This is a genomic window from Nocardia donostiensis (assembly GCF_002081715.1).
Lineage (GTDB): Bacteria > Actinomycetota > Actinomycetes > Mycobacteriales > Mycobacteriaceae > Nocardia > Nocardia donostiensis.
The window spans coordinates 1-115,343 of record NZ_MUKP01000009.1 but is presented as its reverse complement, the minus strand read 5'-3'; the positions used below and the strand labels follow the sequence as shown (position 1 = coordinate 115,343).

General features: G+C 65.8%; 102 protein-coding genes, 1 tRNA gene and 2 rRNA genes (1 of these 105 running past the window's edge). 44 read left to right on the top strand and 61 right to left on the bottom strand.

Annotated features, from left to right (window positions below):
- On the bottom strand, positions 1-8,156 hold the 5' portion of the coding sequence (locus B0T44_RS08655) for a type I polyketide synthase (protein ID WP_077119105.1). It extends 1,219 nt beyond the left edge of the window; the window shows 8,156 of its 9,375 coding nt (coding positions 1-8,156); it begins with the start codon at positions 8,154-8,156; its stop codon lies beyond the left edge, outside the window.
- 388 nt (positions 8,157-8,544) lie between these two features.
- Between B0T44_RS08655 and B0T44_RS08650 the strand changes: the two genes are divergently transcribed.
- Both B0T44_RS08650 and B0T44_RS08645 read left to right on the top strand, forming a co-directional pair.
- A tRNA-Leu gene (locus B0T44_RS08650) sits at positions 8,545-8,626 on the top strand.
- 390 nt (positions 8,627-9,016) lie between these two features.
- Positions 9,017-9,457, top strand: coding sequence for a YybH family protein (locus B0T44_RS08645; protein WP_175648082.1), 441 nt, complete (start codon positions 9,017-9,019; stop codon positions 9,455-9,457).
- Positions 9,458-9,600: 143 nt separating this feature from the next.
- Here B0T44_RS08645 and B0T44_RS28680 read toward each other — a convergent pair whose 3' ends face one another.
- Complete coding sequence (locus B0T44_RS28680) at positions 9,601-9,876, bottom strand: hypothetical protein (protein WP_077119102.1); 276 nt, start codon at positions 9,874-9,876, stop codon at positions 9,601-9,603.
- 267 nt (positions 9,877-10,143) lie between these two features.
- Between B0T44_RS28680 and B0T44_RS08635 the strand changes: the two genes are divergently transcribed.
- Both B0T44_RS08635 and B0T44_RS08630 read left to right on the top strand, forming a co-directional pair.
- The gene (locus B0T44_RS08635) at positions 10,144-11,157 is read left to right on the top strand and encodes a class I SAM-dependent methyltransferase (RefSeq protein ID WP_139347915.1); all 1,014 of its coding nucleotides are present in this window, start codon (positions 10,144-10,146) and stop codon (positions 11,155-11,157) included.
- Positions 11,158-11,234: 77 nt separating this feature from the next.
- Complete coding sequence (locus B0T44_RS08630; protein ID WP_077119095.1) at positions 11,235-12,440, top strand: DUF418 domain-containing protein; 1,206 nt, start codon at positions 11,235-11,237, stop codon at positions 12,438-12,440.
- Positions 12,441-12,526: 86 nt separating this feature from the next.
- Here B0T44_RS08630 and B0T44_RS08625 read toward each other — a convergent pair whose 3' ends face one another.
- Entirely contained in the window at positions 12,527-13,225 is a 699-nt protein-coding gene (locus tag B0T44_RS08625; protein WP_077119092.1) for a TetR/AcrR family transcriptional regulator, read from the bottom strand.
- 64 nt (positions 13,226-13,289) lie between these two features.
- Between B0T44_RS08625 and B0T44_RS08620 the strand changes: the two genes are divergently transcribed.
- Positions 13,290-14,393 (top strand): glycoside hydrolase family protein, encoded by a 1,104-nt coding sequence (locus B0T44_RS08620; protein WP_139347914.1) that lies wholly within the window; start codon positions 13,290-13,292, stop codon positions 14,391-14,393.
- 311 nt (positions 14,394-14,704) lie between these two features.
- On the opposite strand, the gene B0T44_RS08615 is transcribed toward B0T44_RS08620, so the two are convergent.
- Both B0T44_RS08615 and B0T44_RS08610 read right to left on the bottom strand, forming a co-directional pair.
- On the bottom strand, positions 14,705-15,559 hold the full coding sequence (locus B0T44_RS08615; RefSeq protein WP_175648081.1) for a DUF3039 domain-containing protein: 855 nt from the start codon (positions 15,557-15,559) through the stop codon (positions 14,705-14,707).
- Positions 15,560-15,770: 211 nt separating this feature from the next.
- Entirely contained in the window at positions 15,771-16,181 is a 411-nt protein-coding gene (locus B0T44_RS08610; protein ID WP_077119087.1) for a helix-turn-helix domain-containing protein, read from the bottom strand.
- A 354-nt stretch (positions 16,182-16,535) separates the two neighbouring features.
- Between B0T44_RS08610 and B0T44_RS08605 the strand changes: the two genes are divergently transcribed.
- Positions 16,536-17,966: a Fis family transcriptional regulator gene (locus B0T44_RS08605; protein ID WP_217697530.1), complete on the top strand. Its 1,431-nt coding sequence runs from the start codon at positions 16,536-16,538 to the stop codon at positions 17,964-17,966.
- A 266-nt stretch (positions 17,967-18,232) separates the two neighbouring features.
- Positions 18,233-18,889: a DUF8020 domain-containing protein gene (locus tag B0T44_RS08600; protein ID WP_077119084.1), complete on the top strand. Its 657-nt coding sequence runs from the start codon at positions 18,233-18,235 to the stop codon at positions 18,887-18,889.
- A gap of 214 nt (positions 18,890-19,103) precedes the next feature.
- Here B0T44_RS08600 and B0T44_RS08595 read toward each other — a convergent pair whose 3' ends face one another.
- The 4 genes from B0T44_RS08595 to B0T44_RS08580 are packed head-to-tail and all read right to left on the bottom strand — an operon-like array spanning position 19,104 to position 26,965.
- Positions 19,104-22,307 (bottom strand): type I restriction endonuclease subunit R, encoded by a 3,204-nt coding sequence (locus B0T44_RS08595; RefSeq protein WP_077119081.1) that lies wholly within the window; start codon positions 22,305-22,307, stop codon positions 19,104-19,106.
- The gene (locus B0T44_RS08590; RefSeq protein WP_175648080.1) at positions 22,307-23,428 is read right to left on the bottom strand and encodes a restriction endonuclease subunit S; all 1,122 of its coding nucleotides are present in this window, start codon (positions 23,426-23,428) and stop codon (positions 22,307-22,309) included. The genes B0T44_RS08595 and B0T44_RS08590 overlap by 1 nt, the downstream gene beginning before the upstream one ends.
- Positions 23,421-25,046 (bottom strand): class I SAM-dependent DNA methyltransferase, encoded by a 1,626-nt coding sequence (locus B0T44_RS08585; RefSeq protein ID WP_077119075.1) that lies wholly within the window; start codon positions 25,044-25,046, stop codon positions 23,421-23,423. The genes B0T44_RS08590 and B0T44_RS08585 overlap by 8 nt, the downstream gene beginning before the upstream one ends.
- 23 nt (positions 25,047-25,069) lie before the next feature.
- Positions 25,070-26,965 carry a hypothetical protein gene (locus B0T44_RS08580; protein ID WP_081511805.1) on the bottom strand — a complete coding sequence of 632 codons (1,896 nt, stop codon included), beginning with the start codon at positions 26,963-26,965 and terminating at the stop codon, positions 25,070-25,072.
- 715 nt (positions 26,966-27,680) lie between these two features.
- On the opposite strand from B0T44_RS08580, the gene B0T44_RS08570 reads away from it, so the two are divergent.
- From B0T44_RS08570 to B0T44_RS08555, 4 genes are all read left to right on the top strand, one after another.
- Positions 27,681-28,076 carry a DUF732 domain-containing protein gene (locus B0T44_RS08570; RefSeq protein ID WP_077119071.1) on the top strand — a complete coding sequence of 132 codons (396 nt, stop codon included), beginning with the start codon at positions 27,681-27,683 and terminating at the stop codon, positions 28,074-28,076.
- Positions 28,077-28,106: 30 nt separating this feature from the next.
- Positions 28,107-28,436: an Rv1352/Rv1906c domain-containing protein gene (locus tag B0T44_RS08565; RefSeq protein WP_139347911.1), complete on the top strand. Its 330-nt coding sequence runs from the start codon at positions 28,107-28,109 to the stop codon at positions 28,434-28,436.
- A 64-nt stretch (positions 28,437-28,500) separates the two neighbouring features.
- Positions 28,501-29,124 (top strand): DUF4352 domain-containing protein, encoded by a 624-nt coding sequence (locus B0T44_RS08560; RefSeq protein WP_077119067.1) that lies wholly within the window; start codon positions 28,501-28,503, stop codon positions 29,122-29,124.
- 213 nt (positions 29,125-29,337) lie between these two features.
- A complete protein-coding gene (locus B0T44_RS08555) occupies positions 29,338-29,553 on the top strand; it encodes a hypothetical protein (protein WP_139347910.1) in 216 nt (71 codons plus the stop codon).
- Between the two features lie 85 nt (positions 29,554-29,638).
- On the opposite strand, the gene B0T44_RS08550 is transcribed toward B0T44_RS08555, so the two are convergent.
- Entirely contained in the window at positions 29,639-30,229 is a 591-nt protein-coding gene (locus B0T44_RS08550; protein ID WP_077119063.1) for a hypothetical protein, read from the bottom strand.
- A 1,328-nt stretch (positions 30,230-31,557) separates the two neighbouring features.
- On the opposite strand from B0T44_RS08550, the gene B0T44_RS27065 reads away from it, so the two are divergent.
- Positions 31,558-31,731, top strand: coding sequence for a hypothetical protein (locus tag B0T44_RS27065; protein ID WP_175648079.1), 174 nt, complete (start codon positions 31,558-31,560; stop codon positions 31,729-31,731).
- Positions 31,732-32,274: 543 nt separating this feature from the next.
- On the opposite strand, the gene B0T44_RS27060 is transcribed toward B0T44_RS27065, so the two are convergent.
- Positions 32,275-32,439 (bottom strand): hypothetical protein, encoded by a 165-nt coding sequence (locus B0T44_RS27060; protein ID WP_175648078.1) that lies wholly within the window; start codon positions 32,437-32,439, stop codon positions 32,275-32,277.
- A 124-nt stretch (positions 32,440-32,563) separates the two neighbouring features.
- Between B0T44_RS27060 and B0T44_RS08535 the strand changes: the two genes are divergently transcribed.
- From B0T44_RS08535 to B0T44_RS08525, 3 genes are all read left to right on the top strand, one after another.
- Positions 32,564-33,940 (top strand): aldehyde dehydrogenase family protein, encoded by a 1,377-nt coding sequence (locus B0T44_RS08535; protein ID WP_077119055.1) that lies wholly within the window; start codon positions 32,564-32,566, stop codon positions 33,938-33,940.
- Between the two features lie 78 nt (positions 33,941-34,018).
- Positions 34,019-34,609: a type 1 glutamine amidotransferase domain-containing protein gene (locus B0T44_RS08530; protein ID WP_077119052.1), complete on the top strand. Its 591-nt coding sequence runs from the start codon at positions 34,019-34,021 to the stop codon at positions 34,607-34,609.
- Between the two features lie 8 nt (positions 34,610-34,617).
- Entirely contained in the window at positions 34,618-34,971 is a 354-nt protein-coding gene (locus tag B0T44_RS08525; protein ID WP_077119050.1) for a hypothetical protein, read from the top strand.
- Positions 34,972-35,166: 195 nt separating this feature from the next.
- Here the strand turns inward: B0T44_RS08525 and B0T44_RS26460 are convergent, their stop codons facing one another.
- Positions 35,167-35,490: a hypothetical protein gene (locus B0T44_RS26460; RefSeq protein ID WP_175648077.1), complete on the bottom strand. Its 324-nt coding sequence runs from the start codon at positions 35,488-35,490 to the stop codon at positions 35,167-35,169.
- 299 nt (positions 35,491-35,789) lie between these two features.
- Here B0T44_RS26460 and B0T44_RS08515 point away from each other — a divergent pair, with 299 nt between their 5' ends.
- Positions 35,790-37,283 carry a hypothetical protein gene (locus tag B0T44_RS08515; protein WP_077119233.1) on the top strand — a complete coding sequence of 498 codons (1,494 nt, stop codon included), beginning with the start codon at positions 35,790-35,792 and terminating at the stop codon, positions 37,281-37,283.
- Between the two features lie 133 nt (positions 37,284-37,416).
- On the top strand, positions 37,417-37,617 hold the full coding sequence (locus B0T44_RS08510; protein ID WP_077119048.1) for a hypothetical protein: 201 nt from the start codon (positions 37,417-37,419) through the stop codon (positions 37,615-37,617).
- Between the two features lie 20 nt (positions 37,618-37,637).
- On the opposite strand, the gene B0T44_RS08505 is transcribed toward B0T44_RS08510, so the two are convergent.
- The 3 genes from B0T44_RS08505 to B0T44_RS27950 form a co-directional block, all read right to left on the bottom strand.
- The gene (locus B0T44_RS08505; RefSeq protein WP_077119045.1) at positions 37,638-38,468 is read right to left on the bottom strand and encodes a DUF72 domain-containing protein; all 831 of its coding nucleotides are present in this window, start codon (positions 38,466-38,468) and stop codon (positions 37,638-37,640) included.
- A gap of 311 nt (positions 38,469-38,779) precedes the next feature.
- Positions 38,780-39,583: an SDR family oxidoreductase gene (locus B0T44_RS08500; RefSeq protein ID WP_077119043.1), complete on the bottom strand. Its 804-nt coding sequence runs from the start codon at positions 39,581-39,583 to the stop codon at positions 38,780-38,782.
- Between the two features lie 101 nt (positions 39,584-39,684).
- Positions 39,685-40,302 (bottom strand): Rv3235 family protein, encoded by a 618-nt coding sequence (locus tag B0T44_RS27950; RefSeq protein ID WP_254854223.1) that lies wholly within the window; start codon positions 40,300-40,302, stop codon positions 39,685-39,687.
- A gap of 584 nt (positions 40,303-40,886) precedes the next feature.
- Between B0T44_RS27950 and B0T44_RS08485 the strand changes: the two genes are divergently transcribed.
- Positions 40,887-41,588, top strand: coding sequence for a metal-dependent hydrolase (locus B0T44_RS08485; protein ID WP_077119037.1), 702 nt, complete (start codon positions 40,887-40,889; stop codon positions 41,586-41,588).
- Between the two features lie 17 nt (positions 41,589-41,605).
- Here the strand turns inward: B0T44_RS08485 and B0T44_RS08480 are convergent, their stop codons facing one another.
- The 3 genes from B0T44_RS08480 to B0T44_RS08470 all read right to left on the bottom strand — a co-directional run bounded on the left by B0T44_RS08480 (position 41,606) and on the right by B0T44_RS08470 (position 45,383).
- Positions 41,606-42,874: a sensor domain-containing diguanylate cyclase gene (locus B0T44_RS08480; protein ID WP_077119035.1), complete on the bottom strand. Its 1,269-nt coding sequence runs from the start codon at positions 42,872-42,874 to the stop codon at positions 41,606-41,608.
- 31 nt (positions 42,875-42,905) lie between these two features.
- Positions 42,906-43,715, bottom strand: a complete 810-nt coding sequence (locus tag B0T44_RS08475) for an SAM-dependent methyltransferase (RefSeq protein WP_077119032.1) — start codon at positions 43,713-43,715, stop codon at positions 42,906-42,908.
- Between the two features lie 156 nt (positions 43,716-43,871).
- The gene (locus B0T44_RS08470) at positions 43,872-45,383 is read right to left on the bottom strand and encodes a flavin-containing monooxygenase (protein ID WP_077119030.1); all 1,512 of its coding nucleotides are present in this window, start codon (positions 45,381-45,383) and stop codon (positions 43,872-43,874) included.
- Positions 45,384-45,687: 304 nt separating this feature from the next.
- Here B0T44_RS08470 and B0T44_RS08465 point away from each other — a divergent pair, with 304 nt between their 5' ends.
- Complete coding sequence (locus tag B0T44_RS08465; RefSeq protein ID WP_139347908.1) at positions 45,688-46,479, top strand: hypothetical protein; 792 nt, start codon at positions 45,688-45,690, stop codon at positions 46,477-46,479.
- 302 nt (positions 46,480-46,781) lie between these two features.
- On the opposite strand, the gene B0T44_RS08460 is transcribed toward B0T44_RS08465, so the two are convergent.
- The 9 genes from B0T44_RS08460 to B0T44_RS08420 all read right to left on the bottom strand — a co-directional run bounded on the left by B0T44_RS08460 (position 46,782) and on the right by B0T44_RS08420 (position 55,648).
- Complete coding sequence (locus B0T44_RS08460; RefSeq protein ID WP_077119026.1) at positions 46,782-47,744, bottom strand: MlaD family protein; 963 nt, start codon at positions 47,742-47,744, stop codon at positions 46,782-46,784.
- On the bottom strand, positions 47,741-48,823 hold the full coding sequence (locus B0T44_RS08455) for an MlaD family protein (protein ID WP_081511821.1): 1,083 nt from the start codon (positions 48,821-48,823) through the stop codon (positions 47,741-47,743). The genes B0T44_RS08460 and B0T44_RS08455 overlap by 4 nt, the downstream gene beginning before the upstream one ends.
- Before the next feature lie 248 nt (positions 48,824-49,071).
- Positions 49,072-50,202, bottom strand: a complete 1,131-nt coding sequence (locus tag B0T44_RS08450) for an MlaD family protein (RefSeq protein ID WP_254854219.1) — start codon at positions 50,200-50,202, stop codon at positions 49,072-49,074.
- Positions 50,172-51,236: an MlaD family protein gene (locus B0T44_RS08445; RefSeq protein WP_077119023.1), complete on the bottom strand. Its 1,065-nt coding sequence runs from the start codon at positions 51,234-51,236 to the stop codon at positions 50,172-50,174. The genes B0T44_RS08450 and B0T44_RS08445 overlap by 31 nt, the downstream gene beginning before the upstream one ends.
- Positions 51,224-52,231 carry an MlaD family protein gene (locus B0T44_RS08440; protein WP_077119021.1) on the bottom strand — a complete coding sequence of 336 codons (1,008 nt, stop codon included), beginning with the start codon at positions 52,229-52,231 and terminating at the stop codon, positions 51,224-51,226. Before B0T44_RS08440 ends, B0T44_RS08445 begins: the two co-directional genes overlap by 13 nt.
- Positions 52,228-53,259, bottom strand: a complete 1,032-nt coding sequence (locus B0T44_RS08435; protein ID WP_077119019.1) for an MlaD family protein — start codon at positions 53,257-53,259, stop codon at positions 52,228-52,230. The genes B0T44_RS08440 and B0T44_RS08435 overlap by 4 nt, the downstream gene beginning before the upstream one ends.
- Before the next feature lie 6 nt (positions 53,260-53,265).
- Positions 53,266-54,132, bottom strand: a complete 867-nt coding sequence (locus tag B0T44_RS08430; protein ID WP_077119016.1) for an MlaE family ABC transporter permease — start codon at positions 54,130-54,132, stop codon at positions 53,266-53,268.
- Complete coding sequence (locus B0T44_RS08425) at positions 54,132-54,977, bottom strand: MlaE family ABC transporter permease (protein ID WP_077119014.1); 846 nt, start codon at positions 54,975-54,977, stop codon at positions 54,132-54,134. The genes B0T44_RS08430 and B0T44_RS08425 overlap by 1 nt, the downstream gene beginning before the upstream one ends.
- Positions 54,978-55,252: 275 nt before the next feature.
- The gene (locus tag B0T44_RS08420) at positions 55,253-55,648 is read right to left on the bottom strand and encodes a nitroreductase/quinone reductase family protein (RefSeq protein WP_077119011.1); all 396 of its coding nucleotides are present in this window, start codon (positions 55,646-55,648) and stop codon (positions 55,253-55,255) included.
- 107 nt (positions 55,649-55,755) lie between these two features.
- Between B0T44_RS08420 and B0T44_RS08415 the strand changes: the two genes are divergently transcribed.
- The 3 genes from B0T44_RS08415 to B0T44_RS08405 all read left to right on the top strand — a co-directional run bounded on the left by B0T44_RS08415 (position 55,756) and on the right by B0T44_RS08405 (position 58,015).
- Positions 55,756-56,424, top strand: a complete 669-nt coding sequence (locus B0T44_RS08415) for a phosphate signaling complex PhoU family protein (protein ID WP_077119009.1) — start codon at positions 55,756-55,758, stop codon at positions 56,422-56,424.
- Between the two features lie 542 nt (positions 56,425-56,966).
- Positions 56,967-57,755 (top strand): HNH endonuclease family protein, encoded by a 789-nt coding sequence (locus B0T44_RS08410; RefSeq protein ID WP_077119007.1) that lies wholly within the window; start codon positions 56,967-56,969, stop codon positions 57,753-57,755.
- Positions 57,756-57,790: 35 nt separating this feature from the next.
- The gene (locus B0T44_RS08405; protein WP_077119004.1) at positions 57,791-58,015 is read left to right on the top strand and encodes a hypothetical protein; all 225 of its coding nucleotides are present in this window, start codon (positions 57,791-57,793) and stop codon (positions 58,013-58,015) included.
- Positions 58,016-58,519: 504 nt separating this feature from the next.
- Here B0T44_RS08405 and B0T44_RS08400 read toward each other — a convergent pair.
- From B0T44_RS08400 to B0T44_RS08390, 3 genes are all read right to left on the bottom strand, one after another.
- Positions 58,520-59,731: an FAD-dependent oxidoreductase gene (locus tag B0T44_RS08400; protein ID WP_077119002.1), complete on the bottom strand. Its 1,212-nt coding sequence runs from the start codon at positions 59,729-59,731 to the stop codon at positions 58,520-58,522.
- A gap of 183 nt (positions 59,732-59,914) precedes the next feature.
- On the bottom strand, positions 59,915-60,574 hold the full coding sequence (locus tag B0T44_RS08395) for a PadR family transcriptional regulator (protein WP_077119226.1): 660 nt from the start codon (positions 60,572-60,574) through the stop codon (positions 59,915-59,917).
- Between the two features lie 56 nt (positions 60,575-60,630).
- Complete coding sequence (locus tag B0T44_RS08390; protein WP_077119223.1) at positions 60,631-62,652, bottom strand: MDR family MFS transporter; 2,022 nt, start codon at positions 62,650-62,652, stop codon at positions 60,631-60,633.
- Positions 62,653-63,080: 428 nt separating this feature from the next.
- Between B0T44_RS08390 and B0T44_RS08385 the strand changes: the two genes are divergently transcribed.
- From B0T44_RS08385 to B0T44_RS08375, 3 genes are read left to right on the top strand one after another with little or no spacing between them, the layout of a single operon-like run.
- Positions 63,081-64,358 carry a hypothetical protein gene (locus tag B0T44_RS08385; RefSeq protein ID WP_077119000.1) on the top strand — a complete coding sequence of 426 codons (1,278 nt, stop codon included), beginning with the start codon at positions 63,081-63,083 and terminating at the stop codon, positions 64,356-64,358.
- Positions 64,355-65,137, top strand: coding sequence for an ESX secretion-associated protein EspG (locus B0T44_RS08380; RefSeq protein ID WP_077118998.1), 783 nt, complete (start codon positions 64,355-64,357; stop codon positions 65,135-65,137). Before B0T44_RS08385 ends, B0T44_RS08380 begins: the two co-directional genes overlap by 4 nt.
- 27 nt (positions 65,138-65,164) lie before the next feature.
- Complete coding sequence (locus B0T44_RS08375) at positions 65,165-65,914, top strand: class I SAM-dependent methyltransferase (RefSeq protein ID WP_077118996.1); 750 nt, start codon at positions 65,165-65,167, stop codon at positions 65,912-65,914.
- 28 nt (positions 65,915-65,942) lie between these two features.
- Here B0T44_RS08375 and B0T44_RS08370 read toward each other — a convergent pair whose 3' ends face one another.
- The 3 genes from B0T44_RS08370 to B0T44_RS08360 all read right to left on the bottom strand — a co-directional run bounded on the left by B0T44_RS08370 (position 65,943) and on the right by B0T44_RS08360 (position 68,669).
- Entirely contained in the window at positions 65,943-66,815 is an 873-nt protein-coding gene (locus B0T44_RS08370; protein WP_077118994.1) for an alpha/beta fold hydrolase, read from the bottom strand.
- 229 nt (positions 66,816-67,044) lie between these two features.
- Entirely contained in the window at positions 67,045-68,274 is a 1,230-nt protein-coding gene (locus tag B0T44_RS08365; RefSeq protein WP_077118992.1) for an RNA polymerase sigma factor, read from the bottom strand.
- Positions 68,271-68,669 carry a YciI family protein gene (locus B0T44_RS08360; RefSeq protein ID WP_217697528.1) on the bottom strand — a complete coding sequence of 133 codons (399 nt, stop codon included), beginning with the start codon at positions 68,667-68,669 and terminating at the stop codon, positions 68,271-68,273. Before B0T44_RS08360 ends, B0T44_RS08365 begins: the two co-directional genes overlap by 4 nt.
- 163 nt (positions 68,670-68,832) lie before the next feature.
- Between B0T44_RS08360 and B0T44_RS08355 the strand changes: the two genes are divergently transcribed.
- The 4 genes from B0T44_RS08355 to B0T44_RS08340 all read left to right on the top strand — a co-directional run bounded on the left by B0T44_RS08355 (position 68,833) and on the right by B0T44_RS08340 (position 71,545).
- Complete coding sequence (locus B0T44_RS08355; RefSeq protein ID WP_077119219.1) at positions 68,833-69,555, top strand: dihydrofolate reductase family protein; 723 nt, start codon at positions 68,833-68,835, stop codon at positions 69,553-69,555.
- 225 nt (positions 69,556-69,780) lie between these two features.
- Positions 69,781-70,227, top strand: coding sequence for a hypothetical protein (locus B0T44_RS08350; RefSeq protein WP_077118990.1), 447 nt, complete (start codon positions 69,781-69,783; stop codon positions 70,225-70,227).
- Positions 70,228-70,476: 249 nt separating this feature from the next.
- A complete protein-coding gene (locus B0T44_RS08345) occupies positions 70,477-70,941 on the top strand; it encodes a DUF5946 family protein (RefSeq protein ID WP_077118988.1) in 465 nt (154 codons plus the stop codon).
- A gap of 85 nt (positions 70,942-71,026) precedes the next feature.
- Positions 71,027-71,545, top strand: coding sequence for a hypothetical protein (locus B0T44_RS08340; protein WP_139347906.1), 519 nt, complete (start codon positions 71,027-71,029; stop codon positions 71,543-71,545).
- Between the two features lie 182 nt (positions 71,546-71,727).
- On the opposite strand, the gene B0T44_RS26455 is transcribed toward B0T44_RS08340, so the two are convergent.
- Together B0T44_RS26455 and B0T44_RS08325 are read right to left on the bottom strand one after the other, a co-directional pair.
- Positions 71,728-72,696 carry a hypothetical protein gene (locus B0T44_RS26455; RefSeq protein ID WP_139347905.1) on the bottom strand — a complete coding sequence of 323 codons (969 nt, stop codon included), beginning with the start codon at positions 72,694-72,696 and terminating at the stop codon, positions 71,728-71,730.
- A 354-nt stretch (positions 72,697-73,050) separates the two neighbouring features.
- Positions 73,051-73,374: a type VII secretion target gene (locus tag B0T44_RS08325; protein WP_077118980.1), complete on the bottom strand. Its 324-nt coding sequence runs from the start codon at positions 73,372-73,374 to the stop codon at positions 73,051-73,053.
- Between the two features lie 444 nt (positions 73,375-73,818).
- Between B0T44_RS08325 and B0T44_RS08320 the strand changes: the two genes are divergently transcribed.
- Both B0T44_RS08320 and B0T44_RS08315 read left to right on the top strand, forming a co-directional pair.
- Positions 73,819-74,367: a DUF3558 domain-containing protein gene (locus B0T44_RS08320; RefSeq protein WP_254854218.1), complete on the top strand. Its 549-nt coding sequence runs from the start codon at positions 73,819-73,821 to the stop codon at positions 74,365-74,367.
- Positions 74,368-74,447: 80 nt separating this feature from the next.
- Positions 74,448-74,852 carry a hypothetical protein gene (locus B0T44_RS08315; RefSeq protein ID WP_081511800.1) on the top strand — a complete coding sequence of 135 codons (405 nt, stop codon included), beginning with the start codon at positions 74,448-74,450 and terminating at the stop codon, positions 74,850-74,852.
- A 106-nt stretch (positions 74,853-74,958) separates the two neighbouring features.
- Here B0T44_RS08315 and B0T44_RS08310 read toward each other — a convergent pair whose 3' ends face one another.
- Both B0T44_RS08310 and B0T44_RS08305 read right to left on the bottom strand, forming a co-directional pair.
- Positions 74,959-75,165, bottom strand: coding sequence for a DUF397 domain-containing protein (locus B0T44_RS08310; protein WP_077118976.1), 207 nt, complete (start codon positions 75,163-75,165; stop codon positions 74,959-74,961).
- Positions 75,155-76,033 carry a helix-turn-helix domain-containing protein gene (locus tag B0T44_RS08305; RefSeq protein ID WP_077118974.1) on the bottom strand — a complete coding sequence of 293 codons (879 nt, stop codon included), beginning with the start codon at positions 76,031-76,033 and terminating at the stop codon, positions 75,155-75,157. Before B0T44_RS08305 ends, B0T44_RS08310 begins: the two co-directional genes overlap by 11 nt.
- A 318-nt stretch (positions 76,034-76,351) precedes the next feature.
- Between B0T44_RS08305 and B0T44_RS08300 the strand changes: the two genes are divergently transcribed.
- From B0T44_RS08300 to B0T44_RS08290, 3 genes are all read left to right on the top strand, one after another.
- Positions 76,352-77,227: an oxidoreductase gene (locus B0T44_RS08300; protein WP_077118972.1), complete on the top strand. Its 876-nt coding sequence runs from the start codon at positions 76,352-76,354 to the stop codon at positions 77,225-77,227.
- 121 nt (positions 77,228-77,348) lie between these two features.
- Positions 77,349-77,882, top strand: a complete 534-nt coding sequence (locus tag B0T44_RS08295) for a transcriptional regulator (protein WP_077119214.1) — start codon at positions 77,349-77,351, stop codon at positions 77,880-77,882.
- The gene (locus tag B0T44_RS08290; protein WP_077118970.1) at positions 77,879-78,253 is read left to right on the top strand and encodes a DUF3817 domain-containing protein; all 375 of its coding nucleotides are present in this window, start codon (positions 77,879-77,881) and stop codon (positions 78,251-78,253) included. Before B0T44_RS08295 ends, B0T44_RS08290 begins: the two co-directional genes overlap by 4 nt.
- Here B0T44_RS08290 and B0T44_RS08285 read toward each other — a convergent pair.
- From B0T44_RS08285 to clpS, 11 genes are all read right to left on the bottom strand, one after another.
- Positions 78,250-78,600 carry a hypothetical protein gene (locus B0T44_RS08285; protein WP_077118967.1) on the bottom strand — a complete coding sequence of 117 codons (351 nt, stop codon included), beginning with the start codon at positions 78,598-78,600 and terminating at the stop codon, positions 78,250-78,252. The two genes, B0T44_RS08290 and B0T44_RS08285, sit on opposite strands and share 4 nt — an antisense overlap.
- 361 nt (positions 78,601-78,961) lie before the next feature.
- Positions 78,962-79,570, bottom strand: coding sequence for an RdgB/HAM1 family non-canonical purine NTP pyrophosphatase (gene rdgB / locus B0T44_RS08280; protein WP_077118965.1), 609 nt, complete (start codon positions 79,568-79,570; stop codon positions 78,962-78,964).
- Positions 79,570-80,343: a ribonuclease PH gene (gene rph, locus B0T44_RS08275; RefSeq protein WP_077118963.1), complete on the bottom strand. Its 774-nt coding sequence runs from the start codon at positions 80,341-80,343 to the stop codon at positions 79,570-79,572. Before rph ends, rdgB begins: the two co-directional genes overlap by 1 nt.
- Before the next feature lie 52 nt (positions 80,344-80,395).
- The gene (locus tag B0T44_RS08270; protein WP_077118961.1) at positions 80,396-81,160 is read right to left on the bottom strand and encodes a cyclic nucleotide-degrading phosphodiesterase; all 765 of its coding nucleotides are present in this window, start codon (positions 81,158-81,160) and stop codon (positions 80,396-80,398) included.
- Between the two features lie 71 nt (positions 81,161-81,231).
- On the bottom strand, positions 81,232-81,957 hold the full coding sequence (locus B0T44_RS08265; protein ID WP_081511798.1) for a rhomboid family intramembrane serine protease: 726 nt from the start codon (positions 81,955-81,957) through the stop codon (positions 81,232-81,234).
- A 62-nt stretch (positions 81,958-82,019) separates the two neighbouring features.
- Positions 82,020-82,982, bottom strand: a complete 963-nt coding sequence (locus B0T44_RS08260) for a cysteine synthase (RefSeq protein ID WP_077118959.1) — start codon at positions 82,980-82,982, stop codon at positions 82,020-82,022.
- Positions 82,983-82,989: 7 nt separating this feature from the next.
- Complete coding sequence (locus B0T44_RS08255; protein ID WP_077118957.1) at positions 82,990-83,277, bottom strand: MoaD/ThiS family protein; 288 nt, start codon at positions 83,275-83,277, stop codon at positions 82,990-82,992.
- 35 nt (positions 83,278-83,312) lie between these two features.
- Entirely contained in the window at positions 83,313-83,735 is a 423-nt protein-coding gene (locus B0T44_RS08250; protein WP_077118955.1) for a M67 family metallopeptidase, read from the bottom strand.
- Between the two features lie 532 nt (positions 83,736-84,267).
- Positions 84,268-85,332 (bottom strand): P1 family peptidase, encoded by a 1,065-nt coding sequence (locus tag B0T44_RS08245; protein ID WP_077118953.1) that lies wholly within the window; start codon positions 85,330-85,332, stop codon positions 84,268-84,270.
- Positions 85,329-85,898: an oxidative stress transcriptional regulator AosR gene (gene aosR / locus B0T44_RS08240; protein ID WP_077118950.1), complete on the bottom strand. Its 570-nt coding sequence runs from the start codon at positions 85,896-85,898 to the stop codon at positions 85,329-85,331. Before aosR ends, B0T44_RS08245 begins: the two co-directional genes overlap by 4 nt.
- A gap of 22 nt (positions 85,899-85,920) precedes the next feature.
- A complete protein-coding gene (gene clpS, locus B0T44_RS08235) occupies positions 85,921-86,286 on the bottom strand; it encodes an ATP-dependent Clp protease adapter ClpS (RefSeq protein WP_077118948.1) in 366 nt (121 codons plus the stop codon).
- A gap of 181 nt (positions 86,287-86,467) precedes the next feature.
- Between clpS and B0T44_RS08230 the strand changes: the two genes are divergently transcribed.
- The 3 genes from B0T44_RS08230 to B0T44_RS08220 all read left to right on the top strand — a co-directional run bounded on the left by B0T44_RS08230 (position 86,468) and on the right by B0T44_RS08220 (position 90,495).
- Positions 86,468-87,718 (top strand): nicotinate phosphoribosyltransferase, encoded by a 1,251-nt coding sequence (locus B0T44_RS08230; RefSeq protein ID WP_245839094.1) that lies wholly within the window; start codon positions 86,468-86,470, stop codon positions 87,716-87,718.
- Between the two features lie 61 nt (positions 87,719-87,779).
- Entirely contained in the window at positions 87,780-88,355 is a 576-nt protein-coding gene (locus B0T44_RS08225) for an isochorismatase family protein (RefSeq protein WP_077118944.1), read from the top strand.
- A gap of 97 nt (positions 88,356-88,452) precedes the next feature.
- Positions 88,453-90,495, top strand: coding sequence for an ATP-dependent DNA helicase (locus B0T44_RS08220; protein WP_077118942.1), 2,043 nt, complete (start codon positions 88,453-88,455; stop codon positions 90,493-90,495).
- A gap of 131 nt (positions 90,496-90,626) precedes the next feature.
- On the opposite strand, the gene B0T44_RS08215 is transcribed toward B0T44_RS08220, so the two are convergent.
- The 4 genes from B0T44_RS08215 to B0T44_RS08200 form a co-directional block, all read right to left on the bottom strand.
- A complete protein-coding gene (locus tag B0T44_RS08215) occupies positions 90,627-91,166 on the bottom strand; it encodes a DoxX family protein (RefSeq protein ID WP_077118940.1) in 540 nt (179 codons plus the stop codon).
- 97 nt (positions 91,167-91,263) lie between these two features.
- Entirely contained in the window at positions 91,264-92,625 is a 1,362-nt protein-coding gene (locus B0T44_RS08210; RefSeq protein ID WP_077119210.1) for an NCS2 family permease, read from the bottom strand.
- A gap of 465 nt (positions 92,626-93,090) precedes the next feature.
- Positions 93,091-95,727, bottom strand: coding sequence for an alpha-glucan family phosphorylase (gene glgP / locus B0T44_RS08205; RefSeq protein ID WP_175648075.1), 2,637 nt, complete (start codon positions 95,725-95,727; stop codon positions 93,091-93,093).
- A gap of 46 nt (positions 95,728-95,773) precedes the next feature.
- Positions 95,774-96,199 (bottom strand): VOC family protein, encoded by a 426-nt coding sequence (locus B0T44_RS08200; protein ID WP_077118938.1) that lies wholly within the window; start codon positions 96,197-96,199, stop codon positions 95,774-95,776.
- A 77-nt stretch (positions 96,200-96,276) separates the two neighbouring features.
- Here B0T44_RS08200 and B0T44_RS08195 point away from each other — a divergent pair, with 77 nt between their 5' ends.
- On the top strand, positions 96,277-96,870 hold the full coding sequence (locus tag B0T44_RS08195) for a TetR/AcrR family transcriptional regulator (protein ID WP_077118936.1): 594 nt from the start codon (positions 96,277-96,279) through the stop codon (positions 96,868-96,870).
- Between the two features lie 73 nt (positions 96,871-96,943).
- Here B0T44_RS08195 and B0T44_RS08190 read toward each other — a convergent pair whose 3' ends face one another.
- Complete coding sequence (locus tag B0T44_RS08190) at positions 96,944-99,217, bottom strand: ATP-binding cassette domain-containing protein (RefSeq protein WP_245839043.1); 2,274 nt, start codon at positions 99,215-99,217, stop codon at positions 96,944-96,946.
- A gap of 175 nt (positions 99,218-99,392) precedes the next feature.
- Between B0T44_RS08190 and B0T44_RS08185 the strand changes: the two genes are divergently transcribed.
- Both B0T44_RS08185 and glgB read left to right on the top strand, forming a co-directional pair.
- A complete protein-coding gene (locus tag B0T44_RS08185; protein WP_077119203.1) occupies positions 99,393-101,396 on the top strand; it encodes an alpha-1,4-glucan--maltose-1-phosphate maltosyltransferase in 2,004 nt (667 codons plus the stop codon).
- A 241-nt stretch (positions 101,397-101,637) separates the two neighbouring features.
- Positions 101,638-103,794 carry a 1,4-alpha-glucan branching protein GlgB gene (gene glgB, locus B0T44_RS08180; RefSeq protein ID WP_077119201.1) on the top strand — a complete coding sequence of 719 codons (2,157 nt, stop codon included), beginning with the start codon at positions 101,638-101,640 and terminating at the stop codon, positions 103,792-103,794.
- Positions 103,795-103,914: 120 nt separating this feature from the next.
- Here glgB and B0T44_RS08175 read toward each other — a convergent pair whose 3' ends face one another.
- The 4 genes from B0T44_RS08175 to B0T44_RS08160 all read right to left on the bottom strand — a co-directional run bounded on the left by B0T44_RS08175 (position 103,915) and on the right by B0T44_RS08160 (position 108,001).
- A complete protein-coding gene (locus B0T44_RS08175; RefSeq protein WP_077119198.1) occupies positions 103,915-104,913 on the bottom strand; it encodes an NAD(P)/FAD-dependent oxidoreductase in 999 nt (332 codons plus the stop codon).
- A 509-nt stretch (positions 104,914-105,422) separates the two neighbouring features.
- A complete protein-coding gene (locus B0T44_RS08170; RefSeq protein WP_077118934.1) occupies positions 105,423-106,265 on the bottom strand; it encodes a tetratricopeptide repeat protein in 843 nt (280 codons plus the stop codon).
- Between the two features lie 61 nt (positions 106,266-106,326).
- Positions 106,327-106,704, bottom strand: coding sequence for a DUF3817 domain-containing protein (locus tag B0T44_RS08165; protein ID WP_077118932.1), 378 nt, complete (start codon positions 106,702-106,704; stop codon positions 106,327-106,329).
- Positions 106,705-106,813: 109 nt separating this feature from the next.
- Positions 106,814-108,001: an acetyl-CoA C-acetyltransferase gene (locus B0T44_RS08160; RefSeq protein ID WP_077118930.1), complete on the bottom strand. Its 1,188-nt coding sequence runs from the start codon at positions 107,999-108,001 to the stop codon at positions 106,814-106,816.
- 133 nt (positions 108,002-108,134) lie between these two features.
- On the opposite strand from B0T44_RS08160, the gene mce reads away from it, so the two are divergent.
- The 4 genes from mce to B0T44_RS08140 all read left to right on the top strand — a co-directional run bounded on the left by mce (position 108,135) and on the right by B0T44_RS08140 (position 111,472).
- A complete protein-coding gene (mce, locus tag B0T44_RS08155) occupies positions 108,135-108,608 on the top strand; it encodes a methylmalonyl-CoA epimerase (protein ID WP_077118928.1) in 474 nt (157 codons plus the stop codon).
- 86 nt (positions 108,609-108,694) lie between these two features.
- Entirely contained in the window at positions 108,695-109,705 is a 1,011-nt protein-coding gene (locus tag B0T44_RS08150; RefSeq protein WP_077118926.1) for a coiled-coil domain-containing protein, read from the top strand.
- A gap of 199 nt (positions 109,706-109,904) precedes the next feature.
- Entirely contained in the window at positions 109,905-110,588 is a 684-nt protein-coding gene (locus tag B0T44_RS08145; protein ID WP_077118924.1) for a TetR/AcrR family transcriptional regulator, read from the top strand.
- Positions 110,585-111,472, top strand: coding sequence for an alpha/beta fold hydrolase (locus tag B0T44_RS08140; RefSeq protein ID WP_077118921.1), 888 nt, complete (start codon positions 110,585-110,587; stop codon positions 111,470-111,472). The genes B0T44_RS08145 and B0T44_RS08140 overlap by 4 nt, the downstream gene beginning before the upstream one ends.
- A gap of 21 nt (positions 111,473-111,493) precedes the next feature.
- On the opposite strand, the gene B0T44_RS08135 is transcribed toward B0T44_RS08140, so the two are convergent.
- The 4 genes from B0T44_RS08135 to B0T44_RS08120 all read right to left on the bottom strand — a co-directional run.
- Positions 111,494-111,802: an Rv1322 family protein gene (locus tag B0T44_RS08135; protein ID WP_077118919.1), complete on the bottom strand. Its 309-nt coding sequence runs from the start codon at positions 111,800-111,802 to the stop codon at positions 111,494-111,496.
- A 10-nt stretch (positions 111,803-111,812) separates the two neighbouring features.
- Positions 111,813-112,487 carry an endonuclease NucS gene (gene nucS / locus B0T44_RS08130; RefSeq protein ID WP_077118917.1) on the bottom strand — a complete coding sequence of 225 codons (675 nt, stop codon included), beginning with the start codon at positions 112,485-112,487 and terminating at the stop codon, positions 111,813-111,815.
- Between the two features lie 161 nt (positions 112,488-112,648).
- Positions 112,649-112,765 (bottom strand): 5S ribosomal RNA (gene rrf / locus B0T44_RS08125).
- 119 nt (positions 112,766-112,884) lie between these two features.
- Positions 112,885-115,343 (bottom strand): 23S ribosomal RNA (locus B0T44_RS08120); the annotation flags it as partial.

Sequence of the window (115,343 nt, the reverse complement as noted above, 5' to 3'; positions counted from 1 at the left end):
TCCTGCAGGATGTCGTTGGCGCGCGGCTCGCCGAGCAGCGAGTCGATGTAGAGCGAACGCATCGCCGTCATACCGCCCATACCGGTGCCCTGGGTGTTGGCCACCAGGCTCGGATGCACCCACCGCATCAGCTCCGCCGGGCTGAAGCCCGAGCTGATGAATGCGTCCACGGTGCAGACGATGTTCCACAGCGCCACCCGGTCGACCGAGTTGGCCATATCGGGCGAGATACCCCATACGGTGGGATCCCAGCCGGTGGGGATCTGGCCGCCGACAGTACGCGACAGTTTCGCCCGGCGCGGCACCCGGATCTCGGTGCCCGCCTTGCGGGTAACGGTCCAATCGCCGGAATCCCCGACCGGGGTGATCACCGTGTGCTCGGGGTCAGCGGCGTGGAATGCGCGCGCCTCGGCCTCGCCACCGACAGTGAACGACAGGTCCTGATCGAGGAACACCGAGGTCATCAGCGGGGCAGTGTTGTCGACCATGGCGCCGTCGTCGCCGTAGCGGCGCACGCCGCAACGCTCGACGACCGTGTCGTGGTACTTGTCGGCCAGTTCGGATTCCGGCACGTATTCACCGGTTTCGGTGTCGTACCAGCCGGGCTTGGGGTCGTTCTCCCACTGCACCAGCCCGGTGGTCCAGGCCAGTTCCAGCACTCCCGCCGCCGACAGTTCGTCATCGACTTCCATGTCGAAGCGGGTCCGAGCCGAACCGTACGGGCCGAGCTCACCCGCGCCGACGATCACGACCATATCGGCCGGATCGGCACTGACATCGCCCCATTCGGGAATCGGAAGGGCTGAGGTCAGTGTGGGCGGTGCGGGCAGCGCCGGGATCATGGCACCCGCGGCGGCCTGCTCGTCGGCCTGCTCGGTGTTCGCTGCGTCCTCCTGCGCCTGCCTGCTCAGCGCGACCAGGTCGAGTTTCGCGCCCGCGAGACCGCCGGTGAGGTCGATCTGCTGCGGTCCGGATTCGGTCACCGACCGGGCCCGCGAGGTGCACCATTTGAGCAGTTCCTCGGCCATCTCATCGGTCGACCAGGTCTGCACGCCCGCCTCTTCGACGGCCGCCACGATCGGATCGTTGCGCCCCATCAGGCCGGTGCCGCGCACCCACCCGATCAACGCGTGCACCAGGGTGACCCGGGTCGACCACGATTTCTCGGCCCGCCACTTGGCGACCACCGCATCCAGCGCGGCCTTGGCCTCACCGTAGGCGCCGTCCCCACCGAACAGGCCGCGGTTGGGCGAGCCCGGCAGCACCACATGCAGTTTCGCGTCCACATCGTGGTCGCCGCCCAGCTTCGACAGACCGGCGATGAGCCGTTCCACCGACCACAGCAGCACCCGCATCTCCATTTCGGCGCGCGCACCGGCGTCGGCGAGATCACCGGAGACGCGCGGTGCCGCGAACGGCAGCAGCAGTGTCGGGGTCAGCGCGTCCTTGGTCTTGATCTTCGCGCCGCCTGCGTTGTCGACCTGTTCGGTGCCGACCCATTCGACCAGGGCGTCGATATCGGCGTAAGACGCCATATTGGCCGGGACAACCCACAGCGCCGCGCCGTGACGGGCATTGTCACGGTAGAGCTCGCGGTAGAAACGCAGCCGCTGATCGTTCAGCGACGAGGTGGTGACCACCACGGTGGCGCCCCCGCCGAGCAGCCGCGCTGTGACGGAAGCAGCGATCGAACCCTTACTGGCGCCGGTGATCACGGCGACATCAGCCGACCACAGTCCCGGTTCCTCGGTGCAGCGGGCCGCTTCGACGATGCGTCCATAGTGTCCGGCCAGCACCGAACGGGCCTCGTGCATGGCCCGCGTGCGCCACCACTCGGCTTGGGCGGCAACGGCTTCGCCTGCGCCGAGGAAACCGGTAACCGGCAGTTCGGCGGTGGCCGCGTCGTCGGCCAGCCACAGCCGCGCCAAATCCTCGCGGGCGGTGGCCCAGCGGTCGTCGATCAGCACCGCCTTGCGGGCGTCGAACGCGGGCGCGACCAGACGCGGCCAATCCGAACCCAGTTCCGCCGACACGAGATCCACCAGTGAATCGTCGGTGGCTTCCGGCGCAGAGACGCGGTCGTTCAAACCGAGCTGCTCGAGCACCAGCCGGGCCGCCGAGGCCAGCACGCCGTCTCGGCCGGTGATCTGTTCGGTGAATTCGCCGAGCGCGGCAGCGTCGACGGTCGCGCCGCCGCCACCGCCGGCCGAGGGCAGCGATACCGAGACACCGCGGCGCGCGGCCACCGCCTGCACGGCAGCGTCGATAGCGGCGTCGACCGATGCGGCGTCGTTCAGCAGGCCGGACACCAGCCCGCCCAGATCGCCGCCACGCACGCTGGCGCCCTCACGGGTGCCGAGCGACACCTCGGCGGTCACATGGCTGGCCCAGCCGTCGCCGAGCTCCCAGACCTTCTTCACCCGTTCGGCGATGGCAGCGGGCCGCTTACCGGACGGGCCGAACACCTTACGCAGATGATCGTTGATCGCGTCGCTGAGCACCGAGCCGAACGGTTTGTAGGTGCGGGCGAGCCGTTCCACCGTCGCCGACAACGCGCCCATATCGGCATCGGCGGCACCGTCGATCGCGCCGAGCGACAGCTCCGAACCGAGATCGACCAGCAGCTGATTGCGCCGCGAGCTGACACCGTCGCACAGGCCCTCGATGGTGTCGACCGGGCCGATCTGGTCGATCCGCAGTTTGGTCCACAGCGCGATCAGCACCCGGGTGGCGTCGGCGGCGCTGAACACGATGTCGTCCGGGCGGGGTCCGCCGGTCGCGGCCGGGGCCGGGGCCGCAACCGGTGCGGCAACAGGAGCCGCCGCGGCGGCAGCGGTTTCGGTGGGCTCGTCGACCGGTTCGTCGGCCGGGGCGGGATCGGTGTCGGTGGCGTACACCACGGCCGCTTCGCGCTCGATATTGAGCACTTCCACGGTGGCCGTGCCGAAATCGGGCAGTTTCAGGGTCTGACTTGCCAGGTTCGCCACGGTCGGGGTCGCGCCGAGACCGACTTCCACGAACCGCTCCACCCCGAGGCCGCCGTTGGCGGCATCGGTGAACAGCAGGTCCTGAGTTTCGATCCAGCGGACCGGGCTGGCGAACTGCCAGGCCAGCAGCTCGATCAGCACCACACGGCACAGTTCGGCAGGGCGCTGCGCCCAGGAATCGAAATCGGCGAGCACCGCGGCCAGCGGCTCCGAAGGCACCAGATCGGCGATCTCGGCGATGAACTCGCGTTCCAGCGAGAACGGCTTGGGCACCAGGTTCGGGATATAGCGGCCGACCAGGATCTCCGGGTGCAGGTCCTGCGGCAGCAGCTGTTCGAGCTTGTGCCGGAACTCGGGAACACCCTCGCGCAGCACGGTCGAATGGAACGGTACGTCGATACCGGGCACCAGGATGAACGCGCGCTTACCACCGAATTCGGCGCGCCTGCGCTCGATTTCGGCTTCCAGCGCCTCCAGCCCGGCGACGGTGCCCGCGATCGCGTACTGCGAGCCACGCAGGTTCAGGTTGACGACCTCGAGGAACTCACCGGTCTGTTCGGCGACGGAACCGACGAAGCCGATCACCTGGTCGTCGGGCAACCCGATCTGCGAGGGGCGGATCGCCGCCATCCGGTAATTGCTGCGGCCCTTCTCATCACGCGGCACCAGTTCGTGCATCGCCGACCCACGCTGGAACACCACCTCGAGCACCGCCTCCAGCGGCAGCACCCCGGCGACGGCAGCGAGCGCGTTGTACTCGCCCACCGAATGACCGGCCAGCAGCGCGCCTTCGACAAACGCGCCCGCCTCACGCAGTTCGGCGATCTGCGCGACACCGAGGGTCGCCATGGCCACCTGGGTGAACTGAGTCAGGTGCAGCACACCGTCCGGGTGCCGGTGTTCGACACCGCGCGCCTTGAGGTAGGTCGGGTTGTCGCGCACCACCGCCAGGATCGAGAAGCCGAGCGCTGCCCTGGTGTGCTTGTCGGCACGATCCCAGATCTGTTTGGCCGCCTTGGAGCGAGTGCGCGCGTCCAGGCCCATGCCCTTGCGCTGGATGCCCTGACCAGGGAAGGCGTACACGGTTTTCGGCGCGGCGGTACGGCCGGTCGCCGTCATCACCAGATCGCCGCCCGCACGGCAGGAAACCTCCACGATCTCGCTACCCGCGTCGACCGCGATCCGCTCCACCCGCACGTCGATTTCCGCGCCGGGACGGACCATACCGAGGAACCGGGTGGTCCAGGCGGTCAGCGTCCGGGCAGGCACCGAGCTGCTCGTATCGACCGCCGACACCGTGTGCTGCGCCGCAGCCGACAGCCACATGCCGTGCACGATCGGGCTACCGAGACCGGCGAGCTTGGCCGCGGATTCGCTGGTGTGGATGGGGTTGTGGTCGCCGGAGACCGCAGCGAAGGCGGCCATGGTGCGCGGTGCTACGACGGTCGCGTCGCGGCGGCGACGGCGCGGGGTCTCGGTGGCGTTCGCCGAGACTGTGCCCGCGGCACGCGGCGGATCGGTGAGTTCGCCAGGACCGGTGCGGCCGCGGATCGCGAAACGCTCGGTCAGGGCGGCCAGCGGCACGACGTCCAAGCCCTGGTCCCGCATCTCGCCGACGCTCACCCGCACCTCGACCACCCGGCCCAGGTCGGTGTCGAGCACCTCGCCTGCTTCGGCGCGCACCACCAGGATGCTGGTGGCGTCGGGCAGCTCGCGCAGCAGTTCGATCTGGTGGTCCAGGTGGACCAGGTCGAGCATGCCCTCGATCACGCTGACGCCGCTGCCGGTGCGGGTGGCGCCGAGGACAGCGAAAACGGCAGGCCAGCAGGCGCCGACCAGCACATCGGGAACGGTGCGGCCGAGAGTGCTCAGGTTCGCGGGCAGACCAGAACCGGTGACACCGGCGTGATCGGCGATCAGGTCCGGCGTCCAGGCCAGGTTCACATGCGCGACCTTGCCCTTCACCTCCGGCAGCGATTGGCCTGCGGCGACCGCGAGCAGCGCCGACATCGCGGTATCGGCGTCGGATTCGGTGACGACGGGGGAACCACCGTTGTACACCGACACCGGGACGGTGATCCGGATCTGCACAACCTTGCCCGCGTACAGCGGGACGGTGAGTTCGACGTAGCTGTGTTCGGACTCGGGACCACTGGTTTCGGTCAGCGTCGCGCCGGTAGGCGGATGCACCGCGCCGTTGCTGTCGACGGTCCACTCGGCCAGATCGCCCAGCCGGTGCACCGGGTTGACGGTCGTCCGGCCCGACCAGGTGATATCGGGGGCGGCCAGCACGACATCGACCGGCCCGCTGGTCACCGCGGCCACCCGGCGGGCGTCCACGGCTGCAGGCACGGCACCGGCGCGCACCAGCGAGTACGCGGTGTCCTGCTCGAACCGGTCGAGCAGTTCCCCGACCGGCTCGTCGACGCGGGTGATACCGGCAACCGACACGGTGCCGGGGATCACGCACACCTGGTCGGCAGAGTACCGCGGATCATGCGCCTGCCACAGCGAATCCGAACGCCACCAGCGGCGCACGTCGGCGTCCACCACGGGTACGAAGTTCACCGGCTTGCCCGGGGTCTTGCACAGCGAAACGAAGAACGGCACATCCGCCGGATGCAGCAGCGTGGTCTCGGCCGCCGGGTACTGCTCACGCAGCGTGCACAGCGCGGCGACCGGGTTCTCCAGGTCGCTGTCGTCGAACAGGGTGGGGATATCGCCGCGGTCGGCCGGATTGAGCCGGGATTCGGCCCGGCGCAGCATCTCGGCGAACCGGTCGCGCCAGGTGATGTCGAGCCACACCGAGCGGGTGGCGTCGGCGATCGCGTCGCCGATGTCGGAACCGCAGTCGAAGTCTTTGCGCCGGTCCAGGCCGACGGCGAGTTCGACGTAGCGCTCCAGCCATTCACGGTAGGTCATCGAGCCGAGGTCACCGAAGTACGGTTTCGCGGTCGCGTTCAGCGCGGCGATGATCTCCTCACGCCGCTGCGCCACCGCGTCGGCGTCACCAGCGACCTCGTCGAGCAGGCGGCCGGTGCGCGAGGCGGCATTGTCGATCTCGTGGATATCCGCGCCGAGCTGGCTGCGGCCCGACGCCATACCGCCGCTCGCGGTGCCCGCACCCACCCAGTCCGGGGTGCCGGGGGTATCGACAAGCAGCTGCTTCACCTCGGGCGCAGTGGTGGCTTCCAAGGTTGCCATGGCCGCGGTGCCGACCAGCACGCCGTCCAGCGGCATCGCCGGGTAGCCGTGCGGCTGGGACCAGGCGCCGGTCAGGTATTCGGTGGCCCGTTCCGGGGTGCCGATGCCGCCGCCGACACAGACCACGATATTGCGGCGGTTGCGCAGTTCGGCGTAGGTGGCCAGCAGCAGATCGTCGAGGTCCTCCCACGAGTGGTGCCCGCCTGCCCTGCCGCCCTCGATGTGCATGATCACCGGGTAGTGCGGGATCTCGTCGGCGATGCGGAGCACGGCGCGGATCTGCGCGACCGTACCCGGTTTGAAGACGACGTAACTGATCCCGACCTCGACAAGCTCCTCGACCAGCGCGACGGCTTCCTCGAGCTCCGGGATACCGGCGGTGACGTTCACACCGTCGAACGGAGCGCCCGCCGCGCGAGCCCGCTGCACCAGCCGCTTACCACCCAGCTGCAGCTTCCACAGGTAGGGGTCGAGGAACAGCGAGTTGAACTGGACCTGGCGGCCCGGGTGCAGCAGTTTCTTCAGTTCTTCGACCCGGTCGGCGAAGATCTGCTCGGTTACCTGACCGCCGCCGGCCAGCTCGGCCCAGTGGCCTGCGTTCGCCGCCGCCGCGACGATCTTGGCGTCGACGGTTGTCGGGGTCATACCGGCGAGCAGGATCGGTGAGCGGCCGGTGAGCCGGGTGAACGCGGTCTCCACCACGATCCGCCCGTTCGGCAGCCGGACCGGGCGTGGCGCGAACGCCGACCACGGCAGCGCCACCTCCGGTGCGGCGCCCGGGGTGAGCAGGCTGCGCTGCCCGGCCCTGGTCGCGGCGGCGACAATACCTACCCCGCTACCCTTCAGCGAACCCGCGGTGACCCGGGACAGCAGATCGCCGGGTCCGAGGTCCAGAATCCATTCCGCCCCCGCACCGACCACACCGTCCACCGTGGTCACCCAGTCGATCGGATCGACCAGAATCTCCTTGGCCAGCCGTTCGGCCAGTTCGGTGTCCAGCCCGCACTGGGCGGCCCAGCCCGCAACCAGTTCCACGGTGGAGGCCAGCGCCGGATGGTGGAACGCCACCTCGACGTCGATGTCTTCGAAGACCGGCGCGAACACCGCGCCGCCGCGCACCTTGGCATCCCGGTCGCGGGCCTGTTCGTCGTGGATCTGCTCGCAACGCTGCCGCACCCGCTGCAACTGGGCCGGGGGGCCGGACAGGACCGCGCGCCTGCGCCCGTTGCGGATCGACAGCACGGCTGCGGCCGCCGGATCAACACCCTCGGACACCTCGGCGAGTATCGCGCGCAGCTGTTCCGGATCGACATTGGACACCGCGACCATCGGGGACCGGTCCCCCACCGGCATCAGCCCGCGCCTGCGCGCAACCAAACTGCCTGCCGCACCGACCAACTGGGCGATTGCCAGCAGCTCCGCATCACGTTGACCGCCCGCTTCCACGGCCGCCGCAGCAAGCTTCCCCTGTGAATGACCGATCACCGCCACCGGTGCGAACTCGGCCGGGTCGAGGCCCTGCAGCCGCAGCGCACGCAGGGCGGCGAGCTGGGTCAGCATCACCCCCGGCATGGACACTGCCGCAGAGCGCAGCACCTGCTCTGCCGGTGCCGCCGATGATTCGGGGGCGTCCTCGTCGGCCAGCTCATCTTCGAGCATCCACGCGACCGGGTCGAAACCGACCGGCCGCACCATGAGCAACTGTTCAGCAACTGGTTGCAGCAGCGACGCGGCCTCGTTGACCAGCGCGGTGAGCTCGGGCTCCAGCGCGGCGTCACGCCCGATCTCCTCCAGCTCGCCGAGCCAGCGCGCCCCTTGGCCGCCGAACGCCAGCGCGTACGGCGTGCCGGCGCGTAACCGATCCAGCAGCGGCGATCGCGACTCTCCCGCGGTACTCCTACCGGTCGCCGAGCCCACGTTCACGCGATAGCCGGCTCCGGCCGCAGTGCTTTCGTTGATCGTCAAGGCGGTTCGTCTTCCTTCTCGTGGCGAATGTGCCCTCCGGAGACCCCCACTCCCTCGGGCGCGCGGGCACTCCTCACCCAACTGGCCTGATATCAGCGAGGATGACACAGAATCATGAGGAAACCCTCACGTTTGCCGCCCGTGTCTTCACTTACTCATCGGTATTTCCGTACACCCGTACCAGAATCAACAGGAACATGACCCGCCCTCATGTTTGAACCCGCAGGTCCGGCCGCGTACTTGTCGAGCCGAAACATGAGCACTCCTCATGTTGCCATTTATCTAATCGTTATAAATGCAGGTAGGGTTACTGGTGAGTACGCCACACCGACCCAGAGCTTCGCTAACCGCCGGAAGCCCGGTAGAGTTTGGACGGTCGTACCAGCACGCGCGAGTGGCGAAATTGGCAGACGCGCCAGATTTAGGTTCTGGTGTCCACGGACGTGGGGGTTCAAGTCCCCCCTCGCGCACAAAAACCCAGCAGTTTTGCTGGGTTTGCGTGCCGTGTGTTCGAGCGCACTTGAACACACGAAGAGACCTGGCATTATGTCCACCGACCTGCGGAAACTTCTGGCAGTTCCGCCAACGAGATCCGCTCTGGGCTACTGGGCCGCGATTCGGCAGCCACCGCCGGGAGGATCGATGTTCTCGGCACTCGCCTCCCCGTAGTCACCACTGGACGAACTGGCCCACGGCCCCACACCCGCCCTCCCCGCCCGCCAGCGGACAGCACATCCAGCCCGTCGCCGATGGCCTGCGCGCGGTTGGTACAGACCGATCCACCTGCTCGCCAGAAAGCTTCCGTTTCCGAGTACCGGCAGTCCGGTGAGCCAGCGGTGCCGAAGCGTAGCGTTCAGCACATGAACTCTGGTGATCACGCCTCGGCCGCACGGCCCACAGCCGGGACAGCCGAGGTGGACGCAACTGCGGCAGCCGAGATCGCGGCACTGTTCCGAACACTGGAAGCCGCGCTGGCCGCCAAGGACGCCACAGCCTTCGATCAGGTGTTCACCGAAGACGTCGTATTCATCACGCCCGCGGGCGCCATCTTTCGCGGCTGGGAGGAACTACACAGCTACCATCGAGATCTCCTCGGTAACAGCCACGACGCACGAGCCCACTTCGATCTTCTCGTCGTACGCTTCCTGACACCCGACCACGCACTCGTCAACGTCGAGCAAACCCTGCACACCCCAGAGTTCTCCGTGACCAATCGCGGCACCTGGGTGCTCATCCAACGCAACGAAACCTGGTGGGTCTGCTCGGTGCAGAACACCAACCTCGCAGGGCCGACCAGTTAAACCTACGGCCCACTGCCGTGCAGCGCGGGGCACAGGACGGTCCATCCGCACCAGGCGGGCGAGAGTTGTCCACCACTCACCACCGCAGAGAAAGTGAACGCTCCCCGACCCTGCGCGAGAACCTGCGGCGCCTGAATGCGGCCTCAGGCGGGCGGGTTGGTCGAGAAGTCGATCTGGCGGCGAGCGTTCGACAGTGTGGTCACCACGCAGGTGCCGACAAGACCGGTGCGATCGTAGAGGGTGGCGGAGCCGACGGAGATCCCGGCCGAGGCGGCCGTACCGTCCCGTGCAAGGTCCGCAGCTTCTCGAACTGAGACCAACTGGCTCGACCCGCAGCCCGGCGAGGTCCTGGTGCAGGTTACGGCAGCCGGTAAGGCAGGATTGGGCTGGTAGGGCGGGAACCGCTTGGGCTGCACCATGTTCGATATGATCAGCGTTCGGAGTGAGGACCGCCTGTCGAGCTGGTTCGTGACTTTGTACGCCTGATCTACAACTCGAGGAGACCGAAGTGGGGTCCGCTGCGTCCTCGAGGAATGCCTGCCCGCATCCTCGGAAAGCGGCTCACCAGAAGCCTTCTCGTGTTCGAGGCCACCGCACCTGGACACCCGGAGCGGCCGAACTCAACGCAGCCACGCAGCCACACAGCCCGCGTCCGCTGCAGGGACAAGGCGCGCATGAGCAATGGTATGACCAGGGTCTTGGCCCAGATTGTGCAAGACCTGCGAAACGTGACCAGCAAGATAACGGGGGCTTGGCGAAACACCAGCAAAAACGTGACGAGCACTCTTGCGCACGGTACCGACGAGAAGGTGAAGGACGACGGGCAAACTGGGCACGAGATGGCGGCTCGTTCCGGCTCCCCTACGACCCGCGCCGAGTCCGACCCGAGTCCGTCTACCGCCGATCAGCAGCCGCGCCATGACCCATACCAGGCCAGGCGGGAATCTCTTTTCTTCGACGAGGATCCGGAAAGGCGGGCAGCCGCACGCGCAGAGTGGCTGGACGAGCTCCGGGATCTGGTGGATCGAGACCAGTATCAGCAGGCAGATCTCGAGTTCAGGCGCGTCTTGAGACTGCCTGAATACAAGTTTCATGGCTTTCCGCGGGCCGGCCGACCACCAGAGCAGTTTGTCGCTGACGGCTTGGTTTCCAGGGTCTCAGGGGAATTCGGTGGACGGGACGATGTCTTCCCCCCGGATCCGTCGAGCCTCAGGTACCTGATCTGGGCTGAAAAAGCTCTCGACTTGGGTCCCGACGACGTACTGCTGGATGTCGGTTCGGGTATCGGTAAGGCTGTCGATTTCTTCGGAATGTTCACGGACGCCAAGAAAGTGTATGGGATGGAGATAGAGCCCGACTTTGCGTCCTTTTCCAACCAGCACGCAGCAGATTTAGGTTTGAATCATGTGCGCACCCTGAATGCTGATGTACTCGAGGAGCCGTTGCCCGACGACGTCACAGCCGTCTACCTTTTCAACCCGTTCGGTTCGACCGACGAGAAAGACGCGGTGGGCATATTCGCGGACAAACTGGTGGAAATGGGTGAGTCCAGGCCTCTGAAGGTCGCCGTCGTGGGCCCCAACATGGTGCGGCATCTGGAGGGGAGTGATGTCTTTTCGCTGCAAGATGAGAAGGACTTCATATTTCCCTTTCAGAACCGGACCGGAACGTCTTCGTGGAAATTCTTCACGAGCGGCTAGCCCGCGGCTCAGGGCGGGCACAACCCGACTTCTCGCCAGCGGGAATTTCCCCAGTCCGGTGGATTAGGCTCGGGTAGATGTCCACTCGCACAGCGGGACCCACGACCAAGCACGCTCAGCAGCGGATCGGGCTCCTCGACACATTGCGGGGGTTCGCGCTCTTCGGCATCGTGATCACGAATGCCGTGCACGTCATGGCCTTGTGGACGATCCCGGACGGATCGTCGACCGACGGTGTCGGTCACACGCTGGACCGGCTCACCGAGGCGACGGTGGAGGCGCTGTTCGCCGGACGGTTCTACCTGCTGTTCGCGCTGCTGTTCGGCTACTCCTTCACTCTGCAGATCTCGGCGGCCGAACGGGTAGGCGCTTCGGTGAACACGCGATTGTGGCGGCGGTGCCTGGCGCTGCTGCTGGTCGGTGTGCTGCACCTGGCCCTGCTGTGGGTGGGTGATGTGCTCGCACCGTATGCGCTGGCATGCATGGTGCTGATCGTGCTGCGTGGGCTACGTCCATGGTCGGCGGCGGCTCTCGGCGTCATCCTGTACTTCGGCTGGAGCTGCTGGACGCTGCTGCCGAGCGCTGCCGGGCCACTGGCGCTGTTGTCCGGCGTCATCGAGCAACCGCGGATCCACGACGGTTACGCGGGCGGCTTCATCGACACTTTCACCACGCAGGTCTCGCTGGCACCGGGATTCTTTCTTCTCGTTCTGTTCACCAACGGCGTGCCGAGTCTCGGCATGTTCCTGCTCGGGATGGCGGCTGGTAAACGGGGAATCCTCGCCGATGCCGAATCGGTGTCGCGGTGGGCCGGATACGCCTTGTGGACGGGATTGAGTGTTGGACTTCCGATCTCGGCCGTCACCTTCGCCGATACGATGGGCTGGTGGCAGGCGCCGATGTACTGGGCAGGAATCCAGGATCTGGTGAATCCGCTGATGACCGTTGCCTACCTCGCGGCGATCGTGCTGCTCGCCCGGTGTCCGGCAGGCCGTTCGGCGTCTGAGTGGCTGGGGGGTGCGGGCCGGATCGCGGCGACCAACTACATCACGCAATCGCTGGTTTTCATGGTCATCTACACCGGCTACGGTTTCGCGTTGGCCGACGAGATACCGATCCGGTGGGTGGTGGTGCTTGCGCTGTGCACATTCGCCGGACAGGTGTTCGTCAGTAGGTGGTGGCTACGTGGGCACCCGTACGGGCCGGTGGAGTGGATACTGCGAATGGTGACCTATTGGGCCGTACCGCCTTGGCGGAGTTCCCGGCTCGACAGTCGCACGTAGCGCGGTCACCACCGTCTCCCGAGTGTCGACCGCCGGGCTCTGGTTGCCGGTGCCACCCGAACGCACTGTGGCCTCGTACCGGTGCGTCAATCGGGTTCGTTTCGATTCGTGAGTTCGTGCAGGCGGGTCTGCAGCCCGTCGAGGATGCGGTCGAGTGCGTATCGGTTGTACTCGCGTCGGGCGCTCTCGCGCGTTGCGGAGTCACCGGTGAAGCGAGCTATCAGTTGTTGCATCTGTCCGGCCGCCGATCCGGTCGCCGGAGACGATTCGATCATTCTCTCCAGGCCGACCAGGCCCGAAACATTATCGCGGGGCTGTTGGTCTCCGAGAGCGATCAAGCCGAGGCAGCTGTTGAAGGCGAACGAATAGGCGTATGCGGCTTCGTCGCCGAAACCGGCGTCCAGCATGCGGCTCATCCCGGTTTCGAGGGTGGGTAATAGCTGCTCGATCTGCGGGCCGTTGCGCAGCAGCCACGCCGCGACACCCGGATAGTGCGCAAGATGATCGATCATCGGCAACAGAAAACCGTGTAGCCAGCGCCGCCACTGCGCTTCCTCGAGCGGCAACGACATATCGGAAAAGATCTTGTCGATAGCGGCTGCGCATACGTGCTCGCGGTCGCCGATGTGGTGGTAGATCACCGAGAGGGAGGTGTCGAGCCGGCTGGTGAGATCGCGCATGCTCCAGCCGTCGAGTCCGCGTTCGGCGGTGAGCGCGACGGCTGCCTCGGTGATTGCCTCCCTGGTCAGGCCGGTGTGGTACGTGCGCCGTGAAGATCTGGACATCAGGTAACCGTATTCGTATTCTCCGAATTAGAACAGCGATCTAATCAAGGGAAAAGGGCACTCGATGACGACAGACGTTCCCGATCTGTGGCACAGCGCGCGGCAGCGGTCCTCAGCAGTGCTGTTCGACATGCTGGGTGACCCCCGCGCCGGACACGGGGTGCTGGGGGTGAGCGATCCCGACGTCCACTGCATCGACGGTCGCTGGGTGATGTTTCTGGGCGCTATGACAACCCGTTTCGTGATCCGCATCATCGAGGCTCGACTACCGGTCGGTCGCACTCCCACCACCAGCGACGAATGGCAACTGGTCACCAACACACGGTCGAAAGCGGTGCAACACGGCGCGCCGCTGCGCCGCCGGGCCTGGGACCACGCCGGGATGCACACGCCCAGCTATGTCGAAGGGATCGTGAACGGTCGCACTGTGCGCCGGATCTACTATGCAGGCCAGGCGACGCGGACCGGCACCGGGCCACGCAGCCGTTACGCGATCGGCGCCCTGGAGTTGCGCGACGGCGCGTGGTGCCGTCGCGAGCATCCGGTGCTCACCGGCGACACCGAACGACCGAGCGCAATGGAACCCCGCGTCATCTACGCCGACGGGTGCTGGCACATGTGGTATTGCGCAACGATCGGCGAGGTCGGCCGCGGTGCTCGACCCGACTACGAAATGCGGTACTGCACCAGCGCCGACGGGCTCACCTGGTCCCCGCCGGTCGTGTTCTTCGATTCCGGCGACGGATATTTCGACAATGCGGTCGCGGCGGTCGACGACCACTGGGAGATGATCGTCGCCCGCGGAACCAACCTGCACGGCACGCAGCCGTTCCCACCACAAGGCTTATGGTGGGCCCACGCAGCAGAGCTCTCCGGCGATCGCCGGACATGGTCGCCGCTCACCCGAGTTCTCGATACCGACACCGAGCCCCAGGACTGGTACGCCGCAGGCATCTGCGGGCCGTCGTTCGTCTGGGACGCCGACACCGACGGTAACGACGTTCTGCACATCTTCGGCACCGGTACCAGAGCCAAGACACGATGGTGGCCGACAGCGATGGAACATATCCGGCGCCGGAAGATGCCGCCCGTACCGTCCCCGTTCTACCTGGCCACCGGACGCCTCAGCCTGTACGGCGTTCGTGAGGAGCTGGGTCCGGTGAAGTAGTAGGCCTACTTCCGCCTCCCGCCTGCCCTAACGGGGCTCGAGGTGGCGTGTGCTACCGAGCCCGCCCAGTGTTCATCCGCGCCGGCCAGACCCTGGTCGATCGCGGCCTTCAGCAGCGACATCGGGGCGGAATCCCGAAACGCAGTAGACAGCAGGCAGCAATGTCGCCTGCTGCGCCGCGAACGCAGAGACCGCAGACCCGGCGCAGCCTTGGGCCGCAATAGCGGTAACGAACTCTATTGGCAGCCCAGGCCGGCGTGAAACCATCCGCCCAACTCTCACCATGCCGTCTCGTTCTCGAGCTAATCTTGCTACCGCATCGAGGGCAGGTTGGCGAGCCTCGCGGCACATTCTGCGCATTCCTCGAGACCGGAGTGATCCTGCATCGGCACGAAGAACACACCGCACAGCGCGCGTGAAGCCTTCCCGTCTATCGTCGCCGCCGCGAGATGCTCGGTATGCACTCGATGACTGACCGTGCCGAACTCTTGCGGCAGGAGCTCTTCACGCGCTGATGCAAGCCGCAGTCGTTCCACCTGTGACACGATGTAACCCAGCTCAGCGATGGTCGAATACGACGTGCGGTAACGATCCCAGCTCTGAACCGGCGGTGAGAGCGATACGAGGACCCGGATTGTCAACAGCCATCCAAGCTGACTTGTCGCAAATTCGTTGTCGAGGTCGAACTCGATCACCAGCTCCTCGCAATCGTCGACGACCGCAACGGTGAGCTGGGCAGTTCCCATCGAATCGACACGCACCGGATGCGGGAAACTCAGCTGGCAAGCACCCTCCTGGCCGGCCCTGCTGAGCGCCTCGGCGACATCCCGCTGAATCCCTAGTTCCCACTGGGTGATCAGCCAGGCGCTCTTCTCGGTCTCGAGCAGCTTCTGATCGAGTTCGGTTGGTAGCAGGTCCGCACCACCGGTGCGCTCGATAGCGGCGCCGAGCCATTGATAGAAGTCCGCGCCGTCCTTGTGCCCTCCTTTCGCGAGCCCCGCTGCGCAGATCCATCGCACACCGGTATCAGGATCTGTCCACAGCCCCGCCCGCCACTGAGAGTTCCGCAACTCCTGCAGCCTCAGATCACCGGAGCACGAAATCCAGCGAGGCGCCGGGTCGTTTACGGGATCGGACCCATATAGCTCGGTCGCCTTGCGCAGCAAAGGGTGTGGGATCTCGCTGAACGGGTGTAGGTCTCCCCAACGCCGTTCCGCCACGGCCCGCATCGCGTGCGGCTCGGCCCAATCCGTGAAGAGGTCTTCAGCGAGTACGCGGACAGTGGGGCGAGCACGCCGATATGGGGGCACACGACAATGCTGCCAAGCAAAGCCCCGCGCCCCCACTTGCCGAAGACCTACTCACCAGTTGGGGGGATCAGATCTCGTCCATCAGTTCATCGATAGCCCCGGCACGAACACGATCGACGTTCGCGAAACGCTCGGCGAGCTCTCGACGGTCGCGCTGACGATTTCGTTCGAACTCGATGACATCCTCCGCGTTGATCCGCCGGTCGCGCCCGACTCTAAACGACGGCAGCTCTCCGGAGTCGAGCAACTTGTACAGGTGCGTACGACTCATCCCCAGGCGCTGCGCGACTTGCGCAGGTGTCCAGACCGCGCCGGTGCAGAACATTGCGACATCAGTTCCGGCGGCGACGTTGCTGACGAGCGCCTGCAGCAGATCACGCAGCTCGGACGGCGCGAGCTCCTGCACCAAACCCCTCAGCCGTGCCAGCTCTGCCGCAGACACCTGGCCAGCATCAACACTATGAATCGAGGTGGCCATCTCACGCCCTCCTGAATCGGCACCCATTTGAACCAACAGATGTCACAGATGAAATTACTGTCACAGATGACACTACGGGGTCAGCCATGCAGGGTCAATAATCTTCAGGTCACAATGGGTCTTCAGCCAGGTCAGCAATGAGGCACCGGCACCCGCGAGCAGTTCGTCGTAGCGGCAGTTAGCGGCTCAGCGGCTCCGCCACCAGGCCACTCCAGAAACTAAACAGACGAGTTGCTCGATAAGCCCGCTTATCAATAAAGCAACTGGTCCAACTCGGCTTCTGGACTCAGAGTTCCTCGGGTAGCTCAAACGACGCTACGCATCCGAAATCCCCGAATGAGGAGAAGACTCGCCATGGTCGAATACACGGCCCCGAAGACCGAGCACACCGGCGTTCTTCTGCACCGCGATACGAACACGGTCGTCATCCACCATGTTGTCGTCTGCGACGCCGACGTCGCCCACGAAGCGCGGCACTGGACCGGCGGCACCCGTGGACCCGTGGTCGACGATACCGATCAGCTGGAAGCGGCCGACCTGACTGCCTTCGTCACCGAAGCGGTGAAGATAGGAGCACACGCGCTCTCGGCGACCGGTCAGGCGCAGGAGGCCCGTGCCCTCGAACAGATGATGCGTGACCTGGGCGACAAGGCAGCGCAATCCTCCACCGCTGCAGCAAAAGCGGCGGAGCAGTCCGCACAGAATGCGGCGAAGACTGTCAGCGATGCCGCAGCTGAGGCGAAGAAAGTGATTCTCGAAGCCGAAGCCAACGGCCGGCGCACGTTCATCGACACTGTCACCGCGGCGAAGGAGGACATGGCCAACGAGCTTCGCCGGCTCTTCGGGGGCGACAGCCCCGAGCTGCTCGATCGCATCGGCCCACTGCTCGACCGATTCAGCGCCGATCTCGATGCCAAGGTCAAGACCGGGACTGCTGAACTGATCTCGACCGCGGCAAAGCAGTTCGACATGAGCGATGAGTCGTCGCCGATGGCCAAGCACGCTACCGAGCTGCACCGGCGCCAGCAGCAGCTGGCTGAGCATATCGACCGGCAACACGTCGAGCTCACAAGCAAGTTCGACGAACTCACGCGAGAGCTGCAGATTCGCGCGGCCAAGCAGAGCGTGGCGACGGTGACTCCGCTCAAGGGCAACACCTACGCCGATCCGCTGCATGCGCTGTTGACCGAACTCGCGACGGGTCTGGGCGACGAGTACATCGACACCAGTGGTGTGACCGGGCAGGTCGCCAACTCCCGCAAGGGCGATGGTGTGCTCCGTATTGCGGGCGGCTCGGCGAACGTCGTGGTGGAGATGTCGGACTCGTCCCGGAAGGATTGGAACGCCTATCTCGATGAAGCCGAACGCAATCGTGACGCCCAGGCCGCGCTCGGACTTGTCCGCACCCGGCAGCAGAACGCCGGCCATGCGATCCGCGTATTCGGGTCGCGCCGGATCGTGCTCGTGTTCGATCCCGCGGCCGATGACCTCGACCTGTTGCGCACCGTTGTCCTGCTGCTGCGAACCGGTGCGCTTGCCGCGATATCGCGCTCCGACGACGAACAAATCATGACGGCCGAAGAGAAGATCCACGAAGCCCTTCAACAACTCAACGGCATCGACAAGATCAAAAAGTCGGCCACCCAGATCCACAAGCAGGCTCAGAGCATCGAAAACGAATGCAATGCAGTCAGCACAGGTATCGAGCGGCTGCTGACAGCCGCGCTCACCGCGCTCGGCGTCGTCGCGTCCGAAAAGAGTATGGCCGCAACCGGAGCTGCTTGAGCCGACCGGAGGGCGAGCGGCCGATGCGGGCATTGCTGGCCCTCTGGCTACATCCACATCACCGGTGTATCGGCCGCATAGCGTCCGGGATCCGTTACAGCCCGCGCAGATAAACGGTCTTATCACTGCGGATTTCGACGCCGCCGAACTTCCTCTGGTCTAGTCACCTGCACACGCTACCGGATCAGCGTTTCCCACTGAGCGCATTCGGCCGCACTTCGGCCACTACCGCCACTGAACAAACACTCGAGGAGACAAAGCCCCCTATGCGAATCAAAAAGTTCGCCACCGCCACCGCTCTCGCGATCGCCGCCATCGGCCTGATCGAGAACACCGCCTTCGCGGCCCCGCCACCGATTTCCACCGACGTCGTGTCCGATATCCCAGAACGGGCGGAAGGCGTCGACCGAGGTGTCAGCTATATCGTACAGCGTGACGAACACACACTTGCCGCCGATATCACCGGTGGCACCTTCCGAGTCAGCGAGGATGCCATCGAGGTCGTCGGCGAGGACGGCACCTCAATCGCCAGCATCCCCCGAGCGTTGCCGATCGGTGAGCACGTGGTGACCTTGGCGCCCCGCGTCGAAGCCAACGGCACGAAACTCGTGGCCGATGTCTCCGCGCAGGAAATCGGCTACTGGCGCAAGACTTCTCCGAAACAGCGCAGTATCGAGGCGGGTATCGGGATCGGCGGGTTGATCGGTGGTCTCGCCGGTGCCGTCGTCGGGATCGTGATCGGCATCGCCGGGATGGGGCTGCTGCTCCCGATCTCGTTGCCCATCGGCTTGATTGTCGGAGTGCTCGGCGGCATGGCGATCGGAGGCGCTGCCGGCGCCGCTGTGCCCAATTCCGATGTCCCGGATCAGTGGGAATACCAGGAAGAATGCGAGTATCACGGCGACTACCGGTTCTGTTGGTAGTTCTTCCCGGTCGGAAGACTGCGTCAGCTGTCCCGCGGCACCAGGTGCCAAGACGGCTGCACAGCTCGCGGTAGAGCGAGCCGGCCAGCGGCTGATCGAACGCGACATCGCCCCAGAGATCGCGCGGATTGCGGCCGAGGGGCGGTGACCCGAACGCCCACCGGAAGCCGTAGGCGACAATGATGAACGCGACCGGGGGCGATAGATCACCCGATCACGCCGCGCCGGACCGCTGTTCCTCCGCATACCGCGGCGCCATCGCCTCCATCTGCTCGATCACCAGGCGGATCGCTTCGGGCTGCTTGTCCGGCGGGTACTTGTACTTGATCAACAGCCGTTTGATCGATGATCGGAGCTTGGCGCGGACATCGTCGCGGACGGTCCAGTCGGTCTTGACGTCTCGGCGCATGACCTTGACCAGGTCGCGCGCGATGTGTCCGAGCACGTCGTCGCCCATGGATTCGACAGCGGATTCGTTTTCGCAGACCGCGTCGAAGAAGGCGAGTTCGTCCTCGGAGAGCGCGGGGGTGAACTGGTTGCCGCGGTCGCGTTCGGCGGCTGCTTCGCGTGCGAGTGCGATCAGCTCCGCGATCACCTCGGCAGAGGTGAGTTGCTGGTTGGTGTATTTGTTCATCAACGTGCGGATGCGTTCGGAGAAGGCGCGCTGGCGGACCAGGTTGTTGCGGGTGCTGCGGTTCACTTCCTCGGTGAGCAACGCGCGCAGTGCCTCGATCGCGAGGTGCGGGTTTTCCGCTTCCCGTGCCTGCATCTCGAATTCGGGGGTCAGGTCGGTCAACGAGGGCTTCGGGAGGCCGGCCGCTGCGTAGATGTCGACGATCTCGCCCGAGCCGGTCGTCTCGGCGACGAGCGCCGCCAGCATGCGCTGGATCTCCGCCGGGACCGGGCGTCCTTCGGCCTTACGCTGTTCGGCATCATACTTGGCCATCCAGACCCGGACTTCTTCGTAGAACTTGGCCCGGGGGCGGTCGCTCGCGAGGGTTTCCGAACCGGAGCACACCGCCCATGCGCGTGCGAGCTGGTTTGCGAGTGTTCGGAATCGATCCGAGAGCTTCTCTGTACCATCCGGGACCTGGTTACCCGGTGTACTCGCCGAGCGGAGGTATTCGGTCATCCCGACAACTGCGCGAACCCAGCTGCGTGCGCCGGTGTCCAGCTTCGCGCGCCAGGGGTATCCGGCGCACATCTGGTCCAGCGCATCGAGCAGTTGGACGGTCAGCGCCACCATTTCCTTGGTGTTCTTGCCGACGGGCCGCTGCTCCTGGTCGGAGACGGTGTACTCCTGGAGAGCCTTCTCGAGATTCTCTGCAAGAGGTGCGTATGCGACGACCAGACCGTCTTGCTTGCCCTCGAACGTGCGGTTCACTCGGGCCAAGGTCTGCATCAGCAGCGCGCCCTTCAGGGGGCGATCCAGATACAGGGTGTGCAATGGGGGTGCATCGAACCCGGTCAGCAGCATGTCTTTGACGATGACGAACTGGAGCGGGTCGTCCGGGTTCTTGAGCCGGGCCTGGATCTTCTTGTTGTCCCCATCGCGCCGGACGTGTTTGCTCACCGGCTCCTTGTCCTTGGCGCTGCCGGAGTACACGACCTTGATGACACCTTTGTCGAGCGCGTCATCGTGCCAGGTCGGTTCGAGGGCGACGATCTCGTCGTACAGGGCCGCACAGATCTCACGTGTGCCGCCCACGATCATCGCCTTGCCGGGCCCGCCGATGAACTTCGTCATCTCCTCGGATCGGATCTTCCAGTGCTCGACAATGTCTTTGGCGACCTTTTTCAGCCGCGCCGGCGCACCGTACAGAGCGTTGATGACGGCCACCGATTGCTCGACCCGTGCGCGCTCCACATCATCGAGCCCGAGAACAGCTTCGTCGGCAGCGTTGTCGATGTCCTGGTCGGTGACTCCATCGACGACCTTCACCTCGGGTAGGCGCGGCTCGAAGATCACCCGAACGGTGGCGCCGTCGTCGACAGCGCGAGTGAGGTCGTAGATGTCGATGTAGTCGCCGAAGACCTTGCGAGTATTGCGATCCTCGAACGAGATGGGCGTGCCGGTGAAGGCGATCAGGGTGGCGTTGGGCAGCGCGTCCTTCAGGTGCCGCGCATAACCGTCGAGGTCGTCGTAGTGGCTTCGATGTGCCTCGTCGACCACGACGATCACATTGCGCCGGTCGGTCAGCAGCGGATGCTCGAGACCCGCGTCCTTCTCGGCCTTGGACAAGCCGAACTTCTGCAGCGTCGTGAAGTAAATACCGCCCGTGGTCCGGTCGCTCAGGGCCGAACGCAGCTCGGCCCGCGACATCACCTGAACCGGCTTCTCCGCCAGCAGCATCGACTTGTCGAAGGTTTGGAAGAGCTGACCGTCGAGTTCGGTGCGGTCGGTGACCAGCAAGATCGTCGGGTTCTTGAGCCGCGGTTGCTTGCTGACCAGGTGGGCGTACAGCTCCATCTCCATGGACTTGCCCGACCCCTGGGTATGCCAGACGACGCCGGCCTTACCGTCGCTCTCCACCGCTGACACTGTGCAGCCGACCGCCTTTGTCACCGCGAAGTACTGGTGCGGCTTGGCGATTCGTTTCACCAGGCCGTCGCCCGTGCTGTCGAACGCGACGAAGTTCTGCCGTATCTGCAAGAAGCGCTCGGACTGCAGCAGACCGTCGATCAGGAACTCCAGCTCGACGCCGATGTGCTCGTCGTCGCGGGCCTCACCCCGCTTCACCGGCCTGCCATCATCGTCGACATTCCACGGCGCATAGTGGTTCAACGGGGTAAACGGTGTGCCGTACAGCGCGGCTCGGCCGTCGCTGATCACCGTGAGCACGGCGAACCGGAACGCCATCGGGAACTCACGCAGATAGGTGCCCAGCTGGGCGTGCGCCGAAGCGAGATCCGCGGCAGCAGCGCCCGCCTTCTTCAACTCCATGATGCCGACCGGCATACCGTTCAGATAGAGCACGATGTCGAAGCGGCGCTCCACCTCCCGCGAACGGATCGTCACCTGACTGACCGCCAGTAGCTCGTTCTCCTCGACCCGGGCGCTCACCAGCCGGATCGTCGGATTCTGCTCCACCCCTTGATGGTCGATGTAGCTGATGCCGCGATAGCCGTGCACACAGATCTCGTGCAGCCGCAGATTCTCCGCCAGCGCATCCTGCGACTTGGGCGCAATGATCTCCGCGCGAGCCTGCTCCAGATACTCCGGCGGAACCTGCGGATTCAACTCCCGCATCTTCGCCAGCATCCGCCCCGGCAGCACGATCTCATCCCACCCCGGACGCCCCAGCTCACTACCCGGAGCGATATCGACACCCGTCAGCGGCCGCCACTCGTTCTCGGCCAACTCCTCGAGCGCGATACTCTCCCAATCGGCTTCGCTGACACCAGCTCTAACGACCATCAGGCAATCTCTTCTACTATCTGCTCGGCGTCTTTGACACGGAGCTTTCCGGACATGAGTAGGGGGAGGAGTTCGTCGCGGGTTTGGGCCAACCTCGCGGTCTCCCGACGTACGCTGTCCATCCAATCGAGCCGTTGTCGGACAACAGCGCTTAGCTCCAGTAGCACTTGCCGCTCCGGAATACGGACCGACTGGGCATACGCCTCATCCCGGTTAAGCCCAGGGACGGCCGAGTCCGAGTTTAGATTCGCCAGACCCGAGCCACGCAATACATAGTAGAGGACAGGATCCACGCCTACGATTAATGGAGTGACATAGAACGTCGTATCAATGGGATAGTGGGGCCCGTTCGACCAGTACACAGCACCAACCGTCCCCTTTCGCCCAACAATGATTCCCGAATGTTCAACGAGCGCCCTTATATGCGTGCCACTCTCCCCCCCACTACCGTAAACAACGACCTCGCCTGGAATGCGCTTCGCCCGAGGCAGCGCTTTTCCGTAGTTGAGAACGAGAATGTCCCCAAGTCTGACTACTGGACCATCGGCGACAGCACGTTGGACTTCAGCGCTGGATAGTTGGTCACCGATATAGATCAAGCGACTATTAGCAGCTATCTTGTCGTCTAGCGCCCCCAACACCTCCGCAATCGCCCGCTGCTGGGTCAAATTCGGTATGATGACAGGCCAATGCGGCATTGTCGATAGCCCGATGCGCGGAACGGTTGCTCCATGGATAGTGTTTTGCGCGACGATCCGCTGAAACTGGGGCCCCAGGTAGTAATAGAGCAGGAACCTGGGATCGACGATCGCCCTGTCCGGACGCAACAATGCCATGCGTCGACCGAGACAGGCCCTGACTCCCTCGGGCATCAACGCCGCCTCACCGATCCGCGTCTCATAGGAAAACAGAAGATCGCCAGGCTCCGGGGTGACACGCCTAGTCCAGTGCTTGAAGTCTTCCTCGGAAACGTGATCGGAGGCGTCCAGGTCGAGCCTCCCGGATTTCAGGCTGGCGATGTTCAGGAAGTATGGACCAGAGGCCAGCCTGGTCGGAGTCGCATGCGGACCATCATAAATTTCCCCGAGATTCCCGAAGGTGGTGTGCAACATCTCATCCATCGATACGTTCCAACTGCCGCCGCACCAAGGACTCAAGCTTCGAGGACTCATCAAATGCGTGCAGAAGCGAATTCCTAAGCCTTGAGATCTTCATATCGATTGGCTCATCGTCGGTTGGCGCCTCCGGCGCACCAACATACCGCCCCGGTGTTAATACGTAGTCGGCAGCTTTGATTTCAGAAATCGGTACTGATCGGCAGAACCCTGGCACGTCGGCATATGTCACCTGTTTCTGTGCCGCGGAGCCAGTGCCTCTCCACGCGTGATACGTGTCAGCAATCCTCGATATGTCCTCATCGGACAACGCACGTTCGGCACGGTCCACCATATATCCGAGATCGCGGGCATCGATGAAGAGAACTTCTTCCGTCCGGTCGATTGCGCCCCCCTGCCCGGGCCCCTTCTCCTTTGAAAAGAACCATACACATACTGGGATACCGGTCGATCGAAAGAGCTGGGTAGGCATCGCTACCATACAGGAAACAAGGTCCGCTTCAACAATTCGCGCACGAATGTCGCCCTCTCCGTTGGAGTTCGACGACATCGATCCGTTGGCCATCACAACGCCCGCGCTACCCCCCGGTGCCAACTTGAATAGTACGTGCTGAATCCACGCATAGTTGGCGTTGTTGGCAGGTGGTACACCGTATACCCACCGGGGATCGTCGGTGTTCCGACTCCAATCCTTGATGTTGAACGGCGGATTCGTCATCACGTAATCCATCCGGACATCGGCGTGCTGGTCACGCGCAAACGTGTCGCCCCAGCGCGCTCCCAGGCCTTTGTTGTCGATCCCGTGGATCGCGAGGTTCATCTTTGCCAGACGCCACGTCTCCTCGATGGCTTCCTGCCCATAGACCGCAATATCCTGCGGGTCCCCGTTGTGGTCCCAGATGAACTTTTCAGACTGGACGAACATGCCCCCGGACCCACAGCATGGGTCATAGATCCGCCCTTTGGTCGGTTCGAGAACCTCGACAATCGTCTTCACCACGCTGGGCGGCGTGAAGAACTCGCCGCCGCGCTTCCCTTCCGCGCGGGCAAAGTTGCCCAGGAAGTACTCGTACACCTCGCCCATCAGGTCGCGCGCCTTGTGCTCCCCCTGACGACTGAAGCGCGCACTGTTGAACAGGTCGATCAGTTCGCCGAGCCGCCGTTGGTCGATGTTGTCTTTGTTGTAGTGCCGCGGCAGGGTCCCGGCGAGAGACTCGTTAGCCTTCATGACCGCATCCATCGCCTCATCGATCAGCTGCCCGATCGGCTTGGCCGGGGACGTCTCGCTCGCGGGCAGCCCCTTGGCGTTCTCAGCGAGGAACTGCCAGCGCGCAGCGGGCGGAACGAGGAAGACTCCGTAGCCTTGGTACTCCTCAGGATCGTCGATGAGCTGCTCGATCTGCTCGTCGTCCATCCCCTCGGCGGCGAGTTCCTCGCGGATGGCCGCACGTCGCTCGTCGAACGCGTCCGACACGTACTTCAGGAACACCAGCCCGAGGATCACCTCTTTGTACTGGCTCGCCGACAGCGAACCGCGGAGCTTGTCGGCCGCCTTCCACAGCGTGTCCTTGAGCTCCTTCATCGTCGACGGCGTCGACGGCTCCTGCTTCTTCCTCGAGGGCACCCGGGGGCTCCTTCCACCTATCATCACAAAACCTTCGCTGTGGCACGGAGGCTTACCGTGCCTGCACCGATCCCGTCGATGAGGGCGCGCTGCAGTGCAGCGGCGGCCTCCAATCGGCGGGACAACTCATACTCATACCCGGCGGCACCGACGAGGACTTCCTCGAGTCGCTCGACCTCGTCCCTGTGCAGCATCGGCACCGTCCACGACTTCCATTCGTGCTGGTGGCTGGGCAGTTGATTGATCAGCGCGGCCAGCGCGCGGGGGCCGATACCGACCTCGGGGGCCAATCGCAGGACGCGCGAAGGCGTCGCGATCAGACCACCACCCACCTCGTCGACCCGAGCTCTCGGACGCGGGTGCTCCTGGAACACGACATCACCCGGCATCGTTCGCACCGCTCGACCGTAGTCGCTCTCGACATCGAACGGATCGAGCAATATGCCGTCGGTGGACCGGTCCGCGGACAGTACCGGCACGGTGCCGCCGGCTACGGCCTTCCCGACATCTATTCGCCGCCCCCGATGCAGACGCAGCAGCTTGCGTTGCTCCAACTCCCCCAGCGAGCGGCGACGCAGCTCTAGCACCCCGCGCGCAGGGGTGACCAGCACGTCGAAGGGTTCCAGGGGCTCTGCGGTTACCAGGGTTGCGGCGTGGATCCGATCGATGTCGGTCGCCGGATCGGCGGTGCGGAGCCGGTCAGCGCATACTCCCTGGGGAACAACGGTGCCGCCCGCCAGGATGTCCGCGAGGGGATGGACGCGGGCATACCGGTACGCCCGGCGATCGGACTGACTGAGCGCGCCGACGATATCGGCAGCGAAGCCGTCGGTGTCGAGCGCGTGCAGCGGTGCGACGCCCAGATCCGCGAGCAACGGATGCTTCAACTCGGCTCCGCCTCGGCATACCCACACACCGAGCGCCTGTCGATGCGCTTCGCGCCACAGCCCGCGCGGTAAACGCAATGCCAGCGCGAGGTTCCCGAGGCGCAGCGTCTGTGCGCGTTTCTGTTCCCGGTTCCCGCGCAGGTTGTCGCACAGTGTGGCGGCAGATCCGATCACTACGGCGATCTCGTCTGGTTCGAGATCCAGCAGGGCGCCGTCAACGATTTCCAATGCCTGATCCGGTTCCATACCGATCACCGACACAATGCGCACCCGCTGCCGGGGCGGTTCGGGGACCATGTCGACTTCGCGGATGGTGGCGCGGCGACGCAGTGCGCGTGCGCTGTCGGAATCACCGGTGACGGCCAAACTCATGTGGTTGCCGGTCACGGCGAGGATGAGCGCCGGCGCCTCGCCCGCTGAGACCAGGGTGACGCCGTCGGGGTTCAGGAAATCGCCGCAGGTGCGCACGATCAGGCCGAAGATTTCCAGGGCAGCCGCAGACAGGTCACGCGACGCCATCGCCCGGCCGGCTCGCCCGCTCTCCAGCCGGTCGAGCGCGTCGGCCGGACCGAAGGCGGATTCGACAAGCTCGTCGATGTATGTGCGGGCCGAGATCCCATCGGTGAGCGCGGCCAGCTCACGCGAGAGCACACGATCGTCGACATCGACCTCTCGCGCCAGCTCGACGCACTCGGCATCCGACAGAGCGGCCAGTTCGCGACCGGTGCACACCTGCAGGCACAGCAACGCGACCAAGGATTCGAGCTCGAATGCGTCGGGAACGCTCACGGCCGGCGCGTCCAGCCGATGCTCCGAGTTGTTCCCGCGCCCGGTGAGCTCCAGCCATTCGATGATCTCGTCGCGGCGAAAGCGCTCGATACCGTCCACGCGTTCGACCGCGGCAGGAAACGGGATGATCATTCCGCGAACCTTCGTGCGTCGACGCCACATCGACACGACCGGGCGCTGCACCTTGGCCAGGTCAGCGATGTCCTGCATGGTCAATGTCGGTTCGCTCGTCGGTTCGTCCATCTCGCCCCACATCCTCGTTCGATTGGCAGGTCTGACAGTACGACCGGGGTTGGCAATCTTGTCAGAATTTACCGATAAGGCCCCTTATCGGCAGTCGACATATCCAATCACTGCTCCCTTCGTCAGGGTTTAGCTCGAAGCACACCCCAGCGGAGGGAGGTCACCATGAGCAGAAACCGAGAACACCGCCAGTGCCGAGGCCACAGCCGCCGGCCCCGCCGAGTCGAGCGGCATCGCGAGCTGACACTGCGGCACGGCGACGAGCTAGCGAAGTTGCCGCCGCTCGTCCGAGTGGCGCGCTGCCAGTCCGGGAAGCTGACCTACTTCAGCTTCGAGGAGGCCGATCTCGCGTTAGCCGGAATGGATCGTGACGATCCGCGCCGGCGAGAACAGCGGGTGTATCTGTGCCCCATCTGCCGAGGGTGGCACCTGACCAGCCAGCAACTGCGAAGTCAGGTAGACAACCGCACAACCGAGGCCGGTCAACGATTCTGAAGCACCCACCGTACTAACGGTTTTGCGCCCGTTAGCACGGGCAGTGATAAACGCCCTTATCGGTCTGGCATCTCGACTGGTCTCACGCAATGTGATCAAGATGTTCAGCAGCCAGGTGGGGCGGCCAAACCCAACGCAAACAACAACGGCTACCGCAACTTTCAGCCTAGCCGCCAACCCAGCATGCCACCGATCACGGTGGCCTTCACTCAGGAGAACTATGTTCACTCGCACTCGGCTCATCGCATCCGCACTCGCCGTCGGCACTGCCGTCTCGGTTATGACCGGGGCAACGCAGATCGCTACCGCCGCACCGTTCGACTCCGGATCTGCCAGTGGCAGCGCGGGATCCGGCTCGTCCTCCGGCAGTGCAGGCCCTCAGCGCAGCGCCGCTGATCGGCAGTTCCTGCGCGACAGCTACTACGACGAGGAGAGCTACAGCGTCCAGGATGCCGCCATCGGGCTCGCACACCGCCAGTGCGGATACCTCGACACCTATGGCAATTCGGCTCGCAACCGGATCTACCTGGCGGAGAGCTCGAGCGATGCCGTCGACTACCCGTACACCTTCCTGCACGCCGCGATCGACGCGTACTGCCCGTGGCACCAATCGTGACAACCCGTCTGACACAAGGACCCGATCACCATGATTCGTAGAACTCTCACCGTGCTCATCAGCACCACCGTCGCGGCCGTCGTCGCGGCCGGCACCGCACACGCCGGGCCCCGCACCTGGCTCGACGAGGGCACCCAGGTCGTCGGAGAAGACGTGCTGGCCGGCCTGTACCACACGACCGGCCCCAACTCGGAAGACTACGGCTACTGCTTTATCGAGTGGCTGCCGTACAAGGGCGCCGCCTCCTCCGAGCTCATCGACATCCAGGTGTACGAAGGCCCTTCGTACGTGCGGCTCGACGAGGGTGACGTCATCACCGTCGACGGCTGCACCTGGCTGCACGAGTCGTACACCCCCTGATCTCAGCCGCTTCGCCGTGCCCGGCGGTCTTGCCGGGCACGGGCAGAAACACCCAGGAAGCACCATGACCTATCAGTCCGGTCCTCAGCCCTACCCCCAACCGTTCCACCCCTCGATCCCGCCGAAGCGCAAGATGCCCGTCTGGCCGTGGATCCTCATCGGCGCCATCATCCTGCTGTGCGGCGGATGTTTCGGGATCGTCGGTATTGCTGCCGACAATGCTTCCGACAGCGACGCGACCTTCACCTCCGCGGCACATCCCGAACCGGGCCAGCCTGCCGAGGAGAAGTCAGACACCGCGCCCGCCGGTACTTCCGTCCGCGACGGGAAGTTCGAATTCACCGTCACCGCAGTGGAACCGCCCGTGCAGACTGTCGGCGACAACCCGTATCTGCAGTCGACCGCACAAGGCCGTTACATCCTCGTCCACGTCACCGTGACCAACATCGGCGACAAGCCGCAGACCTACTTCAGCAGCAATCAGAAGCTCTTCGACGATCAGGGTCGCCGGTACGAGAACGACACCATGGCCGAGCTGAACGTCAACGACCACCTGTCCACCCCGATCAACCCGGGAAACTCCATCGCAGTCACCATCGTCTTCGATGTACCGGCCGGCACCGTGCCCGCCGCACTACAGCTGCACGACTCGGTGTTCTCGGGTGGCGCGAAGGTCGCACTGCGGTGAGTCCGTCTGACGGGACCCCGTGAATTGACACCGACGGAAGTCAACGGACCGCTATCGACCAACCGGCCCCGGTGCCCTGTCAGCCAGCGCCCGGCCGACACCGTCTCGCCTGCTATACGCCCACGGTCGTGGCAGAGAAATTGGGGGCAACCGTTCGGCTGCGCCTACCCATACATTTGCCGGGCAGGTTGTTGAAAAGTGAAGGGAACATTGATGTCGAACTTGAGGCGTGGCACGTTCGTGGCGATAGCGGCCGCAGGGCTGACAATGGGAGCGGCTACGATCGCAGCCGCCGATACCGGTTCGGCTTCCTCCGGCTCGGCCGGTTACTTCGGCAACCCGGTCTGCATCCTCAACACGCTCCTCACCTACGGAACCCTCAGCGCGGGCGATGCGGCAACCTACCTGCCGGGGTGCGGGCCCTTCTGAGCCGGGTTTCCGGTCTCCTCACCGCTTCGAATCCGGCTGATGAGCTGGCGGGACACGCCTGCCAGTTCGCCGAGCCGATCCTGGGTCAGGCCGTCGACTCTTCGGGTTCGGCTCGCGCTATCTTCACCAGCACTTCGTGCAGCGCTTTCGCTGACCCTCCCGCGCGCTTACCGCGCAACTCCACTTCAACGAAGCCTTCGATCAATGCGTGACGAGGGTCCAGCAGGCCGCTATCGATGTTCGCGCCACCGCGCAGAGAATCAGCCATCAGGGTTCGCCACGCTTCCTGGCGTGCTCGGTATCCACCCGCCTCGTCGAGGGCGGCGGCGAATGCGCGCGCTACCGCCGCATACACCGGTCGTTCGGCGGAACCGCGTCTCCGGAACCGTCTTCTGGTTTCCCCCTGGCCGGGCCCGCCCGTCGCGCTCGGGTTCGCCAACTCCGCCCGTTCCAGGGTCAACCAGACCGGAGGACGGCCTGTCCGTTCCGGGTCCACCGGTTTCTTACGCTCCCGGCGAATCGTGTCCTCCCGTTGTTCGGCGACCTCGATACCGTGCAGCGGGATCGTGTACTTCATGAGCAGATCGTCCAGGGCAGTGACGATCTCGCGGGCAGTACCCGCATCGACAGCCGCCGCCTCGAATCCGCGGGTTTCCAGGCCATGTCTGGCGGCCATATCCCTCAGGATCCGAGTCGCTTCGGAATCGGTTGTGTGTCCGGCCCGCTGCGGAAGGGGTGCAGCTTCCGAAGGCGAAGGACCAGGAGGCGAAACCGGCGGTTCCGCGGCCGATGGTTGGGCGGCTGACATCACCGGCTCGGACACGGTCGGCGACGCGGGCGTCTCAACCGATGTCGGCACAGGCACCAACCCGGCCGGCTTCGGCGGCGCAGGCACGTCCGACGAGGAAACAGACGGTGCCGCGATCCACTGCGACACCAGCAACGGTTCGGACGATACCGACGACTCGGACGACGGCACAAACGGCACCTCAGTCGGCCGCGGACCGGGCACCGGCTCGGGCGGAGACCCTGCCGATGGTCTCGCCAGCGGCGCCCCAGGCGGCAACGCGCCCGACTCCATCCCACCCAACACCCCACCTCGTTCCCCGCGCAACCGCCCCACACCCGGCAGCTCGGGCCGCAACTCGTTCGACCGCGACCCGGCTGGTGGCTCACCCGGCGCCCCTGGCACTTCGCGTTGCGCTCCGGTCGGCAGTGGTTCGGACGACGGGCCAACCGGACCCGATCCCGCCGAGGTGGGTGAGAGATCAGCCGAAGTCGCAGAATCGGCCTCGGCATCCGTCGATACTGGCTGCGACTCACTCGACACCGTGTCGGCCGCACCGCCCTTTGCTTCGATCAACAGCGACCCAGGCGGCGGGTCCGCCGGACTCGGCGCCGCCGGGGCAGAGGCCACATCAGCCGGAAGCACAGGCGCCGTCTCGACCTCCTGTGCCTCACACGACAGTGGCTCCGTCGCTCCCCCTTGCGCTCCAGCTGATAGCGATTCAGGCGTCGGGCCGTCCTGAGCCGGCACCCCGAGCTCAGGTGGCAGATCGACCGCCCCCGAGACAGCCGCAGGCAGGCCTGACGATTCGACCGGCCTCGACTCCGACCCCCTCTCACGCGACGGTGTCCCGGCCGCGCTGCCCTGCGCTCCAGCCGTCAAAGGCTCATGCGTCGTGCCATTCCGGCCCGATACTGGAGAGTCAGGTGCCAGGTCGACCGCCTTCGAGACAGCCTCAGGCAGGTCGGGCGACTCAACCGGCCCCGACACGAAGCGTCCCTCACGTAACGCCCCGACCGCTCCGCGAGACTCCTCAGCCAACTGGGAAACGGGCGGCGAGTCGACCGGATGCAACACAGTCGACTCTTGCGCCAAGTCCCCTGTTTCCGAGACAGCCGCAGAAGGACCGGGTGACTCAACCGGCATCGAGACGGAGCGCGCCTCACGCGACGACGCCCCGACCACTCCGCGAGCCGCCTCAGCAAGCAGGGAATCGGGTGGCGGGTCGGCTGAACGCGGCACGGCTGATGCTTGCGAAGGCTCTGCTGTTCGCACGGCAGCCGGAGGCGGTGGTGGCGCCACCGACGGTGGCGGGGATACCGGATGGGGTGCTGGTTCAACGGTCGGCACCGTGCGCGGTGCAGGGGATGCGACCGCTGATGCGGGTGTAGCGGGGGCTGCTATGTCGAGCGCGGCGGTCGACGCCGATGCGGGTGCGCTCGCTCGTTTGCGCGCCCATGGGGTGGGCGTCGGCTTACGCTCGGCGGCCGAGCCCTGTGCTGGGCGGTCGCGCGCGCTTCGGTTTCCGGTCGAGACCGCGTGGTGGTTCGTGGGTTTCGCTTGCGCCGGAAGCGACGACGCGTCGGCGGGGACGGCCTGCCCGGAGTACGCCTCGGCGGCCGCAATGGCGGTCTTCAGCTCGGCGGCGACTCGGGAGGCGTCGGTGATCAGCTGTTCCAGCGTCGACACCAACGTGCGCAGTTCGCCCACGTCTATCTTCGGGGTCTGGCTCACCGATGTCTCCTGCTTGTCGTCGCAGCAGTCAGGCCGGACCGGATGGCAGCTCGGCCGACACCAACAGTCTGACTCGCGCTGACATCGAAAGACATTTTGTTACGTCATGGTTGCTCGCGCGAGCCGCTATAACTCTCCCGGATGGGAAGGTGGTGTCGGTTCCCATGGCTCATTCGGCTAGCTCGTTCGGCTCGTTCAGCTCACTCGGCTGAGAAGTCCTCGGAGTCTTCGGAGTCCTCGTCCTCCCCTTCGGCCTGGTCCGGCTGCGGTCGTAAGCGTTCGGGCTGGATCATGCCGGGGTCGGCGTCCGGGTCTTCGTCCGGATTGTAGGGGCCGCTGCCGGTGTCCTCGGTCGACGACGTCATGGGGTCTCCTTCCGCAGCTACGTTCTCCGCTCGCCCTACCCGGCGCTGTCCTGGGGAAACAGTGCCGGGGCCGACGGATGCGGTGGGTCATGTTTTGCTGCACGAAGCCGGGTAACCGGCAGCCATGACCGATACGACCGATATCAGCGGTGCTCCCACCGATATGTCGAGCCTCGTCGACGGATCCCGCCCACCCATCCCGGCAACCGCGGACCAGCTGGAGGAAACGCTGCGGGCGGCGCGGGCCGCGCAACCGGGCTGGGCGGCGGTTCCGGCCGCCGAGCGGGGCGCTGCCCTGCATCGGGCGGCCACGGTGGTGCGGGAATACGCCGACGAGCTGGCCGCCGTCCTGGAACACGAAACCGGGCGGCCGCGGGAGTCGGGGCGCGAGGCCGTGTTGACGGGAGCTGGGACACTGGCCCAGTACGCCGAGCTCGGCCCGGTGCATCGGGGCCGGTCACTGCACGGCGAATACGAGGCAACCGACTTCATGGTGCACGAGCCGCGGGGGCTGGTTGTCGCGTTGACGCCGTGGAACGATCCGGTCGCTATCGCGTGCGGGCTGCTCGGCGCCGCCCTGGCCACGGGCAACACGGTGGTGCACAAGCCGAGTGAGCGCTGCCCCCGCACCGGGATGCTGCTGGGAGAACTGCTCGCCGGCTGTTTCCCGCAGGATGTTGTGTGCACTGTTTCCGGGGCGGGTGATGTCGGCGCCCTGTTGGCCACCTCCCCGGGTATCGATGTGATCGCCCATGTCGGCGGTTGCGCCACCGGTCGCCGGATCGCGGCAGCAGCGGCCCGCACCGGGACCAAGGTGCTGTTGGAGAACGGCGGCAACGATCCGCTGGTGATCGACGCCGATGTGGATCCGGTGTGGGCCGCCGAACAGGCCGCGCTCGGCGCATTCGCCAATGCCGGTCAGATCTGCGTGTCGGTGGAGCGGATCTATGTGCCCGAACAGATCGCCGACCCGTTCCTTGCCGCCCTATGCGAGCAGGCACGGCGCTGGAATCTCGATCCGCAACCGCTGGTCGACGCCCGGCAGCGCGCACAGGTGCACGACCACGTCTGCGACGCCATCGACAATGGTGCGAAAGTGCTGGTGGGCGGGCATATCCCGGACGGTGAAGATCCCGTGTATCCGGCGACTGTGCTCGCCGAATGCCAGCCGGGGATGCGGGTGATGCGGGAAGAAACCTTCGGTCCGGTCGCGCCGGTGCGTACGGTGGACGATTTCTCCGAGGGTCTGGCCGAAGCGTGCACCGATGATCACGGCCTGGCCGCGACGGTCCTCACCGCGTCGATGGCCAACGCGCAGCGTGCTTGGCGGGAGCTGCCGGTCGCGACGGTGAAAGTGAACTCGGTATTCGGCGGAGCTCCGGGCGGCGCCGCTCAACCGCGTAGACGTTCCGGGACCGGTTTCGGCTACGGGCCGGAACTGCTCGACGAGATGACTACCGTCAAGGTGGTCCATCTGGGGAGCCCGCCGAGCCGCCACTGACGTTTCGCCCCGGCCGCACCGGGCATCCGCCCCGTTGAGTCCATCCTCACGCGCGTAACCGCGGAAAGGAGACACACGATGGGCCAACAGCAAACCTTGACCGGAAAGACGGTCGCGATCCTCGCCACCAATGGCGTGGAGGAGGTGGAGCTCGTTCAGCCACGCTCGGCGGTCGAGGACGCGGGCGCGACGACGAAAATCGTCTCGTTGCAGCCCGGCGAGATCCAGGCCATGAACCATGACGTGGAGAAAGGCGATACGTTCCGGGTGGACAGTGTCGTCGCCGATTGCACTCCCGCCGATTTCGATGCGCTGATCCTGCCCGGCGGCACCACCAATCCCGACAAGTTGCGCCAGGACAAGAACGCTGTGCGGTTCGTGAAGGATTTCTTCGCCACCGGCAAACCGGTCGGCGTGATCTGTCACGGGCCGTGGACGATGGTGGAAGCCGATGTGGTGCGCGGACGGACGCTGACTTCCTATCCCAGCCTGCGCACCGATATCCGCAATGCAGGTGGGGACGTGGTCGATCAGGAAGTTGTCACCGACAACGGCCTTGTCTCCAGCCGCAGCCCCGACGACCTGCCTGCGTTCTGCTCCAAGATCGTCGAGGAGTTCGCCGAGGGCAAGCATCGGGTGCAGGCGCAGGGCGCGACCGCGGGCAGCTGAGGGCGTATATGGCCGACGACGTCAGCAAAAGCTGGTCCGATGAAGGCACCTATCGGCGAGCCGCACGCTATGTGCTGACCGTGCTCGGCGTGGCGGCGGTCGTTTTCGCGATCGCCGCCTTCTGGGCGGCAGCGCATTGTGCCGACGCGAACTCGCTGCTGTGTGACAACCCGTCGGAGGCGGCGATTCTGATCGGTCCTTCGGCGGTGACGATCCTCGGCGGTATCGGTGCATTCGTGCAGACCTACCGGCAGTGGCGACGCGGCAAGAACTGGCCGATCTGGCAGGGGGCGGGATGGTTCCTGTTCCTGCTCACCCTGCTGTATCTGGGTATCGGCGGTAGCGCGGCCGGCGCGGGCTGAGCCGCGACATCATCGGGCGGCACGGGGTTACCGTGAGCCCAACCCTCGCAGCGGTGCTGATGGGCCGCCGGAAGGTGATGTCTGCGCAGCGGAGCGTGCTCCGCTCGTCCTTCGCTGCCCGATCCGGGCATATGCGCCAGGTATGAGAGGTGCGGTGGCCGGCCGACTGCCCCGGCCGGCCTACCGGCGGGGTGGTCAGTACGCGCTTCCGGTCGGCGGCATGATGACCCGCACGCCGCCGGGCCACGGCGCGTAGCCGCCCCAGCCCAGGAAACCCCAGCCCGGGTAGCCCCAGCTGTTGTAGCCCCAGCCATGGCCCCAACCGTGATGTCCCCACCCGTGGTGCCCGTAACCGTGATGGCCCCAGCCGCGGTGCACGAACTCGGCCTGGGCGGTTTCGGCAGGCGCGGGCGCGGCCGGTTGCGCGGACGCCGGGGTGGAAGCGATCACCGGCGCCAGCACGACGGCGGCGGCGAGGGCGGTGCGTGCGAGCGCCCGCCGGGTGCGCATACGAATCATCGGAAAACTCCTCTGCGGCCGGTGCGGCCCGTTCGGAGCGCGTCGCCGGATCGACGGCGACGGCTCGGCGTATAGCTCCTTCGGCAAGAAGCAGCTCGTCTCGACATCGTTCAATGTACCGCTAAACAACGGCACGATCAATAGGTATTCCAGGAAACCGGCCCGTCGATGAGCTGCAGCCGCCCGGCTGACCGATCCCTGTGCTGCAGGCCCGCGACATATGGCAGACTTTGCCCGACTACTCGATTACGGCCGCCGGACGACCGTACGCGGAAGGTGATGCGGGAGTTGAGATCGCGATGGATCTGATCGCCATCGAGGGCCGGGTGGCCGCCGAGCGGCGGGCGGCGATGGACCGCTCGCCCGAGAACGAACTCCAACTGGCGTCGTCGCTGTACGAGCTGGCCGGCGCACTACTGGCCACCAGAGAGAACCGCTCGGGCCGCGACCGTTCGGCGGGCGCGCTGGAACCGGCCCAAGAGGCCGTGATGATCCGGCTGCGCTGGCTCACCGCAGGCCATGTCTCCGCGCGTTTCGCCGGCGAAGTGCAGGATGCGTTGAAACTGCTGGAGCAGGCCGCGCGCACGATCGGACATCGGGAACTGGCTACCTCGACCATCCGCGACGCCTGCAACGCCTATACCCGGGTGGCGCATTCGCATCCCCATGCCGCGGGTGTCTGCGCCGACGGGCTGTCCAAATGCGGTGTGTGGCTGTGCCGCCTCGACCCAGGAGCCGCAGTCGCCGCAACCGACGAGGCCGTGCGTATCCGCGCCGCACTGTTCGCGGCCGATCCCGATCAATCCAAGAAATATCTCGCCACCCTGAACACCCTGCTGCGCACCCTCATGGTCGGCAGACAGCGTAAACAGGCCCTGGCCATGTACCGGGAGCGCTACGCCGCACTGACCACCCCTGCGATGACCGCCCGGCTGCGCGAACTCGGTATCGAGGAAATCGGTTTCACCAACAAGACCTACACGGCGCTGGCGAAACTGAAGGTGCGCAGCCTGGAACGGGCCGGCTACCTGACCCAGCAGCAGATCCTCTATCAAAGCGGCGGCGACCTGTCGACCATCGAGGAAATCAACTGGAGCCTCGCCCTGGTCGGCCTCAAACCGCTCGCCGCAGGCGCAATGCCCGACCCACCCGCTCGGCCCGTCGAAATCGCCACCTCCTTCGGGGCATTGAGCGTGCACTGTTCGTCCCCGAATGCTGTCGAGCAGGTGCGCGAAGCAGTTATCGCCGCATACGTCGCCGACGGCGCGCGTCCGGTATCCCTTTCCACCTTCCAGGGCGTGGACAAAGCGCATTGGGGCACCCCGGAACCGCAGATGAACACCGCGCCCCGGCTCGGCGACGACATCGTGCTGATCGAACGACTGTCCGGCAGCTGGATCGCGGTGCGCAGCCTGAAATGGGAACTCACCCCGGTCGCCAAAAACCCTCTCGCCCTGTATCTTTCGCGGCATTGGCCCGTGGTGAGCGTAACCACCATCGAGAACATGGCCTACGAACTGTGCTGGTACGAGCAGGGCGCGGCCACCCAATACGCCGCCCTCGGCCGCCCCGCCGAACCGACACCACTGGACACTCCCCTTGCGCCTTTGAATTTCGGCAAACTCGCCGACTACGGCGCGGACTATGCATCCGAAACCCAGGTGCGGGCTGCGTTCGGCAATACGACCATGTTCGCCAAGCTGACTCAATTGCCCGCCAGCGGTATCCGCCAGGCCGCCGAGGCGCAGCCGCTGAGTTCCTACGGTGATCAAATCCTGTCGTTCCGCCGCTGAACTGTCATCGCCTTCCGGCGATACCGGACAGCAGCGCATCGATTCCAGCGCGGAACACAATATCGTTATCCATCGGTTCCACTGCCCCACCGCCGGACCGGTCGAAAGCGCTGCCAAGTGCGGGTAATCACCAGTGTCGAGCATCGCGGAATGGAACCCGGTCAGCGACGTGGTGGGCGCGCTGCGCAAGTTACTCGGAGCACCGGGGGCATTGCCGGGTGATGCGGCGTGGCCGCTGCAGCATCCGATCGCGGCGACGTTGCTGTGGATCGCGGTGATTCTGGCCGTCACGATGCCCGCCACCGTGCGCCGGTACGCGTCCTCACAGCGTTGACCAGGAAGAGCCGTGTTTTGTCAGAACAGGGTGAGCGGTTCGTTGGCTTCGGGTTCCGGCAGCGGTTGCAAGGCGGGGACTCGGGCACGTACCTCGTCGTGGAATCGGCGGGCGAATGTCCGGGCTTCGGCATTGTCGGGAGTATGGATGAAGACGGTCGGCGAGCGTCCCTCGCGCAGCCAGTCCACGACCGCGCCGACCCACGGCTGCCACCCCGCGACGGTGCGTGCGGTGTCGTCCACCCCGTGGTAGCGGACGATCGGGTGAGCGGTGAGGGCACGCATCCGGCGGGGGACGCGCGGCTTCTTACCCCAGGCTTCACGTTCGGCGACCGTAGTTGGTGGGACGGCGAAAAGCGTTGTGGTGTCGAACGGTATCCATTCGGCGTCGACGCGGCCCAATACCCGTTCCAGCTGCTCGGCGGCACGCTCGTCGGCGAAGAAAGCACTGTGCCGGACCTCCACCGCCACCCGCTGACCGTGGGGCAGCTTGCGTAGGAATCCGGCCAGCGCACCCAGGTCTGTGGGACCGAACAACGCAGGAAGCTGCACCCAGAGCGCGTGATTGCGTGGGCCGAGGGGTTCGAGGGCCTCGGCGAATACGCGCAGCTCGTCGTCGATACCGGTCAGCCCGCGATCGTGGGTGATGGATTTCGGCAGTTTGATCACGAACCGGAAATCCGGTTCGGTCTGCCTCGCCCACGACTCGACGGTGCTGCGCGCCGGTACCGCATAGAAGGTGGTGTTGCCTTCCACTGCATCGCACCAGGTCGCATACGAACGCAGCCGCTCTCCCGGCGGTTGCCGCCAGGCGGAATGCGTCCACATCGCACATCCCACATGAAGCCGCATTCCTGCGACGCTAGCGCACAGCCGCCGACTACCGACGGCCGGTACGAGCCCCTGTCCTACCGACAGCCCTTGACCTGCCGGGGCCGGTACAGCGTCGGTGCGCGCCCAACTCGACGCCCGCGCGGCATCGGATTTCCGCAACGTCGGGCTGGCCCGGAACGCACAGGTTGCCCTGCTCGCTCTTGCGGGCGGCGGAGCGGGTCTAGCGGCCGAGATGCAGTAGCTCCGATCCACCGACAACTGGCTCGAGCCCGATCCCTCCGACACCACGTTCGAACCCAGGCTCGCCGACGAGCCGAGCAGTGTCGGGTTCAGCGGCGCAGGCCGTGCGCTCTGGCGACGACTTTCTCGATGATCGTGGCCGGTAGCAGGCGGCGCAGCAGGAACACCACGGGCGCGCGACTACCGGTGGCGTACAGGGGTTTCGGGTGGTCGGCGGTGATGGCGCGCAGGATCAGTGCAGCGACTTTGCCGGGTTCGATGCCGGCGCGTTCGTTGCTGTCCAGGCGCTGGATCATGGTGTGGAAGTCCTCGCGGTATGGGGAGTCCTCGGCGATGTATTTGGTTCGCCGCTCCCCGATGCCCGTGCTGATCGAGCCGGGTTCCACGGTGGTGATCCACACCCCGAACGGCGAGGTCTCCAAGCGGGCGGCATCCGCGAAACCTTTGATCGCCGCCTTCGTCGCCACATACGACGACCGGTAGGCCAGCGGGAAGCTCGCCAGCATCGAACCGACCATCACGATCCGCCCGTAACCGCGCTCCCGCATCCCCGGCAGCACCAGTTGCGCCAGCCGGACCGGACCGAACACGTTCAGCTGGAACAGCCGGTTCAACGCGTCCATCGGCAGTTCCTCCAGCGGACCCGACTGGCTTTCGCCCGCATTGTTCACCAGCACGTCGACCGGTCCCAGCTGCGCGCCGAATGCCTCGATGCCCTCCGGGTCGGTCAGATCCAGCGCCCGATACTCCACGCCCGACAACCGTTCGGCCTCCGGAATCGCGTCCGGGTTCCGGCTGGTCCCGATCACCCGATACCCCTTGTCGACCAGCAGCTGCGCGGTCGCACGTCCGATACCCGACGATGCGCCGGTAACCACTGCGGTATAGGTCATACGTCCCTCGATCCTCGCCGATCCGACCCTGGCGCAGCCGATGGCCTCGCCGCCCGATGCACAAATGTATCGGATCCCGAAGCCACGGAATACGGCGTGGATCATCGCACCCGCAGGGCCGTCAGCTGCCAGCCCGTCTTTCTGGTTCTGGTGATCCGGGCGGCCAGTGCGAAGTGCCGGGGCCCGCGCTGATAAGAGGCGCAGACTTCCGCGGTCCGCTCGTCCACCGTGATCACGCGCACCCGGGACAGCACGGCAGGCCCCAGCGACCTGCCGGGAGCATGATCGCCGGTGACGAGTGTGCGCAGCGCGGCCAGCACATGCGGTGCGGCGAACGCGGTGAGCTGGGTGACCGGGCGGCGTCGGTCCAGCACCTCGAGCACGATGCGCAATACCGTATGAGCGAAAACATCCGGGTCCTGGCCCGATCCGGAAGAAACTCCCCGCCGCGCCGAATGCCCCGCGCGAAGTGCGCGACGTACCCCCTCCGGAGCGCGGTGCCCGGCCACGCCGCCACACAGCCTCTTGCCGCCGTATACCGCCGTCGTACTCGCCCCACCGCCGCCCTGATCCGTACGTCCTCGCGCACCTCGATCCGAATCGCTTGCCGGATCCAGCACCGTGCAGGCAGGTGCCGAAGAATTCTTCGAGGTTCCCGCTTCGGGCAGCGAGGGCGTCCTCGGCCGGCCCTCGGCTTCCGGCGCCCGGCGCTCCGGCATCGCCGCCATATCGCCCGGCAGTACCCGCTGCTCCCCGACCTCACGCGATGCGGACGGCGCGCGACCACTGGTCGATTGCGGAGCGCCGCACCGGTCGCCAGCCGGGTCCGGTGCAGCCGTTGCTGCCGAAACGCTACTTGGCCTGCGCTTTTTCGACGGTTGAGAGGTATCTGCTCGTGCGCGGGTCGGCTCGCCCTGCGCCTGCCGCGCCACACACGTGCACTCACCGCGTCCTTCACCGCATCGGGCAGGTGGCTCGAAATACGGCACCGGACGCAGGACTGGGCGATATTGCTGCATGTCGTTCCCCCTATGAATCGCGACGTCCCCCGAGCGGTCGCGACAGCATGGCACGGATCGACGGAAGGATATATGTGACAAGGGGTTTCCCTCGTCCGCCGAACGTCGCCACGGCGATTCCTGCCGACACGCCATGCGGTGTGTCGAGGCGACACGGCGTGTACCTCGTAGACGAGCACAGCGAACGGGGCGGGGACGGCGACTCGCGGAAAGCGGGCCTGTCAGGGCTGGTTGCTAAGTTGTTCACCGCATATGTCGGTCCACCGGTTCGGGGGGAAATAAGAATGCTCGGCCACTCGCATGCCACCAGTGGTGCGCTGGCGTTCGCGACCGCCGCGACAGTTGTCCCCGCCGGGGTCATCGAACTGGTGCAAGGGCCGGCGCGGATCAGTGCGATGGAGTTGGTGCTGGGCACCCTCATCACCGCGGGCGCGGCACTGCTGCCCGATATCGATCACCCGAAGGCGACGATCGCACAGGCGCTAGGACCGGTCACGTATTCGCTGTCGAAGGTGGTGTCGACGATCTCGGGCGGGCACCGGCAGGCGACGCACAGCCTGCTGTTCGTGCTCGCCGCAGGGTGGGCGACCTGGGCGGGCCAGCATTTCCTCGGCCGCTATTTCACTCTCGGTGTGATCTTCTTCATGCTCGCACTGGGGGTCCGTGCGCTACATCTGAGCCCGTCGGGTGATTCGCTACGCGCTTACGGGCCGTGCATTCTGGTGGCCGCGGGCGGCACGGTGCTGATGGATCGATGGCTACCGGACACTCCGCGGTGGCTGCCGTTCGCGATCGGTGTGGGCTGCCTTGTTCACCTGATCGGTGACTGTTTGACCGATCGCGGCTGCCCGCTGCTGTGGCCGTGGAAACCGCGGCTGGCGCTGCCGGTCATTTCCCGGACGGGCAATACCGTCGAAACCTGGCTGCTGACCCCGGCCATGGGTGTGGTGACCGTCGGGCTGCTGTACCTGTACGTGGTTCCGTGAGACCAACCGGGAAACGGCTACCGACTGCGGGAGCGTGACGGTTTGTTCCGGTACATGGCGGTATCGGCGGCGTGCATCGCCTCGTCCAGGTCGGTGGGCGGCGATTTCAGATACAAGGTTCCGACGCTGGCGCCCACCATGACTGTGTGACCGTTGATCGACATGGGCAGGTTCAACGACTCCGTTATGCGCTCGCACAGGGCGATCAGCTGCGCTTCCCCGTCGCAACATTCGATGAGGATCATGAATTCGTCACCGCCGAGGCGCGCCGCCAGCCCGCCCAACGGGGCCACGCATTCGCACAATCGTTCGGCAACGGTGCGCAGCACCTGGTCGCCGACACTGTGCCCCCATTTGTCGTTGACGTCCTTGAAACCGTCGAGATCCAAGTAGCAGACGCCGACGGGCGGCTCCGCGTCGGCTAAAGCGCTGAAGAACAGCCCACGGTTGGGCAGGCCGGTGAGCGGATCGTGGTGGGCATCGTGCCACAGCCGGTCGTAGAGGTGTTTGCGTTCGGTGATGTCGACAGCGACGCCGACCAGGAATCTGACCCGACCGGTGACGTCGCGCACCGCCGACATAGACAGGTCGATGGACGAGGTGTCACCGTCGGGGCGGACGCGGTCGATTTCGACTCGGAACTGCTCCATCGTTCCGGCGAGCAGTTTGCGCATATAGCTGTAGGCGCGGCCGAGGTTTTTGCTCCCTAGGATGTCGGCGACCGGCCTGCCGAGCATGGTCTCGGCCGGTAGTCCGAGCATGTCCGCCATCGCCGCGTTCACGTCGAGCACCCGGCCGTTGGCGTCGACGGTGCCGATACCGACCGAGGCGCCCGCGAACACCGCACCGAATCTGGCTTCCGACAGCTGCCGTCTGGTCTCGGCTTCTTGGGCGGCCGCGAGCACCGCCGACATGGTGGCTTCCTGCTCGGCCAGCGCCGCCGAGCGCAATGCGGCGGTGTAACCGGCCGCGAATTCGGCCGCAACAGAGACGGCCTGCAGACGGATTTCGTCGCGGTCGGCAGGGTCCGGGTTCAGGTCGTCGACGATATCGCTACAGATCACCGGGATGGTGCGGCTGACGACCAGCGGGTCACGATAGTTCGCCTCGACCAGGGCACCCGCGATATCGTGCGTGACGCGGATATCGTTTTTCCCATTGACGGCCTCGATCAATTGTTCGGCGAGATCGGTGAGCAGGTCCTCGATACGCGCGCGGGTAAGGGTGGGCGCGACCGCTCCATCGAGCGCTTCGGCCCACCGCACCGCCACCTCACGCGAACTCACACACACCCCCAATCCGTGCTCGCCAACCAGGTCAGATTTTGTGCGCTACTCCGGCCAGGCCCAACGAGCGGCCCGGCGCACCGTACTGGTCACGCTCGGACTCGGGCCGCCACATCGGCAGCTCGACCAGTCCGGGGGCGACCAGGTCCCATCCGTCGAACATAGCGCCGATCATTTCCCGGGTGCGGAAGTGGATGCCCACCCGACTTCTTTTGGCCGCCGACAGGCCGAGCTGGGCAGCGTCGTCGGGGCGCAATGCCGAGGTCAAATGCGATATCGCGACGTAGCTGCCCGCGGGCACCGCATCACGCAGTTCGGCCACTTTGTCCGCGGGCCGTTCCTCGTCGGTGAGCAGGTGCAGCACCGCGATCAGCAGTACGCCCACCGGTGCGTCGAGATCGATGAGCCCGGTGTCGCGCACCGCGGCCAGCAACTCGGATGGTTTACGCAGGTCGGCACTGATCGCCGAGGCGCGTTCGTTTCCGGCGAGGATGGCCCGCGAATGCGCCACCGCGACCGGATCGATGTCGACGTAGAGCACCCGGCATGCCGGATCCAGCTCTTGGGCGACTTCGTGCACATTGCCCGCTGTGGGTATCCCCGACCCGATGTCGAGGAACTGTTTCACCCCGGACTCGACCAGGAACCGGGCCGCCCGGCGCAGAAACGCCCGGTTGCTCAACGCCAGCTGCGGCAGATCCGGGACGAGCTGCTTCCCTGCCTCGACGGCTTGGCGGTCGATCTCGAAATTATGCGAGCCGCCCAGCAGAGCGTCGTACATTCGCGCGGGGCTCGCCCGCCCCATATCCACACCGTCGGGCGCCCATCCGGGCCTCTGCATCACACCAACACCTCAATCGCAACATCCCCCTGGCGGTTGATCGGCCGCCCAGCCCCGAAGATATGACCGGTGCCGACGCTGAGCGCATGATAGCCCCGAACCGGGCAGTTCAGGGCCGATCCGCGAACACCGGGCTCGGCCCGCAGACGTGGCAGGTCAGGACAGCGTCTGTTCGGTAGGAACCCGCACCGCCGAACGGGGCGTTGCGGACAGGGTTTTGTGCAGGCTGGTGCGCAGGGTGGTCGCCGAGTCCAGGATGTAGTTCTGACGGACCTTCCACGGGTGCCGGTCGCCTTGGCGAGGGAATTCGGTGATGGAGCGCTGAATGTATCCGGCGGCCAGGTCCAGCAGCGGGTGTTCGTCCAGGTTGCCGGTGGGTCGGGGGACGACGGCGGCGTAACCGTTGCGGTCCATATGGTTGACGACCTTGCAGACCAGCCGGGAGGTGAGGTCGGCGCGCAAGGTCCAGGAGGCGTTGGTGTAGCCGATGCAGACGGCGAAGTTCGGGACTTCGGTCAGCATCGCGCCCTGCCAGACGAACTGTTTCGCCAGGTCGACCTGTGTGCCGTCGACGCTGGGGGCGATTCCGCCGAACGCGCGCAGCTGCAGGCCGGTGGCGGTGATGACGATATCGGCGGGCAGGGTGCGCCCGGATTTCAGGCGGATGCCTTCGGGAACGAAAGCGTCGATGTGGTCGGTGACGACGTCGGCTTTGCCTTTGCGCATCGCTTTGAAGAAGTCGGCGTCGGGGGCGGCGCACAGACGCTGATCCCACGGATCGTAGCTGGGGGTGAAGTGTTCGGCGACGAGCTTTTCGTCTTTGAGGATGCGGGTGGTGAGGTCGGTCAGCAGTTTGCGCGCGGCCTGCGGGCGGCGGCGGCAGTACTGGTAGAAACCGACACCGAACAGGATGTTCTTGGTGCGGATCAGGCGGTGCGCGAGGTCGGCGGGCAGCCAGGCGCGTAACCGGTCGGCGATCTTGTCCCGGCCTGGGACAGCGCTGATCCAGGTGGGGGAACGCTGCAGCATGGTGACCAGTTCGGCGTCCTCGGCCAGCGACGGCACCAACGTCACCGCGGTCGCGCCGCTACCGATGATCACCACTCGCTTACCCGCGTAGTCGAGGTCTTCCGGCCAGAACTGCGGGTGCACCACCTGGCCACCGAAGGAGCCGATACGGGGGAATTCCGGTTCGTACCCGTGGTCGTAGTCGTAGTAACCGGCGCACGTGTAGAGAAACCCGCAGGTCAGCGTGCTGTGTTCGACCGTTCCCGCGGCGTCGCGCCGTTCGATGGTGAGCGTCCATCGCGCGGTTTCGCTGGACCAGTCGGCGGCGATCACCTTGTTCGAGTACCGGATCTTGCGGTCGATGCCGTATTCGACGGCGGTTTCGTTGATGTAGCGCAGGATCGACGGCCCGTCAGCAATGGATTTGGCGTCGCGCCAGGGTTTGAACGGGTAGCCGAGCGTGAACATATCCGAGTCAGACCGGATACCGGGGTAACGGAACAGGTCCCAGGTCCCGCCCATGGCCGGGCGCGCTTCCAGAATGGCGTAGCTCTTACCCGGGCATTCGGTCTGTAACCGGTAGGCGGCCCCCACGCCGGACAGGCCTGCGCCGACGATCACCACGTCGAGGTGCTCCGGTACAACAACGGTCTCGCTCATAGTTCCAGTGTGCGGCCTCGCTGACGTTCGCCGCACCGCAACCCTCCCCTTACACAGGCGTCTTGATGAACCGAGTCGCTTCCCTGATCGGCTTCTCCGAACAAGCCACCCTCACCCGCTCTTGTCGCCGCTGGTGGGACACCACCCCACCACCGTCCGCCGGGCGCACCGGTCGGCCGGTAGCGGGTAAGCTCCGTGCACCATTGGTGACTCTGGCTGATCACGCACGCTGATATCGGTGGGATTCAGCCGTTTTGTCCGGAGTGCCGAGTCATCTCACCTGGCGTAATGCTGTACTGGGCAGGTGAGTTCCCTTTTCGCCGTTATGCCGGCGGCCGGGATCGACTCGGCCGAGCAGGCTTACGAGCGATACCTGGCGATCGAGCACGGCCCGCAACCAACCGCCCCGCTGCCGGTGGTCGGGATTGTCTGCGCGTTACTCGGTCGCACCGACACCGGCTTGTCCCCGCATCGGCCGCCGGATGGTCGCGGAGTCGTGCTGCGCGCCAGCGAATCCCAGCGAATGCCCTGCTTGAGCGCTGTTTTGACGTTGACAGCCGAACGCGATCTCGCTGTTCTGGACGTGGGCTCACGCCGCCTCTACAACCCGCGCCGCCGCGTCCGCCTCCCGGTCACCGCGGGCGCGAACACCCTCCCGTATCTCACCGAAGCAATCCTCGACGAACTGCTCTCCGCTCCTCCCGACCCCGCCGACCCCGCCCTCACCGTCACCCGCACCCCCACTCGCTATATCCGCACCAGACGGCTACCGGAATCCGTGCACGAACTCGAGCACCGCCGCGGTGGCGCGCTCTTCCGCCTCCTCACCGACAACCCCGACCTGGTCCGCAGAACCATCTGGTCCTGGGCCGTCGAAGACCCCTGGTGGCAGGAAGCCATCGCCTGGCAGCCCGCCACCGAACCAACGACCCACTCCACCGACAGCGTCGCGTCGGTACTCGCCGAACTCCGTCGGCTCGAAGCCGAAACCCGCGAGCTCCCGGCCTTCCAACTACTGGACACCATGCAGAACCTGGACAACCTCACCCAGTCCATCCTCGATCGCGTCGACGACGATAGCGACGGTTGCCCCTGAGAAGCGGAGAAGTGCTGACCCTCTTATCGTCTCTCGAGCATGCTCTGCCGCAACGGGTTACAGCTGCGTAGGGCTTATAGTTCGGCGGGCCTACACTTCAAGTCCATGTTGACAGCGTTGGGCGACGAGAGCGGATCGCAGCGACCTGGACATCCTGCAGAAATTCCGCGTGGCGCGAGCCACGGCCTCGTCTCCGGCGAGTAATCCCTTGGCTCACTTCCAACCCCACCGCGATGAGGTGGCTCTGAAGCCAGAAAAGCACAGACTTCGCGACAGAGCCACCGATGACGCAGAGTATCGGCTCAGTTCACGGTGACCCGCAGCTTCACCGAGTCTTCGTCGGTGCTGCGCAATGCCTGGCTGATCAGGGCGCTCAGATCGATGCGTGGGGCGGTGGTGGTGAGGGCATCGGTCAACGGCTGGAGCGCCGGGACCATTGCTGCCAGTTCCGGTCCGGCTTCGTGCAGCCATTCGGTGAGCCGCTGCAGGAACGGGACGAGGCCGTTGCCTTCCAGGTACATCTCGGGGGCTTCACCGGTTTCGATGAGGCGGCCCACGGATTCGACGAGTTCGTCGAGCACTTCGGTGAAGCGGACGAATTCGCCTGCAGCGGCGGAGGTGGCGGGGCCTGCCCAGTCGATGTCCTGGGAGACGGATTCGAAATCGTTGAGCAGGTCACCGATTTGCGGGTCGCGGGAGATGAGGGTGGCGGCGAGGATATCGGCGGCGCGGGTCAATTCGGGCATGACGGCGTCGGTGCCGGTCAACGCGACGCTCATGGTGTCGACCAGGGAACCGACGGTGGTGGGGTCGAGCTGGTTCATGGTCTTGGTGACCAGCCGGGACACTTCGGGGATCGACAGCGGGGTGCGCACGTCTTCGGAGCGCAGTCGCTGACCGTCGCGCAGGTAGGGGCCGTCGCCGGTTTTCGGCTGGAACTGGACGTACGGTTCGCCGAGCGCCGACAGGTGTTCGATGGTGACGATGCTGTCGGTCGGCACCTGACGGGTGTCGTCGACACGGAAACCGACTTCCACACCGTCGCCGACGCGGTCCACCGAGGTCACCTGGCCGACTTCGATGCCGGTGAGCAGCACAGGCGAGCCGACGCCGAGACCGCCGGAGTCGCCAAGCATCATAGTCGCTTCGGTGTAGTCGGCGAACGGGTCGGCACGGACCACGCCGAACGTCAGATAGCTCGCGCCGAGGACGGTGATGGCGGCGATACCGCCGAGCGAGGCCAGTGCACCCGAACCGATCTTCACCGCACAGCTCCGATCATCCGCAAGGTATCGATAATCCGGTCGACCTGATCGTCGGTGGACATACCGTTCACCTCGACATCGCTGATATCGACCTTCGGGCCGCGCTCCACGAACGGGATGATCTTGTCCCGCAGCAGCGCCACCAGCATCGCCAGGTTCGACGGGGAACGCAGATCGAGCGGGCCTCCGGTTGCCAATGGCACGAACGCTTCCGCTGCCGCACCACCCGACTGGGCGAGTGGAGCAAGCCATGTCATGGAGTGACCGATGGGGCCGAGCGCGCCGAAGATATCGGTGGCCCCGGCGATGGAGGCGGCGGCATAGTTCATCTGCTCCACCGATTCCGGGCGCAGAATATTGTCCAGCTCGGGCTGGATCTTGTGCATGACCTCAGCGTTTCCGGCGACGCCGTACAGCAGGCTGTCCACCTGGTCCAGGTTCGCGGCTAAATCCACCGCGTCGCCTGCGATCACCTGGGTGATGCGCTGGGTTTGCTTCGGATCCTGCGGCAGTACCGTATTGAACCGGTTGATGATGTCCTGCAACTGGCCGACCGCGCCGCTCTGCACAAAGAACGCCATCGCCGCCATGGTGTCCTCTAGCTGCGCCGGAGGTTCGGTGCGGTCGAGGGCGATGGTGCCGCCGGGCGGGAGCAGGTCGGCGAAACCGTCCGGCGGGGTGGTCAAGGCGATGTGGATATCGCCGAGGATGGTGTTCTGCCGCAGTTCGGCGATGGTGGTGGACGGCAGCCGCACCGCATCGGAGACCTCGATATCGACCTCGACGTAACCGCCGCGACCCTCGGGAGCCTCGTGTGCAGGCACGACTTTTACGTCCTCCACCGTGCCGACCTGTGCGCCGTTGGCAATCACTTTGGCGCGGGCGGGCAGGTTGAGGACATTGGAGAACTCGATCCGCAGCGGGTAGGTCGACCCCGCCACCGACGAGCCAGGAACCGGCACCTGCGACGGGTCGAACGCGCATCCGCCGACCGCGAGACCGGCAGCCAACACCATCGCGGGCACTACGCGACGCACGCGTACCGGCACGAGACGACGCCCGTGCTTCGCTGTCGCCATGAATCCACCTTTCGCCGCCGACCTCGCCCTGCCCGCCGAGTCCGTGATACCCCGCCTGGTCACAGCGGCATCGCCCGCGACAGAAGGAAGTTCAGCAGCCGAACCGTGTACCCAGTCGCTCACCTCGACGTATTCCGGCACCGAATTCACCAGAAGGCGCGACGCCACCGGCCGCCGAGAGACTCGCTCGCGCACCGACCGTGGCTCTGCCGATCGCCGGATGCGGTTCCGTACCTGCCGCGCTGCTCTCATCGAGCCCCTGCCAATCCCAGCACGAGCTGAACGAGCCACAGGTCGACCATGCCGTTGTCCGCTCCCGCGCACTGTCCCGGCGCGACCGCGTTGACCGCCGCACACACCTGTTCGGCGTTGCGCTGCGGGATCGCGACGCGCGGCGGCGCATAGATCAGGCCCGGCGCACCCGTCTCCGGGTCGGTCACGGACCGGAACGCCGAGGTGAGTACCGGGGTTGTCAGCACGATATCCCGCAGCGAACCCACATTGGCCCGCAACAGCTTCACCAACGGCACCAGCGCGTCCAGTGTCCCGATCAGCGGGTCGGCGAGGATGGTGGTCAGGTCGTTGAGCATCGGCAGCAGCTGGCGTAGACCGTCGAACATTTCGACACCGGGAGTCAACAGCTCGGTGTGGGCCTGGTTCAGCACCGGACCCAGCCGGGTGAGCATGGATTTCAGGTCGCCCCAGTGTGTTTCCACCTTCTGCGAGACCGAGGAGAAGGCGTCGAAGATCCCGGCGAGGTGCCCGATATCGGCGTCGGGGGATTCGAGGACCGCGCCGAGCCGCAGGATCAGCTGGTTGATCTGCTGCCCGGTGCCCGCGGTGGCCGCATCGAGGGAGGCCAGGCCGCCGGCGAGGGCGTTGGGCTGGTCGGTTGTGCCGCCGATCTGGTCGGAGAGTTCGGCGAGCGCGGTGAGGGTTTGGGTGAGGCTCTTCGGGGTGAGGGTGTTGGTGATGCACCCGGTGTTGTCCCAGTGGTCGAGGTTCTTCCCGCTGGCCAGTACCGCCAGTTCGCGGTCGGCGACGACAGTATCGGACAGTGTGGTGGCGGAGGCGTCGGCGTAGACGGGGTAGTCGGCGTCGACTGCGAAATCGACCCGGACCTGGGTGCCTTCCGGCTCGATCCCGGTGACCTCGCCGACGGTGATACCGCGCATCGACACCTGGTTGCCGACGTAGAGCCCGATGCTGTCAGGCATGAGCGCACAGTAGGAGCGGGTGTGTTTCAGCGGATCGAACGCGACCACGTATCCCACGACGACGACCGCGGCCAGCACCACGGCCCCGGCAATCGACATGAACGCCTGCGATCCGAGCACTCGTTTGAGCATCAGCACACCTTCCCGGGGACCGGAACGCATACCTTGTCCAGATCGAGTCCGGGCGCGGTGATGGTCTGCCCCGACTGGTCCACCCGCACCTCGCCTCCCGGCCCGGCCAGCTCACGCAGCTTTGCGCCGAGACTCTGCACGGAGCCGATCAGCGGTTCGAGCTGTGCACCGTATTCCTGCAACCGCGGCAGTGCGTCGGCGAGCTGCTTGATCTTCGGTTCCAGCGTCTGATCCCAAGTAGGACTCACCGCGGCCACCCGCTGGACGACCGAGGCGAGCAGGCCGACCGCTTCGCGCAGTTCGGCGCGTTTGTCCAGCAGCACGGTTTCCATCAGGTTGACGTTGTCCATCAACCGGCCCAGGTCGGTTTTCGCGCCGTCGTACATGGTGACGTATTCGTCGGCGACGGCGATCGCGTTGGACACCTGGGTGCGCTGGCGTTCGATGTGGTCGAGGTAGCTGCCGAGGGTGTCGAGGACGGTGCGCAGGGTGTCGGGAGCGCCCTGGATGGAGGTGTCGAGGGAGGCGAGGTTGCGGCGCAGGGTGTCGCCGTCGACTTCCTGTAAGGGGGTGGTGGCGTCCTGGAAGGTTTCCATCAGGCTGTAAGGCAGGCGCACCCGGTCGGCGGGGATGGGGTTGTCGCCCAGCGGCTGGTCGCCTGCGGGGAACAGGGCGACGTAGTGTCCGCCGACCACGGTGAGCATGCGCACATCGAGCGAGGACTGGTCGCCGACGAACACATCGGAATCGACGGTGAACCGCATCAGCACTCGATCCGGTTTCAGCTCCAGCGATTCCACCGACCCCACCGGGATCCCGGCCAGCCGCACATCGTCACCGACCCGCACCGACTGTGCTTCGGACAGTTCCGCGGTGTAGGTGTCTTTCCCGAACGGCACCACATACAGCATGCCGACGGCGATCACCGCGACCACCAGCGCGAGCACGCCGATGAGGCCGAGCCGTAGTTCCTTACGCAGCCGGGTGGGTTCGTCGGTGATCGGACGGTCGTTGTCGAAAACCCGCCCGAGCAGCTGCTGTGCCCGCGAGATCAGGCGTTGCATATCGCCACCTGCTGTCCGCCGATCAACACCTGCACTGCCGTGGGCAGTTCGGCGTTTCCTTTACTGCATTCCGGTTTCCAGCCCGCGACGGTACGTCCGAATGCGGCATCGACCGAGGCGAGCAGGCCGGGCAACCGGCCGAATACCTCGACCGCCTGCTGCGGATCGGGGAACAACCCGCGGATCATCGCGTCGATATCCGGCCCGCTTTCCGGGGTCAGCCCGAGCGCGCCCAGCAGCCGGTCCACCGGGGCGAGCACCGACGGCGCCGTCATCGCGAACTCGGCCAGCCCGCCGACGTTGGTCTGCAACGCCTCGAAAATATCGGTGAGCCGAGCCAGCAGCGGCACCAGATGCGGCAGCCGCCCACCCACCCGGTCGGCGATATCGGACATATTGCGGACCAGGGTGCCGATGACCTGTTGTCGGTCGCCGACGTAGGCGCTGAGCTGTTCGATGGCGTCGAGTGCGGGACCGATCCCGGCGCCGTCGCCTTCGATGACAGCGAGCATGCTTTCGGTGAACTGGTTGATCGCTTCCGGCGACATGGTGGCCAGCACCGGTTTCAGACCGTTGAACAGGCTGGTCACATCGAACGACGGGATCGTCATATCGGTGCCGATGATGGCGCCCGCGGCCAGCCGCGCGCCGGGGTTCGGCTGCTGCTGCAGGTCGATGTACCGCTGACCGGTGAGGTTCTGGTAGCGGATGGCGAGGGTGCTGTTGTCGTAGACGGGGGTGTCGTCGGTGAGGGTGAACCGCACCCGCGCCTTGTCGCCGTCGAGGGTCAGGCTCTCCACCTTGCCGACCTGCACGCCGTACATGCGCACATCGTCGCCGACTGTGAGCCCATTGGCGTCGGTGAACAGGGCGTCGTGGGTTTCGGTGTTCCCGGCCACCGGCCGCTGTAATGCCGTGAGCACCAGCAGCAGCACCACCACCATCACCGCGGCGAACACCGCAAGCCGCCACGCCGCGCCGCGTACCGTCGTCATCGCACACCTCCCAGCCCGAGCAACGGCACCGCGATACCTGGCACGCCGCGCAACTCCACCTCGAGGTCGAGAACGGGCCCGTCGGGACCGTCGCGGAACGCGGCCTCTAGCCGGGTGAGCAGGTCACGCAGTTCGGCCGCGGACTGCTGTGGACGTGACACCGTCTGCGCCAGCACATCCAGTACGGGGGCCAGCATGTCGGTGTACCCGGACAGCTGCTTCGCCGCGGTGAGTGTGGTGCCCAGAGCAGGCAGGATCTGCTCGGTCAACGCCGTAACGCCGCGGTCGTAGTGTTCCCTGTTGTTGCGCAGCACGTCGATATCGACGATCTGATCCAGTACCTCGATGGTGGCTCCCGCGAACTGCCCGCCGCCGTCGAACGCAGGACCGAGCCGGCCCACCAGCTCCGACGAGGGCATCGACTGGTTGTCGGCGATGGTCTGGGCCACCGTGATCAACGCCTGCACCAGCGGCGCGAACGCTTCCACATCGGCGGCGGCCTGAGCGATGACGGTGGCCATCTGTGGGGTGAACACGGTGCCGCTGACCTGCGACGTACTGCGCAGCAGACTGCCCATGGTCGCGTCGTACACATCGGCCGCGCGGTCTCCGGTCAGGTCGACGACGCTGCCGGACTGCAACGGTGTGCCGCCGGCACCGGGTAGCAGCTCGATCTCGCTGATACCGAACAGGTTGGCAGGCGCGTAGTCCACGCGCAGGCTGTCGTCGAGTCCGTGCAACCGGGTTTCGTCGAGCCGCAGGGTGATCTGCTGGGTGCCCTGTTCGGCGGGTTCGATCCGGGTGACTTCGCCGATGCGCACCCCGTCCACCCGCACCTGGGTGCCCGTGACGACACCGTCACCGATCTGCGTGGTGTGCAGCGCGACCTGCACACCCTCTTGTGTGCGCATCGCCCGGTAGGTGGTCACGGCCAGCGCGAGCACCGCGATCGTCGCGACGACCGCGACCCCGACCGTCCGCGCGCGGCTGCGATCCGCGGCAACCCCTGGTAGTCCGTATTTCGGCATCCGTCCCTACCCCGTGAAGCTGATTGCGGAGTTGAAACCCCACAGTGCGATGGACAGCACCATGTCGATGGCGATGATGGCGACGAAACTGGCGCGCACCGCCCGCCCGGAGGCGATACCGACGCCTTCTGGTCCGCCGGTGGCGAAGAACCCGTAGTAGCTGTGCACCAGGATCACCACGGTGCCGAACACGGCGACTTTGATGGTGGCGGCGATGATGTCGAACCCGGCGACGAACTGGAAGAAGTAGTGGTCGTAGACACCTGCGGATTGGCCGTGCACGAGGGTGATCAGGCCGCGGCAGGCGAAATACGACAGGATCAGCGCGATCAAGAAGGTCGGCACGATCGCGATGGCGCCTGCGATAACGCGGGTGGTGACCACGAACGGCACCGACCGCAGGCCGAGCGCTTCGATGGCGTCGATTTCCTCGGAGATCCGCATGGACCCGATCTCGGCGGTGATCCGGCAGCCTGCTTGGGCGGCGAACCCGACCGCCGCGGCGATGGGCGCGAGTTCGCGGGTGGTGGCGAACGCGGACACGATGCCGGTCACCGGCCCCATCCCCAGCATGTCCAGTGTCGCGAAAGATTCGACGCCGATCGACGCGCCGATCACCAGACCGAGCACGATCATCATCGGCACGGTGCCACCGCCGACGATCACCGAACCGCGGCCCCAGGTCATATTCGTGACGACCTTCATGGTCTCCGCGCGGTAGCGGCGCAGCGTCAACGGTATCGATGACAGCACCTGCCAGACGAAGACCGTCACGAACCCGAGCGAGTCGACCGCGCCCATGATCCTGCTGCCGCGCCGGAAGTAGCGGGTGAGCCAGCCGAGCCCCTTCGGGGCGTAAGACGAAACAGCCATCACGCGAACCTTGTCGGCATGAACATGGCGGTGATCTGGGTCATCCCCAGGTTCACGATCACGATCGACACCACCGACAGCACCACCGCGGCGTTCACCGCGTCGGCGACACCGCGTGGGCCGCCCTTGGCTTCCAGCCCGCGCTGGCAGGCGATGACCACCACCAGGAACCCGAAGATCAACGCCTTGAGCAGCGATACCCACACATCGGCTGCGGTGGTGAACGACCCGAATGTCGCCCAGTAGGAGCCTGGTGTCACGCCCTGCCCGCCGATCGCGACCATGTATCCGGCGAGCACACCGACGAAGATCACCAGCACGTTCAGCAGTGGCGCCACGAGCAGCATCGCCGCCATCCGCGGGATCACCAGCCGGTGGATCGGGCTGATGCCCATGGTGTTGAGTGCGTCGATCTCCTCGCGGATGGTGCGTGCGCCCAGATCTGCGGCGATGGCTGCCGCGCCCGCGCCGCCGAGCAGGAACCCGGTCGCCATCGGTGCGCCCTGTTTGATCACGCCCAGCCCGCCGGTCGCCCCGAGCAGCGAGTCCGCGCCGAGGTTGTGGATCAGGTTGCCCACCTGCACCGACACGATCACCCCGAACGGCACCGCCATCAGGATGGCGGGGAAGGCGGTCACGGTGACCAGCCGCCAGGCCTGGATCAGCGTTTCCTGCCACTGGAACCGGCCGCGCGCGATATCGCCGACCGCGCCGGTCACCGATTCCTGCGCCATCCCGACTGCCCGCCCGAATGTCCGCAAGGACGAGACGACTGTGCCGGAGAAGTTTTTGCGGACGATTTGCACGGCGGAGTCGGTGGCCGGAGTGCGAGTGTCGGAAGTCATCGGCGCAGCCCCCGTGCCGCAGCCGCGACGCGTGGTGTCTCGAGGTTCATAACGCACAACTTTCCGGGTTCGGCGTCGGTGCCAACCCAGAGGAAGCTAATCGTTACGTAAGGTGACATACAAATCCGGACCCATGTGACGGTCATCACCTACTAGCCGTTCACTCTATGCAGACCAGACTTGCGTGTTAGCAATCACACCCCCGTGCCGGCACGACTGAACGGCCGCTCACCGGAAAGACCCGGCGAAGGCGGTATCGGAAAAGTTCGCGCTGGTCAGGAATCCAGATCGACGCGCACGGTCAGTAGGTCGGTGCCCATAGTGCGCACCCCCGCGCTATTGAGCCGCGGCAGCGAGCGCAGGCGCAGCCGGGCATCGTCGTCGGGCAGCAGATGCGCGGTGCCGGTGTACCAGCGCCCACCCAACCTGACCCGCACCCGGTTGTCGATCTTGATATTGCGGATGTACTGCGAACGTTCACCGAACTCGGAAACGAACCAGTACTGCGAGCCCACCCGCCTGCCACCGATGGGAGTAATGCGCGGCTCACCGCTGATGCGACCGGTGGTTTCCAGCAGTTGCTGGGAGGGCAGCCTGCGCAGCAACGGGTTGCCCAACCTTCGCTGGAAGGTGGTGACCAGACGATGCTGAATATCGCGCCTGCTCGGCATGTGTCGACGGTAACACCGCAGGATACGAGCAGGCGGGAACCGGCGAGGGGCGGACAAGATTGCCGGATCGATCGACCCGCACCACAGGCATAGGCGACAATTCAGCGGTGCGAACCCAGTTCACCAACGAGCTCGTCGCGTTGACCGCAGATTTGACGCAGATGTGCCGGCTCGCCCAGGGCGCCGCCGAGCGCGTCACCGACGCACTCGTCGGAGCCGACCTCACCGCGACCTACGAGGTCTTCGCCCTCGACGAGCAGCTGCAGAAAATGTACAGCGCGTGCGAGGCGCGGACAGTGGTGCTGCTGGCGTTGCAGGCGCCGGTCGCGCGTGATCTGCGTCATGTGGTGACCGCGATCCAGATCGCCGGTGAACTGTCCCGCATCGGCTGGCTCACCAGCCGCGCCGCCGACCAGGTGTACAAAAGCCACCCGGAGCCGGTCGCCCCGCAGCATATCCTCGACCTGTTCGCCGAAATGGGCTGTGTCGCGGCCCAGGCCACCGCCCGCGCAGGCCGCGCCGTCGCTTCCGGACATCAGGATCCCGCCGAGGAATCCGATGCCGAAGCCATGGAAACGCTGAATCGGCAGCTGCATTCGGCCCTGGCCGCCCCCGCCTGGACCGGAACCACCGACGAAGCCATCGAACTCGCACTGCTCGGCCATCACCTGGAACGTGCCGTCGACCACACCGCCCGTATCGAGCGTTTGATCCGCTTCCTGGATACCGGTATTCCACCGACCGCCCAGCCGGACCTGGACGGCGACGAGAAATAGGTAAAGTGTTTACACAGTCGAATATGAACATTTACTCTTCATCTATGTAGTACTAGAGCGCTGTCGTGCTGTAGTACTGGTCACGATGGACTTGGCCGAGGGCTCATCCGCTCTGGCCGACAGATCGTCACGACGAGTTCGCGTTCGCGCGACACGTCACCCCGGGACTACCCCCTCATCAGCCTCGAGGTGGCAGCGACGCGGCCACCGGTCCGGACAACCGGCCCGCTTCCATCGTCGCGCGAACCACAGTTCGAACTCGCCCGTGGCAGGCCGCCCCCGAGTCGGCGCCGGCACGGCGACTCGGGGGCCGGTCCGCATTCAGGGGGTTGCCCTGCGCCGCGGGAGGGTATTCAACGGGCAGATGGTGTGCCGGAAGTCATCACTGGTGCATGCTTCCAGTTCATCGGGGGCCGGGTAGCTTGGCGCTCGGCAGTTCTCGCGTAGTGGCAAGGAAGACCGTTGACGTTCACAGCACAGTTATCCCCACGGGCAGCAGGCTTCCCGGCCGCTGCCGGCATCGCCCCCGCTGAGGTCGCACGATGAAGGGCCTGTGGTCGCGCGCTTCCGCAGCTCTGCGCGGCGTGGTTGCCGCGGTTTCGGCGATCGTGCTGGCCGCTGTCCTGTTCGTCGGGTACGTGTTCGTCGAGGAACTCACCGGCAGCGGCGGACGCGGGTCCGGCCCGACCGGCGGCGCGACAATCTCCAGCGGAGAGATCAACGCGCTGTTCGACGATCTCGTCGTCGCCGCAGAAGCACCGATGAAAGGTTACCGCCGCGAGGAGTTCCCGCACTGGGACAACAACGAGCCCGAGCACGGTTTCGGCGACGAATACGCGAAATACCTCCGCTGCACCACCCGTGAGGTGATGTTGCTGCGCGACGCCGTCGGCTCGGTCACCCTCGACCCGAAGACCTGCGAATTCAGCATCGGCGCCGACGGCGGCTGGCGCGACGAATACGGGGTGGCCGACCGCAAAACCGGTGAGCTGCAGCCGTACAAATGGATCACCGACCCATCCGGAGTCGACGCCGAGCACATCGTCGCGCTGGCCGAGGCGTGGCGTTCCGGCGCAGGCAAACTCGACAAGGACACCCGCCGCCGTATCGCCAACGATGCGCTCAACCTCGAAGCATCCGACCCCTCGGCCAACCGCTCCAAGGGCGACCAGGACATCGCCGACTATCTGCCGCCCGGGAAATTCCGGTGCGAATACATCAAGCGATACCTCGGCGTGAAGGTAAAGTACGCCCTGACCGTGGATTCCGACGAACATACCGCGTTGCGCACCGCTGTGGACGAGTGCATCAACCGAGGAGAGTTCAAATAAGCGACATCATCCAGATCCGCGCCAAAACCTCCATCATGACTCAGGAGGAAGGGACGGTGTCCGGCGAACTCGACGTCACCATCGACGACACCGGCACCGGGTTGGTCCGCTACCGCGGCACCGAAACCTGGTACACCATCGGCAACCTCGACGCCGACAAACCCCGCACCTGGGAAACCGTCGTCGAACTCGTCTCCGCTATCGAAGCCAATATCGGAAAACGGGACGCCACAGGCAACACCATCCCGTTCGAAGCCTGATGGCGCCGGTACGGACCTAGGGCTGAGTGAAAATGGTCGGAACCAGGTCGCATCGGGTGACGAGGCCAGCTCTGTCGTAAGAGCCCGACAGCATTCCGATTCCAGGGGCAGTACCGGTAATGACCTCGACGGCGGAACCGGCATAGTAATTTACTGTCGCATTGCCGAAGAACGGCGGTGCGAGCTGAAAGTATGTTGCCGTGACGGTACCCGTGCCGCCTACACCTGGATCCCCTATCTGAATGATGCCCGGCCCAGTGACCGTGTAGGCACCGGGACAGCCCGAAGCCGGATTCGCTGGGATTGTTGCATTGGCACCGGCAACCGCAGGCGCCACGGCGACAGCGGCCCCGGCTATCCCGAAACAGAACGCAGCGCGAAGCAGAGCGTGTGTCATATCGAACCCTTTTCCGCTCCGGCACGAAGTAAACGAGTATCCGACGACCTTTCTGCAAGGAGGTGACAGGCAGGGCAGTATGAGTCGCCCTGCCCGGACCGCGACCCCTACCCGGACCGCACCGCACCCTCCGTCTGCACCGGAGAGTCCCAGTCGATGCGGTAACGCTGCTCGGCGCCCATGGTCTTCTCCGGGTTCATCACCGTCTTCGCCAGCAACGGCATCATCATCCGCATCATCCGCCCGGCTATCGGGCCCGGCGTCTTACTGTGGTTGATCTTCGCCGCGCGGGCAGCGACTCCTTCCACTCGCGGCCGCCGCAACCCCTCATACACGGCGAACGCCGCTTCCGGGTCCGGGATATCGCGCAGGCAGCGGGCCAGCTGGATCGCGCTTTCGATGGCCAGCGACGCCCCCTGACCGGAACTGTTGGACGGCGCGTGCACGGCGTCTCCGATCAGCACCATGCGGTTGCGGTACCAGCGCGGCACCGGCGGCATGATGTGCAGCGCACCGGTCACCTCCAGCTGTTCGGCGGTGGTAGCGCGGGCCAGGTGACCGCCGGGGGTGTCGTCGGCGTAGGTGTCGCGCAGAATCTTCAGCCAGTGTTCGGCGGAGTATGTGCGCGCCTGGGTCAGCGACAGATACTGCTCGTACGGCAGGTTCGCACCCCAGGCGACCCGGCCGTCGCCGACGGGCCAATACAGGTAGTAGGCGCGTTTGCCGTAGGAGAAAACGATGGTCTCCGGCGGGGTGTCGACCGGGCACTCGGTGGTCGCGCCGAAGCCGAGCATGCCGGTGTATTCGGGGCCGGGCGCGTCGGGGTCGATGAGCGTACGCACGGTCGAGCGGATACCGTCCGCCCCGACCAGCACATCGGCGGTGGCGGTGCTGCCGTCGGCGAAACGGGCGGTGACGCCTGCGCCGCCTTCGTCCACGCCGACCAGGCGTTTGTTGTATTCGAACGGTACGCCCGCGGCGAGTGCGTGATCGTGTAACTGCTGGTGCAGTTCGCTGCGGTCGACCAGCTGCAGCGGCGGCAGGCCTCCCGGCACCGGCATCGAGAGCATTTTCCCGCCGACCGACATGTTCATCTTCGGCACCGGTGTCGCGATATCGCGGATCCGGTCACCGGCTCCGATGATGTCGAGCGCGGCGACCCCGTTGGGAGCCAGGGCGAGCCCGCTGCCGATGGTGTATGCCGGGCCCGGGTAGGCCTCGTAGACGCGGGCGTCGATACCCGCCTTGCGCAGTGCGGTCGCCGCGACCGGTCCTGCTATGCCGCCGCCGATGACCAGCGCGGTACGGATTGTGGACATGGGTGTCTCCTGAGGATCGAATTCGGATCTTGTCCGTGTCCGAACCGAGCCGTTGCTCACCCACCCGGTTATCCTGTCGTTGCCAAACTCGTGGCCGGGTGTGCGTGATATGCGCGGGCACGGTCCGAGACGGTTCCCGGGCTCGGCGTCGGTGTTGCCGCACCGCCGCCGGGCCCGTCTCGGTTATCGCTTGGTTTCGCGTTCGGGTGCCGTTCCTCCTTCCCCGTGCTCGCCGAGCTGCGGCGGCTCGCCGCCGGAATGCCAGTCGCGCCACTGGTCCTGGCCGGGGAACGTCCCGGCGGCCAGTTCGTCGCGCATCGACTGCGTCCAGGCGGCCTCGGCTTCCAGCATGGCCAGGCCGTAATAGGTTTCGACGAGGAACAGCCGCGGCAGCGAACTCTCCAGCTGTTCCAGTTCGGCTCGTACCGCGGTGATCTGTTCGGTGAGCGCCGCGAGGCGACGGCCGAACAGTTCGATCACCTCGTCCGGTGGGAGCGCCGCGAGGATGGACAGCCCGGCGGTGAAACGGCCGCGTTCGGGTTCCGGTTCGGCGATCAGTTCCCGCGTCCAGTCGACCATTTCGGCGCGGCCTGCCTCGGTGATCCGGTAGATGACTCGTTCGGGCCGGGCGCCTTCACGTTCGCTGCCGACGACCTCCAGGAACCCGGCCTTCGCCAGGTTCCGCACCACCGTGTACAGCGAACCCCATTTGATGTCCATATCGCAGTCTTTGCCGCGGGCGCGCAGCGTCGCTGCGATCTCGTAGCGGTGCATGGGGCGATCAACCATCACCGACAGCACCGCCAGTGCCATCAGGTTGCCGACCTTGCGTTTCTTCGCCACCGAGACCTCCAATACTCGCCCACGAATATATGTCGGCGATTATTCGTAGGCAAGTATCAGATGTCGACGGTTTCCCGAGTGTCCAGGAGTTTGGCGGCGATACGTTCCAAGGCGCGATCGAGGAGGACCTGGTCATCGGGGTCGGTGTAGTCCCAGTCCTCGAGGTGGACGTCGAGCCAGCGACGCCAGGATTCGCGGATACGGTCGAGTTGGGTGTACCCGGAGTCGGTGAGGCTCAGGCGTATCCCGATCTTCGTCAGATATCCCCGCTCCTGCACCTGTTCGAAGATCGGCTCGATGACCTCCTCGGGCACCTGATGCGCTTTCGCGATCCCGGCGGGTGTGGCCTGGCCGAGCAGCCGGTCGAGCAAATACACGTGCGCGAGCGCCCACAGTTCACCACGGCTGAGCGTGCTACCGGAGCCGGCGAGGATATCCGGGACGATCGGCCCCTTGGCCCGCTCGATACTCAGAACATCGGCAACCGCCCGCTCGAGCAGCACGACCCGATCGGCAGAATCCGGCACCGAGAAACCCTCCCCCACATCACGGACCCCGACCCGGGCGCTGTCACGCAACGGCACCTCTTTGAGAAACCAGGCGACGACGAAACCGAGCAACGCGATCGGGACCACCCAACGGAACACATGGTCGATAGCGTTCGAATAGGCGTCGATGATCGGCAGCGCCACCTCGGACGGCAAGGCGCGCAGCGCCTCCGGGTCGGCCGCCACCTGCGGCGGCACCCCCGGCGACTGGGCGAGCGCGGTTTCCAGATTCGGGTCGAGCTCATTGCTGTAAAGGGTGCCGAATACGGCCGTGCCGAACGCACTGCCCAAAGTGCGGAAGAACGTCACACCGGATGTCGCGGCCCCCAGCTGCGAGTACGGGACAGTGTTCTGCACGACGATCGTCAACACCTGCATGGCCGAACCGATCCCGAGCCCGAGGACCAGCATGTACAGCGACTCCCGCAGGGTGCTCGTCGAACGATCCATTCCCGACATCAGGAACAGACCCAACACCATCAACGCCGTCCCCACGATCGGGAAATACCGGTAGCGACCGGTGCGCCCCACCACCTGCCCGGACAGCACCGAAGTCACGAACAACCCCACCACCAGCGGCAATGTCCGCACCCCTGATACCGTCGCCGACACCCCGTCCACATACTGCAGATACGCGGGCAAATATGTGATCGCCCCGAGCATCGCAAACCCGACGATGAAACTGAGCACCGAGCACACCGTGAAGATCCGGCTGTTGAACAGGTTCATCGGCAGCATCGGCTCCGCCGCCCGCCGCTCCACGGCCACGAAGTTCACCAGCAGCACCACAGCCAGCACGAACAACCCGATGATCACCGGGGACGTCCACGGGTACTCCTGCCCGCCGAACTCCAATCCCAGGATCAGCGCCGACACCCCGACCGCAACCAGCGCGATCCCCGCGTAGTCGATGATCGGCCGGGCCGCCGCCGCCACATGCGGAATGGTGCGCGCCGCGATCAGGATCATCAGCGCCGCCAGTGGAACATTCACGTAGAAGCACCAGCGCCACGTCGCGTGATCGGTGAACAGCCCACCCAGCATCGGCCCCACCACGGTGGTCACCCCGAAAACCGCCCCGAGCGCGCCCTGATACTTCCCGCGTTCGCGCAGCGGAATGATATCGGCGATCAACGCCATCGACGTCACCATCAACCCGCCCGCACCGACCCCCTGCACCGCCCGCGCCACGATCAGCAGCAACATCCCGTTCGCCAGCCCCGCCACCGCCGACCCGACGATGAAGACCACCGCGCTGACCTGGAATATCAACTTCCGCCCGAACAGATCCCCTAGTTTCCCCGCCAACGCCGTCGCCACCGCCTCGGCCAGCAGATACGACGTCACCACCCACGCCATATGCCCCGCCCCACCCAGATCGGCGACGATCGTCGGCAGCGCCGTGGACACGATGGTCTGATCCAGCGCCGCCATCAGCATCCCGAGCATGATGGTGCCGAAGACGATATTGGTTTGCGCCCGGCTCAACGGTTGGGCGGACTTCTCGGCAACAGCGAATGCACCGCTCATCGGCCCAGTATGGTGCTGACCCACAGGCCGGAACGGGTGCGACACGACCATCCCGATGCCGCCTGCCACATCAGGCAATCATCGGGCATTCATTGTTTCGACCTTCAGCGCAGCGGCGTGGCGGGCTGTCACTCGCCATCCCCGGCAGGAAGAACACTTTGTTCGCGATTGCGGTCAGGTCCCTGCCACACCGGGCAACCCTGCGCATGCTCGCCTCCGACCAGCGTTCGCCAACGCTGCTCACACGGAATCGTGCTCACCGTGGCGCGGAGTCGCGCAAGTTGTTGTAGGCGGTGACATCTCGCCATCGAACCCTTGCCTGATCCTGGACGCCGGGTTCCACCGATCCGGGTCGCGGTATGGTGTTTTCTACCCAGAATGGGCATCCACACCGATAGGCACCGGGGCAGTCAGGCAAGGGGGGCAGTATGGCTAGTTTGGGGCAATGGGTGTCTGCGCTCGGTTTGGGTGAGGCGGAGCGCAACAAGAACAACGACACGCAGCTTGTCGAGGATCAGAAGACCAAGTGGGATTCCGACCGCGCGATCGTCAACGGCGAATGGTCCGGTTTGCTCGCCGAATACGACAGCGACCAGTTCGCGCCGCCCGCGATCACTGTGCGCGACCCGTTCGAGACGATGACCCACCAGCAGATCTACGACGCTCTGCAAGACGTGAAACCGGGCGAGATCAACACAAAAGCCGACGGCTGGCGGAACCTGACCATCGAAGCCAGGGACGCGATCGGCCATTTCACCACCGGTGTGGAGGCCGCGATCACCGAACACTGGAGCGGGCAATCCGGTGCGGCCGCTATCGACGGCACCCGCGCGTTCGCGACATCGTTCCAGAAGCTCGCGGCGAGTTTCCAGATGGTCGCGCACGGACTAGACCTCACCGAAGGCCATCTCGCGCAAGCGAAAGCATCGGTCGGCAAACCCGACAGCGTCACCGTGGGTGACAAGTTCATCAGCGCCCTTCCGATGCAGAACGTCATCAAAGGACCCGCGTATCGCGCCGCCGAGGCACAGGAAACGGCGCGCTGGGTGATGACCACCTACTACCGGCCCGGCGTCGAGGACGTCGACACCCACACCCCGATCCTCCCGCAGCCGAAGAACCCGGTCGACGACGGCACCACCACCGGCGACAACAGCAACAATCGGGGGCGGCCTTCGCCGGGCAGTACCCAGCAGCCGACGAACACCGGCAATCCGAACACCGACACCGAGGGCGACCCGCAACAGCAGAATCAGCAACAAAACCAGCAGGAACAGCCGACCACCCCGCAGTCGACAACCCCTGCCGCTACACCGCAATCCACGGTTCCCGCCGGGACTCCCCAAACCCCGAACACCGATCTGCCCAAGACGACGACAACCCCTGGCACCCCGTATGTCCCGTCCACGCCCGGAGCCCCTGGCAACCCGGGCACGCCGAGCCAGACCCCGGCTCCGGGCCGGAGCATCCCCGGCACCCCGGGCACACCCGGCAACAAACAACCCACGTCGTCGACCCAAACCCACAACGCAGGCAAACCGGGCAGAACCGGTATGCCGGGCATGATGTCGCCCGCGGCGCGCGGTGGTCAGGGCGATGACGACGACGAACACAAAACCCCCGACTATCTGATCTACGACCGCGGCAGCGAACTACTCGGCACCCAGCCGCCCGCCCTGCCGCCGGGAGGAGTGATCGGCGGATGAACGAACCCCGTTGGCGCCTGGACGGTCTGATGTTCACCCTCGCGGTGGAAGCCTTCGGCCGCGACCGCCTGCCGTACCCGATCACCTACGAACCGGAAGCCACGAACCCCGGTGAAGTCGTCTCCTACGACGACTACCAGCGCATGCGCGCCGAAGCCCGCCAACGCCTGGCCCGCATCGCCGACAACCGCCTCCACCACGCGCTCACGGTCCTCCTGGAACCCCAGGTCCGCGTCGAAGTCCACGGATTCCACGGCCCCGGCTTCGCCCAGGTGACCCGCATCCACGCAGGCATCACCGACCACTCGGCCACCATCGCCGTCCAACTCCCCGGCCCCACCCAGCAATCCGGCCGCGACGTCATCCTCACCCAACTGGCCCCCCAATCCCTACCCACCCACCTGGTGGCCCACCTCCCCACCTGCGCAGGCGGCAAATACGACCCCCTCCGCGCCCACGCCTCCGACGTCAACCGCCCCGTCTACAGCCACCACCCCACCCGCCTGTCCCTCACCGAACAAATCACCCGCATCGCCCGCCGCCCCCGCTCCGGTCTCGGCGAAATCGGCGTCTTCGCCGGCGGCGCCATCGACGCCCGCCCCACCCCCGACGTCCGCGGCTTCCACTGGATGGACTACCAACCCACCGACGGCCGCTACCTCCTCCACCACCACCCCCACAACGAATTCAGCCTCACTCCCGGCCCACCGGAAGAAATCACCCGCTGCCTCCAGCAAACCATCGAGACAACCCGCCGCAGCGTGGCACACTCCTGGTGACCGCAGTCCGAGGAGGGTGGCCTGGTGATGCTCGGCGATGAGCCGATTACGCGCGCCTACGACATCAATGCCGACTACTGGATTTCGCTGGTCCGGTCGGGCGCCGATCCGTATCAGCAGGAAATCACCGACCCTGCTCTGCTGGCGGCGATCGGTGAGGTGGAGGGCCTGCACATTCTCGATGCCGGTTGCGGTGAAGGGTATTTGGCGCGGCGACTGGAAACGTTGGGAGCCGCGCAGGTCACGGGGATCGATACCTGTCGCGCCTTCGTCGACGCCGCGACCGCGGCCCCCACGCAGCGGTGCCGCTTCCTGCACGCAGATGTCGCGGACATCCCCTTACTCGACAGCAGCATGGACTTGGTCGTGGTCAACCGCCTGCCCAACGGGTTGACCAGGCCAGGTCGGCGCTATCACGAGTTCGCGCGTCTGCTACGTCCGGGCGGGCGGCTGATCTGCATCGGTCAGCACCCCTGCTTCTATACCGCGCGCAGCGAACGAACACCGGCCGATAGCGGGGATGCACCGGCCGCCGAGTATTTCGACGGGCGAATCGTGCAGCAGCACTTCTCAGTTGGTGGGCAGCTCTCACCGGCGCCGACAGTGCAGAAGTTGTATTCACTCGAGGAATACCTCGGCATGATCACCGGCGCGGGCTTCGTGATCACCCGAATCCGGGAACCGCGCCCCACCACAGATCAACTGCGCACCGATCCACAGTGGAGCCTGCTAGTTCAACGGCCATTGTTTCTGCTGGTAGAGGCCAAGATCATGTGACCACCACCAGCAATGGGACCGCTTCGGCTCAATCCACTTCTCCGTCGAGGACCTCATGCAGTGTGCGGGCGAACGCCTCGGGCTGGCCCGCGTAACCGAATTCGCCGTCGAGGAAGCCGCCGTGGTTGCTCGGGAAAACCGTCGCCTGCTGACCGAGTAGTTCGGCGGCGGCGACAGCGGTGCGGGCGGTGAGGGTGTTCAGGGATTCCTCACCTACGGCGATCACGATCCGGGTCGGTGCCGCGGCGAGGGCGGTGGTGTCAGGACGGTAGCTGCTGATCGCCCAGGAGTGGTCGGACAGCAGTGGGTCGTCGCGGTTACCGTCGTCCTCGGACGGCATCCCGAACATGGCGGGGTCCGGGGCGGGCTGGGCGAAATAGTCGTCGGTGAACTCGCCCTGCCATGAGGTCATCGCAATGAATGCCGCCATTCCGGCACCGAACCCTTTGGCTTGGTAGGCGTCGCGGACGGCGGCGCGGGCGCGCTCGGCCGCTGCGGCGTCGGGAAGGATCGAGATGAGCGGTGGCTCGTGGGCGACCAGCGTGGTCACGTCGCCGGGATATGCGGCCACGAGGGCGAGTGCGGTGACCGCGCCGCCACTGCTGGCGAATATGTCGACCGGCCCGGCACCGAGAGCCTCGATAACGGCATGCACATCGCCTGCCTGCGCCTCGGGTGTTTGATCGGCGCGGCCGTCTTTGCGGATGCTGCGACCGATACCGCGCGGGTCGTAGGTGACCACGGTGCGCTCCGGGAAGTACGACGCCAGCGCGCGGAAACCGCTGGCCTCCATCGGCTGGCCGATCATCAGCAGGGGCGGACGCCCGTCGGCGGTGGGCAACTGGCCGTGCACGTCGTAGGCGATGTCGACTTCGGCGGTGTCGAGGATATGTGTTGTCATATCGGTGTCGACGGTGTCCGAGGCAAGAATTCATCGGCTCGGGCGAGGCAGTGTTGCGCACACGGCGGCCGATCCGCGGCGAGAACGGTCGCCGCCCCGGCTGTTGCGCGCCAGGACGTCGGTGACAACAGGCTTCGTCCGAATCGGCGCGGGTTGCTCGGGGTGCTCGGCGGTGCAAGTGGCGGGGCGGAAACTCTGTCCTGACCTCCCGTGAGGGCCGGTTCAGCCGTTACTCGTTCGCACCGGAAAGGCGACGTAGGCGGTGTCTGAGGTGGCGTTGCTCGGCGAGATTGACGGTAGTGGCGATGGCTCGCCGGTAGGCATTTGCTGCGTCGCCGGGTCTGTTGGCTTCCTCCAGGAGGTGGGCGCGTACGGCGTCGAGACGAGGAAGGCCGGGGTGGTCGGCTTCCAGCGCATCGATCTGGGCTAGGGCGATGTCATATCCGCCGGCCATGGCCTGGGCGACGATGCGGTTCAAGGTGATCGTGGGGTTCCGGTGACCGGTCACGAATTCGAGGAGCCGGTACAGCGCGAGGATCTCGTGCCAATCCGTTTTCTCGGTGTCGGGGGCCTCGGCGTGCAGGGCCGCGATACAAGCCTGAAGTAGGTAGGGGCCGGGTTCGGCGCCCGGGGCGGCATGTTCGACGAGCTCGAGCCCTTCGCCGATCAGTTCCTGATCCCACACCGACCGGTCCTGCTCATCGAGCGGCACGAGACGCCCGTCCTCCCCTACCCTGGCCGGGTGGCGGGCCTCGGTGAGCAGCATCAATGCGAGAAGACCGGTGACTTCGGTGGACTCTGGGACGCTGCGGAGGAGGAGGCGGGTCAGGTGAATCGCCTCGGCGGCGAGATCCGCGTCGCGGGGCGGCGCACCAGCGGTGGTGTGGTGCGCTTCGGTGAACATCACGTAGAGCACGTCGAGTACGGCGGTGACGCGTTCGCCTGCGTGTTCGGGTGGCGGGAGCGGCCGGCCGAGTTCGGAGACGCGCCGTTTGGCCCGCGTGATCCGCTGGGCGATGGTGCGCTCGGGGACTTGATAGACGTTGGCGATCTGGGCGGTGGTCAACCCGGCAACCGCCCGCAGGGTCAGCGCGACCTGCCCGGAGCGAGGTAGGTCGGGGTGGCAGCACAGTTGCAGCACCAGCAGGGAGTCATCGCTCTGGACGGCCTCCGGCGTCACCGGGGGGTGTAGCACAGCGGCGCGGGTTTCGCGGTGCCGGCGGCGGGCGTCGCTGCGGGCGTGGTCGGCGTACCGGCGGCGGGCGGTCGCGGTGAGCCAGGCCAGCGGGTCGTCCGGGAAATGTGTCGGCCACTGTTGGTGTGCCTGCAGCAGCGCCTCCTGGACGGCGTCTTCGCACAGGTCGAACTGGGCGCTGCCATAGCTGCGCAGCAGCCGGGCGAGGGCCTGTCGCGCGAGTTCACGCCACCGGCCCTCGCCCAGCGGAGCTGCAATGGTCATTCGTCGCCCAGGTCGCTGAACATCACCGGCCGCAGCTCGAGGGCGAGGCCGGGAATGGTGGCGTCGGGGATCTGTTTGGCCAGTTCCACCGCCCTGGCCTCGTCCTCGACGTCGACGAGGTAGAAGCCGCCCAGGAACTCTTTGCTCTCCACGAACGGTCCGTCGGTCACCTCGGGCCTGCCCCCGGAGCTGCGGATGACTTTCGACCGGCTGGGGTCGGCGAGGGCCTGAGTAGCGATGAACTCACCGCGCTCCTTGGTAGCGGCCATGAACGCGGTGTGCCCTTCTTGGATCTGTTTCTGCTGTTCGTCGGTGAGCTGCTCCAGCACCGCCGGATCGACCTGCATCAGGATCAAATACTTCACGATGTCCTCCTCGGTAGGTGCACCACTCATGTGGCAACACCTGGTGGTCGTCGCCGACAGCCCGCACACGACACTACGCACAAAAATTCTCGAGATTCTCCGCCGATGCTGTCGCGCGCGGCGCATCGGCGACGACCACCGGACATGCGACACCAGCAGTCGCGACCGTTCAGCTCTTCCCGAGGAGGTAGTCATGACACACAGCGCACGACCACAGCAGGTCCGCGTCCAATGTTTCAATATCAGCCGAGACGGGATCGGGGCAGGCGAGGCGCAGAGCTTCACGCAACCGTTCGGTCTTGCCGATGCCGGCGAACTGTTCGCCTGGGTGGGGGCCACAGCCGACTGGATCAACCGGGACCGCTGCGGCTGTGAACTACCTGCCAGGGCGCACGCCTCACGGGCTGAGCTCACGTCGCCGCCCGACCCCGGCGGCACGCGCGGTCTCGACAATTACATCGCACGCGATTTCACCCGCAATATCGGTGCCGAGATCATGGGCCGCAACAAGTTCGGCCCGCAGCGCGGCCCGTGGCCGGACCACAACTGGCAGGGCTGGTGGGGCGACGAGCCGCCATTCCACACACCGGTCTTCGTGCTCACCCACCATGCGCGCCCCTCGTTCACGCTCAGCGATACGACATTCCACTTCATCGACACCACCCCGCATGACGCAGTGCGGCAGGCCAAGGGCGCCGCGAACGGCCAAGATGTGCGTATCGGCGGCGGCGTGACCACCATCCGCGAGTTCCTGGAAGCGGACCTGATCGACGAGATGCATATCGCTGTGGCTCCCTGCGAACTCGGCAGCGGCCTGCGGCTCTGGGATAGCCCGGAAGAGTTGACCGACCGCTTCCACCTGGAGCGGGTGCTGAGCCCGAGCGGCGTCGTGCACCACTTCTTCTGGCGGCGCTGAACAGTCGGCTCAAGGGAAGTCACGGTCGCCACTCACAGCTATCCGGCACCGAAACCACAAGTGGGAACACCGCATCGGCTCGAGCCGATACAGTCGATGGAGGTTGGCATCGACTACACGCACCACTACGCTGTCGCCACTTCGAGGGGTAGCGGCGTTCGCCGACCGGGCCACGCAGCGCGCGGACCAGCTGTTGGTTCCGCGCCCGAAGGATGGACTGTGACCATGCGAATTCTCGCAATCGTGCTCGCCCTCGCCGCCGCAAGCCTGGCTGTCGGCACCGCGTCTCCCGTATCGGCGGCCCCTGCCGATACGGGAGACGCCTTGTGCAAGTTCACTTACCCGACTCCGGACGATTTCGACGTCACGGCCTCCAGCGCGACCTTCGCAACGCCGACCGCGCCCGGCACCGTCGACCTCACCATGCTGACCGACGCCGCGTCGGAGGTGAGTTACGAGCAGCGGTTCTCGGTGACCTGGGCCAACCTCGACACCGGCCGGAGCGGTCAGGAACAGGTGGTCGAGCAGGTGCAGGGCCCCGACAATGTGCTCACGATCCCCGACGTAACGACCGAACCCGGCCGCGTCCTGTTCGTGCTGCACGCCAACAATCACGGATCGGACCAGAATTACACCAACGGCGACTGCAGCGCGGAGTACACCGTCAACTGAGACGGGTAGCCGAGCGGTACCGGCTTCACCGGCGCGGGGTGGTCTCTTATGTCAAGACGTGCTTTCTTCGGTCACCACTCCTGGCGACGATAGGTGCGGTCCGGCGTCGTTGAGCGAGCACTGTGAGCGCTCGGCGGCGGCAAGATAGGCGAACGCCCGTTCCAGGGTGCAGCGAGGCGTGTTTCCTACGCGTTGTAGGGGCTTTTCGACTCGCTGTCAGCTGCGTGCCGACGGGTACCATCGGCTTGCGTGAGCGGAACTGGCAGCGGGGCCTGCGAATGCGGGGCTGCGACAGCGTGCATCGACACCTGGCACGAAGCGCTGGCGGTCGAGCAGGCCGACCCTCAGATGTACACCTGGCATGCACCGTTGGTGTGCGCATTCGTTCTTCAGCATCGCTCGCACATGTTGCCGCAGTTCGCCGACGGACAGTTTCGGATGCTCCAGTTCTATACCGATCAAGGCATAGCGGCAACGAACCGGCTCGCCCGATATCAGATCGCCCGCAACAAGAGCGGCGGCGGCTACGACATGGGGCCGTTGGGCTCGTATGCCGCTCTCCCGGTGGCAGGCTTCCCGACCGGCTTCTCTCTCAATGTCCACGACCTCAAAGATGCGAGCGGCGGGTTCGTCGGGGACGGACATCAGGCATACGGAGAACGGGTGTTTCGCCTGGCTGAGGCCACTATCCAGGCCTGGCTTCGCCTTGCTTGACCAGGTGCAGCGCGGTGCAAAAGGCCGCCGTCCATGCGCAGCCGACCCGGGGCCGAGATGAGTGACGGTGTGTTTTCATCGCGATATGGAAAGTGCTGCGGACCCTCCGAAACAGAGTAGGGCGAAGTACGTGTTCTGGCGTATGGCGTGCGGTTGCCTGGGCATCGTCATGACACTGGGGGCGTTGTTCCTGCTGGCGGACCCGATCAATGTCGTCGCCTATTACCTGGGTTACGGCGAAGACATACGGGTCGAAGTCACCCAGGGAACGAAATCGACTGGCCCCGGCCGTGATTCGATACTCGGGACGGGACGTGTGATCGGGGATAACCGCACCGTCAACCTGTACGACGCCAGCGACGGGGATGTGGTGACCGCTCGGCCACGGCTCATCGATACCGGGGCGAAAAAGTATGTGTTCCACGGTAATCGCTCGGTGCTGTCGGGGCTGACTTCGATCATCGGTGTATTCCTGCTCGGGACTCCCGGGGTGCTCCTGCTGCTCATGGGCTTCGCGCCGGTGGGTCTGCTCGTGAGACTAGAGCCGCTGATGCGCAGGCTCACCCGAGCACTCGAAGCACGCCGCCACGATGAAACCCGTTGACCCGCTTGCCCGCACGCGGCAAGCCCTGCACCGCTCATTTACCCTTGTGATCCCGCCCAGAGCGGGTATGGAAATCCGGTGTTCTCCGGCTCAGCCAAGTGCAGGGAGACGGCTCAACTGCTGGATCTACTCGGGACGGATGATTGCGCTTGAATGGCGCGGTGGTTCCACTCGGCGGCGATTCAGGTACCACCCTGGTGCGGTGGCTTGTGAAAACGTCGCTGCTGTTCGAGCGCGGCTCGGAAGCTCGGTTGCGCTTTTATCGAAAGGAATTGTTCGTCGTCGAGTGACCGGTATGTCACCCACTCGCCGCCCTTGGCGCCGATCAGCAATACGAGTAACGCGAGGAGCGGCAGCAAAATACAACCCAGCCCGAACACCATCGGGTAGGGACCTGCCTTGGGATCGAAATCTGTGAAAACCGGCACCACCCATAGGGTGACAACACCGGCCAGCGCCGCAACGCCCAGGGATATGAACAGGAGGGTCGAGACGCGCAGGTAGCGCCGGGAGACGGCGAGGCACTGTTCGCACACCGGCCAGTCACCGACGACGATTGTGGAAAGCGGAGAGGGCATTTGCCCCTTGGGTCTAGACATGTCCTTGAAGACAGGGCCGGGCATGAGGTGGGGCGACCGCGGATGTTTTTCGGTGTCGTAGAAGCGCATTTCCATGGGCCGTCGCGAAACAGCGGTTTGCCCGTGCTCAGGGCAAATATCCGGCAGAGGTTCGGCCACTTCCAATTCCAGCGGCTCCACCCGCAACGGCCGCGGGCCCTTGACCCACAAATTCTTGGTGCCGGGCAGTGGTTGCGCACAACGGCGGAGCCGGACAGCCGCGTCGCCCTCGCGGGAAGAAGACCACCGGTTCGCTGGGGTGCGGCTGACGTGGATGCCCGGGGTATTCCCCGGCGTTGCCCGAGTTCGGCTGGTATCGGACCACGTGTGTTCCTTTCTTTGCAGCCAGCCGTTGCGGTGTCGTTCCTGGAAGTAGAGGTCGTCCTCGTCCGGTTCGTCAGGGGTGACGACGATATCGCGCCAGGATTGCCGGCGGCTGCGCGCCGGTTGGGCGGTGGTGTTGTGCGCGGGCGCGGGATCCGCTGGAGGTTCGGGCACGGTGCTGGGGCGGGCCGACCTGAGCGTCGAGCGCATCGGTCAGTGTGGTGAAGAACTGCCGTGCATCGTCGGCCGCATTCCCTTTCCAGGACTGCTCGGCGATGCCCATTGCACTATCGAGCGCCTGGTGGTACGCACTGTTGTAATCGGCCAGTTTACGTATGGCGTCGGCGGACTTCTGAAGCGCAGACCAGTTGCCGCTTACGTTATCGGTGATGGTTTGGAGGGGATTGAACCCGCCGGTGATTATAGCGACCAGGTTGTTGATATGGTAGGTGAGACTGATACCGTTTCCGTTGATGATCAGCTCGAGAAGGTCTGGATAAGGATCGGAAATCTGCGGTTCGGTGAGCTTTTCTACGGGGAACTCGACGGCCGCTTGGTTGGTGCTCATTTATCCGCTCCTGCCGAATAGGCGCGGTCCAAGGCAGCAGCGGTTGCGTGGTCGGTATTTTTGTACATGATTCCCGCATTCGTCAGTTCAGTTGACGATGAATCGGTTATGGTTCCCAGCCGCTCATAGCTGGCTTTGAGTTTATCGCAAACCTTCTGCAACTCATCGAGCACCGGCGTCAAGATGAGGCCACCGCTTTCCTCTACCTGCAGCCATTCCTGAGCGTACGATATTACTCGGGCGTTCTCCTGCGCCAACCTCCAAATGTGGCGTGCCGCCTCATCGAGATCGTCCGGCTCGACTTTGAATTCGTAAACCACTCTCAACCTTCAACTGTATCTTCGCGCGAACAGAGGGCAGTGTGTTTGCAAAGCTGTCCTAGGCTTACGCTCGGAACTCGAGTCCGGGTGTTGATCGAAGCATGAGTGCATAGAACCCTCCCCTGGTCACGCTCGAGATGTGTACGACCATACCGCCACGCGGCGGGCGTTTCATTTCCAGGCCACCAACTGGTCTGTCTCGCATCGTGTTCGCGGTGCCGCAGCCGCTCTTCTCGCGTCGTCACCTGGGCTGCCCACCCCTGCAGTCGTCGCTTCCCTGAGCAGGGCGCCACGGGCGTGACATCGTGGATGCGAGGACGCCCGGCTCTGGATGCCGGGCTGGACGGAATCGGATCGCGGTATCGTGCTTCTCAGCTTGTGTGGGCCGTCCGCACCGGAGGCAGGAGGGGTATGCGAACCGCCAGTAGAGGAAACAGACGGGCCGTGGTGCGTGCGGTACTGGGCGGGGTGGCTGTTGTCGGGGTGGCTGCCGGGTGTTCGGTATACGTGGACGGGGAGCCTGCCGCAGAGGGGCAGAGCGCGACGACCACGGAAGAAGACGTTGCGTTCAACCCTTGTACAGACCTGTCGGACGAAGCCTTGAGGGCTACACGGGTGGATCCGGCATCCAAGAGCACGGTCACCGACGCGCCAACGGGCCCGGTGACATGGCGGATCTGTAAGTGGAGGTCGGCAGAGTCTTCATACTTCGTCACGGTGTCGTCATCAGTCCACACCCAGGACGAGGCCCGTGCAAACGACAAACTCACCGGATTCCGAGATGTTGAGATCGGTGACCGCGCTGGGCTGGTCTACTACGACAAAGCCGACGAAGACAAGCTGCGCTGCTACGTGAACCTTTCTGCAACGCAAGGGATGTACGAAGTAACTGTCGGCTGGGCGTACAGCAAGAAAGACTCCATACCGGAATCTCCCCCATGCAGCCTTGCCATCGAACATGCCAAGGACCTCGAGCCCTACCTCCCGGAATAATCTCCGCTCACGGCTGGGCACAAGGTAGTTCACGCGAGAAATTCACACCCGCGAAGCGGCGGCTGAACTGAGGAAGGGCGATGACAGGTACCGGGAACGGGGATGATGCGCCGCTGTCGGGCATGCGTACGCATTGGCAATCGCTGAAGACCCAGGCCGAGAACGGTGAGCTACGACTGGATGAACAGGTTGGCAAGGAACTGATGAAGCAAGCCGACCAGCTACTCACCAGGCTGGACACGATGGTCGATGCTGCTGGAGACCTCGAGCACCTGACAGGGTTCGGGGGGCTGGAGTCAGCAAAGGCACTGAAAAATAAGTTCGCGCTAAAGGCTAAGAACGGAGATGACTCTGCGGTGAAGCGTCTCCAGGAGAGCATCGAAATCGTCAAACTGATGAGGGAAACATACGAGCTTTCCATCCGAAAGCTCAATGAAACAGATCAGTCCATCGCAAGCCAACTCGGTAAGACCTGGGAGCAGTAGCAGAACTGCACCGCCGCCACGGCCTTCGCGGCCTGTTCAACGTCTAGAATGTGCAAACCCTGTTGGCATCACCAGTTGTGCTGCCAGCAGGGTTATCTCCACCAGGTCAGTAGTTGCCGCACTCTCCTGACCCTGTTCGCGTTACGAAGGCGTCCCACACGGACGGAGTGAACACCAACGCAGGCCCGGTGGGGTTCTTCGAGTCCCGAACACCGACACTGCCACTGTCCAGGTGCGCGACCTCGACGCAGTCCTTGCCCCCGGCGCTACGGCTGGACTTGAACCACTTGGCCGCGCTCAAATCATCGCTCACGCTCGTACTCCCTTGCTCTTGATCGCAGCAGGCTCTTGCTGTCGATGCTGTTCAACGCTACCTCTTGCATCGCCCGGAATGCCTTCCGAAATCGTTCGACCGCATCAGGCCTGTCGTAGTAGATGTCACTCGTATAGAACTCGATGTAGACAGTGGAAGGCTCGTGCGCGGCCGGTGCGAAATCGAGGATCGTGAAAGGGCCGGTCGAGATACCAGCGGGGAACCCGCAAGCAAAGGGAAGCACGCGCACCGTCACATTCGGCGGCATGTTTGCCAGGTGCCGAAGCTGAGCGCACATCGTCTTCCGTCCACCAACGACCCTGTTCAGCACAGCCTCATCGAGGATGAGCGACACCGTCACCGGGTTGCGCTTGCGCGTGATGATCTTCTGCCTGCCCAACCTCATCCGTACACGTCGCTCAAGCTCCTCGGCACCGTCTTTCGGGAAGTAGATTGCATCCAGAGACCTTGCGTATCCGGCAGTTTGGAACAGCCCGCTCACCATGTCCGGCCGATAGATCGTGAGCGACGATGCGGCCGACTCCAGCCCCACATACAGCTCGAAATCGTCAGGTATCAGTTCCCCATACTCATGCCACCACCCTCCGTTCTTGGACGCTGCCCCAGCCTCCTTCGCCAACCCAAGCAACGCATCCTGCCGCTCCACCTCGTCATACAACTCGCACAACCCGGTGATATCCGCCAGATGTATCCGCCCGGGATGCCCGGTTTCCAACCGCTGCACGGTCCCTGCCCCGCGCCCGATCTGCCGGGCGGCCTCGGCGATGGTCAACCCGGCAGCTTGGCGCATTTCGCGCAGGTGGCGGCCGAGTTGGCGTCGTGGCACCGTGTTGTCCACTGTGGACATGCTGATCCCCTCTTGTGAATGGCACCCCTGCCGTGGAGTGATTCTGCCGTAATCCTGGGCGGCGCACTGCGAAAACGGTTGATTGGTGCCGATTTCCTATTACCGCAGCTGATTTGGGGTGTTGGAGGTGTTGGAGTGGCGTCCGCATCGGAGATCGGGCCCGCCGCCACTTCGGCCCCTGCTGTGGCGGCGCATCCGGTATCGGCCATGGCGGGCGCGCCGGGTGGCGGTTCATATCGCCCCGGTCTCCGGTGCGCCCGGTGGGTTCGTGTCCGAGACATCCTTCCCAGAGAACTTACTCCGAAGTAAGGTCTAGCCATGGCGTGGAACCCTAGAGAGATTTCCGACCAGAGCGGACGCACCTTCATCGTCACCGGGGCCAATGGCGGTCTCGGGGCGGAGACGACGAAGGTGCTGGCCGGCAAGGGTGCGATAGTGGTCATGGCCTGCCGTAATACCGCGAAAGGGCAGGAGGTGGCGGACCGGATCGGTGGCGATGTGCGGGTCGCGGCCCTCGATTTGGCCGATCTGGAATCGGTGCGTGAGTTCGCGGACAAAGCCGACGAGTTCGATGTGCTGATCAACAACGCGGGGCTGATGAATGTGCCGTTCTCGCGGACGAAGGACGGGTACGAAACCCAGTTCGGGGTGAATCACCTGGGGCATTTCGCGTTGACGGGACTGCTGCTGGACAAAATGCGTGACAGGGTGGTGACGCTGGCCAGTATCGCGCACAAGCAGACGCCGAAACTGTGGATCGACGACCTCAACTATGAGAACCGCCGCTACCAGCGCAACCTGGCTTATGCGCAGTCGAAGCTGTCGAATCTGATGTTCGCGCGGGAGCTGCAGCGGCGGCTGAGCGCAGCCGGGTCGGCGAAACGGTCCTACGGGGTGCATCCGGGAGTGTCGGCGACGGAGCTGTTCACCCGGACCGAAACCCCGCTGGACTGGGTCAGCAAACCGGTGATCAGCCTGGTCGGGCATGCACCGGCCAAGGCAGCCCATTCGACGCTGTTCGCGGCGACCACACCCGACGCCGACCCGGAAACCTATTGGGGTCCGACCAGGCTGTTCCAGTTCCAGGGGCCCGTCGGTCCCTCGCCGTCGACCAGGCTGTCGCGCAACACCGAGCTGCAACGGCGACTGTGGGAGGAATCGGAGCGGCTGACCGGGATCAGCTACCGCCTCTGAGCTGGGACGGCGCGCGGTCCGGCAGGTGATGGGGGCTTGCCGGGCTGCGCGCAGGCCCGCCCCTGCGGCAGCGCCGACCTGCTCCTACGGCAGCCGTAGTAGACGGGGTACCGTGGTAGTCGTGTCCGGTTCTCCGCGTCGCTCGGCCCACAACCGCCCGGCCCTGATCGTGTTGGTGGTCGTGGCCACCTCGGCCTGCCTCGCTTTGGGCTGGTGGCAGTGGGAGCGGTTCGACTCGGCCAGCGGCACCGGGCAGAACCTGGGGTACGCGCTGCAATGGCCGCTGTTCGCGGCGTTCGCGGTTTTCGCCTACTTCCGGTTCGTGCGGCTGGAGCAGGAAGCCGAGGAAACCACCGAACAGCCGAGCAGCGGGCGGGAGACCGACCGCGCGACGGTAGCGGCTTCCGCCGACTCGACCGGGCGCAGCCATGCCGGTGGTGGCTGGAAATCCTTCACCGAACGACGCGCAGCCAAGACCATCGGCCCGCGCGAAATCCCCGCCGGGATTCTGCCGGAACGGCCGACAGCGGCCCGTGACGCCGACCCGGTGCTCGCCGAATACAACAAATACCTGGCCCAGCTCAACGCCGACGATATCGGCGAGCAGGTCCGCGCGGCCGGACTTCGCCGCGACACCGAAAGGAGCGCCGGTTGACCACCAGCGAGAACACGACCGAAACCACACCGGCCACCGGTGTCGGTCACTCCCCCGCCCAACAGCGCAAGATCGCGGGGGCGCTGCTGCGCTACCGGACGCTGGCCTGGACGACCGGTCTGTGGCTGCTGCTGCTGACCGCGGAGATGATCGCCAAATACGGTTTCGGTGTGGACACCCCGAGCTGGATCGCCGTCGTTCACGGTTGGGTGTACTTCATCTACCTGATCTTGACCGCCGACCTCGCGGTGAAGGTCCGCTGGCCGCTCGGCCGCACCATCGGCACGCTTCTCGCGGGCACCATCCCGCTGCTGTCGTTCTTCGTCGAGCACCGCAACGCGCAGCAGGTCAAACGCGACTTCGCGGTTTAGTCGCCCTGGGACCAGGCGGCCACCGGGAGCGTCAGGTAGACGCCGAAGTCGCGTAGCTCTATCGCTGTCTCGATCGCCTGGTGCAGGGTGTCCACTCGCTCTTGACGGTTGGTTTCCCGGCTCTCGGTCCATTTGGACCGCACCTCGATCACAACGTCCAAACCGCAGCGATCCAACGGACCGAGCTGCCGGAACCGGATCTCCACATCGCCCGGTTGCAGGTCACCGTCATACGGTTCCTCTGGGCATTCCACGGCCTCGGACACCAGATGCGGCAACACCGCACCGAGTTCGCGCAACACCGATTCGGTGACGACCGGCGCATAGGTGACTTCCACGAGCGGCACCGAACCAGCCTAATGGGCGCGGCCGGGCGTAGTCCGTCCGATCGGCCGTGGCCTCCGCCGGTTGCCCCGAGCTGGTCACATCCTCGATGCTGCGCTGAACCGAAGCAGTCGCAACTGGTCGGCACGCTGAACGGAAATGATGGGCCCGCACTCCTGGCGAATCACCCGGTGCAGCAAACGCGGTAACTGTGCTGTGCGGCCAGGCCCAGAGTCGCGGCTGCCCGATGGAGCTCTTGCAACACATCACCGACACAGCCAGATGCTGTGCTGATGTCGGTGCGAGCATGCGCTCAGGGGCTGGAGAAGCCGAGCGCGGAGATGGATGCCGACCCGCAGGCCGCCGCAGCACGCGCTGTGACGCTCAGCCGTCGAGCGCTGTCAGCGCCGGTAGCAACTGCATCAGGGCGCGTTTGCGGTGCGAGACGGCGTCCTTCTCCGCAGGTGTGAGTTGCGCCGCGCTCGTCTGCCCGCCATCGGGACGGAACAGGGGGTCGTAGCCGAAGCCGCCGTCACCGAGCGGGGCGTGTCCGATGGTGCCGTTCCACTCGCCGCGCACCACGGTCTCGGCACCGCCGGGCACCACCAGGGCGCAGACCGAGACGAACCGCGCGCCGCGACGCTCGTCCGGGACGTCGTTCAGCTGCGCCAACAGCAGTTCGTTGTTGGCGGTGTCGTCGCCGTGTGTACCGGCCCAGCGGGCGGACAGTACCCCGGGCATACCGTTCAGCGCATCCACTTCGATACCGGAATCGTCTGCCACGCACGGCAATCCGGTGGCGGCGGCGCCATCGCGGGCTTTGGCGAGCGCGTTCTCCTCGAACGTCGCCCCGGTTTCGGGCGCTTCGGGGTATTCGGGCACATCGTCGAGGCCGACGATCTGCACACCCGCCACCCCGGCTTCGGCGAGGATGCGGCGCAGTTCGTTCAGTTTCTTCGCGTTGCGGCTGGCGACCAGGACGCGGCGACTCATTACTTCTTCTTCGCGGTATCGGCCGGTTCCGGCAGCACACCCGGGTACGGCAGGGCCAGGGCTTCCCGCTGCACCACGAACAGCTGTTCACAACCAGCCAGGGCGGCGTCGAGCAGTTTGTCCAGGGTGGAGCGGGGGAAGGTGGCTCCTTCGCCGGTGCCCTGGATCTCCACCAGAGTGCCGGTGTCGGTGGCGACGACGTTCATATCGACCTCGGCGCGCGAATCCTCCTCATACGGCAGGTCCAGACGCACCCGGCCGTCGACGACGCCGACACTGACCGCGGCAATCGCACAAGAGATGGGCTGCGGGTCGGTGAGGCCGCCCGCCGCGCCGAGATAGGTGACGGCGTCGGCGAGGGCAACGTAGGCGCCGGTGATGGCGGCGGTGCGGGTGCCACCGTCGGCTTGCAGCACGTCACAGTCGATGGCGATGGTGTTCTCGCCGATGGCCGCCAGATCGATACAGGCGCGCAGGGAGCGGCCGACCAGACGGCTGATCTCCTGGGTACGTCCGCCGACCTTGCCTTTGACGGATTCGCGGCCGCTGCGGGTGTGGGTGGCGGCGGGCAGCATCGCGTACTCGGCGGTGAGCCAGCCGAGCCCGGAGTCACGCCGCCACGGCGGCACACCTTCGGTGACGCTGGCGGTGCACATCACCCGCGTCTGGCCGAACTCCACCAGCACCGAACCGGCTGGGTGCGTGGTGAACCCCCGGGTGATCCGTACCTCGCGGAGCTCGTCGTCCGCCCTGCCATCGGCTCGTCTCGACACGGGGCTCAGCGTAGTGGGGTTCCCGTAACCGTTACCGAGGGGGTTGGCGGTGTCAGAGATCGAATGTCTCGCCCGGGGCCACGGCGTGCACGGGGCCGGTGAATTCGGCCTTCGCTTCGGCGATGACGTCTTCGCGGGACGTCCACGGCGGGATATGGGTGAGCAGCAGTTCCCCGACGCCCGCTTCGGCGGCGATCCGGCCCGCTTCGGTACCCGAAAGATGAACGCCGGGAGGGCGATTGCCCGGATCGTGGGTCCACGACGCCTCGGCCATCAGTATGTCGGCGCCGGACGCCAACTCTTGCACGGCCGGGCAGAGCGCGGTGTCGCCGGTGTAGACGAAGGTACGCCCGGCGGCGGTGACCAGGCGCAAACCGTAGGACTCGGGCGGATGGAACATGCGGCGCGCGGTGACGGTGTGGCCGGGGCCGAACTCGACAGCCTCGGCTTCGGTCCACGGGCGCATATCGATGACATCGGACCAGTCGTCGCATTCGCCGCCGATTTCGGCGGAAGCATTGCCGATGCGCAGCGCGGTGTCGGCGGGGCCGCGCACGATGGCCCGGCCGACCGGCGGTGTCGGGTGGTAGCGCCGCCAGACGAGCAGGCCCGGCAGGTCCAAGCAGTGGTCGGCATGCAGATGCGTGAGGAAGACCGACACCTCACCGGGGTCGGCGTAACGCTGCAGCGCGCCGAGAACTCCGGGTCCGAAATCGATGACCACCGGGGACATATCCGGGCCGGTGAGCAGATACCCCGACGCTGGGGAGTCCGGGCCGGACACACTGCCCGAGCACCCGAGGACGGTAAGGCGCATCCTCCCATGCTGCCACGACGTTTTCTCGCTCAAAACCTCATCCCCCGAAAAACCGGGCCGCGCCCGTGACGTCACCGCGGTGACGGTAGGGCGCCGGCGTGCGCCTGGCGACGGTGTCGACGTTCATCACCAGAGAGTACCCAGCCGGCCACCAGTCCACCCAACGCGCCGAAAAGATGCCCCTGCCAGGAGATTCCGGGCTGACCGGGCAGCACACCCCACAGCAGCGACCCGTATAGGGCGAACACGATCAGGCCGAGCACGATCTGCCAGGGGTGGCGGGCGAACCAACCGCGCGAGATCAGGTAGGTGAGCCAGCCGAAGATCAACGAGGACGCGCCGATATGAACGGTGCCGGATGCGCCGGTGAGCCAGGTGCCCGCGCCGGCGATCACCCAGATGATCGCGGTCGCCGCCACGCCCCGCCAGAGGCCGGAGACGAGCGCGAGGAAACCGAGCACCAGCACCGGGAGCGTATTGCCGATCAGATGGTCCCAGGGGCCGTGCAGCATCGGGGCGAACAAGATCCCGGACAGCCCGTCGACCTGACGCGGTTCGATACCGGCCTGCTCGAAGCGGCTGTCGTTGATCGTGTCCAGCACTTCGATCACATACAGCAGCGCCACGAAACCGGTGACCAGCACGGCCGCCCGCGTCCACAGTTGCCGCGCGCCGGAGAACTTGCCCGGTGCAGGAGCGCTCGCACCCGGTCGCGCCGGATTGGTTTGTTTGCGCAGCGCCGCGATCCGATCGGGATCGAACGAGGCGCCGAGTCCGGTGTCGCCGGTCACCGCAATCTCCTCCTCGGGGCGCGAAGGTCGGCAGCTGTTCGCGCTGACTTTCGAGGGTACCGGCGCGCTCAGGCCCAGAGCTGGCCTTCCAGCCGTTCCTCGGCGTCCTCGAGGGTGCCGTCATAGGCGCCGGTGGACAGGTATTTCCAGCCGCCGTCGGCGACCACGAACGCGATATCGGCCCTGACACCCGCCCGCACCGCTTTCTGTGCGACACCGAGCGCGGCATGCAGGATCGCACCGGTGGATATCCCGGCGAAAATACCTTCCTCCAACACCAGCTCGCGGGTGCGGCGTACAGCGTCGTAGGGGCCGACGGAGTAACGGGACGTCAGCACCGTCTCGTCGTACAGTTCGGGAATGAAGCCCTCGTCGATATTGCGCAGCCCGTACACCAGCTCGCCGTAGCGCGGTTCGGCGGCGACGATCTGGATATCCGGCACGTTCTCGCGCAGGAACCGGCCGGTGCCCATCAGGGTGCCTGTGGTGCCGAGACCGGCCACGAAATGGGTGATCTCGGGCAGGTCGGCGAGGATTTCCGGTCCGGTGGTCTCGTAGTGGGCGAGCGCGTTGGCCGGATTGCCGTACTGGTACAGCATCACCCAGTCGGGATTCTGCGCGGCGATCTCCTTGGCACGTGCCACGGCCTGGTTGGAGCCGCCCGCGGCGGGCGAATCGATGATCTCGGCCCCGAACATGGTGAGCAGCTGCCGCCGCTCCACCGAGGTGTTCTCCGGCATCACGCACACCAGGCGGTAGCCCTTGAGCTTGGCGGCCATGGCCAGCGAGATACCGGTGTTGCCGCTGGTCGGTTCCAGGATGGTGCAGCCGGGGGTCAGCAGCCCATCGGCCTCGGCCTGTTCGATCATGCGCAGCGCCGGACGGTCCTTGACCGAACCGGTGGGGTTGCGGTCCTCGAGTTTGGCCCACAACCGCACCGGGTTGTCGCCGTCCCACCGCGGGGACAGGGTGCGCAAACCCACCAGCGGCGTATTGCCGAGGGTCGCGATCAGCGATTCGTAGCGCGCCACAGGTTCGTCAGAATCCAGTAGGTGCGCCGCCGGCGACCGCGGGCAGGATGGTCACGCTCGCCCCCTCAGGGACCTCGGCTTCGAGGCCACCGGAGAAACGCACATCCTCGTCGTCGACGTAGATGTTGACGTACCGGTTGAGCTTGCCGCCGGACAGCAGCCGCTCCGCCAGCCCCGGATGGTTGGCCTCGAGATCGTTGATGACGGCGGCGAGGGTGTCACCGTTGGCCTGCACCCGCTTCTCGCCCCCGGTGTGGGTGCGCATGATGGTCGGGATGGACACGGTAACCGGCATGAGAACTCCTCGATGGTGACGAAAAACGGTGGGAATCAGACTGTTTCGTAGGCCGCGACGATCTCGACGGGCTCCTCGGTGACCTCGCCGTCGACGATCCGATAGCTGCGCAGTTCGTGCTGCTCGGGGTCGCGCGTGGAGATCAGCACATAGTGTGCGAACGGTTCGGCGGCGTAGGCGATATCGGTGCGACTCGGGTAGGCCTCGGTCGCGGTGTGCGAATGGTAGATCACCACCGGCTCCTCGTCGGCGGCTTCCATCTCACGCCACACCCGCAACTGCTCTGCGGAGTCGAAACGGTAGAAGGTGGGTGAACGCTCGGCGTTGACCATCGCGATGAACCGTTCCGGACGATCCGAGCCCTCCGGCCCGGCAATGACCCCGCACGCCTCGTCCGGGTGGTCGGCGCGAGCATGCGCCACCATTGCCTCGACGAGGTCGGCCCTGATCACGAGCACAATCGAACCCTTTCGCAAAACATCCGGCCTGTCGTCGGCCCGTCACAGCCTGACAACCAGCCAGGGTATGCGGCTATTCCTGGCCGCCGGAATCTGGCTCCGGACCAGCAGCTGAGCCGGCTCGTGCGGCAGGTCGGAGTCGGCGCTGATGGCAGACCGACAGCCGGTCCCGCCGACCCGCCTTCACTACGCCACCAGCGCCCACCTGTTCGGCCATTCGCGGGCTTCGTTGGCAGTTCTCCCCACAGGCCGAGCGCGCCGACAGCGTCTGCTCCGATAACCGTGCAAGTACCTCGCCGCCGCAGCAACATCGCGGCGCTGATCCCGCCGCACTGATCACAGCGGCGCCGTCTTCGATTACGTCACCAGCGCCCATCTACTCGGCCGCTCGCGGGCTTCGTCGTCAGCTCCCCAACAGGCGTCGGCGTCTCCTGCTCCGCTGATCGTGCAGGGATGGCGCCGCTGCGCTGGATCGTGCCATCGCGGCCGTCGTCGCACCGATCGTGACCGCGCCCGTATTCGTGCGCCCGGCTCAGGCCGGGAAGAGGTCATGGTAGGCGGGGATGCCCGCGACCGAGGTGGCGGAGGTGACGGCGTCGACGACGGCGCGTTCCACGCAGACCGCGGCGGCCGTGCACAGCTGGTCCAGGATGAGGATCTCCGGTGGGAAGGCCGGGGGTGTCGGGTCGAGTTTCGGAAGGGTCGCGGTGCCGGTGGCCAGGGCGAACAGGGTGTCGCCGTCCAGGGGGGAATGGGCGGGGCGGACGGCTCGGGCCAGACCGTCGTGGGCGGTGGTGGCCAGGCGGCGACAGGCGACCGTGTTCAACGGTGCGTCGGTGGCGACGACGCCGATGGTGGTGTTGAGGGCGGTGCCCTTCACCGGGAGCGCGTTCGCGGCCGCCAACTGTTCGGGGGTGGCCGGGCGCAGGCCGAACGGTGCGGGGCCGTCGGTACCCACGCCCCAGGGCAGGCCGGTGCGGGGGTCGAAGACCGAGCCGACCGGGTTGGCCACGATCAGCGCCGCCACCGTTGCGCCCGCCGCGGGACCGTCGGATACGACCACGCTCGCCGAACCGATACCGCCCTTGAGGGAACCGGCGCGTGCGCCCACGCCCGCACCCACGGTGCCGCGGGCGAACTCGACTGCCGCGGACGCGGCGGCCCGGTACCCGAACTCGGCGTTCGGCCGGATACTCCAGTCGCCGACAGGCAGGTCGAAGATCACCGCGCCGGGCACGATCGGCACCACCCGGCCGGGGTCGGCGGGGTCCATGGGGATTCCTTCGCCGTGTTCCTCCAGCCAGCGCATCACCCCGTCGGCCGCAGCCAGACCGTAGGCGCTGCCCCCGGCGAGCAGGATCGCGTTCGCGCGGCGCACCGTGTTGGCCGGGTCGAGCAGATCGGTTTCCCTGGTGCCGGGGCCGCCGCCGCGCACATCCACGGCGGCAACCGCGCCGCCGGACACCCGTACCACCGTGCACCCGGTTGCCGCGCCGGAACCCAGCGTGGCGTCGGAGTCCAGGACGTGATGGTGTCCGACCAGGACGCCGGGGACGTCGGTCAGCGCGTTACGGGGGCCCGCGTCGATGAAGGTCATGGGGCCAGCGCCTGCAACAGGGAGTCCTGCATCCAGGTCAGCCAGTGGTAGACATCCAGATGCGGGGCGCGCGGATCGTCGGGGTCGAGGTGGTCGGGGGTGTCGGCGTCGATGCCGAGCACCGCACCCAACGTCAACCGCACATCGGTGAGCGCGGTCAGCCAGGATTCGGCCTGCTCCTGGGTGAGGATGATGCGGCCACCGCCCGCGGGGACCGTGTCGAGCACCACCGCGCCCGCGGCCAGTTTCGCGTCGATGATCTCCGGTTCGTGCAGGGCGCGCAGGGCGCTGTTCAGGTCGGCGCGTTCGGCGTCGGGGGAACCGGATTCCTTGCGGTGGAAATCCGGGAGCAGTCTGCGCAGCCGGGGATCATCCGGCGGGGCGGTGTTACCGGTGCGCAATCCGGTCAGCGCAGCCAGATCATCGGTCGGGGCGGAATCGGCGCGGTCGGACAGGAGTCCCGAGACCGCGCCCACCAGCGACCGCAGGACGTCGGCTTCCTGCGCGTCCATCTCCGACCGCAACTTGAAACCGCTCAGTGAGTTCTTCCGGCTCCACTTACGCACGTCGCTACGGTAGCCGTCCGGCTCAGTCGTCTCGTTGCATGGTCGCCCACAGGCCGGCCGCGTGTAGCCGGCGCACATCCTGTTCCATCTTGTCCCGGGAACCGGAGGACACGACCGCCTTGCCCTCGTTGTGCACCTTCAGCATCAACTCGGTCGCCTTGGCTTTGCTGTAACCGAACAGCTTCTGGAATATGTAGGCGACGTAATGCATCAGGTTGACGGGGTCGTCCCAGACGACCGTGACCCAGGGCCGGTCCTCCGCTTCGAGGATCTCGGTGTATTCCACCGCTTCCGGCGTCGCCTGCGCCGCCGACAGGATCACCTCGGCGACGGCGCCGTGGCGGACCTCATCCGTCCGATAGCGGGGTGCTGTGTTGCACAAGGCCATAAAGTCAAGGGTACGACTCGCCTCTGAATACTCAACACCCGCACATGATCAACAGGGGCATTTCCTGGCCCGTATACAACGGCCCGTCGCCTATGGCGAATCGCTGTCTACAGTGGCCACCGTGTCTTCTCCCGACGCGGTCGCCGGCACCGCTCTGCTCACCGATCAGTACGAACTGACGATGCTCGCCGCAGCGCTGGCCGACGGCTCGGCCCAGCGTCGCTGCACGTTCGAATTATTCGCCAGGCGGCTGCCGCATGGTCGCCGCTATGGCGTAGTCGCAGGCACCGGCCGCCTGCTGGAGGCGCTGGCCGGTTTCCGGTTCGGCGATGCGGAACTGGCCGTTGCCGAAACGTTCCTCGACCGCAACACACTGGAATGGCTGCGCGGTTTCCGGTTCACCGGGGACATCGACGGCTACCCCGAAGGCGAACTGTATTTCCCCGGTTCGCCGATCCTGTCGGTGCGTGGCACCTTCGGTGAATGCGTGCTGCTGGAGACGCTGGCCCTGTCGATCCTCAACCACGACACCGCCGTCGCCTCCGCCGCGGCCAGGATGGTCAGTGCCGCCGACGGGCGCCGGATGATCGAGATGGGGTCCCGGCGCACCCATGAACTCGCCGCGCCCGCCAGCGCGCGGGCCGCCTATCTGGCCGGATTCGATGCCACCTCCAATCTGGAGGCGGTGCGCCGCTTCCACGTTCCCGGCGCTGGCACCAGCGCGCATGCGTTCACCCTGCTGCACAGCGGCGCCGACGGCGCGCATGAGGCGGCGGCGTTCCGCAGCCAGATCGAGGCGCTCGGTATCGGCACCACCTTGCTGGTCGACACTTTCGACATCACCCGAGGGGTGGCCACCGCGATCGAGGTGGCCGGGCCGGAACTGGGCGGGGTGCGCATCGACTCCGGTGATCTCGGTGTGCTGGCCCGGCAGGTACGCAGCCAGCTCGACGAACTCGGTGCCACCAACACTCGCATCGTGGTGTCCGGGGACTTGGACGAATATGCGATCGCCGCGCTGCGTGCCGAACCGGTGGACGCCTACGGGGTCGGCACGTCGCTGGTCACCGGTTCGGGGGCACCGACAGCAGGGATGGTGTACAAGCTCGTCGAGGTCGACGGGGTTCCGGTGGCCAAACGCAGCAGTCACAAGGAATCGCGTGGCGGCACCAAACGGGCCGTGCGGGTGGCGCGGTCCACCGGGACGATTGTCGAGGAGATCGTGTACCCGGCCGCTGGTGAGCGGCCTGCGCCGGACGGGTTGCAGGTGCGGGATCTGCAGGTGCCGCTGGTGCGCAAGGGGGAGGTGATCGAACAGCCCTCGCTCACCGAATCACGGAAGCTGGTGGCGAGCGGGCTGGTCAGCCTGCCGTGGGAGGGGTTGAAGTTGTCGGCGGGCGATCCTGCGGTGCCGACGACATTCGTTTCCTGAACCCGTCGCGGCCGGGTTTCGGCGGATATCCGGCGGATAATCGCGGGGTAGGAGGTACAGCATGGGCCGGGCTTTGATCATCGTGGACGTGCAGAACGATTTCTGCGAAGGTGGTTCGCTCGCCGTCTCGGGCGGTGCGCGGGTAGCCGAGCTGATCAGCGACTATCTGCTGACTGCGGATTACGAGGCGATCGTAGCGACCCGTGACCATCACATCGATCCCGGTGCGCATTTCTCCGATCACCCCGATTACGTCGACAGTTGGCCACCGCATTGCCGGGTCGGGACACCGGGTGCGCAATTCCACCCGGGTTTCGATACCGCCGCCGTGCAGGAGGTTTTCTCCAAGGGTGAGTATGCAGCAGCGTATTCCGGTTTCGAAGGCGTGGCCGCCGACGGATCGGATCTGGCGGAATGGCTGCGGGCCCGGGATATCGACGCCGTCGACGTGGTGGGTATAGCGACCGACCACTGTGTGCGGGCCACCGCCATGGATGCGGTCGAGGCCGGATTCGACACGCGCGTGCTGCTCGGGATGACCGCTGGCGTGTCGCGGGCCACGGTCGATGCCGCCCTGGATCAGCTCGACCGAGCCGGGGTGGAACTGGCCGGAACGGTCGGCGGAGCCGTTCGCTGACCCGCGCGGAGAACCTTCGCTGACCCGCGCGGAGATATTGTGTGCGGCCTGCGCGGACCAGCTGATGTCTGTCGGTGCCGGGCAGTAGGCTGCCGGGGTGCCCGAACTCCCACCCGTTTCCACCCTGTTGACCACAGCTGTGTCCGCGCTCGGCGGGAAGGAACGTCCGGGGCAGGTGACGATGGCCGCGGCGGTGGATCACGCCATCGACACCAAGGAGCATCTGGCGGTACAGGCGGGGACGGGCACCGGGAAATCGCTGGCATATCTGGTGCCGAGCCTGCGGCATGCGGTGCGCACCGGTCGCACGGTGGTGGTGTCGACCGCGACGATCGCATTGCAGCGGCAGCTGGTCGATCGGGATCTGCCCCGGCTGGCGGAGGCGTTACGGGAACCGTTGGGCCGCACGCCGCAGTTCGCGATCCTGAAGGGGCGCAACAACTATCTGTGCCTGAACAAGATCAACAGTGCGGTTCCGGAAGAGCCGGCCGAGGCCGAACTGTTCGATGCGTTCGCGGTGTCGCGGCTCGGGCGCGAAGTGCAGCGGCTCAACGAATGGGCCTCCGACACCAAGACCGGCGATCGCGACGATCTGGCGCCCGGCGTCACCGATCGGGCGTGGCGGCAGGTCAGTGTGTCGTCACGGGAATGCCTCGGCAAGAGCCGCTGCCAGTTCGGGCAGGACTGTTTCGCCGAGCAGGCCAGGGCCGAAGCCGCGCAGGCCGACATCGTGGTCACCAATCACGCGCTGCTCGCCATCGACGCCATCAGCGGTATCCAGATCCTGCCCGAACACGATGTGGTCGTGGTGGACGAGGCCCATGAACTGGTCGACCGGGTGACCGGGGTCGCGACCGCGGAATTGTCACCGACCGGGATCACCGCGGCCGCGCGCCGCTGCGGCAAACTCATCGACGAACAGGAGATCGACCGGCTCGCAGGCGCCGCCGACGCCTGGCACAGCGCACTCGACGATCTGCCCGCGAGCCGGTGGGACACCCTCCCCGAGGGGATCGCCCCCGTGCTGGCATTGATCCGGGATGCGGCGTGGAACGCCCGTACAGCCCTCAACCCGCAGGGCGTGACCCCACCCGGCAGCGACCCCGACGCCGCCGCCGGACGCACTATGGCGCTGGCGGCGGTGGAGGAAATACACGACAGCGCGGTGCGCGCGCTCACCGCCTTCGACGAAGCCGAGCCCGCCGCGCGCCGCGATGTCGTCTGGCTCGCCGCCGACGAGATTCGTGGCGTCACCCGCCGCACGCTGCGGATGGCTCCACTGTCGGTCGGCGGGCTGTTGCGCAGCAGACTGTTCGGCGAGTCCACGGTGATCCTCACCTCCGCCACCCTGCAGATCGGTGGTTCGTTCGACGGGCTCGCCGCCACCTGGGGGCTGCCGCCGCAATCGCCCAGCCGCCTGGACACCGACACCGCCAACGGGGCTGAAGCCCCCGCCGATCACGACACCGTGCGGTGGAGCTCCCTCGACGTCGGCTCCCCGTTCGATCACGCGAAATCCGGCATCCTCTACGTCGCCAAACATCTGCCCAACCCGGGACGCGACGGTCTGGCTCCCAGCTACCTGGACGAAATCGAACGCCTCATCCAGGCCGCGGGCGGCCGCACCCTCGGCCTGTTCTCCTCCATGCGCGCCGCGAAAGCCGCCACCGAGGCGCTGCGCTCCCGGCTGGACACCCCGGTGCTGTGCCAGGGCGAGGACTCCACCGGCGCACTGGTCCGCAAATTCGCCGACGACCCGGAAACCTCGCTGTTCGGCACCCTGTCGCTGTGGCAGGGGGTGGACGTGCCCGGTCCGTCGCTGAGTGTGGTCATACTGGACCGTATTCCGTTCCCGCGGCCCGACGATCCGCTGTTGGCGGCCAGACAGCGTGCGGTCGAATCGCGCGGCGGCAACGGTTTCATGTCCGTGGCTGCCAGCCACGCCGCGCTGCTGCTGGCTCAGGGCACCGGCCGCCTGCTGCGCAGCATCGACGACCGGGGTGTCGTCGCCATCCTCGATCCACGGCTGGCCACCGCCCGCTACGGGGGCTACCTGCGGGCTTCGCTACCGCCGTACTGGGAGACCTCCGATCCGGAAGTCGTCACCCAGGCCCTGCGACGGCTGATCGCCACATCCTGAACTCCTCTGGCCCAGCGATGTTCGGCGGCACGGTAATCAGCTCGAGCCGCGGCCACAGCGCAGCACCGGACATAACGAGCGCGGCGCGGTGAACCGTCACCGCGCCGCACCCTGTCGTTGCATCTGTGAAATCAGAGAGCCCCCTTGAGAATTACGGTCAGCACGCCCGTGACCACGGCGAGCACGATCGCGGCGGCGGCCCATAGGAAACCGTGGCGCGCCCACGGCCGATTGTGGTCCAGTGAGAACTTGCCCGGCCCGGTGAACGCGATCGTCACCGCGACCGCCGCCCACAGCAGCCCCATCTCGTAGCCCTGTCCGGTGAGCAGCCCGCCGCTCCACATCTGGACGATGACATTGAGCATGGTGCCGAGCACGATGGCCGCCGCGAGTGGGGACAGCAGGCCCAGCGCCAGCAGCAGGCCGCCGGCCAGTTCGCTCAGTCCGGCGAGCGTGCCGAACAGCACGCCCGGGTTGTAGCCCATGCTGTCGAACATGGCGTTGTTGGCTTCCCAACCGGGTCCGCCGAACCAGCCGAACAGTTTCTGGGCGCCGTGCGCGGCCAGCAGGCCACCGAAAACCACGCGCAGCGCGAGCAACCCGATATCGGCGGAGACGGTGTCATAGGCAGCGGCGTTCTTACTCGCCTGGGCAAGTGTGGTGGTGGACATGGGCCCTCTTCCTCATGGTTAACCTTTAGCCACGGCAACAAACGGACCGCAGTCCGATTGCTGTCGCTGCTGTGGACCAACCAGCGTGCGCGCGAAGCTATTCCGCAAGGAAGAAAAAATAGGCGAGGAAGACAGCCATCAGCGCCCACATCGCCGGATGGACCTCCCTGAACCGCCCGCGCGCCACCATCACCACCGGGTAGAACAGCATGCCCATGGCCAGCCCGTTGGCAATCGAATAGGTCAGCGGCATCATCACGATCGTGATGAACGCCGGCACCGCGAATTCCAGCCGCTGCCAGTCGATATCGCCCAGCGACCGCGCCATCAGCACCCCGACCACGATCAGCGCCGGAGCAGTCACCGCCCCGGAACTCGCTACCACCGCGAAGATCGGGAAACAGAACATCGCGATCGCAAACCACCCCGCCGTCGCCACCGCCGTCAACCCGGTGCGCCCGCCCGCCGACACACCAGCCGTCGACTCCACGTACGCGGTGGTGGTCGAGGTGCCGATCACCGCGCCCGCCATGGTGCCCACCGAATCCGCGGCCAACGCACTCGCCGCCCGCGGCAGCCTGCCCTGCCGGTCCAGCAGCCCGGCCTGGTTGGCGACGCCGATCAGGGTGCCGGAGGCATCGAAGAAATCGACGAACAGCATGGTCAGCACCACCACCGCCAGCTGCGCGGTGAACGCGTCCGGTAGGTGCACCACGGCCTGCCCGAACGTTTGCTCCAGACCACGCGGCAGTGCCGCGACACCGCTGGGCAGCTCGATCAGACCGCTGATCATGCCGACCACCGTGGTGAACACGATGCCGTACAGCACCGCGCCGTGCCAGCCAAGAACCAGGAACACCACGGTCACCAGTAGCCCGAACAGCGCAAGCAGCGTGGTTCCCTCGGTGAAATCACCGAGCGTGACCAAGGTGGCGTCATCGGCGACGACAATGCCTGCGCTCTGCAGCCCGAGAAACGCGACGAACAACCCGATCCCCGCCGCCACAGCCAGCTTCAACTGCATCGGAATCGCATTGAGGATGCGCTCGCGCACCTTCGTCACCGCGAGCACGAAGAAGATCACACCCGACAGCAGCGTCCCCGACAGCGCCACTTCCCACGGAATACCCATCCCCTGCACCACCGAGTACGCGAAGAACGCATTCAGCCCCATCCCCGGCGCCAGCGCGATCGGGTACTTCGCCCACAGCCCCATCACCAATGTGCCGAACACGGCCGACGCCGCGGTCGCGGTGAACACCGCCTGCATGGGAATCCCCTGCTCACCGAGTGCACCATGATCGCCGAGCACCGAAGGAATCACCGCGAGCACGTAACACATGGCCAGGAACGTCACCGTCCCCGCCATCAGCTCACGCTTGACGTTCGAACCATTGGCAGTGATCTGGAAGAACCTATCGATGCGTCCCGGCGGTCGGGTCGGCGCGTCGGTTGCCATGAGTTCTCCAGTCGGATCGCGAACAGGGGTGCTCAGGCACGGTAACGGATACCCGGCCCGCACGTCCGCTTCCGCGATCATCGCCACATTTGCGCCGGACCTGCTCATTACCGGGGTCCGGGCGGTCGGTGACGGCCGAGGCGCGGCAAGGCAGTCATAGACGACACCGCGCGGTCGTGGACAGCGATGCACCCCACGTCGCCCGCCCAGCAAGCCCCCCTCGGCTAGCCGAAAACACGGAGCCTTCGTCAACGGTGGGAAGCAGCTTCTACTCGTGGGTCGGGCCTGAATATCGCATCGGTGATGCCGGACGATACCTCCAGTCGTTCGCGCCGCAGCCGATGATCCGTCGCTGGTGTACGCGCTGCCCGCTACCGGCCTTCGACTCTTGTCATCGCACCACCCCGGCGCGGTGCGCACCGCGGCTGGTACGCCGGGACGCTGCCTCAGCTGGGGCAGCGGTGGTCAAGCGTTGACGACCAGCCCCAACTCGGCGTCGGAGGCCAGGAGCTCATGGTGGGGCAGCACCCGCACCGTGTAGCCCACCGCACCGGACAGCGACACCGGAGTATCGACGGTAAAGATCTCGAGGCCGCCATCGGAACCGGTATGGGCCATCGGCAGCGTGGCGATATCGGACAGGTCGTCATCTGGCGAGACCCGGCCCAGCACGGCCTGCACGACGACATCGGCCGGGGTGAGCCCGGCGAGGTCGACCCGTGCGGTGAGCGAGAGTTGCGCGCCGATAACCGGCGTATCGGGCAGGCCTGCGTTGTCGACCTGCGCTATCCGCACCCCGGGCCAGGCGGCCTCCACCCGACGCCGGTACCCGGCTAGTTCGCGCGCGCCTGCGAAATCGTCCGCGACGGCGCGCCGGTAGGCCTGCGCGGCGGGCGCGTAGTACTGGTTCGCGTAGTCGCGCACCATCCGCGCGGCGGGGACCTGCGGGCCGAGCGTGCCGAGGGTGTGGCGCACCATATCCACCCAGCGCACCGGCAACCCCTGCGGGTCCCGGTCGTAGAAGCGAGGCGCGACAGTGCGTTCGAAGAGGTCGTAGAGGGCGGCGGCCTCCAGGTCGTCGCGGCGGTGTTCGTCGGTGACGCCGTCTGCGCTGGGAATGGCCCAGCCGTTGTGGCCGTCGAACATCTCGTCCCACCAGCCGTCGCGGATCGACAGGTTGAGTCCGCCGTTGAGCGCCGATTTCATACCGGAAGTGCCACAGGCTTCCATAGGGCGCAGCGGGTTGTTCAACCAGACATCGCAACCCCAGTACAGGTAGCGCGCCATCGACATGTCGTAGTCGGGTAGGAAGACGATGCGGTGACGTACCTGCGCGTCGTCGGCGAAACGGACCACCTGCTGGATGAGCGCTTTACCGCCTTCGTCGGCGGGGTGGCTTTTGCCCGCCACCACCAGTTGCACCGGGCGGTCGGGGTCGAGCAGCAGGGCGCGCAGGCGGTCCGGGTCACGCAGCATCAGGGTGAGCCGTTTGTAGGTGGGTACGCGGCGGGCGAAACCGACAGTCAGCACGGCGGGGTCGAAAACCCCGTCTACCCAGTCGAGCTCGGCTTCGGCGGCGCCGCGTTGGATCCAGGATTCGCGCAGTCTGCGGCGCACCTCTGCGACCAGGGTGGCGCGCAGGGTGTTGCGGATCGGCCACAGCTGTTCCGGCTCCAGTGCTGCCAGTTGCTGCCAGAGGGAATGCTGGTTGCCCTCGGGGGTTTCTCGGTGACCGGCTGCCCTGTCAGGGTCCTCGGTGATATCGGCACCGACTGCGGCATCAGCGCGTTCGGCTGCCGCCCGCATACCGATATCCGGGCCCGTCACGGCATCAACCCATTCGCGGGCCGCCCAGGTACTCGTGTGCACCCCATTGGTGATCGAGCCGATCGGCACCTCAGCCGCATCGAACCCGCTCCACAACGGCGCGAACATCTCCCGGCTGACCTCGCCGTGCAGTTGTGAAACCCCGTTGGCGCGCTGCGCGAGCCGCAACCCCATATGGGCCATATTGAACACCGACGGGTCGGCTTCCCGCCCCAGCGCGACGATCCGGTCCACCGAAAGCCCCGGCAGCAGTGCCGATTCCATCTCACCGTGCGCGCCGCCGAAATGCCGGTGCACCAGCGAAACCGGGAAGCGGTCGATCCCGGCGGGCACCGGGGTGTGGGTGGTGAACACCGTTCCCGCCCGCACCGCGGCCAGGGCGGTATCGAATTCCAGACCGTCGGCGACGTATTCGCGGATCCGCTCGAGGCCGAGGAACCCCGCATGGCCTTCGTTCATATGGAACACATCCGGGTCGGGCAGTCCCTCGGCCCGCGTATAGGCGCGCACCGCGCGGACCCCGCCGATCCCGGCCAGGATCTCCTGCGCGATTCGATGATCCTGGTCGCCGCCGTAGAGCCGGTCGGTGACCGTACGCAGGTCCGGGTCGTTATCGGCGATATCGGAATCCAGCAGCAGCAACGGCACCCGCCCCACCTGGGCGATCCACACCCGCGCCCGCAACACCCGGCGATCGGGCATCGCCACATGGACCAGCACCGGCGATCCCCCCGCGGTCAGCAACCGCAACGGCAGCCCCTGCGGATCGAGCGCGGGATAGTGTTCGGCCTGCCAACCGTCGGCGGTCAGGGACTGCCGGAAATACCCCGAGCGGTACAGCAGTCCGACTCCGATCAATGGCAACCCCGCATCCGAGGCCGCCTTCAGATGATCTCCGGCCAGGATGCCCAGGCCGCCGGAATAGTTGGGCAGCACTTCGGTGACGCCGAACTCCATCGAAAAGTACGCGATTCCCCGCACTGCGCAGTTGCTGGTGGGTGCGCTCAGGTACTCCCGCAAATCGGCAGCGACGGTGTCCAGTCGCGCCGTATAGTCCGGGTCGGCGGCGAGCTCGTCCAGCCGCTCCGGCGCCACCTCACCCAGCATCCGCACGGGATCGTGCCCGAGTTCACGCCACCGCACCGGGTCGAGTCCGGCGAACAGATCCTGCGTCGGCGGATGCCACGACCAACGCAGATTGGTCGACAACTCCCCCAGCGCCGCCAGACGCTCGGGCAGATGGGCGCGGACGGTGAACCGACGCAGTGCCTTCACCACGCGAACCCTACCGAACCGCCCCACCGCAGGCCGACCAGCGCGGTCAGGCCCCGGCGGAGGTGACGAAACCGTCCGCGTACTCCGACGACGGCGGTACCTCGGTGATCACGTCGATCAGCACACCAACCGGATCGGCCAGGATGAAATGACGCTGACCGAACCCCTCGGTGCGAATATCCAGCTCGGCGCGCAGCCCGCCCCGCACCACCAGCCGCTCCCACTCGGCGTCGACGTCATCGACCTCGAAATTCAGCAGCAGCCCCTGTACGGGTTTGCGATACCCCTCGGGCACGGTCGGGTGGGTGCAGTCGAGCAGGGCGAGTTCGTAGTCGGGCGGGCCCGGCCTGCGCATGCTGATGTACCAGTCGGCGTCGAAGGTGAGTTCGAAACCGAACCACTGCGTGTAGAAGTCGCGCGCCGCCGCCACATCGGAAGTGGCGATCACCGGATAGAAGCTGGACAGGGTCATGGTCCCACCTTTCACATACCGTCGGTATGTGAATTACGCTATGTGGCATACCATCGGTATGTCAACGAGAGGATGCGATGGCAGGCACGGTCCGCGCCCAGCAGCGTGCGGAGACCAGGCGGGCCCTGCTGCTCGCGAGCAGGCGACTGTTCGCAGCGAAGGGTTACGCAGCGGTCGGTCTTTCGGAGATCGTCGCCACCGCAGGCGTCACCAAGGGCGCGCTCTACCACCATTTCGACAGCAAATCGACGCTGTTCCAGGCAGTGCTCGAACAAGTGCAGACCGAAGTCGGTGAGCGCGTGGCCGCCGCGGCCGACGCACACCCCGACCCGTGGACGCAGCTGCTCACCGGCTGCGAAACCTTCCTCACCACCTGCACCGACCCCGAGATCCAGCGCATCATGCTCATCGACGGCCCGGCAGTCCTCGGCTGGCACACCTGGCGCGCCATGGACGCCGCTGCATCCGCCCACCACCTCGCCGAAGCCCTGGAACTGCTCGTCGCCACCGCCGTGATCAAGCCCCAACCGATCGAACCGCTGACACATCTCCTGTCCGGCGCGATGAACGAAGCCGCCCTCTGGCTGACAACCACCGACGCCCCCGACGCCCTGAACCACACGACAGCCGCGCTGCACCGGCTACTCGCTTCACTGCGCAACCCCGAATGAGCCCATCTGCCCTGTGGGCATTCCGCCCTACGCTCACGAATTCCGCCGAGCGAAACGGCCCCGGCGAACGAGATCAGCTTGCGCGCACGGCAGCATCCGCTTCTGCCTCGACCAGCGCCGCCGACGTCGGCGTCCGCCCATCGAGGTAGTCACCGACGTGCCCTTCGAACAGGACCGTCCCGCCGTGTTTACCTGGCCCCGGCCCCAGATCGATCAGCCAGTCGGCCTGCCGGATCACCTCGAGGTTGTGTTCGATGACGACGACCGTGTGCCCGGCGTCGACCAGACCGTCGAGGACGCCGAGCAGGGTGTCGATATCGGTGAGATGCAGGCCGGTAGTGGGCTCGTCGAGGACGTACACAGTGGGCTGCTCCGCGACGCGAAGTTCCTTGGCGATCTTCACGCGCTGGCATTCCCCGCCGGACAGTGTGCTCAGCGATTCGCCCAGACGCAGATAGCCCAGCCCCACATCGGCGAGCCGACCGAGCGCGCGAGCGATCGCCTTGTCCGGTAGCCGTTCGATGGCCTCGGCGACGGTGAGGTCGTCGACGTCAGCTATGGACAACCCATCGACGGTGTAGGCCAGCACTTCGGGGGTGAACCGCCTGCCGCGGCAGGTGTCGCACAACATCTCGCGTCCGTCGAGGAAGGCGAGATCGGTGTAGACGACACCGAGCCCGCCGCAATCGGGGCAGGCGCCCTCGGAATTCGCGCTGAACAGTGCGGCGGAGACGTTGTTCCGGCGGGCGAACAGTGTGCGGATCGGACCGGCTGACCCGGTGTAGGTGATCGGGGTGGAGCGCCGGTTCGTGCTCACCGGCTTCTGGTCGATGACGACGGCAGCGTGCTGGGCGACCAGTTCGGCGGCAAGGCTGGACTTTCCCGAGCCCGCGACGCCGGTGAGGACGGTCAGGACACCGGTCGGAATATCGACCGTGACGCGACGGAGATTGTTGCGGGTGGCGTCGGCGACAGTGATCCGGCCGCTCTCGGTGCGCGGCTGCGGTTTCACCGGGCGGTACCGGGACAACGCGCGTGCGGTCGGGGTATCGGCTTCGGCAAGGCCCGCGAACGAGCCCTGGTACACGAGCCTGCCCCCGGCCGCTCCCCCGCCGGGTCCGACTTCCACGATCCGGTCCGCGCGCGCCATCACCGCCGGGTCGTGCTCGACCACGAGGACGCTGTTGCCCTGGTCGCGCAACTGTTCCAACAGCCGGATCATCGAGGCCACGTCGGCGGAGTGCAGGCCGACGGTGGGTTCGTCGACCACATAGATCATCTCGATCAGGCTGGACCCGAGATGTTTCACCGTTTTGATCCGCTGCGATTCCCCGCCGGACAGCGTCGGAGTGCCGCGCGCGAGCGTCAGGTAGCCGAGCCCGATCGTCGTCATCGCCTCGAGGCGAGCGGTCAGCGCCTCGACGATCGGGGCGACCGATTCGGCAGCTATGGCCCGGACTACCTCGGCCAGCTCGGCGACCTCCATGCGCGCCATCTCCGCGATCGTGTGCCCTTCCACCACAACCGCTCGCGATGCCGCGTTCAACCGGTCGCCGGCACAGTCCGGACAGACCTGGGCGCGAGTGAATCTTCTGATCGTTTCCTGTTTACGTTCCGACAGGTTGTCGGAAGTGTTCAGGTAGATGCGCTCGAAGCGCTCTACCACACCCTCGTAGGCTGCGGGTGCCTTGCTCCCCAACCGTGCCGCTGCCGCACCGCCGTACAGCAGAGCCCGACGTTGCTCCTCGGTCCACCCCCGCAACGGCGTATCCGGATCGAACACACCGATATCGGCATACTGCGAATACCAGTACCCGCCGTTGCCGAACCCCGGTAGCAGGATCGCGCCCTCCCGCAACGATTTCCCCAGGTCGAGAAACCGGTCCACCGCGCTGACCACCACCTCCCCCAACCCGCTGCATCGCGGGCACATCCCAGCGGGCTCGTTGAACGAGAAATGGTTCGACTCGCCGACATGGGGCCGGCCGATCCTGGAGAACAGCAGCCGCAGATATGTCCAGGTATCGGTGATGGTGCCAACCGTGGATCGGGCGTTACCACCGATCCGGCGCTGATCGATCACCACTACGGGTGACAACCCGTCGATGTGCTCGACCTCCGGACGCGACCATTTCGGCAACCGGTTACGCGCAAACGGTGGAAACGTCTCGTTGAGCTGGAACCCAGCCTCGGCGGCGATGGTGTCGAAGACCAGCGACGATTTCCCCGACCCCGACCGGCCGACGAAAACCACCAGTTCGTTGCGCGGAATGTCCAGATCGAACCCGGCCAGGTTGTTGGTGCGCACTCCCCGAAGAGTGATCCTGCGCTGCTGCATGACGTGCATACCCGCGACGCTACGAATAGATACGGACATATTCTGACCTCAATCGGCCGCGCCGAAGGCGGTGTGGCCGACGTAACCGATGCGCTTCCGCGCACTGCGACAGACAGCGGATGACAAGCCCGAGCGCCGGGCGCTGATGCCATGGCACAGCACCCGCGCCGGTACGGTTGGTTGCGTGACCGGCCGCATCGCCATCGATGACACCGCCCCATTCATCCCCGGGGGCCGTCCGGCGAAGGCTGTCGTCGGCGAAGTGTTCCCGGTGCGCACCGTGGTGTGGCGGGAAGGGCACGAAGCCGTCGGCGCGACATTGGCGGTCCGGGCTCCGGGGGCGTCACGCCCGATGCGGATCCGTATGGCACCGGATTACGAACCGGATGTGTTCAACGGCATCTTCACCCCGAATGCCCCTGGTGACTGGACCTATCGGATCGAAGGCTGGAGCGACCCCATCGCGACCTGGCGGGCTGCGGTGGAGGCGAAACTGGCGGTCGGGCAGAGCGCGGCCGATCTGGCCAACGATCTGGAAATCGGGGCGCGGCTGTTCGAACGGGCCGCGCTCGCCGTGCCGAAGAAACAGTTCGAGCAGTTGCGGGCGGCCGCGGCCGCGCTGCGCAGTGACGAACAACTGCCCGCGCGCGTCGGTCCCGCCTTCAGTGGTGAGGTGGCCGAGATCCTGCGCGCCACCCCGCTGCGGGATCTGGTGACGCGCGGTCCGCAACACCATGTGCTGGTGGAACGCCCCCGCGCGCTCTACGGGTCGTGGTACGAGTTCTTCCCGCGTTCGACCGGCGGCCGCGACGCCGACGGCCGTCCGGTACACGGCACCTTCACCACTGCCGCCAAAGAGCTGCCGCGGATCGCAGCGATGGGTTTCGACGTGGTCTATCTGCCGCCGATCCATCCCATCGGCACCGTGAACCGCAAGGGCCGCAACAACTCCCTCACCGCCGAGCCCGATGATGTCGGCTCGCCGTGGGCGATCGGCTCCGCGGCCGGCGGCCACGACGCCATCCACCCGCAATTGGGCACCGAATCCGATTTCGCCGATTTCGTATCCGCCGCAGCACAACTCGGCCTCGAGGTCGCACTCGATCTTGCGCTGCAATGTGCACCCGACCACCCGTGGGTCGATGCGCACCCGGAATGGTTCACCACCCTGCCCGACGGGACGATCGCCTACGCGGAGAATCCGCCGAAGAAATACCAGGACATCTACCCACTGGATTTCGACATCGACCCCGACGGCCTCTACGCAGAAATACTGCGGGTCGTCCGGTATTGGCTCGGCCTGGGCGTGAAGATCTTCCGAGTCGACAACCCGCACACCAAACCGGTCGACTTCTGGGAATGGCTGCTCACGAACATCCGTCGCACCGACCCTGACGTGATCTTCCTGTCCGAAGCGTTCACCCACCCGGCCCGCCTGTACGGGCTCGCCCGCCGCGGGTTCAGCCAGTCGTACACGTATTTCACCTGGCGCGTGCACAAATGGGAGCTGACCGAATTCGGCAACGAACTGGCCGCCAAAGCCGACGAGGCCAGGCCGAACCTGTTCGTCAACACGCCCGATATCCTGCACGAAAGCCTCCAGCACGGCGGGCCCGGCATGTTCGCCATCCGTGCCGTGCTCGCCGCGACCCTCGGCCCCAGTTGGGGGGTGTATTCGGGTTTCGAACTGTTCGAACATCAGGCGGTGCGGCCGGGCAGCGAGGAATACCTGGATTCGGAGAAATACGAACTGCGCCCGCGCCCGTTCGCCGAAGCACTCGCCCGCGGGGAATCACTGGAACCGTGGATCACCCGCCTCAACGACATCCGCCGCAACCATGCGGCGCTGCGCCAACTGCGTTGTCTGCATTTCCATCACATCGATAACGACGCGCTGCTGGCGTATTCGAAAATCGACCCCGCCACCGGTGACGCGGTCCTGGTGGTCGTGAACCTCAACCCCTTCAGCGCCGAACAGGGGATGCTTTCTCTCGACCTGCCCGCCATCGGCCGCGAATGGCACGACCACCCCGTGGTCTACGACGAGATCAGCGGCGAGGAATACCACTGGGCACACACCAACTACATCCGCCTCGACCCTGCGCGGGCCGTCGCCCACATCATCGCCCTTCCCCCGGTCCCGCATCACGCCCGCACTGTGCTCGCCTACCGCCGGACCCTGCGTTGATCGACGAAACCCCACACCCCGTTCGGATCGCCGCTCACAGCCACCGGTCCCCGGCGCAGGAAGCGCGCTCCTACCGCAGCGAGGTGCGCGGGTCGGTTCGCCGCTGCACCGTCGCGATCCACAACGCATCTTCTCGCCTGCAAGAACCCGGCGCTGCCACGCTGTTCGTGGTCGCCCCCGGATCACCGTCGACACCCGCCCCGGGCGGCACCGGGAGGAGTCGGTGAAGCCACGCGACCTGATGCTGCTCGCCGCGGGTACCCACCCCGATCCACACACCGTGCTCGGCGCGCACCCGCACCCCGACGGCACCGTGATCCGGGTGCTGCGCTCGCACGCGGACACTGTGGCCGCGCGTATCGGCGGGGTAGACCATCCGCTGGACCCGCTCGGCCACGGCGTTTTCGCGGCGGTGCTGCCCTACCCGGAGGTGCTGGATTACCGCATCGTCACCACCTACCCAGGTGGTGCGACCGTGGTCGCTGCCGACGGCTACCACTTCCTGCCGACCCTCGGCGATCTCGACCTGCACCTGATCGGAGAAGGCAAGCACGAACGGCTGTGGCAGGTGCTCGGCGCGCACCCCCGGCGCTACACCACCCTCGACGGCGTCGTGACCGGCACATCGTTCGCAGTGTGGGCGCCGAACGCACGCGGGGTCAGCGTCATCGGCGATTTCGACTGCTGGAGCGGGGCCGACGCCCCGATGCGGTCGCTCGGCAGCTCGGGTATCTGGGAGGTGTTCCTTCCCGATGTGGGCCCGGGCATCCGATACAAGTATCGCGTGCGGGGCGCGGACGGCCGCACCGTCGACCACGCCGACCCGCTCGCGTTCGCGGCCGAAGCACCGCCGGCCACCGCGTCGGTCGTCACCGCCACCGAGTACGTCTGGACCGACACGGACTGGGTTGCGGCCCGCGCCCGCACCGACCCGGTTCGCGCCCCGCTGAGCATCTATGAAGTGCACCTGGGGTCGTGGCGGCCAGGGCTCGGCTACCGCGAACTCGCCCAGCAACTGGCCGAATACGTGTACGCGCACGGCTTCACCCATATCGAGCTGCTACCGGTCGCTGGATACCCGTTCGGCGGCTCCTGGGGCTACCAGGTCACCTCCTATTACGCCCCGACCGCACGGTTCGGCAGCCCCGACGATTTCCGCGCGTTCGTCGACCACCTGCACAGCCGGGGTATCGGCGTGATCCTGGACTGGGTGCCCGCTCATTTCCCGCGCGACGAATGGGCGCTGGCCCGTTTCGACGGCACCCCCTTGTACGAGCATCCCGACCCGCGCCGCGGCGAACAACCCGACTGGGGCACCTACATCTTCGATTTCGGTCGCAACGAGGTCCGCAATTTCCTCATCGCCAACGCCCGCTACTGGATCGAGGAATTCCATATCGACGGCCTGCGCGTCGATGCCGTTGCCTCGATGCTCTACCTGGACTATTCCCGGCCCGACGGCGGCTGGGAGCCGAACGTGCACGGCGGCCGGGAAAACTTGGAAGCCGTCGATTTCCTGTCCGAACTCAACGACAGCGTGCATCGCGCCCACCCCGGCGTCCTCACCATCGCCGAGGAATCCACCACCTGGCCCGGCGTCACCCGAGCCACCGAGGTCGGCGGCCTCGGTTTCTCCATGAAATGGAATATGGGCTGGATGCACGACACGCTCGGGTATCTGCGCCGCGACCCCATCCACCGCGCCTGGCACCACAACGAGATGACGTTCTCGATGACCTATGCCTGGAGCGAAAACTATCTGCTTCCCCTCAGCCACGACGAAGTGGTGCACGGCAAAGGCACGCTGTGGACGCGGATGCCGGGCGACGAAGTCGCCAAAGCTGCCGGAGTGCGCGCCCTGCTCGCCTACATGTGGGCCCACCCCGGCAAACAACTGCTGTTCATGGGCCAGGAATTCGGCCAGTTCCGCGAATGGTCCCACGAACGTGGCCTCGACTGGCACGAACTGGACGAACCCCTGCACGGCGGTATCGCCCTGCTGGTCCGCGACCTCAACGCCGCCTACCGCGCCTGCCCCGCACTGTGGAGCCTCGACAGCACCCCTGGCGGTCACTCCTGGATCGACGCCGACGACCGCGCCGCCAACGTCCTGGCCTTCCTGCGCCATGGCGCCGACGGCTCGGTGGTCGCGTGCGTGTTCAACTTCTCCGGTTCCCCTCACCCGCACTATCGGGTGGGGCTGCCCGAGCCGGGCCGCTGGACTGAAATCCTCAATTCGGACGCGCTCGAATACGGCGGCTCCGGCGTAGGCAACTTCGGTGGGGTCGAGGCATTCGAACAGTCCTGGCATGGACGCCCGGCCTCGGCAACCCTCGCTCTCGGCCCGTCCAGCGCCGTGTGGCTGGCACCGGAAGGCGCGCCGACGTCCCGTGGCTGACCAGGCCGACCAGGCTCTTGATTTACCAACCATGTCGCGCTCCTCCTCCCATGTCCCGGTGAAACCCCGAAACCCATCTCACGAGGGTGGGAACCCCCTCCCTGCAGAGAGGAGAGGGGATCATCTCTTCGCAGAGAGCGCTTCCGAGGTTGCGGAAAAACCATTCCGGTACGCGTCGACGGCCCGTTGCGTGTCCTCGGCAACCAGGTCGGCATTGATCTGCGCTGCCGCACCCGCACCCGCCGCTGCGGCGGCCCCGACCTGCGCGGACAAGTCGTTGATATTGCCCGCCACCCACACCCCGGGCACCTCGGTGCGACCGGTCGGGTCGGCGGGAATGTGCTCCCCCATACCCGAAGGATGCGGCGCAGGCTGCAGCCCGAGTTCCGCGAGGAAACCGCCACGGGCCACCATCCGCGAACTGACGGCAAGCACCTCACGCTCGATCACAGAACCATCGCGCAGCCGGACACCGGTGATCTGGTCGTGGGCCGTTACCACCGATTCCACCGGGCCCTCGACGAGGCGAATACCGCGCGCCGCGAACTTCAGGGCCTCCTCATCGGTCGGGGCGGGCCCGGCGTGGGTGAAGTACGTGATATCGGAGCTCCACTGCCGGAACAGCAATGTCTGATGCACCGACATCGGCCCGCTGGCGATCACACCGATCGCACGATCACGCACCTCCCATCCGTGACAGTACGGGCAGTGCACCAGGTCCCGGCCCCACCGTTCCCGCAGTCCGGAAATCTCCGGCAGCTCATCGACCAGCCCGGTCGTGACCAGCAGCCGCCGCGCCCGCACCGACCTGCCATCGGCCAATGCCACGGTGAACCCGTCGGCGGAGTCGTTCTTGGCCGCACCGACCACCTCACCGTTCACCACATGCCCGCCATACCCGCGTACCTCGGCCCGGCCCCGTTCCAGCAGCTCGGCGGGCGGCACGCCTTCCCGCGCCAGCAGCCCGTGCACACCGTCGGCGGGAGCGTTACGCGGCGAGCCCGCGTCGATCACCACCACCGACCGCCGCGCTCGCGCCAACATCAGCGCCCCGTTCAATCCCGCGGCGCCACCACCACACACCACGACGTCATAGCCGTCTTCCAGTTGATCGGTCATCGTCATCACCTCGCGACCACGGTGCAACAGCACGAACCGATTCGGCAAGGAATTTTGCCGAAACAGCAAAACGGCAGCATAGCGGTCCTGCTGGACGGGCCTTACCCAATCGAGAGCATCCCGGAATTACGGAAACTCGCCGACAGCACCTGCACGACCGAACCCCTCGCACATACCCCCGGCCAGCGGCGCACCGACCAGCAATCACCACAGATACGTGGGCGCCCGGGCCCATCGAGCCAGCGACCCGCCGACGACACGCCCGCCGAGATGAACCCGATCCAGAGATTCGGTGCTTGCCGGGAGGCACCGAATAATCACGAGCACACGATCGCCCGTCGGAATCCACGGTGATGACCCGCCAAACCACCCAGCCGGTCTCGCGCCTCATCGGCTTCCACCCACGCCGGTCATGAGCCGGCGTGGAACAGCAGCCGCGCACACCCTCGTGGGCGCCGCGGATTTCCGGAGAGAACCGACAGGGCGGCACAGTCGCCGCCCAGTCTGTCTCAGTACAGTGCGGTGGCGAGTTTCCGTCGCGCCGCGACCACGAACGGTTCGGCTTGATCGAAGAGCTCGAACAGTTCCAGCAGCCGGGTGCGCACCTGGGTGCGGTCGTCACCGGACGTGCGCTTGATCAACCCGATCAACCGGTCGAACGCCGCCTCGGGCTGCTGGTGGTAGAGCTCTACGTCGGCGGCGTCGAGCGCGGCAGCCACATTCGACGGGTCGGCGTCAGCGGTCGCGATCGCCGAATCCGGCAGCGACTGCACACGCGACAGGAAACGCACCTGCCGCAGCGCCGCCTTGGCTTCGGTGTTGTTCGGTTCCTGCTCCAGGATCGCCGCGTACGCCGATTCCGCGCCCGCCAGATCGCCCTGTTCCAGTAACGCCTCGGCGGCGCTGAACCGAGGATCCTCGGTGCGCTGGGGTTGACCGCCGCCGCCTTCGAGCTTGCCCTCAACGGCCTGCACGACCGCGTCCAGCCACTGCCGAACCTGCGGCTCCGGCTGCGCCCCCTGGAAATCGGCGAGCGGCTGGCCTGCGGCGACGGCGATCACCGTGGGAATGCCCTGCACACCGAACGCCTGCGCGATCCGCATATTGCTCTCGGCTTCGACAGCGGCCAGATCCCAGGTTCCGTTCGCCTCGCCGACCAGGCGTTCCAGCAGTTCGACCAGTTCGATACTGCCGGGGCTGCGCTGCGAATACAGCGCGACCACCACCGGGACCTGGGTGGAACGGCGCAGCACCTTGGCTTCGAAATCGGCCTCGGTGACCGCGTGACCACCCGATGGACCCGCTCCGGCGGGTGGCTGCTTCAGGCTGGACAGATCCACCGCACCGGACATGGCGGCGGCAACGGCTGGCGAAGGACGGCGAGCAGCTGGTCGAGTCACGCTATCCAGTCTGTCACGACGAAACGCGAACGGTCTCCGGGGACTCGTTCGCGGCGCGGTTGCTCAGCTCACCCAGTTTGCCGGTGCGCACCGCCCACACCTCGAACACGACCGTGCAGAACGGCGGGATGCTCGACACCAGCGCGAGCAAGGTCGTCTTCAGGCTCCAGCTCAGCTCCCGCGCGGTGAGCACAGTGATCAGCAGGAACAGCACGAACGCCGCGCCGTGCGTCATACCGAACACCTTCACCGGCCACATGATCGGATCGGGAAGTCGCTTGCACACCATGCCGACGATGAGAAGACCCCAGGACACCGCCTCGAGAATCGCGACGAAGCGAAACTTCTTGGCGGCGGTGCTCAGGTCGAAGACGTTACCCATGGCCACCATTGTGCACCAGCACTACGACAACGCGTAGTTGGAACGGTCACACCCGGAACCGCCCGGCCCTGCGGCCGCCACGCCGACGCAACTGTCACCCCACGCAAACCGGCAGCTGTCAAGCCCCGGGGACACGCAGCAGCAGCGCATCACCTTGACCGCCGCCACCACACAGCGCGGCCGCGCCGATACCGCCACCGCGCCGCTGCAGCTCCAATGCCAGATGCAGCACGATCCGCGCCCCGGACATACCCAGCGGGTGCCCAATAGCGATGGCGCCGCCGTTGACGTTCACCTTCTCCGGGTCCAGCCCCAGCTTGCGGGTGGAGGCGATACCGACCGCGGCGAACGCCTCGTTGATCTCCACCAAGTCCAGATCAGCGGGCGAAATACCTTCCTTGGCGCACGCCTTCGCGATCGCGTTGGCGGGCTGATCCTGCAGCGTCGAATCCGGGCCTGCCACCACGCCCGCGGCGCCGATCTCGGCGATCCAGCTCAGCCCGAGCTCCTCGGCCTTGGCCTTGCTCATCACCACGACCGCGGCCGCCCCGTCGGAGATCTGCGAAGCCGAACCCGCCGTCACGGTGCCGTCGGCGCGGAACGCCGGACGCAGCTTGCCCAGCGATTCGACGGTGGTATCGGCGCGAATACCTTCGTCGGTGGCCACCACGGTCGGTTCGCCCTTACGCTGCGGCACCTCGACCGGCACCACTTCGTTGTCGAACACGCCGTTCTTCCACGCGGCGGCGGCCCGCTGATGCGAGGTGGCGGCGAAGGTGTCCTGGTCGACGCGGCTGATCGGCGCATCGTCGTTGCGCTTCTCGGTCAGCGCGCCCATCGCCTGATCGGTGAAAATGTCGTGCAACCCGTCGTAGGCCATATGGTCGCGCAACGTGACATCGCCGTACTTGAAGCCGGTGCGGCTCTTTTCCAACATATGCGGCGCCTGACTCATCGACTCCTGACCGCCGGCGACCACGATCTCGTACTCACCCGCGCGGATCAGCTGATCCGCCAGCGCGATCGCGTTGATGCCCGACAGGCACACCTTGTTCAGAGTCAACGCGGGCACCTGCATGGGGATACCGCCCGCGACGGCGGCCTGCCGGGCCGGGATCTGGCCCGCGCCCGCGGTCAGCACCTGACCCATGATCACGTAGTCGACCTGATCGCCGCGCACACCGGCCTTCTCCAGCGCGGCCTTGATCGCGAACCCGCCCAGGTCCGATCCGCGGAAATCCTTCAGGCCGCCCAGCAGCCGACCGACCGGGGTGCGCGCACCGGAAACGATCACGGAGTTGGTCACGACGAGCCTCGCATTCGTTGATCCGAACCTGCCTCGCGCCGCCGCAGGGACACAGCGCGGCACCGAGGGTCGTACTCCACGGTAGCTTGCCGGTCCGCGTCGACCCCGCCCAGGTGCGCGCTACGTTCGAGGGGTGAGCACCGCTACCCCGACACCCGAGTTCATCCCCGCCGACTATGTGATCGCCGTCGATCACGTCGGTATCGCCGTTCCCGACCTGGAGGCCGCCGTCGCCTGGTACGCGGCGAACCTGGGCATGGTGGAAACCCACCGCGAGGTCAACGAAAGCCAGGGCGTTCAAGAGGCGATGCTGTCGTGCCCGGCCGCCGACGACGATTCGACTGCTCTGCAGTTGCTGGCACCCCTCGACGAGACATCGACCATCGCCAAGTTCATCGACCGCAACGGCCCCGGCCTGCAGCAATTGGCCTATCGGGTGACCGATATCGAGGCAGTATCAGCACATCTACGCGGTCGCGGCCTACGTTTGCTATATGAGGCGCCGCGTCAGGGAACGGCCGATTCCCGCATCAATTTCGTGCACCCGAAGGATGCTGGTGGTGTGCTGATCGAGCTCGTCGAGCCGAATCCGAACGTTACGCACTAGTACCAAGATCGGGCCCGGTTGCGTTGTCACAACGACATTCGCGGTCGGGTCACCATCATCGGGTGGCAGGCTGTAGTTTGTTGGCCATGTCGTCACCCGAGTCCGATCGCAATCGCTTCGTTGCACTGCCCTTCACCGTTGTGCGCAAGGGTTATGCGCAAGACGAGGTGCGTAACTATTTCGACCGCTTCGATGCCGAACTGAGGGTCACCGCCACCGACCGCGACGCTGCCGCCGCCCAGGCCCGCAACCTCGCGAGCCAGCTGGAGGACGCCCGCGACGAGATCGATGAGCTCCGCAAAGAGGTCGACCGGCTGTCCGTGCCGCCGACCACTGCGGAGGGCATGAGCGACCGCATCTCCCGAATGTTGCGACTGGCCTCCGATGAGGCTTCCGAGGTCCGCGCGCTGGCGCAGGCCGAGGCTGCGGAGATGGTCTCGATCGCCGAGCAGCAGGCCACCGAGATGCGTGGCAAATACGAATCCCTGCTCGCGGAGACCAAGGAGAAGCGCGAAGCTCTCGAGATCGAGTTCGAGCAGACGCTGGCGAACGCACGCACCGAGTCCGCGAAGATTATCGAAGCCGCCCAGGCGGAGGCAGAACGCCTCGCCAAGGAGTCCGAGGCCAAGCGCAAGGCCACCCAACAGGACTTCGAGGTCACCATGGCCGAGCGGCGCACCAAGCTCACCCGCGCCATGGAGGAGCTCGAGGCCACCAGTCGCGCCGAGGCCGCCCAGCGGATCAAGGACGCCACCGACGAGGCCAACCGTCTCATCACCTCTGCCACCCAGACCTCGGAGCGCAAGATCGCGCACGCCAAGGAACTGGCCGAGGAAATGCGTGTGCTGCGCGGCCGCGTGCTGGCCCAGCTGCTCGGTATCCGTGGCCAGCTCGACTCCGTGCCCGCGATGCTCGCGGCCGTCAACCGGGAGAGCGAACTGCTCGACGGTGTCCCCGACCAGCAGCGCAAATCAATCGGCGGCAGCGGAACCAAATCCGTCACCGGTGGTTCACGCAAGGCCATCCCTGAGGTCAGCGACGAAGACGAGGATCTCATCGAAGAAGAAGAGCGCGAGAACGCCGACATCAGCAACTGACGTCGGACCAACGGCGACAGCGCATATCCACACCTGAAGGCCGCCCCACATCGGGGCGGCCTTTTTCTCATGCCGGCCGACAGGAAGAAACCTGCCCCGCTCCCCATATCCGCCAGCCCTGTCCCACGCATACCAGCTGCTGACCTGATGTACAGTGTAGTGACCAGAATATTATTTTTGGTCACTACAAGGAGCGTGCATGCCGCGGCCACTCATCCCCGACCGTCGGGAGCGCATCCTCACCGAGGCGCAAAAACTGATCGTGGACAAGGGCTGGCCCGCCACCACGGTGGCTGATATCGCCGCTCACGCGGGCATAGGGAAGGGCGCTGTATACCTGGAGTTCCCGGACAAGGCCGCAATCCTCGCGGCCGTCCTGAACCGCGCAATGCAACAGCTGACCGCCCAGGTGCATCGCCGGGTATGCGATACGCAGCATCTCGTGGATCTGCCCACGGTGTACCGATTCGGTGTCGAGGCACTGCTGGAGAACCCACTGATGTGCGCGCTGTACCTCGGCGATCAGCACGTACTCGGTGAACACGTGCACAACGTGGCCGACGACCGCTACCTGCAACGGCTGGGATGGCTCGGCGACTACATCGCCCGTCTACAGGACATCGGGGTCATCGATGCCGCAATCCCCACCGAAACGATCGTCCATGTGCTCGGCGTGTTCACTGTGGGGATGGTCCATGCGCCCGGCGCGTTGGGCGCGGCCACACCGGAGGAACTGTCGGACGCGGTCGGCCTGTTCGCCGACCTCGTCGGCCGTGGCTTGGCCACCGGCCTCCCCGTCGACCCCGAAGCAGCCCGCGCGGCACAGCTCACCCTGCTCGAACGCCTCGGCACGCAACTCGATCTCTTGGAGCAACGATCATGACCGACGTCTTCGACGCACACACCGACCTGACCGTCTGCGGGGGCCCCGTGCGGTTGTACCGCGCGGGTGAGGCCGGTCCGCCGCTGCTCCTGCTGCACGGAGGGATGCTGGACACCGCACAGGGGGTGTGGCGTCATGTCCTGCCGCACCTCGCCTCCGACTATCGCGTACACCTCGTCGACCTCCCCCGCCACGGCGGCAGCCGACCATGGTCCGGAATACTGGACGACGCCTTCTACCGCCAGTTCCTCGACGATCTGCTCGATGTCCTCGACCTGCCGCGGGTCGCGATAATCGGGCTTTCGCTCGGCGGAGGAATAGCGACCGGATATGCACTGGACCATCCCGAGCGGGTCACCGCCCTGATCGCCATCGCTCCCGGTGGCCTCGGAGCCAAGCGCAAGGCGCAGCTCCTCACCTGGTTGGCCATCCGCACCCCCGGCGCAATGAGAATGACCAGCCGATACTTGGCGCGCCGCCCCGAATCGATCCGCAGGTCGATGCTGACCAACCTCACCGCCGGCGAGCACACCCGTGACTTCGAAACCATCGTCGAACTGGCCATCGAGGAGGCCGAGGCAAAAGCGAAGCACGGCGAGCCGGCGCTGGACGACTGGATGACCCGCGCCTACGGTCCTTTCGCGATGCGGCTGAATCTGCTGCCCGCTCTGCCGAAGCTGACCGTTCCGACCCTGTGGGTCCGGGGTGACCAGGACCCGCTCGTCGGAAACACCGAGATGGCGGCCGCGGCCGCCGCGACACCGAACGGTCGACTGGTGACTATCCCAGGCGCCGGGCATATCGTCACCTACGACCAGCCCGACGAGTTCAGCCAACTGGCCCGCGGCTTCCTGGCAGCGACCCTCGACCACTTCCGGACATAGCCACGGCTCCGCGCCTGGGGGTCAGGACCAGCGCCGCGTGATCCCGCGGGTGCGGCGCCCGTTCCAGCAGCCGCGGTGCCAGTGCCTGCGATCCATCTCCCCGCCGTCGACCGGCCAGGCGACCACATGAGCGGTTCCGGGCCGGATTTCGTGGTCGCAGCCGGGACAGCGGTAGGTCTTCACCGCACGGCTGCCCGGAACGGTGCGGACCATATAGAGCTCGTCCCCGTCGGGCCCCGTCTCCCGGCGCCCGAATACATCGCCGAGTGGGGCGGGGCCATCCCGTCGAGCGCCTGTTCTGCGATCTGGCCGCGGTTTCCGTCGAGGCATGCCCTCAGACCTAGAAAAGCCGGAATTCGTTGCTCTCCGTGCCGCGTAGCGCCTCGTAATCCAAGGTAAGGCAACGGATACCGCGGTCCTCGGCGAGAGTGCGGGCCTGCGGTTTGATCTGCTGCGCGGCGAACACTCCCGCCACCGGCGCCAGCAATGGATCGCGGTTGAGCAGTTCGAGATACCGGGTCAGTTGTTCGACGCCGTCGATCTCCCCGCGGCGTTTGATCTCCACCGCCACGGTCGCACCGTCGGCGTCGCGGCACAGCAGGTCCACCGGCCCGATCGCGGTCATGTACTCGCGCCGGATCAGCGTATAACCCTCACCCAGGGTGTGCACATGCTCGGCAAGCAGCTCCTGCAGGTGCGCTTCCACACCGTCCTTCACCAAACCCGGGTCCACACCGAGCTCATGCTGGGAATCGTGCTCGATCTCGGCGACGGTGATCCGCAACTGCTCACCGGCCTTGTTCGTGACCACCCACAGCGCATCATCCCCGTCCGCGGACTGCTCCTCCATCCAGCAGGGCGGGCTCATCCAGTTCAAAGGCTTGTACGAACCACCATCCGAGTGCACCAGCACCGAACCGTCCGCTTTCATCACGAGCAGTCTCCGAGCCATCGGCAGATGGGCGGTGAGGCGTCCGACGTAGTCGACCTGGCAGCGAGCAATCACGAGGCGCACCGGTCGAGTGTAGGCCCTGGCATTTCCACCTATTGTCAGCGGCGGGACAAGCGCCGTAGCGGCAGCATTTACAGTCGGGTACGCTCGAAACTTCTCGAAACGAAGAATACCCAGAAACGACGAATGCCCCCGACCGAAGTCGGGGGCATTCGTGAAATATGTTCCGGCGGTGTCCTACTCTCCCACACCCTGTCGAGTGCAGTACCATCGGCGCTGGCAGGCTTAGCTTCCGGGTTCGGAATGGGACCGGGCGTTTCCCTGCCGCTATGGCCGCCGTAACTCTATGAAACTATCCACCGACAGCGCACACACACATGAACCTCGGATAGAGGGGTGTGTGGTGCCGCGATGTCTGTGTGTTGTTTCAGATACCGCACAGTGGACGCGTAGCAGCTTTGTTGGTAAGCCCTCGGCCTATTAGTACCGGTCACCTCCACACGTTACCGTGCTTCCAGTTCCGGCCTATCAACCCCATGGTCTGTGGGGGGCCTTAACCCCTCGAAGGGGGTGAGAAACCTCATCTTGGAACAGGCTTCCCGCTTAGATGCTTTCAGCGGTTATCCCTTCCGAACGTAGCCAACCAGCAGTGCCCCTGGCGGGACAACTGGCACACCAGAGGTTCGTCCGTCCCGGTCCTCTCGTACTAGGGACAGCCTTCCTCAAGTTTCTAACGCGCGCGGCGGATAGAGACCGAACTGTCTCACGACGTTCTAAACCCAGCTCGCGTGCCGCTTTAATGGGCGAACAGCCCAACCCTTGGGACCTACTCCAGCCCCAGGATGCGACGAGCCGACATCGAGGTGCCAAACCATCCCGTCGATATGGACTCTTGGGGAAGATCAGCCTGTTATCCCCGGGGTACCTTTTATCCGTTGAGCGACACCGCTTCCACATGCCGGTGCCGGATCACTAGTCCCGACTTTCGTCCCTGCTCGACATGTCTGTCTCACAGTCAAGCTCCCTTGTGCACTTGCACTCGACACCTGATTGCCAACCAGGCTGAGGGAACCTTTGGGCGCCTCCGTTACATTTTGGGAGGCAACCGCCCCAGTTAAACTACCCACCAGGCACTGTCCCTGAACCAGATCATGGCCCGAGGTTAGAGGTCCAATACGACCAGAGTGGTATTTCAACGACGACTCCCACGACACTGGCGTGCCGCTTTCACAGTCTCCCACCTATCCTACACAAACCGTACCGAACACCAATACCAAGCTATAGTGAAGGTCCCGGGGTCTTTTCGTCCTGCCGCGCGTAACGAGCATCTTTACTCGTAATGCAATTTCGCCGAGTCTGTGGTTGAGACAGCAGAGAAGTCGTTACGCCATTCGTGCAGGTCGGAACTTACCCGACAAGGAATTTCGCTACCTTAGGATGGTTATAGTTACCACCGCCGTTTACCGGGGCTTAAATTCTCAGCTTCGCACCCGAAGGCGCTAACCGGTCCTCTTAACCTTCCGGCACCGGGCAGGCGTCAGTCCGTATACATCGTCTTACGACTTCGCACGGACCTGTGTTTTTAGTAAACAGTCGCTTCTCTCTGGTCTCTGCGACCACACCCAGCTCCCACCGCAAGGGCGTTCACCGGACATGGTCCCCCTTCTCCCGAAGTTACGGGGGCATTTTGCCGAGTTCCTTAACCACAGTTCTCTCGATCGCCTCGGTATTCTCTACCTGACCACCTGTGTCGGTTTGGGGTACGGGCCGTGTACCAACTCACTAGAGGCTTTTCTCGGCAGCATAGGATCACTGAATTCACCTCAATCGGCTACGCATCACCTCTCAGGCACATGAGTGGCGGATTTGCCTACCACTCGCCCTACAGGCTTACACCAGTACAACCACTGACTGGCCCAGCTACCTTCCTGCGTCACCCCATCGCTTGACTACTACAGCAGGGGTCGTGTGCATCCCCCTCACGCCACCCGAAGGTGGTCGCTCGGGTTCAGGACACTTAGCACCACTGATTCGCCATTGGGCGCGGATACACGGGTACGGGAATATCAACCCGTTGTCCATCGACTACGCCTGTCGGCCTCGCCTTAGGTCCCGACTCACCCTGGGCGGATTAACCTGGCCCAGGAACCCTTGGTCATTCGGCGGACGAGTTTCTCACTCGTCTTTCGCTACTCATGCCTGCATTCTCACTCGCATGCCCTCCACAACTAGGTCACCCCGCTGCTTCCCAGGACACACGACGCTCCCCTACCCACCCACACCACTGGACACACCCCCGCAGGAATGTGCCGATGTCTTGTGTGAGTGCCGCGGCTTCGGCGGTGTACTTGAGCCCCGCTACATTGTCGGCGCAGGATCACTCGACCAGTGAGCTATTACGCACTCTTTCAAGGATGGCTGCTTCTAAGCCAACCTCCTGGCTGTCTTCGCAACCCCACATCCTTTTCCACTTAGTACACGCTTAGGGGCCTTAGCCGGCGATCTGGGCTGTTTCCCTCTCGACTACGAAGCTTATCCCCCGCAGTCTCACTGCCACGCTCTCACACACCGGCATTCGGAGTTTGGCTGACTTCGGTAAGCTTGTGGGCCCCCTAGGCCATCCAGTAGCTCTACCTCCGGCGTGAAACACGTGACGCTGCACCTAAATGCATTTCGGGGAGAACCAGCTATCACGGAGTTTGATTGGCCTTTCACCCCTACCCACAGCTCATCCCCTCAGTTTTCAACCTAAGTGGGTTCGGGCCTCCACGACGTCTTACCGTCGCTTCACCCTGGCCATGGGTAGATCACTCCGCTTCGGGTCTAGAACATGCGACTGGACCGCCCTATTCGGACTCGCTTTCGCTACGGCTACCCCACACGGGTTAACCTCGCCACATGCCACTAACTCGCAGGCTC

Bases quoted from the DNA above. Each gene is read 5' to 3' on its own strand.
- B0T44_RS08645 (WP_175648082.1), top strand. From the start codon at position 9,017: ATGAACTCTGGTGATCACGCCTCGGCCGCACGGCCCACAGCCGGGACA.
- B0T44_RS28680 (WP_077119102.1), bottom strand. From the start codon at position 9,876: ATGGTGCAGCCCAAGCGGTTCCCGCCCTACCAGCCCAATCCTGCCTTA.
- B0T44_RS08635 (WP_139347915.1), top strand. From the start codon at position 10,144: ATGACCAGGGTCTTGGCCCAGATTGTGCAAGACCTGCGAAACGTGACC.
- B0T44_RS08630 (WP_077119095.1), top strand. From the start codon at position 11,235: ATGTCCACTCGCACAGCGGGACCCACGACCAAGCACGCTCAGCAGCGG.
- B0T44_RS08625 (WP_077119092.1), bottom strand. From the start codon at position 13,225: ATGTCCAGATCTTCACGGCGCACGTACCACACCGGCCTGACCAGGGAG.
- B0T44_RS08620 (WP_139347914.1), top strand. From the start codon at position 13,290: ATGACGACAGACGTTCCCGATCTGTGGCACAGCGCGCGGCAGCGGTCC.
- B0T44_RS08610 (WP_077119087.1), bottom strand. From the start codon at position 16,181: ATGGCCACCTCGATTCATAGTGTTGATGCTGGCCAGGTGTCTGCGGCA.
- B0T44_RS08605 (WP_217697530.1), top strand. From the start codon at position 16,536: ATGGTCGAATACACGGCCCCGAAGACCGAGCACACCGGCGTTCTTCTG.
- B0T44_RS08600 (WP_077119084.1), top strand. From the start codon at position 18,233: ATGCGAATCAAAAAGTTCGCCACCGCCACCGCTCTCGCGATCGCCGCC.
- B0T44_RS08595 (WP_077119081.1), bottom strand. From the start codon at position 22,307: ATGGTCGTTAGAGCTGGTGTCAGCGAAGCCGATTGGGAGAGTATCGCG.
- B0T44_RS08590 (WP_175648080.1), bottom strand. From the start codon at position 23,428: ATGGATGAGATGTTGCACACCACCTTCGGGAATCTCGGGGAAATTTAT.
- B0T44_RS08580 (WP_081511805.1), bottom strand. From the start codon at position 26,965: ATGGACGAACCGACGAGCGAACCGACATTGACCATGCAGGACATCGCT.
- B0T44_RS08570 (WP_077119071.1), top strand. From the start codon at position 27,681: ATGTTCACTCGCACTCGGCTCATCGCATCCGCACTCGCCGTCGGCACT.
- B0T44_RS08565 (WP_139347911.1), top strand. From the start codon at position 28,107: ATGATTCGTAGAACTCTCACCGTGCTCATCAGCACCACCGTCGCGGCC.
- B0T44_RS08560 (WP_077119067.1), top strand. From the start codon at position 28,501: ATGACCTATCAGTCCGGTCCTCAGCCCTACCCCCAACCGTTCCACCCC.
- B0T44_RS08555 (WP_139347910.1), top strand. From the start codon at position 29,338: ATGTCGAACTTGAGGCGTGGCACGTTCGTGGCGATAGCGGCCGCAGGG.
- B0T44_RS08550 (WP_077119063.1), bottom strand. From the start codon at position 30,229: ATGGCCGCCAGACATGGCCTGGAAACCCGCGGATTCGAGGCGGCGGCT.
- B0T44_RS27060 (WP_175648078.1), bottom strand. From the start codon at position 32,439: ATGACGTCGTCGACCGAGGACACCGGCAGCGGCCCCTACAATCCGGAC.
- B0T44_RS08535 (WP_077119055.1), top strand. From the start codon at position 32,564: ATGACCGATACGACCGATATCAGCGGTGCTCCCACCGATATGTCGAGC.
- B0T44_RS08530 (WP_077119052.1), top strand. From the start codon at position 34,019: ATGGGCCAACAGCAAACCTTGACCGGAAAGACGGTCGCGATCCTCGCC.
- B0T44_RS08525 (WP_077119050.1), top strand. From the start codon at position 34,618: ATGGCCGACGACGTCAGCAAAAGCTGGTCCGATGAAGGCACCTATCGG.
- B0T44_RS26460 (WP_175648077.1), bottom strand. From the start codon at position 35,490: ATGATTCGTATGCGCACCCGGCGGGCGCTCGCACGCACCGCCCTCGCC.
- B0T44_RS08515 (WP_077119233.1), top strand. From the start codon at position 35,790: ATGGATCTGATCGCCATCGAGGGCCGGGTGGCCGCCGAGCGGCGGGCG.
- B0T44_RS08505 (WP_077119045.1), bottom strand. From the start codon at position 38,468: ATGCGGCTTCATGTGGGATGTGCGATGTGGACGCATTCCGCCTGGCGG.
- B0T44_RS08500 (WP_077119043.1), bottom strand. From the start codon at position 39,583: ATGACCTATACCGCAGTGGTTACCGGCGCATCGTCGGGTATCGGACGT.
- B0T44_RS27950 (WP_254854223.1), bottom strand. From the start codon at position 40,302: ATGCCGGAGCGCCGGGCGCCGGAAGCCGAGGGCCGGCCGAGGACGCCC.
- B0T44_RS08485 (WP_077119037.1), top strand. From the start codon at position 40,887: ATGCTCGGCCACTCGCATGCCACCAGTGGTGCGCTGGCGTTCGCGACC.
- B0T44_RS08475 (WP_077119032.1), bottom strand. From the start codon at position 43,715: ATGCAGAGGCCCGGATGGGCGCCCGACGGTGTGGATATGGGGCGGGCG.
- B0T44_RS08470 (WP_077119030.1), bottom strand. From the start codon at position 45,383: ATGAGCGAGACCGTTGTTGTACCGGAGCACCTCGACGTGGTGATCGTC.
- B0T44_RS08455 (WP_081511821.1), bottom strand. From the start codon at position 48,823: ATGGCGACAGCGAAGCACGGGCGTCGTCTCGTGCCGGTACGCGTGCGT.
- B0T44_RS08450 (WP_254854219.1), bottom strand. From the start codon at position 50,202: ATGCGTTCCGGTCCCCGGGAAGGTGTGCTGATGCTCAAACGAGTGCTC.
- B0T44_RS08445 (WP_077119023.1), bottom strand. From the start codon at position 51,236: ATGCAACGCCTGATCTCGCGGGCACAGCAGCTGCTCGGGCGGGTTTTC.
- B0T44_RS08440 (WP_077119021.1), bottom strand. From the start codon at position 52,231: ATGACGACGGTACGCGGCGCGGCGTGGCGGCTTGCGGTGTTCGCCGCG.
- B0T44_RS08435 (WP_077119019.1), bottom strand. From the start codon at position 53,259: ATGCCGAAATACGGACTACCAGGGGTTGCCGCGGATCGCAGCCGCGCG.
- B0T44_RS08430 (WP_077119016.1), bottom strand. From the start codon at position 54,132: ATGGCTGTTTCGTCTTACGCCCCGAAGGGGCTCGGCTGGCTCACCCGC.
- B0T44_RS08425 (WP_077119014.1), bottom strand. From the start codon at position 54,977: ATGACTTCCGACACTCGCACTCCGGCCACCGACTCCGCCGTGCAAATC.
- B0T44_RS08420 (WP_077119011.1), bottom strand. From the start codon at position 55,648: ATGCCGAGCAGGCGCGATATTCAGCATCGTCTGGTCACCACCTTCCAG.
- B0T44_RS08410 (WP_077119007.1), top strand. From the start codon at position 56,967: ATGAAGGGCCTGTGGTCGCGCGCTTCCGCAGCTCTGCGCGGCGTGGTT.
- B0T44_RS08405 (WP_077119004.1), top strand. From the start codon at position 57,791: ATGACTCAGGAGGAAGGGACGGTGTCCGGCGAACTCGACGTCACCATC.
- B0T44_RS08400 (WP_077119002.1), bottom strand. From the start codon at position 59,731: ATGTCCACAATCCGTACCGCGCTGGTCATCGGCGGCGGCATAGCAGGA.
- B0T44_RS08390 (WP_077119223.1), bottom strand. From the start codon at position 62,652: ATGAGCGGTGCATTCGCTGTTGCCGAGAAGTCCGCCCAACCGTTGAGC.
- B0T44_RS08385 (WP_077119000.1), top strand. From the start codon at position 63,081: ATGGCTAGTTTGGGGCAATGGGTGTCTGCGCTCGGTTTGGGTGAGGCG.
- B0T44_RS08380 (WP_077118998.1), top strand. From the start codon at position 64,355: ATGAACGAACCCCGTTGGCGCCTGGACGGTCTGATGTTCACCCTCGCG.
- B0T44_RS08375 (WP_077118996.1), top strand. From the start codon at position 65,165: ATGCTCGGCGATGAGCCGATTACGCGCGCCTACGACATCAATGCCGAC.
- B0T44_RS08370 (WP_077118994.1), bottom strand. From the start codon at position 66,815: ATGACAACACATATCCTCGACACCGCCGAAGTCGACATCGCCTACGAC.
- B0T44_RS08365 (WP_077118992.1), bottom strand. From the start codon at position 68,274: ATGACCATTGCAGCTCCGCTGGGCGAGGGCCGGTGGCGTGAACTCGCG.
- B0T44_RS08360 (WP_217697528.1), bottom strand. From the start codon at position 68,669: ATGAGTGGTGCACCTACCGAGGAGGACATCGTGAAGTATTTGATCCTG.
- B0T44_RS08355 (WP_077119219.1), top strand. From the start codon at position 68,833: ATGACACACAGCGCACGACCACAGCAGGTCCGCGTCCAATGTTTCAAT.
- B0T44_RS08350 (WP_077118990.1), top strand. From the start codon at position 69,781: ATGCGAATTCTCGCAATCGTGCTCGCCCTCGCCGCCGCAAGCCTGGCT.
- B0T44_RS08340 (WP_139347906.1), top strand. From the start codon at position 71,027: ATGGAAAGTGCTGCGGACCCTCCGAAACAGAGTAGGGCGAAGTACGTG.
- B0T44_RS26455 (WP_139347905.1), bottom strand. From the start codon at position 72,696: ATGCGCTCGACGCTCAGGTCGGCCCGCCCCAGCACCGTGCCCGAACCT.
- B0T44_RS08315 (WP_081511800.1), top strand. From the start codon at position 74,448: ATGACAGGTACCGGGAACGGGGATGATGCGCCGCTGTCGGGCATGCGT.
- B0T44_RS08305 (WP_077118974.1), bottom strand. From the start codon at position 76,033: ATGTCCACAGTGGACAACACGGTGCCACGACGCCAACTCGGCCGCCAC.
- B0T44_RS08300 (WP_077118972.1), top strand. From the start codon at position 76,352: ATGGCGTGGAACCCTAGAGAGATTTCCGACCAGAGCGGACGCACCTTC.
- rdgB (WP_077118965.1), bottom strand. From the start codon at position 79,570: ATGAGTCGCCGCGTCCTGGTCGCCAGCCGCAACGCGAAGAAACTGAAC.
- B0T44_RS08270 (WP_077118961.1), bottom strand. From the start codon at position 81,160: ATGCGCCTTACCGTCCTCGGGTGCTCGGGCAGTGTGTCCGGCCCGGAC.
- B0T44_RS08255 (WP_077118957.1), bottom strand. From the start codon at position 83,277: ATGCCGGTTACCGTGTCCATCCCGACCATCATGCGCACCCACACCGGG.
- B0T44_RS08245 (WP_077118953.1), bottom strand. From the start codon at position 85,332: ATGACCTTCATCGACGCGGGCCCCCGTAACGCGCTGACCGACGTCCCC.
- clpS (WP_077118948.1), bottom strand. From the start codon at position 86,286: ATGGCCTTGTGCAACACAGCACCCCGCTATCGGACGGATGAGGTCCGC.
- B0T44_RS08230 (WP_245839094.1), top strand. From the start codon at position 86,468: ATGCTCGCCGCAGCGCTGGCCGACGGCTCGGCCCAGCGTCGCTGCACG.
- B0T44_RS08225 (WP_077118944.1), top strand. From the start codon at position 87,780: ATGGGCCGGGCTTTGATCATCGTGGACGTGCAGAACGATTTCTGCGAA.
- B0T44_RS08215 (WP_077118940.1), bottom strand. From the start codon at position 91,166: ATGTCCACCACCACACTTGCCCAGGCGAGTAAGAACGCCGCTGCCTAT.
- B0T44_RS08210 (WP_077119210.1), bottom strand. From the start codon at position 92,625: ATGGCAACCGACGCGCCGACCCGACCGCCGGGACGCATCGATAGGTTC.
- B0T44_RS08200 (WP_077118938.1), bottom strand. From the start codon at position 96,199: ATGACCCTGTCCAGCTTCTATCCGGTGATCGCCACTTCCGATGTGGCG.
- B0T44_RS08195 (WP_077118936.1), top strand. From the start codon at position 96,277: ATGGCAGGCACGGTCCGCGCCCAGCAGCGTGCGGAGACCAGGCGGGCC.
- B0T44_RS08190 (WP_245839043.1), bottom strand. From the start codon at position 99,217: ATGCACGTCATGCAGCAGCGCAGGATCACTCTTCGGGGAGTGCGCACC.
- glgB (WP_077119201.1), top strand. From the start codon at position 101,638: ATGCTGCTCGCCGCGGGTACCCACCCCGATCCACACACCGTGCTCGGC.
- B0T44_RS08175 (WP_077119198.1), bottom strand. From the start codon at position 104,913: ATGACCGATCAACTGGAAGACGGCTATGACGTCGTGGTGTGTGGTGGT.
- B0T44_RS08170 (WP_077118934.1), bottom strand. From the start codon at position 106,265: ATGTCCGGTGCGGTGGATCTGTCCAGCCTGAAGCAGCCACCCGCCGGA.
- B0T44_RS08165 (WP_077118932.1), bottom strand. From the start codon at position 106,704: ATGGTGGCCATGGGTAACGTCTTCGACCTGAGCACCGCCGCCAAGAAG.
- B0T44_RS08150 (WP_077118926.1), top strand. From the start codon at position 108,695: ATGTCGTCACCCGAGTCCGATCGCAATCGCTTCGTTGCACTGCCCTTC.
- B0T44_RS08145 (WP_077118924.1), top strand. From the start codon at position 109,905: ATGCCGCGGCCACTCATCCCCGACCGTCGGGAGCGCATCCTCACCGAG.
- B0T44_RS08140 (WP_077118921.1), top strand. From the start codon at position 110,585: ATGACCGACGTCTTCGACGCACACACCGACCTGACCGTCTGCGGGGGC.
- B0T44_RS08135 (WP_077118919.1), bottom strand. From the start codon at position 111,802: ATGCCTCGACGGAAACCGCGGCCAGATCGCAGAACAGGCGCTCGACGG.